The sequence below is a fragment of the Polaribacter ponticola genome (genome assembly GCF_026191475.2).
In the GTDB taxonomy this organism is placed as follows: domain Bacteria; phylum Bacteroidota; class Bacteroidia; order Flavobacteriales; family Flavobacteriaceae; genus Polaribacter; species Polaribacter ponticola.
Genome location: NZ_JAOSLC020000003.1, coordinates 1 through 115343 on the forward strand (window position 1 = coordinate 1; position 115343 = coordinate 115343).

Annotated in this window: 111 protein-coding genes and 2 pseudogenes (1 of these 113 running past the window's edge); 15 read left to right on the forward strand and 98 right to left on the reverse strand. The window is 28.5% G+C overall.

The genetic code is table 11. The features are described 5' to 3' along the window. Nucleotides 1–10 precede the first annotated feature (10 nt). The 13 genes from N5A56_RS04705 to N5A56_RS04765 all read right to left on the reverse strand — a co-directional run bounded on the left by N5A56_RS04705 (nt 11) and on the right by N5A56_RS04765 (nt 10648). Nucleotides 11–1102, reverse strand: coding sequence for a serine hydrolase domain-containing protein (locus N5A56_RS04705; RefSeq protein ID WP_265724450.1), 1092 nt, complete (start codon nt 1100–1102; stop codon nt 11–13). 275 nt (nt 1103–1377) lie between these two features. Then, entirely contained in the window at nt 1378–1965 is a 588-nt protein-coding gene (locus tag N5A56_RS04710; RefSeq protein ID WP_265724451.1) for a hypothetical protein, read from the reverse strand. Further along, complete coding sequence (locus N5A56_RS04715; RefSeq protein WP_265724452.1) at nt 1962–2465, reverse strand: RNA polymerase sigma factor; 504 nt, start codon at nt 2463–2465, stop codon at nt 1962–1964. Before N5A56_RS04715 ends, N5A56_RS04710 begins: the two co-directional genes overlap by 4 nt. A gap of 412 nt (nt 2466–2877) precedes the next feature. Continuing rightward, a complete protein-coding gene (locus N5A56_RS04720) occupies nt 2878–3396 on the reverse strand; it encodes a Riean_0653 family protein (protein ID WP_265724453.1) in 519 nt (172 codons plus the stop codon). A 218-nt stretch (nt 3397–3614) separates the two neighbouring features. Next, nucleotides 3615–4379 carry an acetolactate decarboxylase gene (locus tag N5A56_RS04725; RefSeq protein WP_274270233.1) on the reverse strand — a complete coding sequence of 255 codons (765 nt, stop codon included), beginning with the start codon at nt 4377–4379 and terminating at the stop codon, nt 3615–3617. Nucleotides 4380–4390: 11 nt separating this feature from the next. After that, nucleotides 4391–4699: a hypothetical protein gene (locus N5A56_RS04730; RefSeq protein WP_265724455.1), complete on the reverse strand. Its 309-nt coding sequence runs from the start codon at nt 4697–4699 to the stop codon at nt 4391–4393. 593 nt (nt 4700–5292) lie between these two features. Next, the gene (locus N5A56_RS04735; RefSeq protein ID WP_265724456.1) at nt 5293–5793 is read right to left on the reverse strand and encodes a hypothetical protein; all 501 of its coding nucleotides are present in this window, start codon (nt 5791–5793) and stop codon (nt 5293–5295) included. A gap of 225 nt (nt 5794–6018) precedes the next feature. Next, a complete protein-coding gene (locus N5A56_RS04740) occupies nt 6019–6813 on the reverse strand; it encodes a cation efflux transmembrane domain-containing protein (RefSeq protein WP_265724457.1) in 795 nt (264 codons plus the stop codon). 315 nt (nt 6814–7128) lie between these two features. Further along, complete coding sequence (locus N5A56_RS04745) at nt 7129–7377, reverse strand: hypothetical protein (RefSeq protein ID WP_265724458.1); 249 nt, start codon at nt 7375–7377, stop codon at nt 7129–7131. A gap of 208 nt (nt 7378–7585) precedes the next feature. Continuing rightward, nucleotides 7586–7936, reverse strand: a complete 351-nt coding sequence (locus tag N5A56_RS04750; RefSeq protein WP_265724459.1) for a hypothetical protein — start codon at nt 7934–7936, stop codon at nt 7586–7588. Further along, a complete protein-coding gene (locus N5A56_RS04755; RefSeq protein WP_265724460.1) occupies nt 7933–8361 on the reverse strand; it encodes a hypothetical protein in 429 nt (142 codons plus the stop codon). Before N5A56_RS04755 ends, N5A56_RS04750 begins: the two co-directional genes overlap by 4 nt. Before the next feature lie 163 nt (nt 8362–8524). After that, the gene (locus N5A56_RS04760; RefSeq protein WP_265724461.1) at nt 8525–10015 is read right to left on the reverse strand and encodes a serine hydrolase domain-containing protein; all 1491 of its coding nucleotides are present in this window, start codon (nt 10013–10015) and stop codon (nt 8525–8527) included. Between the two features lie 93 nt (nt 10016–10108). Next, entirely contained in the window at nt 10109–10648 is a 540-nt protein-coding gene (locus N5A56_RS04765; RefSeq protein ID WP_265724462.1) for a helix-turn-helix domain-containing protein, read from the reverse strand. Between the two features lie 374 nt (nt 10649–11022). On the opposite strand from N5A56_RS04765, the gene N5A56_RS04770 reads away from it, so the two are divergent. Next, nucleotides 11023–11994, forward strand: coding sequence for a transposase (locus N5A56_RS04770; protein WP_265724304.1), 972 nt, complete (start codon nt 11023–11025; stop codon nt 11992–11994). A 161-nt stretch (nt 11995–12155) separates the two neighbouring features. On the opposite strand, the gene N5A56_RS04775 is transcribed toward N5A56_RS04770, so the two are convergent. From N5A56_RS04775 to N5A56_RS04785, 3 genes are all read right to left on the reverse strand, one after another. After that, a complete protein-coding gene (locus tag N5A56_RS04775) occupies nt 12156–13595 on the reverse strand; it encodes an AlwI family type II restriction endonuclease (protein ID WP_274270234.1) in 1440 nt (479 codons plus the stop codon). A 244-nt stretch (nt 13596–13839) separates the two neighbouring features. Continuing rightward, nucleotides 13840–14580 carry a DNA-methyltransferase gene (locus N5A56_RS04780; protein WP_337994820.1) on the reverse strand — a complete coding sequence of 247 codons (741 nt, stop codon included), beginning with the start codon at nt 14578–14580 and terminating at the stop codon, nt 13840–13842. A 50-nt stretch (nt 14581–14630) separates the two neighbouring features. Continuing rightward, nucleotides 14631–14804, reverse strand: coding sequence for a hypothetical protein (locus tag N5A56_RS04785; protein ID WP_274270235.1), 174 nt, complete (start codon nt 14802–14804; stop codon nt 14631–14633). 398 nt (nt 14805–15202) lie between these two features. On the opposite strand from N5A56_RS04785, the gene N5A56_RS04790 reads away from it, so the two are divergent. After that, the gene (locus N5A56_RS04790) at nt 15203–16174 is read left to right on the forward strand and encodes an IS110 family RNA-guided transposase (protein WP_265724446.1); all 972 of its coding nucleotides are present in this window, start codon (nt 15203–15205) and stop codon (nt 16172–16174) included. A 240-nt stretch (nt 16175–16414) separates the two neighbouring features. Here the strand turns inward: N5A56_RS04790 and N5A56_RS04795 are convergent, their stop codons facing one another. After that, nucleotides 16415–17170 carry an HNH endonuclease gene (locus N5A56_RS04795; protein ID WP_265724466.1) on the reverse strand — a complete coding sequence of 252 codons (756 nt, stop codon included), beginning with the start codon at nt 17168–17170 and terminating at the stop codon, nt 16415–16417. A 505-nt stretch (nt 17171–17675) separates the two neighbouring features. On the opposite strand from N5A56_RS04795, the gene N5A56_RS04800 reads away from it, so the two are divergent. Further along, nucleotides 17676–18668: an IS110 family RNA-guided transposase gene (locus N5A56_RS04800; protein ID WP_265724292.1), complete on the forward strand. Its 993-nt coding sequence runs from the start codon at nt 17676–17678 to the stop codon at nt 18666–18668. A 345-nt stretch (nt 18669–19013) separates the two neighbouring features. Here N5A56_RS04800 and N5A56_RS04805 read toward each other — a convergent pair whose 3' ends face one another. The 16 genes and pseudogenes from N5A56_RS04805 to N5A56_RS04880 form a co-directional block, all read right to left on the reverse strand. Then, complete coding sequence (locus tag N5A56_RS04805) at nt 19014–19460, reverse strand: hypothetical protein (protein ID WP_274270236.1); 447 nt, start codon at nt 19458–19460, stop codon at nt 19014–19016. Between the two features lie 417 nt (nt 19461–19877). After that, entirely contained in the window at nt 19878–20705 is an 828-nt protein-coding gene (locus tag N5A56_RS04810) for a hypothetical protein (protein WP_265724469.1), read from the reverse strand. Beyond that, nucleotides 20698–22119, reverse strand: a complete 1422-nt coding sequence (locus N5A56_RS04815; protein WP_265724470.1) for a restriction endonuclease subunit S domain-containing protein — start codon at nt 22117–22119, stop codon at nt 20698–20700. Before N5A56_RS04815 ends, N5A56_RS04810 begins: the two co-directional genes overlap by 8 nt. A 32-nt stretch (nt 22120–22151) precedes the next feature. Beyond that, the gene (locus tag N5A56_RS04820; RefSeq protein WP_265724471.1) at nt 22152–24224 is read right to left on the reverse strand and encodes a type I restriction-modification system subunit M; all 2073 of its coding nucleotides are present in this window, start codon (nt 24222–24224) and stop codon (nt 22152–22154) included. Then, on the reverse strand, nt 24225–24428 hold the full coding sequence (locus N5A56_RS04825) for a helix-turn-helix domain-containing protein (RefSeq protein ID WP_265724472.1): 204 nt from the start codon (nt 24426–24428) through the stop codon (nt 24225–24227). 354 nt (nt 24429–24782) lie between these two features. Further along, on the reverse strand, nt 24783–25418 hold the full coding sequence (locus N5A56_RS04830; protein WP_274270237.1) for an ATP-binding cassette domain-containing protein: 636 nt from the start codon (nt 25416–25418) through the stop codon (nt 24783–24785). An 829-nt stretch (nt 25419–26247) separates the two neighbouring features. Next, entirely contained in the window at nt 26248–26634 is a 387-nt protein-coding gene (locus N5A56_RS04835; protein ID WP_265724474.1) for a hypothetical protein, read from the reverse strand. Nucleotides 26635–27292: 658 nt separating this feature from the next. Further along, nucleotides 27293–28267 carry a TolC family protein gene (locus N5A56_RS17810; protein ID WP_337994764.1) on the reverse strand — a complete coding sequence of 325 codons (975 nt, stop codon included), beginning with the start codon at nt 28265–28267 and terminating at the stop codon, nt 27293–27295. After that, nucleotides 28228–31979, reverse strand: a pseudogene (locus tag N5A56_RS04845) (efflux RND transporter permease subunit). The gene N5A56_RS17810 and the pseudogene N5A56_RS04845 overlap by 40 nt, the downstream one beginning before the upstream one ends. A 23-nt stretch (nt 31980–32002) precedes the next feature. Continuing rightward, nucleotides 32003–33085 (reverse strand): efflux RND transporter periplasmic adaptor subunit, encoded by a 1083-nt coding sequence (locus tag N5A56_RS04850; RefSeq protein WP_260585374.1) that lies wholly within the window; start codon nt 33083–33085, stop codon nt 32003–32005. 129 nt (nt 33086–33214) lie between these two features. Then, nucleotides 33215–33676, reverse strand: a complete 462-nt coding sequence (locus N5A56_RS04855; protein WP_260585375.1) for a hypothetical protein — start codon at nt 33674–33676, stop codon at nt 33215–33217. 563 nt (nt 33677–34239) lie between these two features. Beyond that, nucleotides 34240–34503 carry a restriction endonuclease subunit S domain-containing protein gene (locus N5A56_RS04860; protein WP_274270238.1) on the reverse strand — a complete coding sequence of 88 codons (264 nt, stop codon included), beginning with the start codon at nt 34501–34503 and terminating at the stop codon, nt 34240–34242. Beyond that, nucleotides 34497–35198, reverse strand: a complete 702-nt coding sequence (locus N5A56_RS04865; RefSeq protein WP_274270239.1) for a restriction endonuclease subunit S domain-containing protein — start codon at nt 35196–35198, stop codon at nt 34497–34499. The genes N5A56_RS04860 and N5A56_RS04865 overlap by 7 nt, the downstream gene beginning before the upstream one ends. 478 nt (nt 35199–35676) lie before the next feature. Then, complete coding sequence (locus tag N5A56_RS04870) at nt 35677–37557, reverse strand: N-6 DNA methylase (protein ID WP_265724476.1); 1881 nt, start codon at nt 37555–37557, stop codon at nt 35677–35679. Further along, nucleotides 37544–37750 (reverse strand): hypothetical protein, encoded by a 207-nt coding sequence (locus tag N5A56_RS04875; RefSeq protein WP_265724477.1) that lies wholly within the window; start codon nt 37748–37750, stop codon nt 37544–37546. The genes N5A56_RS04870 and N5A56_RS04875 overlap by 14 nt, the downstream gene beginning before the upstream one ends. 500 nt (nt 37751–38250) lie before the next feature. Beyond that, nucleotides 38251–38499, reverse strand: a complete 249-nt coding sequence (locus N5A56_RS04880) for a hypothetical protein (RefSeq protein ID WP_265724458.1) — start codon at nt 38497–38499, stop codon at nt 38251–38253. A gap of 276 nt (nt 38500–38775) precedes the next feature. Between N5A56_RS04880 and N5A56_RS04885 the strand changes: the two genes are divergently transcribed. Continuing rightward, nucleotides 38776–39768: an IS110 family RNA-guided transposase gene (locus N5A56_RS04885; RefSeq protein WP_265724292.1), complete on the forward strand. Its 993-nt coding sequence runs from the start codon at nt 38776–38778 to the stop codon at nt 39766–39768. Nucleotides 39769–39933: 165 nt separating this feature from the next. On the opposite strand, the gene N5A56_RS04890 is transcribed toward N5A56_RS04885, so the two are convergent. The 56 genes from N5A56_RS04890 to N5A56_RS05165 all read right to left on the reverse strand — a co-directional run bounded on the left by N5A56_RS04890 (nt 39934) and on the right by N5A56_RS05165 (nt 96568). Next, nucleotides 39934–40980, reverse strand: coding sequence for a type I restriction enzyme HsdR N-terminal domain-containing protein (locus N5A56_RS04890; protein WP_187481455.1), 1047 nt, complete (start codon nt 40978–40980; stop codon nt 39934–39936). Between the two features lie 189 nt (nt 40981–41169). Continuing rightward, nucleotides 41170–41370, reverse strand: a complete 201-nt coding sequence (locus N5A56_RS04895) for a TlpA family protein disulfide reductase (protein WP_274270240.1) — start codon at nt 41368–41370, stop codon at nt 41170–41172. Then, nucleotides 41357–42538 carry a TlpA family protein disulfide reductase gene (locus N5A56_RS04900; protein WP_274270241.1) on the reverse strand — a complete coding sequence of 394 codons (1182 nt, stop codon included), beginning with the start codon at nt 42536–42538 and terminating at the stop codon, nt 41357–41359. The genes N5A56_RS04895 and N5A56_RS04900 overlap by 14 nt, the downstream gene beginning before the upstream one ends. Before the next feature lie 844 nt (nt 42539–43382). Beyond that, nucleotides 43383–43880, reverse strand: coding sequence for a hypothetical protein (locus N5A56_RS04905; RefSeq protein WP_265724479.1), 498 nt, complete (start codon nt 43878–43880; stop codon nt 43383–43385). Nucleotides 43881–44101: 221 nt separating this feature from the next. After that, nucleotides 44102–44455 carry a CPBP family intramembrane glutamic endopeptidase gene (locus N5A56_RS04910; protein WP_265724480.1) on the reverse strand — a complete coding sequence of 118 codons (354 nt, stop codon included), beginning with the start codon at nt 44453–44455 and terminating at the stop codon, nt 44102–44104. A gap of 684 nt (nt 44456–45139) precedes the next feature. Then, on the reverse strand, nt 45140–46234 hold the full coding sequence (locus N5A56_RS04915) for a hypothetical protein (protein WP_274270242.1): 1095 nt from the start codon (nt 46232–46234) through the stop codon (nt 45140–45142). Nucleotides 46235–46365: 131 nt separating this feature from the next. Beyond that, nucleotides 46366–47778 carry a DEAD/DEAH box helicase gene (locus tag N5A56_RS04920; RefSeq protein ID WP_274270243.1) on the reverse strand — a complete coding sequence of 471 codons (1413 nt, stop codon included), beginning with the start codon at nt 47776–47778 and terminating at the stop codon, nt 46366–46368. 366 nt (nt 47779–48144) lie between these two features. Further along, a complete protein-coding gene (locus tag N5A56_RS04925; RefSeq protein ID WP_265724482.1) occupies nt 48145–49380 on the reverse strand; it encodes a site-specific DNA-methyltransferase in 1236 nt (411 codons plus the stop codon). A 1-nt stretch (nt 49381) separates the two neighbouring features. Continuing rightward, on the reverse strand, nt 49382–49582 hold the full coding sequence (locus N5A56_RS04930) for a helix-turn-helix domain-containing protein (protein WP_265724483.1): 201 nt from the start codon (nt 49580–49582) through the stop codon (nt 49382–49384). Between the two features lie 338 nt (nt 49583–49920). Beyond that, nucleotides 49921–51024: a serine hydrolase domain-containing protein gene (locus tag N5A56_RS04935; protein WP_265724484.1), complete on the reverse strand. Its 1104-nt coding sequence runs from the start codon at nt 51022–51024 to the stop codon at nt 49921–49923. A 106-nt stretch (nt 51025–51130) separates the two neighbouring features. Further along, entirely contained in the window at nt 51131–51748 is a 618-nt protein-coding gene (locus N5A56_RS04940; RefSeq protein WP_265724485.1) for a helix-turn-helix domain-containing protein, read from the reverse strand. Nucleotides 51749–52653: 905 nt separating this feature from the next. Then, on the reverse strand, nt 52654–54024 hold the full coding sequence (locus N5A56_RS04945; RefSeq protein WP_265724478.1) for a TlpA family protein disulfide reductase: 1371 nt from the start codon (nt 54022–54024) through the stop codon (nt 52654–52656). Between the two features lie 158 nt (nt 54025–54182). After that, entirely contained in the window at nt 54183–54902 is a 720-nt protein-coding gene (locus N5A56_RS04950) for a hypothetical protein (RefSeq protein WP_265724486.1), read from the reverse strand. Further along, nucleotides 54884–55576, reverse strand: a complete 693-nt coding sequence (locus tag N5A56_RS04955; RefSeq protein WP_265724487.1) for a hypothetical protein — start codon at nt 55574–55576, stop codon at nt 54884–54886. The genes N5A56_RS04950 and N5A56_RS04955 overlap by 19 nt, the downstream gene beginning before the upstream one ends. Before the next feature lie 339 nt (nt 55577–55915). Beyond that, entirely contained in the window at nt 55916–56428 is a 513-nt protein-coding gene (locus N5A56_RS04960) for a DUF4760 domain-containing protein (RefSeq protein ID WP_274270244.1), read from the reverse strand. 351 nt (nt 56429–56779) lie between these two features. After that, a complete protein-coding gene (locus N5A56_RS04965) occupies nt 56780–57061 on the reverse strand; it encodes a type II toxin-antitoxin system RelE/ParE family toxin (RefSeq protein WP_265724489.1) in 282 nt (93 codons plus the stop codon). A gap of 8 nt (nt 57062–57069) precedes the next feature. Then, the gene (locus N5A56_RS04970) at nt 57070–57288 is read right to left on the reverse strand and encodes a tRNA pseudouridine synthase A (protein ID WP_265724490.1); all 219 of its coding nucleotides are present in this window, start codon (nt 57286–57288) and stop codon (nt 57070–57072) included. A 231-nt stretch (nt 57289–57519) separates the two neighbouring features. Beyond that, nucleotides 57520–58341 carry a hypothetical protein gene (locus N5A56_RS04975; RefSeq protein ID WP_265724491.1) on the reverse strand — a complete coding sequence of 274 codons (822 nt, stop codon included), beginning with the start codon at nt 58339–58341 and terminating at the stop codon, nt 57520–57522. Between the two features lie 174 nt (nt 58342–58515). Beyond that, nucleotides 58516–59301 carry a hypothetical protein gene (locus N5A56_RS04980; protein WP_274270245.1) on the reverse strand — a complete coding sequence of 262 codons (786 nt, stop codon included), beginning with the start codon at nt 59299–59301 and terminating at the stop codon, nt 58516–58518. 147 nt (nt 59302–59448) lie between these two features. Next, a complete protein-coding gene (gene rimK, locus N5A56_RS04985; RefSeq protein WP_265724493.1) occupies nt 59449–60825 on the reverse strand; it encodes a 30S ribosomal protein S6--L-glutamate ligase in 1377 nt (458 codons plus the stop codon). A gap of 174 nt (nt 60826–60999) precedes the next feature. Next, on the reverse strand, nt 61000–61677 hold the full coding sequence (locus N5A56_RS04990; protein WP_265724494.1) for a hypothetical protein: 678 nt from the start codon (nt 61675–61677) through the stop codon (nt 61000–61002). A gap of 247 nt (nt 61678–61924) precedes the next feature. Then, nucleotides 61925–62593, reverse strand: a complete 669-nt coding sequence (locus N5A56_RS04995; RefSeq protein ID WP_265724495.1) for a DUF5041 domain-containing protein — start codon at nt 62591–62593, stop codon at nt 61925–61927. 165 nt (nt 62594–62758) lie between these two features. Beyond that, nucleotides 62759–63376 carry a helix-turn-helix domain-containing protein gene (locus N5A56_RS05000; RefSeq protein WP_265724485.1) on the reverse strand — a complete coding sequence of 206 codons (618 nt, stop codon included), beginning with the start codon at nt 63374–63376 and terminating at the stop codon, nt 62759–62761. Between the two features lie 225 nt (nt 63377–63601). Then, complete coding sequence (locus tag N5A56_RS05005; protein ID WP_265724496.1) at nt 63602–64498, reverse strand: nucleotidyltransferase family protein; 897 nt, start codon at nt 64496–64498, stop codon at nt 63602–63604. After that, complete coding sequence (locus tag N5A56_RS05010; RefSeq protein ID WP_265724497.1) at nt 64495–66663, reverse strand: NACHT domain-containing protein; 2169 nt, start codon at nt 66661–66663, stop codon at nt 64495–64497. The genes N5A56_RS05005 and N5A56_RS05010 overlap by 4 nt, the downstream gene beginning before the upstream one ends. A gap of 158 nt (nt 66664–66821) precedes the next feature. Further along, the gene (locus N5A56_RS05015) at nt 66822–67916 is read right to left on the reverse strand and encodes a tetratricopeptide repeat protein (protein WP_265724498.1); all 1095 of its coding nucleotides are present in this window, start codon (nt 67914–67916) and stop codon (nt 66822–66824) included. After that, nucleotides 67906–68406, reverse strand: a complete 501-nt coding sequence (locus tag N5A56_RS05020) for a hypothetical protein (RefSeq protein WP_274270246.1) — start codon at nt 68404–68406, stop codon at nt 67906–67908. Before N5A56_RS05020 ends, N5A56_RS05015 begins: the two co-directional genes overlap by 11 nt. Nucleotides 68407–68422: 16 nt before the next feature. Next, complete coding sequence (locus N5A56_RS05025; protein ID WP_265724500.1) at nt 68423–68920, reverse strand: hypothetical protein; 498 nt, start codon at nt 68918–68920, stop codon at nt 68423–68425. Between the two features lie 165 nt (nt 68921–69085). After that, entirely contained in the window at nt 69086–69880 is a 795-nt protein-coding gene (locus tag N5A56_RS05030) for a hypothetical protein (RefSeq protein ID WP_265724501.1), read from the reverse strand. A gap of 281 nt (nt 69881–70161) precedes the next feature. Next, entirely contained in the window at nt 70162–70590 is a 429-nt protein-coding gene (locus N5A56_RS05035; protein WP_265724502.1) for a hypothetical protein, read from the reverse strand. A gap of 180 nt (nt 70591–70770) precedes the next feature. Then, the gene (locus N5A56_RS05040) at nt 70771–71055 is read right to left on the reverse strand and encodes a hypothetical protein (protein WP_265724503.1); all 285 of its coding nucleotides are present in this window, start codon (nt 71053–71055) and stop codon (nt 70771–70773) included. Nucleotides 71056–71057: 2 nt separating this feature from the next. Then, complete coding sequence (locus tag N5A56_RS05045; RefSeq protein WP_265724504.1) at nt 71058–71633, reverse strand: hypothetical protein; 576 nt, start codon at nt 71631–71633, stop codon at nt 71058–71060. Nucleotides 71634–71845: 212 nt separating this feature from the next. Further along, a complete protein-coding gene (locus N5A56_RS05050) occupies nt 71846–72043 on the reverse strand; it encodes a hypothetical protein (protein WP_274270247.1) in 198 nt (65 codons plus the stop codon). Nucleotides 72044–72171: 128 nt separating this feature from the next. Next, the gene (locus N5A56_RS05055) at nt 72172–72507 is read right to left on the reverse strand and encodes a hypothetical protein (RefSeq protein ID WP_265724505.1); all 336 of its coding nucleotides are present in this window, start codon (nt 72505–72507) and stop codon (nt 72172–72174) included. 197 nt (nt 72508–72704) lie between these two features. Further along, nucleotides 72705–73562 carry a CPBP family intramembrane glutamic endopeptidase gene (locus N5A56_RS05060; RefSeq protein ID WP_265724506.1) on the reverse strand — a complete coding sequence of 286 codons (858 nt, stop codon included), beginning with the start codon at nt 73560–73562 and terminating at the stop codon, nt 72705–72707. Nucleotides 73563–73899: 337 nt separating this feature from the next. Continuing rightward, nucleotides 73900–74337 carry a hypothetical protein gene (locus N5A56_RS05065; RefSeq protein WP_265724507.1) on the reverse strand — a complete coding sequence of 146 codons (438 nt, stop codon included), beginning with the start codon at nt 74335–74337 and terminating at the stop codon, nt 73900–73902. A 17-nt stretch (nt 74338–74354) separates the two neighbouring features. Then, a complete protein-coding gene (locus N5A56_RS05070; RefSeq protein WP_265724508.1) occupies nt 74355–74618 on the reverse strand; it encodes a carboxypeptidase-like regulatory domain-containing protein in 264 nt (87 codons plus the stop codon). 885 nt (nt 74619–75503) lie between these two features. Further along, entirely contained in the window at nt 75504–76694 is a 1191-nt protein-coding gene (locus N5A56_RS05075; protein WP_337994765.1) for a restriction endonuclease subunit S, read from the reverse strand. Continuing rightward, on the reverse strand, nt 76630–79215 hold the full coding sequence (locus tag N5A56_RS05080) for an HsdM family class I SAM-dependent methyltransferase (RefSeq protein ID WP_274270248.1): 2586 nt from the start codon (nt 79213–79215) through the stop codon (nt 76630–76632). The genes N5A56_RS05075 and N5A56_RS05080 overlap by 65 nt, the downstream gene beginning before the upstream one ends. A gap of 5 nt (nt 79216–79220) precedes the next feature. After that, nucleotides 79221–79544 carry a helix-turn-helix domain-containing protein gene (locus N5A56_RS05085; protein ID WP_085766299.1) on the reverse strand — a complete coding sequence of 108 codons (324 nt, stop codon included), beginning with the start codon at nt 79542–79544 and terminating at the stop codon, nt 79221–79223. Nucleotides 79545–79896: 352 nt separating this feature from the next. Then, the gene (locus N5A56_RS05090) at nt 79897–81363 is read right to left on the reverse strand and encodes a hypothetical protein (RefSeq protein WP_265724512.1); all 1467 of its coding nucleotides are present in this window, start codon (nt 81361–81363) and stop codon (nt 79897–79899) included. A 187-nt stretch (nt 81364–81550) separates the two neighbouring features. Beyond that, nucleotides 81551–82099, reverse strand: coding sequence for a hypothetical protein (locus tag N5A56_RS05095; protein WP_265724513.1), 549 nt, complete (start codon nt 82097–82099; stop codon nt 81551–81553). Nucleotides 82100–82222: 123 nt separating this feature from the next. Continuing rightward, nucleotides 82223–83347, reverse strand: a complete 1125-nt coding sequence (locus N5A56_RS05100; RefSeq protein ID WP_265724514.1) for a tyrosine-type recombinase/integrase — start codon at nt 83345–83347, stop codon at nt 82223–82225. 126 nt (nt 83348–83473) lie between these two features. Then, entirely contained in the window at nt 83474–84256 is a 783-nt protein-coding gene (locus N5A56_RS05105) for an anti-sigma factor (protein WP_274270249.1), read from the reverse strand. A 3-nt stretch (nt 84257–84259) separates the two neighbouring features. Beyond that, on the reverse strand, nt 84260–84790 hold the full coding sequence (locus N5A56_RS05110) for an RNA polymerase sigma factor (RefSeq protein WP_265724516.1): 531 nt from the start codon (nt 84788–84790) through the stop codon (nt 84260–84262). 43 nt (nt 84791–84833) lie between these two features. Further along, the gene (locus N5A56_RS05115; protein ID WP_265724517.1) at nt 84834–86216 is read right to left on the reverse strand and encodes a caspase family protein; all 1383 of its coding nucleotides are present in this window, start codon (nt 86214–86216) and stop codon (nt 84834–84836) included. A gap of 41 nt (nt 86217–86257) precedes the next feature. Further along, complete coding sequence (locus tag N5A56_RS05120; protein ID WP_274270250.1) at nt 86258–87289, reverse strand: hypothetical protein; 1032 nt, start codon at nt 87287–87289, stop codon at nt 86258–86260. 508 nt (nt 87290–87797) lie between these two features. Further along, a complete protein-coding gene (locus tag N5A56_RS05125; protein WP_274270251.1) occupies nt 87798–88229 on the reverse strand; it encodes a hypothetical protein in 432 nt (143 codons plus the stop codon). A 9-nt stretch (nt 88230–88238) separates the two neighbouring features. Next, on the reverse strand, nt 88239–89702 hold the full coding sequence (locus tag N5A56_RS05130; RefSeq protein ID WP_274270252.1) for a C1 family peptidase: 1464 nt from the start codon (nt 89700–89702) through the stop codon (nt 88239–88241). Between the two features lie 99 nt (nt 89703–89801). Further along, nucleotides 89802–89978, reverse strand: a complete 177-nt coding sequence (locus N5A56_RS05135) for a hypothetical protein (RefSeq protein ID WP_265724520.1) — start codon at nt 89976–89978, stop codon at nt 89802–89804. Between the two features lie 293 nt (nt 89979–90271). Continuing rightward, entirely contained in the window at nt 90272–91351 is a 1080-nt protein-coding gene (locus tag N5A56_RS05140) for an exonuclease domain-containing protein (protein WP_265724521.1), read from the reverse strand. A 24-nt stretch (nt 91352–91375) separates the two neighbouring features. Continuing rightward, nucleotides 91376–92023: a YggS family pyridoxal phosphate-dependent enzyme gene (locus N5A56_RS05145; protein ID WP_420793197.1), complete on the reverse strand. Its 648-nt coding sequence runs from the start codon at nt 92021–92023 to the stop codon at nt 91376–91378. 21 nt (nt 92024–92044) lie between these two features. Beyond that, nucleotides 92045–93283 carry a DUF1015 domain-containing protein gene (locus N5A56_RS05150; RefSeq protein ID WP_265724523.1) on the reverse strand — a complete coding sequence of 413 codons (1239 nt, stop codon included), beginning with the start codon at nt 93281–93283 and terminating at the stop codon, nt 92045–92047. A 40-nt stretch (nt 93284–93323) separates the two neighbouring features. Continuing rightward, on the reverse strand, nt 93324–94274 hold the full coding sequence (locus N5A56_RS05155) for a D-2-hydroxyacid dehydrogenase (RefSeq protein ID WP_265724524.1): 951 nt from the start codon (nt 94272–94274) through the stop codon (nt 93324–93326). A 90-nt stretch (nt 94275–94364) separates the two neighbouring features. Next, complete coding sequence (gene serC, locus N5A56_RS05160; protein ID WP_265724525.1) at nt 94365–95432, reverse strand: 3-phosphoserine/phosphohydroxythreonine transaminase; 1068 nt, start codon at nt 95430–95432, stop codon at nt 94365–94367. A gap of 74 nt (nt 95433–95506) precedes the next feature. Continuing rightward, on the reverse strand, nt 95507–96568 hold the full coding sequence (locus N5A56_RS05165; RefSeq protein ID WP_265724526.1) for an acyl-CoA reductase: 1062 nt from the start codon (nt 96566–96568) through the stop codon (nt 95507–95509). Between the two features lie 70 nt (nt 96569–96638). Here N5A56_RS05165 and N5A56_RS05170 point away from each other — a divergent pair, with 70 nt between their 5' ends. The 3 genes from N5A56_RS05170 (at nt 96639) to N5A56_RS05180 (ending at nt 99578) form a co-directional block, all read left to right on the forward strand. Next, entirely contained in the window at nt 96639–96989 is a 351-nt protein-coding gene (locus N5A56_RS05170) for a 4Fe-4S dicluster domain-containing protein (RefSeq protein WP_265724527.1), read from the forward strand. Between the two features lie 163 nt (nt 96990–97152). Continuing rightward, nucleotides 97153–98244: a redox-regulated ATPase YchF gene (ychF, locus tag N5A56_RS05175; protein WP_265724528.1), complete on the forward strand. Its 1092-nt coding sequence runs from the start codon at nt 97153–97155 to the stop codon at nt 98242–98244. A gap of 146 nt (nt 98245–98390) precedes the next feature. Then, nucleotides 98391–99578, forward strand: coding sequence for a hypothetical protein (locus tag N5A56_RS05180; RefSeq protein WP_265724529.1), 1188 nt, complete (start codon nt 98391–98393; stop codon nt 99576–99578). Between the two features lie 40 nt (nt 99579–99618). On the opposite strand, the gene N5A56_RS05185 is transcribed toward N5A56_RS05180, so the two are convergent. After that, complete coding sequence (locus tag N5A56_RS05185) at nt 99619–100803, reverse strand: aspartate aminotransferase family protein (protein ID WP_265724530.1); 1185 nt, start codon at nt 100801–100803, stop codon at nt 99619–99621. Between the two features lie 2 nt (nt 100804–100805). Next, complete coding sequence (locus tag N5A56_RS05190; protein ID WP_274270565.1) at nt 100806–102410, reverse strand: OstA-like protein; 1605 nt, start codon at nt 102408–102410, stop codon at nt 100806–100808. 169 nt (nt 102411–102579) lie between these two features. Between N5A56_RS05190 and N5A56_RS05195 the strand changes: the two genes are divergently transcribed. Continuing rightward, nucleotides 102580–104016: a pyridoxal phosphate-dependent decarboxylase family protein gene (locus N5A56_RS05195; RefSeq protein ID WP_265724531.1), complete on the forward strand. Its 1437-nt coding sequence runs from the start codon at nt 102580–102582 to the stop codon at nt 104014–104016. On the opposite strand, the gene N5A56_RS05200 is transcribed toward N5A56_RS05195, so the two are convergent. The 3 genes from N5A56_RS05200 to N5A56_RS05210 all read right to left on the reverse strand — a co-directional run bounded on the left by N5A56_RS05200 (nt 103985) and on the right by N5A56_RS05210 (nt 105648). Then, entirely contained in the window at nt 103985–104347 is a 363-nt protein-coding gene (locus N5A56_RS05200; protein WP_265724532.1) for a hypothetical protein, read from the reverse strand. The genes N5A56_RS05195 and N5A56_RS05200 overlap by 32 nt on opposite strands. A 598-nt stretch (nt 104348–104945) precedes the next feature. Beyond that, entirely contained in the window at nt 104946–105203 is a 258-nt protein-coding gene (locus N5A56_RS05205; protein ID WP_265724533.1) for a hypothetical protein, read from the reverse strand. Between the two features lie 175 nt (nt 105204–105378). Then, entirely contained in the window at nt 105379–105648 is a 270-nt protein-coding gene (locus N5A56_RS05210; protein WP_265724534.1) for an RrF2 family transcriptional regulator, read from the reverse strand. Between the two features lie 145 nt (nt 105649–105793). Between N5A56_RS05210 and nirK the strand changes: the two genes are divergently transcribed. The 7 genes from nirK to N5A56_RS05245 all read left to right on the forward strand — a co-directional run bounded on the left by nirK (nt 105794) and on the right by N5A56_RS05245 (nt 110978). Then, nucleotides 105794–107248 (forward strand): copper-containing nitrite reductase, encoded by a 1455-nt coding sequence (gene nirK, locus N5A56_RS05215; protein WP_265724535.1) that lies wholly within the window; start codon nt 105794–105796, stop codon nt 107246–107248. 22 nt (nt 107249–107270) lie between these two features. Next, nucleotides 107271–107495 carry a hypothetical protein gene (locus N5A56_RS05220; RefSeq protein ID WP_265724536.1) on the forward strand — a complete coding sequence of 75 codons (225 nt, stop codon included), beginning with the start codon at nt 107271–107273 and terminating at the stop codon, nt 107493–107495. Nucleotides 107496–107567: 72 nt separating this feature from the next. Continuing rightward, nucleotides 107568–108269 carry a formylglycine-generating enzyme family protein gene (locus N5A56_RS05225; RefSeq protein ID WP_265724537.1) on the forward strand — a complete coding sequence of 234 codons (702 nt, stop codon included), beginning with the start codon at nt 107568–107570 and terminating at the stop codon, nt 108267–108269. Between the two features lies 1 nt (nt 108270). After that, a complete protein-coding gene (locus tag N5A56_RS05230; protein ID WP_265724538.1) occupies nt 108271–108984 on the forward strand; it encodes an SCO family protein in 714 nt (237 codons plus the stop codon). A gap of 2 nt (nt 108985–108986) precedes the next feature. After that, entirely contained in the window at nt 108987–109709 is a 723-nt protein-coding gene (gene ric / locus N5A56_RS05235) for an iron-sulfur cluster repair di-iron protein (protein ID WP_265724539.1), read from the forward strand. Nucleotides 109710–109725: 16 nt separating this feature from the next. After that, nucleotides 109726–110532, forward strand: coding sequence for an alginate export family protein (locus N5A56_RS05240; protein ID WP_265724540.1), 807 nt, complete (start codon nt 109726–109728; stop codon nt 110530–110532). Next, complete coding sequence (locus tag N5A56_RS05245; RefSeq protein WP_265724541.1) at nt 110523–110978, forward strand: hypothetical protein; 456 nt, start codon at nt 110523–110525, stop codon at nt 110976–110978. The genes N5A56_RS05240 and N5A56_RS05245 overlap by 10 nt, the downstream gene beginning before the upstream one ends. Before the next feature lie 80 nt (nt 110979–111058). On the opposite strand, the gene N5A56_RS05250 is transcribed toward N5A56_RS05245, so the two are convergent. The 4 genes and pseudogenes from N5A56_RS05250 to N5A56_RS05265 form a co-directional block, all read right to left on the reverse strand. Continuing rightward, a complete protein-coding gene (locus N5A56_RS05250; protein WP_265724542.1) occupies nt 111059–112330 on the reverse strand; it encodes an adenylosuccinate synthase in 1272 nt (423 codons plus the stop codon). Nucleotides 112331–112368: 38 nt separating this feature from the next. Next, nucleotides 112369–112818, reverse strand: a complete 450-nt coding sequence (locus N5A56_RS05255) for a Fur family transcriptional regulator (RefSeq protein WP_265724543.1) — start codon at nt 112816–112818, stop codon at nt 112369–112371. 72 nt (nt 112819–112890) lie between these two features. Next, nucleotides 112891–115114 (reverse strand): annotated as a pseudogene (locus N5A56_RS05260) (RelA/SpoT family protein). Nucleotides 115115–115203: 89 nt separating this feature from the next. Continuing rightward, nucleotides 115204–115343, reverse strand: the 3' end of a protein-coding gene (locus tag N5A56_RS05265) for a M48 family metallopeptidase (protein ID WP_265724545.1). The gene runs 1096 nt beyond the window's last position; only the last 140 of its 1236 coding nucleotides appear in the window; the start codon falls outside the window, past its right edge — the gene reads right to left on this strand; its stop codon occupies nt 115204–115206.

Sequence of the window (115343 nt, forward strand, 5' to 3'; positions counted from 1 at the left end):
GCGGTAGTTATTATTCCACAAGGTTACTATTCAGAACTATTTCTCTTATTTCTCTTTCAAAGTGGAAAAAGATATTGCTATCTTCATTATATACATTTTCTAATACAATTACATCTAAATCCTTTTCAGGTACAAAAAATTTGAATGAACCAAATCCGATTCCTTTTCCACCGTGCCCAATATTGGTTAAGGGTTCATTACTTATACAAACTCCGTAGCCATATCCTACTTTTTCTTTACCAAACACGTTAAAAAAATCTGTAGTATGATTAAAACTAGTCATTAGTTTATAGGTTTGGGGATTTATTAATTTGCCATTATGAAGGTTTTTATCCCAAATATTCAAGTCATATGCATTTGAAATAATTCCACCTGCAGGAATAAAATCTTTCCATCCTTCTTCGGAATTCACGATTGTATTAATATCAACAAGAATAAATTCATTATTTGTTCCTCTATACCCATTAATTAGTCCATTATTTGCTTTACCCAATTCATAGCAATAGCTATTATGCATTTCTAATTTTTTAAACAAATTATTAGCTAAGTCAATATATTCTTTACCAGTTACTTTTTCGATTATTCTGCCTAACAATCCATACCCAACATTGCTATAATAGAATTCTGTTCCTGCGTCAAAAAGTAAAGGTTCGTCAATACTTGTAATTCCAGAAGTGTTATTAAGTAACTGATGAATTGTTACCGTGTCCGCCCAAGTTTGCTTGATTTCAGGTAAATACTTACTAATAGGGCTTTTTAAGTTTAATTTTCCGTTATCAACTTCTTTTAGAGTTAAAACAGCTGTAATTTGTTTGCTGTTCGATTGAATTCGGAAGTTGTCTTTTAGAGTAATTGGTATTTTGTTCTCAAAATTTGAATAACCATACGCTTTTGAATATTTTATATCTCCATTTTGAGTAATGAGTATAACACCATTAAAATATCTTGGACTAGTTGTTTGTATCAAACTATCAATCTTCGCAGAATAGTCATCTATTTGTTTATTTGTTTTATTTATTCTGTTCTTATCTTTATTGGTGTTATTACAACTTATAATTATCAAGGCAAGGAATAGAATTAAAAACTTATAAATTTGTTTCATAATATCGTGTTTGTGTATGATTTCGTTGCGTGTTTAAGCACTAAAGTTAGCAAATAAATCACAGATAGAAAGTCCGCGAGGACTTTCGTAAGTAGGCTATAACTAGCAATGAATTATAGCGGTGTTGCCATTAGTACTTTTTATTCCGATTTTGTCTTCTTTTTTGTTTGATTGTTTCTCTTCTTGTTTTTGAAGTTGAAAAGCTCAAAATTTTTGACAATTGCTCTAATATGTTTCTTGAAACTTTTGAGGGTCTATATTTAAATACCATAAGCCTATTGTTCTAATGAAATTATTAATTCATTAACTCTATCAATTCTCGGGTTAATTTCTTTTTTAACTCTTATCTTATTTAAGAAATATCCATAAATACCTATTCCTATTGTAGCTACATTAATAAGAACAATTAGATATATTGGAATCTTTTCCCAAATGCTGATAGTAGATAATAACATTATTGGGTAAACAGGTAAAATTCCCCAATACGAATATGTTTTAAGGAATTTTTTCTGCACTTGAAGATATTCCTTGTTTTTTTTGAGATAATTTAGATAGTTTTCTTCGAAATCATTAGGTTGAAACTTTTTAACAGCTCGGTATTTAATTATTAAATAAATAGCACAAATAATCATTAAGGCTAATGCTATTTTTGTTAGGATGAATGGAATCTTGAAAAATAAAAGAATAGATAATAAAACTCCAAATACAGCTAAAAGTGTCTCTGAAAGTTCTAAATAGTTCCACCATCTGTGTAAACGTTTTAAACTTGATTGCAATTCTATCATTAATTTAGATTTCTCAAATTTTATACGCTCTTGATTACTGGACGATTGCCAGATTTTAATTAATTCATCTTCAATCATAATGTTTCATTTATACAGTTAAATAATTTTGATTTTATCCGCTTGATTTTTACTGCTATATGATTTTCAGATAATCCAAGTATATCTGAAATTTCTCGGTATGCTAATCCTTCCAAGTATAGAGCTACTATTGCTTTGTTCCCTTCATTCAATTTTTTGATACACTTTCTTAAAGCTATTAGTTTTTCATTGTCTTCTTCATTATCTTTTCCAGAACTCATATTAGCAATAGTCATACTATCTAATCTTATAAATCGATTTTGGTTCTTTGTATGTTTAGATTTAAAGCGAAGACAAACATTTAATGCTATTCTAAATATCCAAGTGTCAATAGATGAATTTCCTTTAAATGAACTCATTGACTTCCAAATGTGAACTAAAACTTCCTGAAATAGGTCTTTAGAATCTTCATTATTATCGGAATAAATCGAGCAAATTCTATATAATTTATCCTGATTTTCTTTTAAGGCAGAAAGAAATGTGGTTTTCTGTTTTTCCATTTTTAATACTTCCCTTTACTACTTTAGTTCCAAAAGTTTCCTAAATATGACACTTTCGTAGTTTTTTTAGTAGAAAAAGATGATAAAACTGTTATTTACTGTCGTTCGGTCAGTATTAATGGCAACTTATTTTATCGATAGTACCGAATTTTTGTTTAATTACCGCCAACGTGGTTGTGTATTGAATGTTGCGGTTTTGTGAACGAGGAATTTCCAGCGGAAATTCAGAAGTTTGCAAAGAAGCAACAAGTTTTAGTTTAGCTAAATATTGCAATATTTAATACACGGTGTTGCAAGTAGTAGTTTTTTTTAGTTTATAATTCCATTTTATTTTTCAGGTTTTGCTGAGATTCCCACGTTTTATTTTCAGAATATGAGTAAATTATCAGGTTTTATAATTTCCTTAAATAAGCTAATCATTAAATTTACCATTAGTGATGCGAATAGTATCACTATCATCATTTTCATTATATAAAGTAAATTCAAATGTTCCTTCTAGATTTGTGTCAGAAGCCTCTGTAAGTAATAATTTACCTGAATTCATTTTTGATAAATATTTTTTATCATTATAAATTAATACAGAACTTGTTTCAGGATTATTAAAAGGATAGTTTATTACACCATTACTATTTTCCAGAGAAAATTCATTTTCATCAATAAAGTTTTTAATATAAATTACCATTTTACTTTTTTCATTTTTAACTTGTATTACTAAATCTAAATCGCTATTAAACTTCATAAAACTTAAACCATCATTACCTGGGCTTGTACTAATTAAATTAGTATTTCCTTTTGGAACAAATAATTCCCCATTTATATAACAAGAAAATGTATCTTCTACAAACTCTAACTTATCATTTTTCTCACAAGAACTAATTGTTAATATTGTTAAAATACCGTAAAAAAGTAATATTATTTTTCTTTTTTTCATACTAGGAAATTTTTTCATAAAGGGAAACTTATAATATTTATACACGAAATTTTCGAGTTTGAGTGGTTTTCACTATTACTTGCAACGGTTTGTATATGATTTGTTGCGTGGTAAAGCAATAAACATTACAAGTACAAGCCGACTAGAAAATCCGCAAGGATTTTCGTAAGCAAGCTATAACTAGCAATAAATTATATACGTTGTTGGCGGTAGTTTTTTTATTTTTTCGGTAGATATAATTTCATTTCTCCGATTTCTAATTCGTCTAAATGTCCCATTTTACTTTCGTCTTTTGTTATCAAGTGCATATGCAAAAATGAGTCGTGATGTGTAAAAACTCCTTTATGTTCAGTCGAGAAAAATCCAATTATTTCAGCGTCTTCGTTTATGATATTGTAATTTGTCTGTCCTTGATGTGCTTCATCTGGCGATGACACTTTCGTTCCTTCGGGCAAATTCTGAATATGGATAATCGCACTTGAAACCTGTCCGATTAATTTAAAGGTGAAAGGTCTTTTGAATTCAGTCGTTTTGTCGTCAATGAATTTTTCTAAATCTTGAATTGTCTTAACGTCAGAAGGCAATTCTATTTCGTTCCATTCAGTTACGTTTCCATAAACAAAGAAAGGTGCAGAAGTATTATATGTTTTTTCAACGGTCATTGTCGAGTCCGAAGTCACTTTCGAAACGTAGCTTTTTCCGTTATTAATCAGCAATTCGCCTGTTAAATAGCTCACTGGTCCAAGTCCATAAAGTCCATTTTTGTCCGAAATAGTTTCAAGGTTAATGCTACTTCCTAATTCGCCTTTCCACATCACGTTTTTCATTGCACCAACAATTTTTACATCATTTTTGTTTTGTTTAGTTTTTGTATTACAACTTGACAATAATAGAATTAGAATTGAATTTATTAAAATTACGTGTTTCGTTTTATTAAGATTTTGGATTAAAAAAATGGGAGTTTGGTTTAACCAAACTCCCAAAAAAAATGATATTATGATTTGTTTTTGTCTTTACCAACTAAACAACCCACTTTTTTATCTACTGTACAGTTTTTTCTTTCTTCTTCTGTACAAGTTGTTTTGTTTAATGAACAAGTATTTTTATCCATTTTACAATTTTTCATTTCTTCTGCCGAACAAGTTTTTTTGTCCATTTTACAGTTTTTCTTGTTTTCTGTAGAACAAGTTTTCTTGTCCATTGTGCAGGTTTTCGTTTGCTCGCAACATTGTTTTTTTTCTTGAGCATTAACGCTTAAATTTACAAATAGTAAAAGCGTTACAATTGAAATTATATTTTTCATTGTATTATTTTTTAATGATTATTTATTTTTTAAAGTCTAAATTTCAGCAGATAATTCTCGGAGGTTGCCAAATTTTAGAAACGTAATCATTAAGGATAATTTCTTTAAAGTAAAACTTTTGTTTTTCTGAAATTTCTATGAGATCAACGTCTGAAAAATCAAAGTTATGTGTTGGGAAAACAAAAATTGTTGAAAGATTAATGTTTAATATGCAATTTTGTTTGTTATAAGGATTATTGTCTTCTTTATTTTTTTGTTTATTGCAGTGTTGCATACATTTATTTTCACAAGAATCCATTATTTCCATTTTCACGAATTTTGCAACTGGAAGCAAATTCAAGAAAATAAAGTAAGTTAATAATATGATTTTTGTAAATTTCATTTCGCAAATATAACTATTTTTTCTATTTTAATATAATCGTCTTTTTTAGCACGATTTTTATAATTACCGCCAACGTTGTTGTATATGGTTTGTTGCGTGTTTCAAGCAACTAATTTAGTAAATAATTACCGACAAAGAAAGTCCGCGAGGACTTTCGTAAGTAAGCGAGAAGCCAGCAATAAATTATATACGGTGTTGGCAACTGGCTTTTTTACTTCCTTCTTTTCCTTAAATTAATTATTTCATTTTTTAAATCTAATTGCGCTCTGAATTTTAAATCAGAATCTTGTTTTTCCTGTTTATATTCCTTTTCATATGTTTTTAAAAATACAGATGTTGCAGTTATATTACTTTCAGGATATTCAAAACTACGAGTTAGTCCACAAGTATTTATTTCAATTTTATTTTCGTACGAATTTGCATAAATCAACCACTTTCCTTTTCCGTCAATTATTGGTCCACATTGATTGTCATAAATTCCACTATATATTTTTCCAATTTCATCTCCGTTAAAAGATTCCACAACTCTTATTTCAAAAGTGTTTTTTTCAGAGTCAATTTTCAAGACTTCTCCTATAAAAATACATTCAGAATTTTCAAATTCGTAATCTTGAACAGCTTTCAAACTTTTCGGAATAGAACAATTACAAGCAATTGCTTTTGTAGAAATTAAAGTTATAATCAGAAGTAATATGTTCAATTTATATTTCATTTTTTGCTTGTTGCCAACGGTTTTGTATATGGCTCGTAGCTTGCAAATTAGAAAATTATTTTCGTATCAAGCACAAGCCAGATTTTTAAATTTTACTACTTATTTTACTTTTTGGGAAGTTGTCAAATTTAAAAATTTGGCGACTTCCCAAATATGCCTTAACTTCGATTAAGCAACTAACTAGCTATGAGCTATATACGTTGTTGTAAGTAGTGCTTTTTTCATTCACTTACTTAATTTCAATATCCTAAACGCTCCTTGAATTACCAATACAAAAACTATTGTTTCAATAATCAAATCAGGTTTACTTGAACTCAACCAATTTACTAAAATTCCTGCGATTATTACTCCTAAATTTATAATCACGTCATTTGAGGTAAAAATCATACTTGCTTTCATATGTGCCTCGTCTTTGCTCTTTGATTTTTGCAAAATGTAAAGACAAATTCCATTTGCAATAAGTGCTAAAATCGAAACGATAATCATTGTTGAAAAATCAGGCAGTTTTTCGTCTCCAAAAAATCTCCTTAAAACTTCCAAAAATCCAATAATCGCAAGTGTGATTTGAAAATATCCAGCAAGTTTTGCAATCCGCTTTTTCTTAATCAAGGTTCCGCCAACCGCCAACAAGCTAATTCCGTAAACAAAACTATCGGCAAGCATATCCAAACTATCGGCAACAAGTCCCATAGATTTTGATATAATTCCTGTCGTCATTTCGATAATGAAAAACGCGAAGTTTATTGCAAGAACAGACCAGAGTATTTTTTTCTGATTTTCGTTTTCTTTAAATTCCGTTTGGTCGGTTTGTTCAGTCGATATTTTCTTTCCGCCTAAATTCAGTTCGATAACTGACTTTTCGATTTGGTCAATTTCTCCGCTGTGAAAAACTGTCAATTTTCGGTTCGGAATATCAAAGTTCAAATTCGCAATACTCGAAATTCCGTCCAATTTCATTCGGATTAGATTTTCCTCTGAAGGACAATCCATTTTGGTAATTTCAAATATTGTTTTATTCACTTGGTTTATTGGTTTTCGTGCATTACTTACAACGTGTTTATATATGGTTTGTTGCGTGAATATTGCACTAAATTAATAAATAAAAACTAACAAAGAAAATCCGCGAGGATTTTCGCAAGTAAACGATTTGCTAGCAATAAATTATATATGTTGTTGGCAAACGTTTTTATTCCTTAACTAAAGAAAAACTCAACTTGTTATATTGTTCTTGATTTTCATTTGCATTAATTTGATATGTATAATTTCCTCCGTCACTGATAATGTCAGCAAATCCTGTTGTGTAAGGTATGAGTGTATAAGTTTTTCCTTCAATCTCTATTCAATGTGCGGGAATAATTGTGCTTTGTTAAAGCTTTTGTATTCAGTTATTTCTCCAGAATTTAATTTTTGAATATTTATATTCCCATTTTCAGTTGAAGCTCCAATTTTTGCATTTTCAAAGTTAAATTGGCTAACATTAGATACTCTAATATTTAATTCAGGTAAAGTTGTGTCTTCATTATCACAACTCGTAAATAAACATAATGTCAGGATTAGTAATAAATTCAAGATTTTAATTTTCATAATTTTAATTTTTAATTCGTTATTATATTCTATAGATGTAGTTTTCCTAAAAAGGTTGCGTCAAATGTTTGCCAACGTTGTTGTATAAGGAAAGTTGCGTGGTTTAAGCACTAAAGTTAGCAAATAAATCACAGATAGAAAGTCCGCGAGGACTTTCGTAAATTGGCTTTTACCAGCAATTTTTTTATACGGTGTTGGCAATAGTTTTTTAATCATCTCCTATTATTTCGTCTAATAAATTATCTACTCCAAATACTTTGCTTTTCACTATTTGTAAAAGTTCATTAAAAGTTTCAGTAGCTTCTTGAGTTTTGAAATCCATTGTATTGTAAGTAACCATATTTATATGTTCCCATTCAACAATATTTGCTAATTCATCAAGTTTTCCATTAAAATTTGGATATAAAATTAAAGAAATGTCTTTATCTTCTTCCTCAATAATTGACCATTTGACTTTGTTATTATAAAGAAAAAAATATTCATCTTCTGATAGAACTACATTCGTAATTAAATCAGTGTTTTCAATCATTTTGTTTATAGCTTTTATTATTTTACTCATTTCTGGTTTTTATTTACAAGTTTATTGAATGAATTCATATCTAAATTTCTAATACTTTCACGTAATTCGTGAACTAAACTCCTTTTTCTCGGTTCAGTTAATTTTATTGGATTTTCAATGTATTTGGAAATAGTATTCATAGTGTTTTCCAAATTCGATTTTAGTAATTTATTTCCTTTAATTTGACCTTCAATTTCGTGAAGAATATTTATAACTTCTTCATTTTGTGCTTTTGCATTAGCGTTATAACTATTTAATCTTTCAAGTTTAGATTTTAATTCTGATAAAGTTAATTGGGTTGAATAATTCAATAGTAAATTTATGGCATTCGATATTTTATCTCTTTGGAAAAGAAACAAATATATTGCAATTCCAGATGCAAAAATTGTGAAAATGTTTGATGTTATCGAAATGATTTTTTCCATTTATAAAGTTTTGTTCTCAAATTATTGGCAACGTGATTGTATATGAAAAGTAGCAGATTTATTTGTGATACTTTTCGGATTAAAACAAAGATAGCAGAAAAGAACCAAACTTTAAGTTTAGCTCTTAACTGCTATTTTTTATATACGGTGTTGGCAGTAGTTTTTATCTTTTCATTTCTACTTCCATTATTCCTTGTCCGTTTTCTCCTAAATATTTTAACAAGACTTCTTGAAAAGCACCAGTTCCATTGTCGCTATTAGTGAATATTATAAGACCTTGTTTTGTCTTTGGTATAATAAAAGCGATTGTATGCACTCCTATATCATCTCCTCCGTGAACCATTGCAAAATCCTTATTTGAATTAATATTTTCGTCAATCCACCAACCTAAACCAAAATGCTTAAAATCGTTTATTCTAACCTGTTCAGATGCAATTTCTTTAAATAAATTTTTGGATAGACCAGCTCCATTTAGAACATAATTTACAAAAGTTGTATAGTCTTCAATAGTTGTTAATAAATCGTCTGCTCCATTTGCAGTATTGTTTTTTAAATTAGGATATAATTCTCCTCCTTTTTCTGTATGCCATTTTGCAAATCTAGATTCATATTGTTCATTCCAAACAAAATTAGTATGAAACATTTTTAGAGGTTTAAAGATTAATTCGTCTGCCAATTGCTGAATACTTTTATTAAATTTATTTTCTAACACCTTTCTTAAGTATTCAAATCCTTCTCCCGAATATTGATATTTCGTTCCTGGCTCAAATTCGAAACTTAACTTACCATTTTCATTATTTCCTCTCCAATTAGAAAATCCTGTTTGATGGCTTAAAATAATTCTTGCTGTTAGTTTTTTTGCTCTTGGGTCATTAATTATGTCTGGATCGATATAATATTTATATAAAGCTTCATCTAAACTTAATTTACCTGAATCAATTAGTTTTAAGGCTACTAAAGCAGTAATTGGTTTAGTTAATGAAGCAACATTCCAAATCGTGTTTTTGGGTGCTGTTTTTCCTTTTTCTAATTCGCCAAAAACACTAATTTGTTTAATCTTTCCATCTTCAATATACCCAATTCCTAATGCAGGAATGCTCTTTTGCTCTAGCCATCTTTCTGTTTCTTCCTTGTCGCTAAATAATAATTTGTTGTCAATTGGTTTGTCAACATCTTTGTGATTATAACTTAAACCTTTGCTTAATTTCCAGTTTCCATTTTCAAGAATCCATAAGTGAGTATATTTTGCTACACTTGTTAGGTATTCTTCTTTGTTTTTTTCGATAGCATAAAAACTATGTGTTCCAGTTTGAATTGCCCCATATAAAACACCATTATTATTTAAAGGAAAAATGTCTAATGATTCTTCATCTATAACTCTTTTTGGTTTATAATCTAACTTACAAAGTCCATTTTCTATACTTTGAATAAATTCAGACTTTGATTTTGTAATTCCTCCTTGGTCGTGATAAAACTCGAAGTTATCACTTACTAGTTTTTTGAATTGTATGATGTCACAATTATTAAAACCAATATTAAAAAGAAGGCTATCTTTTTCTTTTATTGTTTTGTATAGTTCAGATGATTTTTCAACTTGAGCGTTTGCTAATATTGTAAAAAGTAATAGATGAATTAGTATGAAATGTTTTTTCATTATTTGAATTTTATATTTGATGTAAAATTCATTTTTTTCTTTTAAGAAAGTGAAAAAATAACCCGACAAATTCACGACAATAAATTGTCGTGCTTATAAAATACTGAAATTCAATCGTATATGTAGTTTGTTGTTTTTCTCTATTTCTGCTGTGTTTCTAATAATAATATATAGGTTAATTATTATTAAAGTTAGCATAACAAGCGGAATTATTTCTTTGCTAAAAGAAAACCACTTTGATAAAAACGCGACTAATAGTGTTACAATGAGGAATGATAATGTCCATAATATTTGAATAGAAACGATTTGTTTTGTAACAGTATTGATTTCCTTTTTCCAACGCATAAAAATTAGTGGCATAATTATACTACCAAAAGGAACTATCAGCAATATTATAGAAGATAAATTGATGTATTTAATAAGTTGTTTGTTAATTTTTTCGGCCTCTTTATTTTCTTTTAATAAATCTTCTTTACTTATTCCCAAAGCTTTACATAAACTTTCTAATGTATACCCTTTAGGTTTTACACCAGACTCAATTCTTTGTATAGTTCTTACAGAAATACCTGATTTTGTAGCCAGCTCTTCTTGGGTTAAGTTTAGTTTTTCTCTATGTTCTAAAAGTGTTGACATTTCTCAAATTTTGTTTAAAAGCAATAAGGGTGTTCAAATTACTGCCAACGGTTTGTATATGATTTGTTGCGTGGTAAAGCAATAAACATTACAAGTACAAGCCGACTAGAAAATCCGCAAGGATTTTCGTAAGCAAGCTATAACTAGCAATAAATTATATACGTCTTAAGTTTGTCTTTTAATAAATTTGATACTTAATCAGAAAGAATAAAAGAGAGAATTAAGGTTACTATATACGGTTGAGTTTAGACTCAGACAACACTGATAATCCTCTCTCTTTTCTACTAAAATTACGTTCAGTTCTGTGAGACTTTAGATCTCGATTTTAAGTTGTTGTGATTCCAGTAGGTTATTCTTTCATAAAACATTTTCTTATGAATAAATATAGTGAAATTTTTGGAATTGACATTAGTAAAAATGTCTTCGATTGTTATGGTAGTATACAAGGTCATTTACAATTCAAGAATGATGAATTAGGCTTTAAAAAGTTTCGCAAATTACTACCCAAAAATAGTTTAGTAGTTATGGAGGCTACAGGTTATTATCATTACAGGTTTGCTCAGTTTTTGTACAAGCAAGGTATTTGTGTTTCAGTTGTAAATCCTTTGTCTATCAAGCGATTTGTACAGATGAAATTAGCAAAGATAAAAACGGATAAGGCTGATGCAAAAGCGATTTGTAATTATGGATTAACCCAAGAAGTACCTTTTTATACTGCACTTACAGATGTTCAAAGTGAATGTTTGCAGTTGTTTCGCTTGATGGATAATCAATTAAAAATAAGAACGGCTACAAAAAACAAAATTCACGGCGAAAAAGTTTTAGGAATCCCATCACCTTATGTGTATCGTTCACTAAAACGAACGCTTAAATATTTAGATAAAGAGTTAAAAGGAATAGAGCATAAATTGTTGTCTTTAGTAAAGAAAGAACATCAAAAACAGTTGACGCTATTGCAAAGTATTCCTGGTATTGGTTTGAAGACAGCGTTGTTTTTAATAGTAGTTACAGATGGTTTTAAGAAGTTTGAGACGTCATCACAATTGTGTAGTTATGCAGGAATAACACCCACAATTAGAGAAAGTGGAAGCAGTGTAAGAGGTAGAGCCAGAATAAGCAAAGTTGGTAATAGAAAATTACGGAATTTACTTTTCTTATGTTCTTTTAGCGCCTATAAACATAATAAGGGTTGTGCAGCAATATTTGAACGAATAACCAACAAAGGAAAGAGTAAAAAACTAGCATTAATCGCAGTTTCCAATAAACTATTAAAACAATGTTTTTCGATAGTTAAATCAGGAATTCCTTATGATGAAGCTCACGTTTCAGTCTTAAAAGTGAAATAAAAAAATAAAAGTTATAATGATAATTTTAGCTTGTTGAATTGGAAATAAATCGACCAAAGGAGATTTATTCTACTTCAACAATGCTAGAAGACTATTGCCTAAATTTAATGAAGAATTTGTTTGGTTTTTAACTCAGTTCTTTGTTGGGCACAGTACTTATTTTAGGATGCCCATTTCAGAATACTTTTCCCAATATTTTCACTCCATATATTTTCATCTTCCATTTCTTGATTATTCAACCATTGTTTTTCTAGCCAATTTTTAAGTTTTTCAGGGTTATTAAACTTATTTTCAATTCCAGATTTTATAAATTCAATGAACTGGTCAATACTTAAAGGAATAATTTTGGTTTTTCCGCCATATAATTTAGTATTAAATCTATTGAGGTTGAAATAATGTGCTAAAGTTCCTTCGCTAATTTTTGGAGCGACAAATAAGCAATACATCTCCTTGTTTAGAAGTTCTTTTGCTTTTCCAAAATGTCTTGGAACAGATTCACTTTCCATCTTATATTGAGTATGACCACCAGACATTGTAACTTCTGTTATAATACCAAAATCTGTATATTCAGATTCAATATCAGGTTTTTGTCCTGGAGCATAATTTAGAGGCATTCCATCAATGTCCATAATAAAGTTACCATCAACTCTTTTTGCAAAATTTAGCATAACTAAAGCTCTCCAAACATTCCATTCTAGAAATAGAGGAGCATCAGGCACTTCTTTTTTCTTGATTTGCTCAAATACATTTAGGATGTCAGGAAGTTCCTTATAATCTTTTAATTCGCGTTTCTTCTCTTCAATATTTTTGGACTTTACAGTAATTCTCAAGTTGTCTAAAATATCTTTAAGTTTTTCGATTGAAGAAGTTTTGTCAAATTCAGAAAGTCCTAAATTTTCTATTTGTTTAATCAACAGTTCTTTATTATCAGATAATAATTTAATTGAAAAAGGGTTGAATAAATAGCCTTTGAAATCAAGAATAGTTTTAAAATCTTTAGGTTTTCTGTCTATTTCTTTAAGTAGATAATCTACTTCATCAACTTTTTGTGGTGAAATAATTAATCTAAAAGTTCTTTTTTGAAAAGTAACTAATTCGGTTGCTCTAATATATCGGACAAATGCATCTGCATAGTCTTTCATATTCGCACGTTTAGTTTTTATGAAATTTTTTAATGTGGTGTCTGAACTCTCTCTCGTTTTTAATTTTTTATGTTGAACTTCTTGATGGAAAATTTTAAGAATTTCATTTTCAAAACATTCAGCAACATACATTTTTCTGCTGCCTTTATAGGATTTTGAGTTTTTTTGGAACTCTTTAATTTTTAAAACAACTTTCTCAAAATCATTATAGTTTGTAAGTTGCGAAAAGAATAAAGCTATTTCAGTTTTTGAAATACTTCCAAGTTCTTTAACTAGTCTTAATAATTCCAGATAAGGTTTTACACTAAAATCTACTGTTTTAGATTTTGTATGATAAGGAGAAGGAAGTTGAAACTTTAAAAGTTGTCTAGTGAATGTCTCATCTAATCTTTTTTCTGCTAGTAGAAGTTTACCTGCTTCAGTAAGTTTTACAGTTGGTTTTAAATCAACAAAACCCAATGCTTTAGGTGCTCTTGTAATTCTATCTCTTGCAGCTAAAGCTGGATTTGCAGGAAAAGTATCTCCTTCATAGTATTCCGAGTCAAATAAAGTTTGAAAAAATCAATCTGCACTTGGCTGTTTCCAGACCATTTTTGTCCTTCAAAATTTTCTGATAAAATTTTTATTTCTGGAATTATTTTTTCAATTGTTCTTGGAGATGTGAATGCAAATAATGCTTTCGTTTTACTTAAATTAGCCATAATTATTCCCAGAAAATTTTATCATCAACTGCCATTGATTTTGTTTGAATGTTATCCTTACCTGTTTCTAAATATTCAGATATTCTTGAACTAGAAATCTCAATTGATTTATCTGAAATATCACAACCAATATAATTACAGTTGTTTTTGATAGCTGCGATTGCAGATGAAGCACTTCCTAAAAAAGGGTCGCAAACTGTGAAGCTATCTTCAGAACTTGCGTGCAACATAGCTTGAAAAACTTCTACTGGTTTTTGAGTTGGATATTTTGAACTATGTATTCTTTTAAATCTCCAAACATCTGGAAATTTTCTATTTCTTATTTTTCTAGTATTACCATTTGTTGCAAAAATTATATACTCGTGCCTACGTCTGAAATAATGTCCCATTCCAATATTCACTTTGTCCCAAGTTATTAGGTTTTTTACATCAAAGTGACTACGAACAACACTTCCTAAACTCAAAAGAGAGTAGGAGTCAAACATAATATAAATATGTCCAGTTGATTTTTTTAAAACCCTTTTACATTCAGATAGAAATTCGTCATAATTTTCTTCACTATCCTTAAATTCTCCGAACCATTTTCCATTATCTTTTCCTTTATCGGCATATTTACCAACTATTCTTCCTTTTCCAAGTTTGAGCTTGTCATTCATTCCTGAATATGCTGGGTCAGTTGCAATAACATCTACACTATTTGAAGGTAATTTTTTTAAGAACGAAATAGCATCATCTTGATAAATTGATACTTTGTTTTTATCTGAATTATACTTAAAAGTAGCTTCGGCTTTTTTTAATTTTTTTCAATTCTATCTTCTGTATTCTCAATGAATGATAAAATGGTTTGAAAATTCTTTTTTGAAATCTCTTCTTCATTGACCAAAGGAATATTTTGCTCAATAATATATTCTTTTAGTCGGCTTTCTGTAATTCCGTATTCGGCTACTATTTCAGATGTTTTATACATTCATTTTTGTTTTTTCACAAATTTACAAAATTTTGATTGATGTTCGATGTTTGTTTGTATTGTGCCCAACGGTTTTGTGTATGATTAGTGGCGTGATTAAGCAACTAATTTAGCAAATAAAAACCGAATAGAAAATCCGCGAGGATTTTCGTAAGTAGGCGAGAACCAGCCATTAATTATACACGTCTTAAGTTTGTAAAACATTAAATTAGATTTATAAACAGAAAGCACAAAAGAGAGGAATAAGGTTATTATACACGCAGAAGCCAAGACTTCGTCAACATTGAAAATCCCCTCTCTTTTCTACACAGATTTCGTACAGTTCTATGAGGCTATTTAGACCTCGATTTTAAGTCGTTGAAACTCGCGTAGATTGTCCTTTCACAAAACACTTTCTTATGATTAAAGACACAAAATATTTTGGGATTGACGTCAGTCATTTAGTTTTTGATGTTACAGATTCAGGAGGTAATTATTACCAATTTAAAAACAGTATTACAGGTTTTAAAAAGCTTGTAAAACTCTTAGGTTCTGATAGTCATTGTGTAATGGAAGCCACGGGCTATTATCATTATCAATTGGCTTATTATTTACAAGAATCTGGTTTTCAATTATCAGTAGAAAATCCATTATCTGTAAAAAGATTTATTCAGATGAAATTGTCAAAGATTAAGACAGATAAGAGTGATTCGAGATTAATTTGTGAGTATGCAAAACAAGTAGAATTAAAATTATGGAAAGGTAATTCAAAGCATCAATTAGAATGTTTACAAATGACTAGACTCCTTTCTACCTATACAAAACAGAGCACAATGCTAAAAAACAAGATTCATGGCGAATTGGTTTTAGGTACACCAAGTAAAGCAGTTGTAAGTTCTTTAAAACAAAGTTTAAAATATCTTGAAAAACAGATGAAAAGTTTAGAGGATAAATTATTAATTTTAGTAAAACAAGAGCATCAAGAAGTTTTAATTAGCTTAAAAAGTATACCAGGAATAGGAGATAAGACAGCTCTAATGTTAGTTGTTTTAACAGATGGATTTGAGAGATTTACAAGTGCAAAAGAGTTGTGTAGTTATGCAGGCTTAACTCCCATTATTAGGCAAAGTGGAAGTAGCGTAAAAGGACGTCCGAGAATTAGTAAAATAGGCAACCAAAAGCTGCGAAATTTATTATTTATGTGCAGTTTTAATGCTTGTAAATATAACAAAGCTTGTAAGGCACTTTATGATCGAATTGTTGCCAAAGGGAAGAGTAAAAAACTAGCATTAATAGCAGTATGTAATAAGTTACTAAAACAGGCTTTTGCAATTGCAAAATCAGGATTAATATATGATAACAACTATAAAAGTACTTTAGTGCAAAATTAATGAGTTTTTACTTGTTTTTTACCACAGTACTTTGTTGCCAGTAGTTATTTTTCAGACGTAATTTTTAAAATTCGTTAATAATTCTTTCTGTTTGTCTCTCATACTGCCAACTTTATGGCTTAAAGTTCCACCACTTTTTTTGCCGTATCTAAAAAAAATGTAAGTTCATTAATGAGTTCCTCCCATTTTTCTATAACTATTTGTTTATGTTCGAAGTTAGTTTTCATAAATTCTTTTCTTTCAACTATTTTTAGTGTTATTTTTTAAAAATCTTTCATAAAGTCTTTTAACTTGCACTTGGTTCATATCTTTTCCTTGTCTTGTTTTCAAACCTTTTTCATTCATTTGCTTTGTTATTTCATAAAAGGTTTTTCCTTTTTTCTTTAATTTCATAATGAATCTAATGTTTTCAACATTTGTTCTATCAATAAGAGAATTGTGCTTTCGTTTTTTAACTCCTTTTTTTATAGTTTCTTTAGTTATTTTTTTTGGACTTCCAAACTTGTTTTTATTTGCAATTAAGTTTTTAGAAATTATTATATTAATATTCTCATCTATTAAAGTAAAGTCTTTAGCATCTATAAAATATAGAATAATTGTATCGTTAATTTCATTTCTAAAAAGTGATTCCAAAAAATCATCTTCTATTTCTTTAATTCTGTTAAATATTCCTGTAATCTTAATATTAGAAAAAATTTCTTTAAAGTGATTTTTATAATTTTTTCTGAACTCAAACTTATCTTTACATTTATACTTTTTCTGAATTAACCACCCAGAAAATAGTTCCCAAATTCGACCTTTGTCAAGACCTCTTTTTACATTTTCTTTATGGTTATCTGTTCTTCTATTACTTTTAATGCCGTGAACTTTCATATGGCAACTTGAACATAAAGGGATAGTTTTTGTTCCACCATAAACTCGAGGAATTATATGGTGGTCTTCAGTTGCTTCTTCACCACATTCAAAACATTTTGATGTATTTATAGTAATTTTCATTATTTAATGAGAGAATACAACCATAAATGTAAAATCATTAGAGATGAATCCAATTAAATAACCTAAAATATTTTCATCTTCAACTATTTTTAATTCAATCAATTTTCCGTGTTTTGAATTCATACACGTTTCAATTTTCCTATAATTTACAAAGTTTTCTTCTGTTAAATTTTCTGTTCTAAATAATGATTTTTCCCCTTTTCAATTAAATCGTTAAAAGAATTATCATTTATAGAGTTTGTATTCTCAATTAACTTATGAAAGTGTTGTTTTATCATTTCGGTTTTTTTGTAATTACTGGCAACGTGTTTCTTTAGTTTGTAATAAATATCTTTATGTAATAACAGAGGAGAACTATAACGTGTTTTAGAATTGTAGTTCCCTTACACGTACGAGTCCTCTGTTGTTATAAAGTTGCAAAGAACCATTTGGAATACCAGGTTTAAAAAATCCCGATAAAGGAAGTAGTTTTTGCAACATATTTATTCACTCTAATTGTAAAAATATGAAAAATTACAGAGAAGTAGTAGGAATTGATGTATCAAAAAAGACGATTGATGCTTATTGTTATCATGCCCAAGTTCATAAAGAGTTTAAGAACGATTTAGTTGGTTACAAAAGCCTCTTAAAATGGGTTTTACAAGCAACAAAAGAAAGTGCTGTTTTTTATTGTTTTGAGAATACAGGTTATTATTCCTTAAAACTTGCGCTTTATTTGCATAGTAAGAAAGTAGTTTATGTTGAGGAAAGTCCGTTAAAAATTAAGCGTTCTTCAGGGATTGTAAAAGAGAAAACAGATAAACTAGATGCTCAAGTAATAGCAAGATATGGTTGGCTTTACAGAGAAGAGTTAACTCCAAGTACTGTTAAAAGTAGCTCTCATTTAGAGTTAGGTAGATTGTTAGCTTTAAGAGATCAGTTAGTTAGAAATAACGCGGGTTTAAAAGGTACTTTAAAAGAGATGAAAGAGCTTTTAACAAGCTCTACAACAGATTTAGGTTGTATCAGTTTAAAGCGAAGTATTGACTATTTATCTAAGCAAGTAAAGGCAATAGAAATTAGAATTGAAGAAATAATTTTTGATGATATTTCTATGAGTAAAAACTACGAATTATTAAAAAGTATGAAAGGGATTGGTCTTGTGGTTGCTTGTCAATTAATTTATCATACAGGTAACTTTACACGTTTTAAAAGTTGGCGTGCTTTCTCCAGTTATTGTGGAACTGCACCTTTTGAGCATCGCTCTGGTACAAGTATTCATAGACGAAAACAATGTCATTATTTAGGAGATAGAAAGATGAAAAGTTTACTAAGTATGGCAAGTGTTTCTGCAATACAACATGATAGCGAACTAAAATTGTATTATCAAAAAAAGTTAGCAGAAGGAAAAGATAAAATGTTAGCAATAAATAATGTTAGAAACAAACTAATAGCGAGAGCTTTTGCAGTAGTTAAAAGAGGAACACCGTATGTTGTTCTTCAAAATTATGCTGCTTAAAATAAAAACTAAATTTTATTAGGATTTGATCTTGGACGTGATTGTATAAGATTTGTTGCGTGTTTTAAGCATTAAAGTTAGCAAATAAATCACAGATAGAAAGTCCGCGAGGACTTTCGTAAATTGGCTAAAACCAGCAATTAATTTTATACGGTGTTCTACACAGTTTTTATGTTTTCAATATAATTTCCTTATGTTTTTTATTATCGTAGGATTTTATAAGCTTTTCTGTTAATTCGTTATTTATTTTAAAATATTCTCTGTCAATATCTACTGATAAGGATTTTATAGTTTCTTTAGTATCTATATTTTGGGGTAAAAAAGATTGTAAATATTCATCTATAATTAAAGTATTGTTATACCAAATAAAGTAATGTATTGATGTTTTTTTTCAAAAGTTGAATCTTTATCTCCTGAAGCATATCGAATTAATTCATTCTGCTTTTTTTCTAAAATATAAACTTTTAAATTTTCGAGATTTATTTTTTTATGATTTTTAATTATATTTTGGAAAGTAAAAAATTCATTGTTTTTTACTTTATATATTAATAATTGTTCTTCGTATTTTGAAATGAGTTTACTGGGGTTCAAGAATAGTTCAAGTAAGAATTTAATTAAATCAGTTTCTCTGTGTTTTCTTTTTTCTGAAATAGTATAATTATGATCTGTAAAACAGTTAAACCAGTTCAATTGTTTTGTTTCGCTATATGTATAAGAACTCAAATTTGAGTAACTTATTTTGCAACTTGAAGTCATACCATAAATATCCCAAGGCTCTTTTTCGTAATTCACGAATTCACAAGTTATGTTGCCATTAGTGAATATATTATCTTTCCTTTCAATTCCTAATAATATTAGATTTTTTAACTTTTTAAATTCTATGATCATTGATTTATGTTTCGTTCTTTAATTGTGTAGAACGGTCTTGTGTATGAAACGTAGCGTGTAAATAGACACTAACTTTTCGGATTTAGCACGAGCCGAATTTTTTATTTTTATGTTTAATTTTCTTTTATAAATATAACCAAATAAAAAATTTGGCGTACTTTGTAAATATACAAAAATCTCTCGGAAAGCCTATAATAGCTATGTTTTATACACGTTGTTAGCAACTGGCTTTATACCGCAAACTTGCTAGCGTTGGCGTTTAAGCTCTTTTAAATTTGTGAGGTACGAGCAAACTTTAAATGTGCTTGAACTTGCGTTGGCTTATCTTATCTTAGCTAAAATCATTTTAAGAACCAAATAAGCTTCTTTGTATACATTCTGTGCACCTTTATTCGGTACAAGTTCTCCGTGAAATAAAACGTTTCTTAATTGATATAAAATTTCTAGAAGAGCTTTTACAACATAAATCGAATAACAACTATTTGTTGGTTCTCTTCGTAAAACATAAGAATCACATTGGTAATAATTAATTGGTGATTCATTTTTATTTGTTTCGAGCAAAGTTTCAATTCGTATTGGTTTAAGTTCTTGGAACATTATTCTGACTTGTTCCTTTTTTGTATGGCTTAAACTCTGATAAGCAGGAAATGATTGTAAGTGAGTAATGTCATATTCAGTATGCGTATAAACAAATGTAGTCGAGTTATCTGATTTTTTCTTTAAAATGATTTTCATTTCAGATACTTGACCAAGATATTGACCGTCTGTTCGTTTTAAATAATATTTATCTCTACCAAACTCTCTATTATCTATTAAATCAATATTATTTTTTTCCTTGAGTGCATCTTCAAACCATATTCTTCCATCTCGTCCATCAATTTGATTTTGTTGTAATTGATAATATAAAGCCGATAAGTTACTTCTAAATTCTTGACCCAATTGCGAATCAGATTCCATTAAAGAGTTTATACCTCTTCTAACTGTGTTGTTTTGTGATTTTATTGCAGATATTTTCTGCCTATCAGACGTTAGTGATGAGAAAGTGTCATTATACCAAGCATTAAAGGGAATCCAAGCTTTTATGAAATGACCAATATAATCAATATCAGATTGCTCAATCCACATTCTTATATTTTCTGTACTAGCCATTTTTAATAGATTGGTTTTTAATATATTCTATTGCTACATCTTCGTTTTCTTCAATTGCTATTTCAACTGCTATTTTAGCAACTTCTAATAAATGTTTACTTTGTTGTTTAAGTTTAGATGAAAGTTGAATTTTCAATGTTACATCTTCTTGTACTTTCTTTGAGATTTTTGGAATAGGTAGCTTAAGAACATCAATATCTTTTATTACTGGATAAGAAGTACCTACATTAAACTTTAATAATAATTCTTTATACTCTTTTGTTCTCAAAAGGACCTTTAAAACCTCATTTGAGAAGATTGAAGTTTCTTTTTCCCTTAATACAGTAAAAGCACCACTTACAATTAAATCTTCTTTCTCAAAATTTATCAATGTAACTGCTCCTCTATATGGCCTAACTTTTGAAATTAAAATATCACCTTTTTTTACCAATGTCTTTGCATTTGCAGGTAGCTCTTTTGTTAAAACATAATTTGAGTTACAAGAGCCATCACTTACATTTACATCTCCAATTTCAATATAATTAAATCCAATTTTTTCTTTTTTTGATTTCAAATAAATGTGTTCAAATTCATTTGCGATAATTGTAAAACCATTAGTGTTATTTAATATTTTGTTTTCAATATCTTCATATTTTAATTGATAATATTCTGCATCTAATCTTCCACTTATTGCAAAACTGTCTTTTAAGTTTTTGATATTTATTGGTTCTGTATTAGGTGTAAAGCATTGTAAGCCAATATCTTTTAATAATATGTTTTCAGCTTGTTTATATGCTTCTTTGGATTGTTGTTTTTGAGAATAAGCTAACTCTAATAAACGTTCAATTTCGAGTTGAAATACATTATTTATTTTTGGAACTTCTAATTCTTCTAAAATCGTTAAATTAACGTGACCTTGTAAACCTCCACTTGCAAAACGAATCATTTGATTAATACCAAATTTTGAATTTAGAAAAGACACTAAAAAGTATGGATTTATTAATAGCTCATTTGCTTCTACAATGATTATATCAGATGAATTAATAACTTCATCATCAAGATATATTGAAGCTTTACCAAAAGAACCACTCCTTGCAATTAATATATCTTTTTTATGAATTTTTGACTTTTTTAATTCATTGTGAAAATGAGGCGTAATTTTAATTGTATCGCTGTCAGTAATGAAAAAAGCATCAATATTTTTAGTTTGTAAAATAGTAATACCTTCATCTCTATAATGTTTTACCATTGCACCAACAAATCCAACATTAATTTTGTTTGTGACTTTTACTAATTTATTGAAACCATTTTTAGCAATAGCTTTATCATCCTTTAAATATATTTTTTTGAAAAATTCAGAATCAAATCTACTGGACAAAGTATGTTTTAACACTTCTGAATACCTAATTTCGCTAATTTCAAGCCCTTCTAACAATTCTTTGTATAGAGTTTTGTTAAAAGGGCTATTTACTTTCCCACAAAAGACAAGTTTTCTTTTTTAGCAAATTCTAAAAAAGCTTCAGCTATACCGTCTTTTGTAATATTATCGTGATTAAATAAATCGTGTTTTACAATTAAATGGCCGTGTGTATCCAATAAATATTCATCCAAACTTTCAGTTGTTGTATCGTAGTGGTCTATTGGCTCTGCAACATTTTGATTGTTTGCGTCTTTATTTACTGTTTTTGAATTTGGGAAATCTTTTTTCTTAACAAAAATCTTTTCTCCGCTATTGTCTTTACTTGGTTCTTGTTGTGTTGCAAAAAAGATTGGGTAATCTTCTTTTTTAGGACATAATTTATCATCCCACTTTTGTATAAAAAGCACAGATGTTTTCGTTCCTGTGTGTGGCTTAAAAACGTTTCCGTGTAATCCAACAACTCCTAAAATTCTACATTTTTCTGCAATATAATCACGTATATTTTTGTCAGAACTATTGTTAAATCTTCCTTGTGGTAAAACAACAGCCATTCGTCCACCAGGTTTTAGAAAATCTAAATTACGTTCAATAAACAAAATATCTCTACCAACTTTTGTTTGGTATTTTCCGTTTGGTTTTTTGCCGAGTTCGTATTTTGCTAAAATTCTACTTTCTTTAATATCTCCAGCAAATGGTGGATTTGCCATTAAAACATCAAATTCAAAATCTCTATTACTGTTTTTTGTTGTTCTTAATTTTCTTAATTTTTTCCAACCTTCATAATATGTGTCTTGCCAATCTTCATCTTCTGTTTTTTCATCCCAACGTTCATAATCTAAAGTGTTTAGATGTAAAACGTTAGTTTGACCATCTCCTGCAATTAAATTTAATGTTCTTGCTACACGAACTGCTTTTTCGTCAAAATCAATAGCGAAAACTTTGTTTTGTACATAATCTGTACATTCCGTTGGTTTTTCTTCTGCTGTAAATAAATGACTTTTAGGTATTCCTTTTTCTTTAAGAATTTGTTCCCAAACGTGAAAAATAGAGTGCACAGGAAAACCACAACTTCCAGAAGCCGTATCAATTACGGATTCTTCTTTTTGTGGATTCATCATTTTTACACACATATCAATTACATATCTTGGTGTAAAATATTGTCCTTTTTCTCCTTTACTACTTTTACCAATTAAGTATTCAAATGCTTCATCTACAACATCAAGGTTTGAGTTAAATAGTTTTACATCTTGTAAAGAAGAAACACAAACCGATAGGTGAGAAGGTGTTAGCATTAATTTACTATCTTCTGTAAAAACACCTTCCCATTTATTTCTTGCATTATCAAAAACCTCTTGTATTTTTTCTTTTAATTCGGTTTCGGTATCTCCATAATTTCTAAAACGTAAATGGCGAGTTTTATTTCTGCCACTTTCCATTTCATCATATAGTTTTGTGAAAATAAGTTTAAAGAGCTCTTCAAAAACATCAACACCTGCATTTGCCAAAACTTCATCTTCCATTTCCAAAATCAAATCTTTTAATGATTTTTTTTCGGTTACTAATTTGTCTTTTTTTACTAAATCATCAATTGTCCAACGTTCGGTTAAAATGTCAGATAATTTTTCTGTAGCACTTGGAATTGCAGATAAATCCTCAAAATAATTTGGGTCTTTTCTGTGATAAAATGAAATTGAATCTCCATTACTCCAAACTCCAATTGGTGCTCCTGTTGCGTTACAATAAGATTTTAGTTGTTCTTTTCCGTCTTTTAGTTTCGGTTTTTTAAGTTCAACCATTATGTAGATTGAACGTGTATCTTGTTTGTCGAAAATAACAATGTCAGCACGTTTTTTTTCACGTCCAAAACTTACAGCATATTCAATTTCCATTCTGTCAAATGAATAACCATATTGTTCATTTAAAACCATTAAATAAAGTTGTCTTACTGCTTCTTCTGGTTTTAGTTGAATATCTTTTCTTCTAACTAAACAGTTGATATAAGGCACTTCTTTTCCACGAACTTCTTTTAAAAAGATATTATTTTCTAAAGTTTCAATTTGGTCAGTTGTAAATTGAGTTAGTTTGTAGTTACTGTCTCTTAATATTTCGGTTAGTTTCATCTATTTGATATTGTCTTTGTGTTCTACTAATAATTCTTTTGCTTCTACATTTAAGATTTTAGCAATCTTGTACAAGTCTTCCAAACTAGGTTGCCTTTTATTTTGAGCATATGAGTGAACCATATTGTAACTCTTTCCTAATTGTTCAGCCAACCAGATTTGTTTTATTCCTTTTTGTTCTAAAACCTCTTTTATTCGGTTCATTTTGAATTTTTTTAATTCAGTTCACTAAAGTAGAGAACATTTTTAAAATACTCACTAAATGAGTATAAAAATTATCATTCCATATGAGTGAGAGGTGGGAAAAGGCAAGCTCTTTTTATTTTTTGAGGCACGAAAAAAATAAAATGTGCTTGACTGTGCGGTTGGCTTTTCAGAGCTTGTTGCTAACGTTGTTGTGTATGATTAGTTGCGTGTTTTAAGCAGTGAATTTAGTAAATAAAGCACGAACGGCGAAATTCCGAAGGAATTTCCTAAGTGAGCTAAAACCAGCAATTAATTATACACGGTGTTGTAAACTGTGCGTTTTTTAGTTTTCAAATAGTAACTTGATTTAAATTACTTATTATCGGACGAAATTTTTTTATTCTCTAATATAAACTCAGAACTATTGGTGAAATCAAAAGATTTAATTTCAGAAATGTGAGTTGTAATTAAAAAAAACTTATTTTCTTCTAAAGAAAGTGCTTTAATCTTATTTACTAGTTTAGGAATGAAATTCTTGTCAATTCCAGAAAAAGGTTCGTCCCAAATGAATAAATTCGGATTATGTAACATAGTTGCTAAAAGTTTGACTCTTTTTACAAAACCTGTCGATAGTTCAGAGATTTGTAAATTCTGATACTTATCTAATTCGAAAAAGGTAATTAAATTTTCCTGATATGACTTCTGTAACTTTGTGTCATTTCTATATATATAATTTAATAAACTGATATATTCCTTTACAGTAAATTGTGTCGGATATGTAGGGTAATCTATTAAAAAACCAATATTCCTTTTATAAGAATTGTCCTTAAAATCTATTTCTTTGTCATTTATATAAATTGAACCTGAGTTATATTTAAGAGCTCCTGCTAAAATATTTAAAAGAGTCGATTTCCCTGTGCCATTATCTCCAAATAGAAATGATATATTTTTATTAAATTGAATACTAATATCATTTAAAATGATATTTGAGCCATATTTTTTTGTCAAATTCTTAATTGTTATCATCTAAGTTTAAAGTTCGGTTGAAAATATTAATTAAAGTAACGAAAATAATTAGTACTAGTATAGACCCAATAACTGGAAAACCTAAACCTATACTAACTAAGCCAAATAAAAAATAAAACAAAATTATATTAATTACTTTTCTGAAAAACGAATGTTTTATGTAATGAGTTGGAATTATAAATTTCAATAAAAATGAAATGAGAATTAATGAATTTAAAATAAAAAAATTTTCACTAATAGCTTGAACAGTAGTCATTTCAATAGTCTTTAAAAAAAGATATTGATAAAAAAATAAATTATTTATAAAGAAATTTATTAAAATTAATTTCTTGACTTTTGCTCCTGAAATAAAAAAAATATATTCTAGGAATTCAGTGTATTTATAATTTAATAAAGTTTGTTGTATTAAAAAAATAGAAATAGAAATTTTTATTATTTCGGGGAAAGAGAAAAAATAGTTTGTATTAATAAAAAAACTAAAAATGATAATATCTATAAAAGATAAGCTTATCAAATTTGTTTTTAAAATAATTGCAAAATTGATTAATTTAAACTTTATCATATTTTACATTTATTAAGTATAACGAAATTATTAAAAGGATAATTAATGATATAGAAATCTTAAACAATAAATATATAGTTTGATAATTGTTTAGGTCTATCAAATTAACGTTTTCATTATACGTTATTAGTACAAATAATAAAAGAGTAAATAGTTTTAGGTAGTTTTTATGAGATTTATTCACTTTATTTTTAAGTATGTCTTTTAAAAGCCTAACAAGTAAACAAGAATTTATATAAGCTGTAATTATTAAAAAAAACCTGTAATTGATGTTTTTTCAAAAATCATTAAATCATATGTTAAACAAAAAGGGATATAAGCAATGATAAAAAAGATTAAGAATACTATTTTAAAGTTAAATAATTCAATAAGAACGTCAATAAAAATGACTTTTGAAATTTTAAATGGATACAGTAATTTGAAATATTGATAATTTGGGTCATAAAACTTATACATAAAAATATCACTCAAAATTGGTGCAATAAAATAGAATAATGCAATAATATTAAAATTTATAATTTTTATTTCGCCAATCACTAATGCGTCTTCAGACGTAATCCCAAGAAACATTGTTGTAAACATTCCTACTACTAAAATCAATCCGATATATTCAGGCGCAAATTGATACTTAGCCATTTTGAACCTAGTTAGAGAAAGAAAATTATATTGCAATATTTTAAACATTTATTTGTTGTTCAGGTTTTAAATTAAATCTATTTCGGATTTTGAGTAGAGTGATTTTAGCATTGTTTACAACGTCTCCGTATATGAAATGTAGCGTGTAAAAAGATAATATTGTTTCGGATTATACACGAGCCGAATTTTTATTTTTTCTATTTATCTTTTATTCTCTAAATATACAAAAATAAAAATTTGGCGGACTCAATAAAGAAGCAAAAATCTCTCGGAAAGCCTATAATAGCTATGTTTTATATACATTGTTGTGCATAGTGCTTTTCACGTTTAGCTTGGTTTTCCGATGTTTGTTATTTAGTTCAAATGTGAGCGCTGGCAAGACATACTCTTTTGCAATTTTTGGCGTAGCGTTGGCTGTAGCTAATTGCAAATGTGTATGGCTTTAACGGTTGGCATTTCCACCAATTCCTTTATTCAATATTTCTTTAACCAGTCCGAAAATCATATTTTTCACATCTTCTTTAAATTTTTTCTAGTAATTTTTTACTCATAGTATAAATGTAATACCAAATTCTAAAGATATATTCAATTAACAGACTTTCAATAAAAAAGGCGCATTTTTTATAAGTTGCGCCTTTTGAAGTTAACTTAAAAGTCTCTAATTCCAGCCACCACCAAGCGCTTGGTACAATTTTACATTAGCAAGTAACTGGTCGCGTTTGGTTTCTATAATTTCAATTTTAGAATCCAAAGTTTCTCTTTGTGTTAGTAATACTTCGGTGTATTCAGCCCTTGCAGATTTAAAAAGTAATAAAGACAAGTCAATAGATTCTGTTAATGCCTTGACTTGTTCTTCTTTAAGTTGAAAACTTTTATTCAATTTATCTGTATTTGATAATTGGTTGGCGACTTCCATATACGCATTTAATATGGCACGCTCGTACTCAAAAACAGCTTGCAATTGCTGATTATTTGCGGTATTATATGCTGCTTTAATAGCATTTCTGTTAATTAATGGCGACACCACATCGCCAACCAATGAATACACTAAAGATTCTGGTGTGCTGGTTAAAAATTTAGGATTAAAGGCCTCTAGACCTATACCTGCTCTAATACCAAAAGACGGATAAAAATTAGATCTTGCAATTTTAACGTTCAGCTTTGAAGCTGCGAGTTCTAATTCGGCTTGCCTAATATCTGTTCGATTTGCCAATAGTTGTGAAGGCACACCAATATTAAGAGAGTTTATAGGTGTTTCCATAAAAGCATTAGAATTACGTACAATAGATTGCGGATACCTTCCAACGAGAAAATTAATAAGGTTCTCAGTTTCTACAATTTTTTGTTCTATCAGAAACTTATTGCTTTGATTTTTATACACATCTGCATCAAAACGTCTCACAGCTAATTGTGTAGCACGCGCAGCTTCCTTTTGCAGTTTTACCATTTTAAGTGCATTTTGTTGCAACTCTAAATTTTGCTCAATGATTTCCAATTGATTATCGAGTGCCATTAATTCGTAATAGGCACTTGCAATTTCTGAAACCAGTTGCGTGACCATAAAATTCTTGCCTTCAACAGAAGCTAAATATTCTAAAACAGCAGCTTTTTTCCGTTGCGTAGCTTTTTCCAAACGTCCAATTCCCAAGAAGCAGATAATCCTGCTTGAAAATTTGCTAAGGGTTCTGGAAATTCTTCATCCTCACGTATATTCAGATTATGTTCAACAGCTCCATTTCTTGTAAATTCGCCTACTTTTTCAACTTCTGCACCTGCAACGATATTAACGGAAGGTAAATATTCTCCTGTTTTCGCTTGAATTTCATTCTGCGCCATATTTACGCGCTGCAATAAAATATTAAGCTCTTGGTTGTTTGCCAAAGCCGAATCTATCAATGTTACCAAATTAGGGTCTGAAAAGAAATCTTTCCATTTTACAGTTGCCATAGTTGTAGAGTCTGTTGTTTGATTATCAAACTGCTCTGGTATTGCTTTATTTTCCTCTCGCACTATTTTAGTTGGTACACAAGCATACAATGAAAAGAATGCAAAAATGCCAACAACTAATTGTTTTTTCATCGTTATGATGTTAATTATCCTATTCATTTTTATTCTTTTTTTCAATTTATTAATCAGTTTTTTCAATTTGCTAATACTCTCGGTATTGGCTTTGGATTGTTTTTCTGCTTCGCTATTTCTAATAAAATTTTCGGAAAGTGGCTCAAAAGATTCATCTTGAATAAGACTTTTGCCTTCTGCCATTTTTGCGAAAATGTAATATAAACCAGGAATAATAAGCACTCCGAAAAGCGTTCCAATTAGCATGCCTCCTAAAGATGAACCTCCAATGGTTCTGTTTCCAATTGCACCTGCTCCAGAGGCAACTACCAACGGAATTAATCCTGCAATAAAAGCAAACGACGTCATTAAAATAGGTCTAAAACGTGCTTTTGAACCTTCAATGGCTGCTTCTAAAACTGTTGCACCTTCTCGCTGTTTTTGAACTGCAAATTCTACAATCAAAACTGCATTTTTTCCTAAAAGTCCAATAAGCATTATTAATCCTATTTGTGCATACACATCATTAGATAATCCCATAATTTTTAAAACGAAAAACGAACCAAAAACCCCTACTGGTAGTGATAAAATCACTACGAAGGGCAATAAGAAACTTTCGTATTGTGCTGCAAGAACGAAGTACACAAATATGAGTACCACGATAAAGACATATAAGGATTCATTACCTCTACTGGCTTCATCAAAAGACAAACCTTCCCAAGCTACATCATATCCATTTGGTAATTCCTTTGCTGCAACTTCCTTAATCGCATTTATGGCATCACTACTGGTAAATCCTTTTGCTGGCAAACCTCTAATGGATGCTGAGTTGTAAAGGTTATACCGTGTAATTTCGTTAGGCCCTAATTTCTTTTCCACCGTCATAAAAGCAGAATAGGGTACCATTTCGCCACTTTCATTCTTCACAAATAATTTTTCTAGATCTGAAGGTAAACGACGATATTCTGGCGCAGCTTGGGTGTAAACCTTAAAGAAACGACCAAAACGAATAAATCCTTGTTCATAGGTACTACCAATTAAAATGTTTAGGTTTTGCATTGCTTTATCGATGGAAACGCCTTTTTGCATCGCAATTTTATTGTTGATTTTCAACTCATATTGCGGATAATTTGCAGAAAAGAACGTGAATAACCCTGTCAATTCTTCACGTTTAGACAAGGCTTCCATAAACTTATTATTGATGCCTTCAAACTGATGATAATCGGTAGAGTTGGTTTTATCCAATAAGCGCATCGCAAATCCTCCCGAAGAACCAAAACCTGGAACTGCTGGTGGTTCAAAATACTCGATGATTGCACCTAAATCTTTAGTTTCCTCTTCCAATTCTTCCATAATTTCGTGAACGGAATGGTGTCTGTCTCCCCAAGGTTTTAGATTAATCAAACAGGTACCAGCGTTAGAACCACGACCTTCGGTCATAATTTCGTAACCTGCTAATGAAGTTACTGATGCCACACCTTCGGTTTCTTCACATATTTTCTGAAGTTTTTTTGCCACTTCATTAGTGCGCTCTAAAGTTGATCCGGGTGGTGTTTGTATAATGGCGTAAATCATTCCTTGGTCTTCGTTAGGAATAAAACCAGCAGGAAGCGCTTCGTTGGTTACATAAATTCCGAAGCAAAAAGCAGCCAAAATCCCAAAGGTAACAATACGTCTTGCCACAATTTTATTCAGAATTTTTACATACTTTCCAGTTAATCTTTCAAAACCTTTATTAAACCAATTAATAAATTTATCTATGAGTGACTTTTTCTTTTTTCCGTGGGTATTCTTCAATAACATCGCACATAAAACTGGTGTTAATGTCAATGCGACAATAGCAGAAATCACAATTGCACCAGCCATTGTTATTGAAAATTGGCGATAAAAAACACCTACTGGACCTGTCATAAATGAAATGGGTATAAACACAGAAACCATTACAAAAGTGATTGCTATAATGGCTCCACCTATTTCTCCTAATACTTCTGATGTCGCTTTATATGGTGTAAGATTTTTTCTTCCATCTTTAAATGGACGGCCTCTACCACAACAATGGCGTCATCGACCACAATACCAATGGCGAGAACCAATGCAAATAGGGTAATTAAGTTAATAGATAAACCAAAAAATTGCATTACGAAAAATGCACCAATTAACGACACAGGTACCGCTATAATTGGAATTAAAGTAGAACGCCAATCTCCTAAAAATAAAAATACGACTATCGCAACCAGAATGAAAGCTTCAAATAGCGTATGCAATACCTGCTCAATAGATGCATCTAGAAATTTAGATACATCATAACTTATTTGAAAGTTTACATCTGGTGGTAAATCGACTTTAAGCTCTGCTATTTTTGCTTTTACTGTCTCAATAACATCGCTACCATTACTACCTAGCGTTTGTTTTAGCACGATGGAAGCTGAAGGGTTTCCGTCTAAATTAGAATAAATATCAAAAAACTCACTTCCTAATTTTACATCGGCAATATCTTTGAGCTGTATCATTTCGCCTTCTTCATTGGCGCGAATGATAATCTCCTTGTATTGGTCTGGCTCGTTATATCGGTCCTGGTAGGTTAATACATATTCTAAAGATTGCGAGGTCATACCAGAACTTTGTCCCAAACGTCCTGGTCGTGCAAGAATACTTTGCTCTTCCATAGCTTCTAATACTTCTTCTGCGGAAATATTATACGCACGCATACGGTCTGGTTTTAACCACACACGCATCGCATATTTTCTACTTCCTAAAATTTGTGCACTCGCAATTCCATTGATACGCTGAATTTCTGGAATAACTTTAGTGTAGGCATAATTATAAAGAAATTTCTCGTCGTTATTTTTATCTGTGCTAGACAAATTTACATACATTAACATACTTGGTTGTACAGGTGTGATAATAACACCTTCACGTTGTACCAATTCTGGCAACAAAGGCATTACTTGGTCCACACGCGTTTTTACTCTAACAACAGCTTCATTTGGGTCTGTGCCAGGTTCAAAAATAATACGAATTGTTGCTTCTCCAGCACTTGTAGCATCAGATGCGATGTAGCGCATATCTTGCACTCCATTAATAGCAGTTTCTAAAGGAATTAATGTAGAATTAACCAATACTTCTGCACTCGAACCTGGATAGGCAATAAAAATATTTACCGTAGTTGGTGCAATTTGCGGGAACTGTGAAATAGGCAATTGCTTAATGGCAAGACCACCTATAAACACAATCATAACCGAAATGACAATTGCCAAAACGGGTCTTTTTATAAATTGTTTAAACATGTTTTCTTTGGATTAGGATTGGATTACTCAGCGTACAAGTCTAACGATTCCAAAACCTTTTTTGGTTCTTCAAACTTGGTATGGATTTCTTCATTGTTCTTAACCATCCTAATGCCTTCTAAAAGAATGGTATCGGTTTCTGAAAGTCCTTTGCTAATTACATAGATATTTGGCAACTCTGCGCCAATGGTAATCTCACGTTGTCTTACTTTATTTTCCTTATCTACTATAAAAACGTAGGTTTTATCCAAAACTTCAAATGTTGCTTTCTGCGGAATCAAAATCACATCCTTAAAGGGTACTGTCATTAATATACTTCCTGTTTGGCCATGTCTTAGAACTCCATCAGGATTTGGAAAGGTTGCACGAAAGGCAATATTTCCAGTTTCATTATTAAATTCGCCTTCAATTGTCTCAACGATACCTTTTTGATTAAACTCACGGTTATTTGCCAATAGCAAACGCACTTCTTCTTTATCATCTTTATGATCGTTCATCATATAATCTAAATACTGCGCTTCAGGAACATTAAAATATACCCACATTTTACTGTTGTCTGAAAGTTTGGTTAATAATTCGCCTTCATCCAAAAGACTACCTTCTCTCACTTCAAGATGGTCCATAATACCATCAAAAGGTGCTTTGATTTGTGTGAAGCCTAAATGGGTTTGTGCTAATGAGACTTCGGCTTTCGATTTGTCATAGTTGGCACTTGCCATTGCTAATTCATTTTGAGAAACCACGTTGCCATCTGCCAATAATTTGGTGTTCTTCAATTCAATTTCTGCGACATTAGACTCTGCTTGTGCTTTCTGCAATTCCGCTTGATAAATGTTAGGCATAATTTGGAACATAGCCTGTCCCTTTTTAACGTTTTGTCCTTCATCTACTGAAATGCTCTTTAAATAGCCTTTTTCCAAAGCTCGTACTTCAATATGCCTAATAGCATGAATTTGACTCACATAATCTTTAGTGATTGTGGTGTCTTTTTTAATGGGATTGGTAACAAGAAATGCTGTGTGTTCCTTTTTTTCTTCTTTTTTTGATTCGCAACTTGTTTGGACTATGAGCATAAACAAGCCCATAAGAATGACTAATTTTTTCATAAGTATGAATTATTGGGTATATTAAATGTGTTGAGTAAGTCTCTATTTAAGACGAACTGAAAAAATAAAAATTAATTTAAAATAGAATGTGTAAACCCAATTTTAAGGTTGTCTACACTGAAAGAAGTATCAGATAATAAATACCTGAAATTTGACATGAAGTCGTGTGGAAGTGGAATCGAAATGCGAAACATAGCGAATAACATCTTTTTGTAGTTCTTTAGACATCGCACTTAATGGCTCTGAACTAAACATAGCAACGATGTATCCATAAAATGAAGTTAACTGATGTTTAGAAGGTTCTTCATTTGTTTCGACCTCTTCATATTTAAGCAACTCTATAAAAAGAGTGTTATCCTCTTTTTCTTTTGAAGTTTTAATAAAGACGTTTTCTGAAGATACCTGAACGTCATTTTCATCATTTTGAATCTGCTCATAAAAATTATCGACACCAGAAACTGGCAACGTATTGCCATAAATATTGCTTGCTCCTGTTAGAAACAAAAACAATAGTATTGGTATGTAATTTTTGAGATTCAAAAAAATGCTTATTTGGGGTGCAATATTATATAATTTTTTTGATATAGTCAAAATAATGTTTCTTATTTCTTTTATGAAGTTCAAGATTTATGATAAACTTAATTTTAGTCATTAAAAATCCTTTAACATTAAAATTTTAATAGACGTATTTTAATTTTCATTCTGTTTTCATTCTTTCTTTTATCGATAATGTCGCGCGTTGGCTAAAACAGCTCTTTTGGTTTTTTTAGCGTTGGCTTCTGTGTTGGCAAAAAAACCAAATGTGCTGTTTGTACGGCTGGCTTTTTTAGTTCAAATGTTGAATTTTAGGCACGATTTCCGCATTATGCACAACGTTGTTGTATATGGTTTGTTGCGTGTTTCAAGCACCTAATTTAGTAAATAATTACCAACCAAGAAAGTCCGCGAGGACTTTCGTAAGTAGGCGAGAAGCCAGCAATAAATTATATACGGTGTTGTAAGTAGTGCTTTTTTCATTCAGCTAATTTTTCCGATGTTTATTATTTAGTTCGGATTGAGCGTTGGCAAGACATACTCTTTTGCAATTTTTGGTGTAGCGTTGGCTGATGCGAATTGCAAATGTGTATGGCTTTTAGCGTTGGCTTTTCATTCCTTTATTTTTCAATATATTTTAATGCTTTTTCTTCATTTTGCTCAATCGCAATTTCTACTGCTTTTTTAGCGACTTCCAATAAATGCTCACTTTGTTTTTTTAAATCAAAACTTTCCTCAATCATTTTCGCTATTTTCCTCTGAATTACATTCGTTATTTTTGGGATAAATATTTTTTGAATATCATTTGAAGAAATGTTAGTTTGAACACCACCAGTTCCAATTCTGTTTAGCTGATATTCTCCAACCAGAGAGTTGATTACCATTGGTAAAACTTCGGGATTAAAGTTTTTGGTGTAATTCGCATTATTCTTTGATTAATGACTGCTTTTATCCCTTTTGGTATTTTGCAAGAATTTCCAATTGTTCCAGACATTGAAATTAATAAATCATTTTCATTAGCAATATCTTTTACACTTAATTCTAAATCATTTCTCGGTATTTCTATGGCATTATCTAATTGTAAATAGCCTTTTTTAATGTTATTGATTCTTATTAATGGAACACCATTACTCTTTATATACGAGTTACTTTTATATGGAAAACCAGTTGAATAATTTTCGATAAAATAATCAAATGTTTCATATCCATTTTTATAGGATTTAATTGCTTTTTCTATGATTTCATATTTAGGTTGAAAGTATTCAGAGTCAATTCTACCTGTTGCTCCAAAACTTTCTGAAAAAGATTTAATATTTATGGCTTCTTTTGTTGGTTTAAAATTTTCTAAACCTAATTCCTTTAATAATAGATTTTCTGCTTGTTTATAGGTCTGTTTAGATTGTATCCGTTTTTCGTAGGATAAAGAACAAAGTGCATCTATTTTTGATTGAAAAAGACTTGATAATTCGGGTACAACTAATTCCTTTATTTTATAGATAAATAAATTTAACTGAACATTACCAGTAGATTCTCTTAATGTTTGAAACCGACCATATTTTGATAATAAAAAAGTTGACAAATAGTAAGGTGTAATTTTTTCGTTTATTCTTACTATTCCGACGTGTCTATCGGAATTTGCAGGAAGAATATTTTTTCTTACTACTGCGCAATTACCTATTGTGCCAACTGTAGAAATAATTACATCATTTTCTTTTAGTTCTGTTCTTGGATTTTTTTGTTTTGCTTTGAAGAAATGTGATGATTTGAGGATAAATCAAAGAAATTTTCTTTAGGCGACTTTGCTGAAATTAAATTAATACAGCTTGTATTGTCAAAATCAATGGATTCGTGAATACCATCAGTAACAAAAGAGACATCTCCAACTTTTAAAAATCCCTTGCTCTTTATTATATTGTCATACTTAACGTATTCTTTTTTGTAAAATTCAGCATCAAGTCTTAATTTACTATATTCTTCTTTTAAACCCGAAAAATTAATCTCAACAATTTCAAGCCCTTCTAATAACTCTTTATAACGAGTTTCATTAAAAGGGCTTTTTACTTTCCCACAAATGATAGTTTTTCTTTTTTAGCAAACTCTAAAAAAGCTTCTGCAATACCATCTTCTGTAATATTGTCGTGATTAAATAAATCGTGTTTTACAATTAAATGTCCGTGAGAATCTAATAAATATTCATCTAAATTTTCTGGTGTTTCATTATAATGGTCTATTGGTTCTGCAACCTTGTCATTATTAGCATCTTTATTTACCGTTTTAGCATTTGGAAAATCTTTTTTCTTAACAAATATTTTTTCGCCACTATTATCTTTGCTTGGTTCTTGTTGTGTTGCAAAAAAGATTGGGTAATCTTCTTTTTTAGGACATAATTTATCATCCCATTTTTGTATAAAAAGCACAGATGTTTTCGTTCCTGTGTGTGGCTTAAAAACGTTTCCGTGTAATCCAACAACGCCTAAAATTCTACATTTTTCTGCAATATAATCACGTATATTTTTGTCAGAACTATTGTTAAATCTACCTTGTGGTAAAACAACAGCCATTCGTCCACCAGGTTTTAGAAAATCTAAATTACGTTCAATAAACAAAATATCTCTACCAACTTTTGTTTGGTATTTTCCGTTTGGTTTTTTACCGAGTTCGTATTTTGATAAAATTCTACTTTCTTTAATATCTCCAGCAAATGGTGGATTTGCCATTAAAACATCGAATTCAAAATCTCTATTACTGTTTTTTGTTGTTCTTAACTTTCTTAATTTTTTCCAACCTTCGTAATATGTGTCTTGCCAATCTTCATCTTCTGTTTTTTCATCCCAACGTTCATAATCCAATGTGTTTAGATGTAAAACGTTAGTTTGACCATCTCCTGCAATTAAATTTAATGTTCTTGCTACACGAACTGCTTTTTCGTCAAAATCAATAGCAAAAACTTTATTTTGCACATAATCTGTACATTCTGTTGGTTTTTCTTCTGCTGTAAATAAATGGCTTTTAGGTATTCCTTTTTCTTTAAGAATTTGTTCCCAAACGTGAAAAATAGAGTGAACAGGAAAACCACAACTTCCAGAAGCCGTATCAATTACGGATTCTTCTTTTTGTGGATTCATCATTTTTACACACATATCAATTACATATCTTGGTGTAAAATATTGTCCTTTTTCTCCTTTACTACTTTTACCAATTAAGTATTCAAATGCTTCATCTACAACATCAAGATTTGAATTAAATAACTTTACATCTTGCAAAGATGAAACACAAACAGATAAGTGAGAAGGTGTTAGCATTATTTTACTGTCTTCTGTAAAAACGCCTTCCCATTTATTTCTTGAGTTATCGAAAACCTCTTGTATTTTGTCTTTTAATTCGGTTTCGGTATCTCCATAATTTCTAAAACGTAAATGGCGTGTTTTATTTCTGCCACTTTCCATTTCGTCATAGAGTTTTGTGAAAATTAGTTTAAAAAGTTCCTCAAAAACATCTACACCAGCATTTGCTAAAACTTCATCTTCCATTTCCAAAATTAAATCTTTCAATGATTTTTTTTCGGTAACTAATTTGTCTTTTTTTACTAAATCGTCAATTGTCCAACGTTCAGTTAAAATATCGGATAGTTTTTCTGTTGCACTTGGAATTGCAGATAAATCCTCAAAATAATTTGGGTCCTTTCTGTGGTAAAATGAAATTGAATCTCCATTACTCCAAACTCCAATTGGAGCTCCAGTTGCGTTGCAATAAGATTTTAATTGTTCTTTTCCGTCTTTTAGTTTCGGTTTTTTTAGTTCAACCATAATGTAGATTGAACGAATATCTTGTTTGTCAAAAATTACAATGTCAGCTCGTTTTTTCTCACGTCCAAAACTTACAGCATATTCAATTTCCATTCTGTCAAATGAATAGCCATATTGTTCATTCAAAACCATTAAGTAGAGTTGTCTTACTGCTTCTTCTGGTTTTAATTGAATATCTTTTTCTTCTAACCAAACAGTTAATAAAAGGCACTTCTTTTCCTCTAACTTCTTTTAGAAAGATGGTTTTTTCTAAATTTTCAACTTGTTCAGTTGTAAATTGTGTTAGTTTGTAATTACTGTCTCTTAATATTTCGGTTAGTTTCATTCGTGTTTTTTGTAATATATATTCAATTCGCTAATTTAATTTAATTTTAGCGTTTCAGATTGTTTTCTTTTGATTTTTAGTTGATAGATTGAGCGTTGGGAAAAGGCAAGCTCTTTTTATTTTTTGAGGCACGAAAAAAATGAAATGTGCTTGACTATGCGGTTGGCTTTTTTAGTTCAAATGTTGGATTTTAGCTCCATTTTCGCATTACTTACAACGTGTTTATATATGGTTTGTTGCGTGAATATTGCACTAAATTAATAAATAAAAACTAACAAAGAAAATCCGCGAGGATTTTCGCAAGTAAACGATTTGCTAGCAATAAATTATATATGTTGTTGGCAAACGTTTTTATTCCTTAACTAAAGAAAAACTCAACTTGTTATATTGTTCTTGATTTTCATTTGCATTAATTTGATATGTATAATTTCCTCCGTCACTGATAATGTCAGCAAATCCTGTTGTGTAAGGTATGAGTGTATAAGTTTTTCCTTCAATCTCTATTCAATGTGCGGGAATAATTGTGCTTTGTTAAAGCTTTTGTATTCAGTTATTTCTCCAGAATTTAATTTTTGAATATTTATATTCCCATTTTCAGTTGAAGCTCCAATTTTTGCATTTTCAAAGTTAAATTGGCTAACATTAGATACTCTAATATTTAATTCAGGTAAAGTTGTGTCTTCATTATCACAACTCGTAAATAAACATAATGTCAGGATTAGTAATAAATTCAAGATTTTAATTTTCATAATTTTAATTTTTAATTCGTTATTATATTCTATAGATGTAGTTTTCCTAAAAAGGTTGCGTCAAATGTTTGCCAACGTGTTTCTTTAGTTTGTAATAAATATCTTTATGTAATAACAGAGGAGAACTATAACGTGTTTTAGAATTGTAGTTCCCTTACACGTACGAGTCCTCTGTTGTTATAAAGTTGCAAAGAACCATTTGGAATACCAGGTTTAAAAAATCCCGATAAAGGAAGTAGTTTTTGCAACATATTTATTCACTCTAATTGTAAAAATATGAAAAATTACAGAGAAGTAGTAGGAATTGATGTATCAAAAAAGACGATTGATGCTTATTGTTATCATGCCCAAGTTCATAAAGAGTTTAAGAACGATTTAGTTGGTTACAAAAGCCTCTTAAAATGGGTTTTACAAGCAACAAAAGAAAGTGCTGTTTTTTATTGTTTTGAGAATACAGGTTATTATTCCTTAAAACTTGCGCTTTATTTGCATAGTAAGAAAGTAGTTTATGTTGAGGAAAGTCCGTTAAAAATTAAGCGTTCTTCAGGGATTGTAAAAGAGAAAACAGATAAACTAGATGCTCAAGTAATAGCAAGATATGGTTGGCTTTACAGAGAAGAGTTAACTCCAAGTACTGTTAAAAGTAGCTCTCATTTAGAGTTAGGTAGATTGTTAGCTTTAAGAGATCAGTTAGTTAGAAATAACGCGGGTTTAAAAGGTACTTTAAAAGAGATGAAAGAGCTTTTAACAAGCTCTACAACAGATTTAGGTTGTATCAGTTTAAAGCGAAGTATTGACTATTTATCTAAGCAAGTAAAGGCAATAGAAATTAGAATTGAAGAAATAATTTTTGATGATATTTCTATGAGTAAAAACTACGAATTATTAAAAAGTATGAAAGGGATTGGTCTTGTGGTTGCTTGTCAATTAATTTATCATACAGGTAACTTTACACGTTTTAAAAGTTGGCGTGCTTTCTCCAGTTATTGTGGAACTGCACCTTTTGAGCATCGCTCTGGTACAAGTATTCATAGACGAAAACAATGTCATTATTTAGGAGATAGAAAGATGAAAAGTTTACTAAGTATGGCAAGTGTTTCTGCAATACAACATGATAGCGAACTAAAATTGTATTATCAAAAAAAGTTAGCAGAAGGAAAAGATAAAATGTTAGCAATAAATAATGTTAGAAACAAACTAATAGCGAGAGCTTTTGCAGTAGTTAAAAGAGGAACACCGTATGTTGTTCTTCAAAATTATGCTGCTTAAAATAAAAACTAAATTTTATTAGGATTTGATCTTGGAATACGTGTAAAGAAAGTTGCGTGGTTTAAGCAGTGAATTTAGTAAATAAAACACAAACGAAGAAAATCCGAGAGGATTTTCGTAAGTAAGCTTTTACCAGCAATTTTTTTTACACGGTGTTGTAGTGCGTTATTTTTTCATTTTCTTTAACCATTCTTCGTAATATGGTCTATCATTATTTGCTGGAACTTCATACCATTGTGAACAGACAAAATAAATTTCTCCGTTTATTTGATAAGGATTTTTCCAATATCTTATTCTCTCGTAATATGGCGAATTTTCTTTTGCCAAAAATGGGAATTGAATATCAAAGGTCAATTTTGAATAATCGCCTCTTTGTAATCTTTCAATTTCATTTCTGTCTATTAAGTTGTTATTAACTAAATCATTGAATGTTTTTCGGACATATTTTCCAATTGGTAGTTTTCCAGTCGGTTCATTAAAATTCTCAAAAGTTCTATATTTTTTCGTTCTCGGTTTTTCGTAATTTTCTATCGGAACTATTTTGTTCTTACTCTCAATTTTTACTTCTAATACTTTAAAAACATTATCTATTATTTTTTCATCGAATTCATCTTGAAGTTCAGTTTTTAAATAATCAATTATTTTTCCGCTATAATTTTCAGATAGTATTTTGGTTTTTAATTTTTTAAAATCCTCTATTTCTTTTAATTGTTGAATTTTTTCTTGAGCGTGATTTTCAATATTTTCTTTGTTATAATTCTCTTTACTAAATAATTGTACAAATTTTAAACCTTTTTCACTATCTCTATTAAATTCAATTTCATCGATTAAAACGATGCTATTTTTATTGAAAAATTTACCATCTAAAAACAATTGAATTTTATTACCAATTAGAATACCTAATTCAACTCTTGTAATTCCCATATAAGATGATAGCTGTCCTTTGAAAGTAGAATTGTCAATTTCGAGAGAAGGTTTTTTAACTTCTACAATGAAAAGATTTCCTTTCTCTTTTGATCTTAAAATTAAATCTGGACTTATTCTATTTGAAGCTCCTAATTGAATACTTTCTCGTACGGCAATTTCATTATTAAATTCGCTCCATCCTAATTTTTCAAATGCTTGAACTACTTTTAATTCAAATAACTGTTCGCTCGTGTTTGTTGGCAAGTTTTCAGATAATATGTAACATAGTTCATTCCATTTTTCCATATTGATTTTCTCTTTTTTAAGTACGATTTTTCATTTTTCCCTAATGCACTACAACGTTGTTGTATATGGTTTGTTGCGTGTTTAAGCACCTAATTTAGTAAATAATTACCAACCAAGAAAGTCCGCGAGGACTTTCGTAAATTAGCAATAAGCCAGCAATAAATTATATACGGTGTTACCATAAGTACTTTACAACAAGTTTTGTAATTGTTCCTTTAGTTTCGGATTTGAAGGTCTTTTAGCATTTGATTCAATAATTCTTCCGTTTTTGTCAATTAAAATGAAACGAGGAATACCTGTAACCTGATAATCTTTAAAAAAAGAAATATTTTCATTCGGTGCAAAAAGTTGAATTCCACCTAATTTTTTTCTGTTATCATTTCTTTCCACCTTTTTTATTGTCTTTATAACTTATACTTACAAATTGAATATCTGTTTCTTCAAAGTGCTTTTCTAATTTTTTTAACGCTGGAATTTCAGCTATACACGGACCACACCAAGTAGCCCATAAGTCAATATAAATATATTTACCTTTCAAATCAGAAAGTGATATTAAATTATCTTCAACATCAAAAAGCTTGAAAGTAGGGGATGTTTTTCCTTTCGCTATTTTACTTAAACTTAAATAGACTTGTCTAACTTCTTCTTTTCGTTTTTCATCTTTTGTTAAGTCATTGTATTTTTTGAAAGCAACTTCTACATCTTTTGAACGTTTTAAGTCATTCTTCCCAACATTATAGGCTAAAACTTCTCTTAAAACTGGTGTTTTTATATTTTCTTCTATTGATTCTAAGGTTTTTAGTATTGGATCTGATAAATTTTCTATCTCTAATTTTGAAAATGTAACTTTCCTTAAATAACCTTCTAAAAAACGTATATAATAAGGACTTATTGATAATTTTTCATCGGTTAAATTTATGTCTTTATATGGATTTGGAAAGTTGTCTGATACTTTGAAATTCGTATTTTTTGTCACAAAACCGTGCATCATCTCGAAGCCTGCTAATCTATCTAACTTTTCATACTCTAAAGCTTTTTCTTCTAGATAAATAAAATCCGAATCTAGATTATTTTGCTCTTTTAAAAATTTAAATCTTAAATTAAACAGCGAATCTGTTTGTTGTAAAAATCTATTTTCATCAAATTTTGCATAATGACCATAATAGTAATTTTGCATCCCAGAACTTTCTTTCAAAGCGTTATGTTCTATTAGATAATTGTTTTCATTTGCGCCTAATCCTTTATATTCAACATATTTAGTCGGATTTTTTGTGTCTATTGATAATTTTAAATTAAATGAAGGTTTTAAATAAATAGGAATAGGTTTTTTATCAAAAAAGAAATAATACCCTTCTGAAATGTTTAATGTATCTATAAATGTATTGTCTGATTTTAAATTGAATGTATGAATAACTTCACTACGAGAACTAACAATAGATAACTTGTCTGAATTCGGGTTTTCTATTTTCCCCGATATTATAATGTAATTTACTTTTTCTTTTTTTGTACAAGAAATTGATGTTAATAATAAGAATGATATTAGTAAAATGTTTTTCATTATCGTATTTTTTTTGTATTTATGGTAACGTGTTTGTGTATGATTTGTGGCGTTTTCAAGCACCTAATTTAGTAAATAAAAACCGAATAGAAAATCCGCGAGGATTTTCGTAAGTAGGCGAGTACTAGCCATTAATTATACACGGTGTTGCCACCAGTAATTTTTATTTCGTATTTTCTTATTCATTTTTTCTCATTCATTCCATTTTATAACTTTCCTGATTTTTCTATTTACGAGTTTATATTCCACAAAAGCGAGAACATAAAATGTCAAATTTAATATTAGAATTAAAAGAAAATTACTTTCCAATTTCCCTGATTTAATAGAATAGTATAAATTCAAAATCAATGCAATTGTAAGAAAAACAAATAAAATCATAGATATTAATTTCAATCTTAACTTATATTCTTTAAAATTCTCCTTTTTAAAAGTCACAATTATTTTTGGAAGTAATTTCTCAAAAGGTGATGAAATTCGTAATAAGTCAATTCGTTTTTCATTTTCAAAACCCAAAAAAACTTATTGGGTTCATTTATATAGGTTGAAACATATTTAAAATCCAAAGAAGTGTGTCTCTTTAACGATAATAATCTAATATTTCGTTCTATTCTTTCAGAATTTGATTCCGTAATATTTTTTCTTTTAAAGTACAATTTTGAAGTTCAGTTTTTATTGGTGGCAACGTTTTAGTATAAGATGTGTAGTGTAAATTTAGTGATTAATTAATAAATAATAACAGACATAAGAATGAGCGAGAATAATATAAATAAAACGAAAAAAAACTATACATTTTATACTTTGTTAGCACAAGTATTTAATATATCTAATTTAGGAATTAACGGGTCTAATTATTGGTGTGTAATGTGTCTTTTAATGACAATACTTTATATAATTCAATTTTTAATTTCAATTTATTTATGGAGTCTTTTAAAATAATCTTTTCATTAATTAAATTGTTGTTTTTTCCTTTATAATCGAATGTAAAATAAGAAAAAGTTAAAGTTCCTAATAAGGATATTATAGTAATAGGTAAATGTATTTTTTGATATAAAGTTAATGGAATTTTAGTTAGAGATTTTTCAAATTTTATAAAACCTTTCTTAAATTCTTTTAAATTTTCTCCTTTAGTTGTTAACTTATACCAAGACGAACCTTTTGTAGCTATTATTTTAGAAAATAAATTATTTTTAACTCCAAAAGACCTTATACTGTATGAAATATCCTTATATGTTTCTTTTAATTCTGGTAATTTGTATAAAATATTATCGACATCAAACATTTCTGTATTTTCAATATTTTTTATAACAATGTCTAAATATTTTACTTTGTCCTTATATTCCATTTTAGTAGTAAGAGTTGTATATTTGTGCTAACGTTGTTGTATAAGATTAGTTGCGTAATTTAAGCACTAAAGTTAGCAAATAAATCACAGATAGAAAGTCCGCGAGGACTTTCGTAAATTGACTAAAACCAGCAATTAATTTTATACGGTGTTGGCTTTTAGTGCTTTTTTCAATTCAAAAATTCAATTTACAATATAATGAAATTTTCTCATTTTTTTGTTTAAATATAATGTTTAATGTTAATTATTAAATGAATAAAATTAATTAAAGTATGAATTATTATTAATTTCCAAATACTCATTCCATTGTCTTTCAGGTAGCCAAGTATTAATGAAAAAATAATCACTAAAATTAAACTTGTAATAGCAAAGACAGTATCCATAATAGTTAAGAAGCCTAAATGAGGAAAAATCATTAATATACTTGCAAATAAATTCCCTTGACTTATTGGTTTTCTTATTTTTTCAGAATTTTGGTTAACATAGCTTTGAATAAAACCTCTATAAGCAAATTCCTCAAAAAATGAATTTAAGATGTAATTTAAAATAACGATTCCAATTACTTTAGTTTTCATATATTCAGTTTTGCTTGAATAAACTGAAATAAAGTAATTATTTATAATATAAAGAGTTGCCAAAAAAAGAAACAACCAAATTTCATTTTTCCGTATTTGTGTTATTTTAAATAATTTCCCCCTATTTTTAATAAACTTTATAGTGTAAATATAAAAAGCAAATCCAAGTGCTAATTTTAATATTGTAGTTGTAATTTCCTTATTAAAATGGATTTTTATTCCTTCATAAAATATAACACCTAAAAGATAGGTGGAAGCAAATAGAATTAAAGGAAATAAATATTTTTTCATAAAAATCACAATCTGTAAAATTGCTTAATCCCAATTTTTATTCTCAACTTAAAATAACTCCATATTCAACATGCGAGTGATTTTTCCCGCATTAAAGCCAACGGTCTTGTGTATGAAACGTAGCGTATAAATAGTCGCTAACTTTTCGGATTTAGCACGAGCCGAATTTTTTATTTTTATGTTTAATTTTCTTTTATAAATATAACCAAATTAAAAATTTGGCGTACTTTGTAAATATACAAAAACCTCTCGGAAAGCCTATAATAGCTATGTTTTATACACGTTGTTAGCCACTGGCTTTATTCCGCAAACTTGCTAGCGTTGGCGTGAAAGCTCTTTTAAATTTGTGAGGCACGAGCAAACTTTAAATGTGCTTGCACTAGCGTTGGCTTTTTACATTCCGCTTATTAATTCTTTCGCTTTGTCCAGAGTAAATGCTCCTTTAACTTCTTTCTTGTCAAAAACCATAAAATAGGAAAAGTCGTTTCCAGCTTGTCTTTCCCATTCGTTTCCGAGTCTGCACTTTCCTTCGCTGTCAGAACCGTCTAAATGGTCTCCTTTCGTTTCTATTAGTATTGTTTTTCCAGATTTAGTTTGCAAAATAAAGTCAGGATAATGATTGGCTTTAAAACCGTTGATAAAAAATCCTTTTCCTCTTTCTAAATTTCTATGCCAAAAAGCAATATTTGAAGAAGTTCCGATTTCCATTATAACTCTTTCCTCAAAATTATTCATTGTTCCTTCTTTTTCATACAATGAATTTCCGATTGAAGAACCAACATTTCCAGGAACAATTTCCTTTCCTAATTTCCAGTTTCCTTTCGCTTTTATTCCTTTGGTTTTTAAAATATCAAAAAATCGAGTTTCCGCATAACTGTCTGAAAGTTGTCTGATTTTAGATTTTATTTTATCTGTATAACTCCATTTTCTAACTAAAATATCTCGCATTTGCTCTGCGTTCATTCCTTTTAAAATTCTGCCAACGTAAACTTTTATTTCTTGGTCAGGAATTGGATACATATTTCCAATAATTTGCATTATTTGATGCGTAATATCGCTTATTTGAGCATCTTTTGGTTTCGCCAAAATATATTCTGCAATTGGGTCTTTTACTTGACTTTCCTCAATTTTTACCCAATCTGGTGTATAATTGTCTTTTACTGTTTCTGTTAAATCTACTTTGTATAAATCGGACGATATTTTGTCAAAATCTATTTTAATATCTTCATCAGAAAGTTTAAAATCCTTTAATAAAGATTCTCTGTTTAATAATTCTTCGTCTGTTCCAAAGATGTCGCTTGCTGTTACTTTTAGAAAAAATTGAGGAAAATCTATTTTATCAATAATTTCCTTATTTGTTTCTTTTACACGATAACGTTTTACTTTATCTCCCATTTCTTGAAAAATATTTTCGTCAACAGGTTGTTTTTCCTGTTCCTTTATTTGTTGTTCTAATTCATTATTTTCTTCTTTAGAAATTGATTCCATTTCTTGATTGAAAGGATTATTTTCAATTTCTTCTTCACTTGCATTTGGGTCAAATGATATTCGCTTTTTATCAATCGTTTCTTCTTCGGTTTCTTTTTGTTGTTCTGGAAATAGAAAAGAATCAACAGGATTTACAACTTCTGTTTGTTTTTTTCTTCTGTCATTTTATCAGAAACTCTATGTTCATTTCCACTAAATCCAGATGCTTTTAAACCTTCAACAATGCTTTGTAATGTGTCATTAAATTTTGCCGAAGCTGTTAATACATAGGAAAGATTTAACTGAAAAGCTTTATGTTTTTGAACGTAAGGTTGACGAAGTACACGACCTAAAATTTGCTCAACATCTACTGCACTCGATTTGTCAGCCAAAGACGCTAAAATGTATGCAAAAGGACAATCCCAACCTTCTTTTAAAGCATTTATTGTAATTATGTAACGAACTTCACAATCTTTACTTTGTAAATCTGGAATGCTTTTAAGTTCATCAATATTCGCTGTTTTGATTTTTATTTGATTTTCGGGAATACCTAAACTCAATAATTGTTCTTTTAATTTCTCAAAAGTTGTATTGTCGTTTTTTGTTTTTGGCTGTGCTTGAAACAAAACGATTGGTCGAATGTATTTTCCGCCATCTTTTTCTTGCTTTATTGCCAAATTTTCCAGTTTGCGTTGTAAATGCAAAGCATTGTTTATGACCTCTGTTTTATCGTGATTGTTGTAAACGATGACAGGAAGTTTAACCATATGTTCCTTTTTTAGTTCTATTGCAGGAACAAGACTTACAATGTTGCTATTGTCCTTTGGTGTTGCTGTTAAATCCAAAATGAAAGATGGATTTAAGTTTTTAAGCATATCTACGCTCAAATCACTTTCTGCATTATGACTTTCGTCAACAACTAAAACAGGATGCAAACTTCTAATTACATTTATTAAAGCTGTGTCGTCAACATCTGCTAATAAATGTTTTCTATTTGTGTATTGTGGAACAAATGAAGCTAATTCGCCATTTTCTTGGTAGACTTTTCTATCTTCTTTTTTTCTTGCTCTTAAACTTGCAAAACTCAAAACGAAAATGCTCAATTGTTCCTTTACAATGGTTGGATTGAAATTTGAACCTTGTAGCAAATCTTCTTTTTGATAAATCTCAACCTTGTGGTTAAAAAGAGCATTTAATTTTTGGCGATAAGGATGCTCTGGATTTGATAAAGCATTTACAGTTTGTTGTAATAGATTACTCCAAGGAACTAACCAAATAACAGCTTTTGTTTTACTTGTATCGTAAGCAGAAAAAATGGAATGCAAAGCATTTACTGCAATAAAGGTTTTTCCTCCAGCTGTTGGTACTTTTATGCAAACGTGAGCTGATTTTGGAATGTTGTTTTTGTAAGGTTGCATTCCTGTATTATCCAAAGGGTTATATGGTCCAATTTTGTCTTCCCAATATTGATTGAATGCAGTCGCTACATTTTTATGTTTTTGAACATATTCTAAATATTTTTCAAGATTTTCTATTACTTTTTGTTGGTAGCTTTTTAATTCCATAATTTAAAATCTTGTAATGTCTCTTGGTATTTTTTTAAAAATAATATTATTTTTTGCCATAAAGTCTTTAGGTAGCAAACAATTATCTGCATAAATCACATACTGTTCGCCTTTAGTTTTTATGAGTTCTAAAGCATCATAATCTAAAGTGGTTAACTTGTTCTTTTCATAAATGAAATAATAAACTGAATCATCTTTTTTACCTAAAAAGTAATTAATTTTTTTGGTGCTTTAAAAGGTGTTCTTGTTTCTGAAAACCAAATGTATTCTCGTATTTTCTCTATACCAACCTGTTCATTTAAGTTATGTTTATCATCAAAAAGTGGTAAGCCTAATTCATAAAAATTAAAATCTCCTCCAGTTCCTTCAACTGCTTTTTTTCTTTGCCATAACCTTTGGAAACTCTTTTACTCGTTCAGCAGTAATATCATTGGCATAATCTTCCATTTCTACTAAAATGAATTTTCTGTTACCATCATCTTGTTTATTTAGGTTTAAAACTGCGTGAGCAGTTGTACCAGAACCAGCAAAAGAATCAAGAATTATATCATTTTTATCGCAAGAAATTAATAGACATTTTTCTATAACTTCAATTGGTTTGGGGAAATCAAAAACTTTTTTGTCAAAAATGCTTTTTACATCTGTTGAAGCTTTCTTATTACCCTCAATATCTGTCCATAAATTTCCTGCTTGTTTTGTTCGACCATCTAAATAAAACTTTAAATATGGTAGTAATTTTCCTTTCTTATCTTTTTTCCATTCTATGAGACCTTCTTTTACAAATTTTTCATAACCTTCTCGTGAGCATCTCCATCTACTATCATAGCCGGAAGGACCTATTGGAAAAACTTCTTCCTTATTTGGATTTAAAATACCAAAATACATATTTGGTCTATCTTCTTTTTTATCTTCTCCTCCTGTTTTTCTTAAAGTTCTAGTCAAATAATTTCCTTTTTCATCTTCCTGATTGTATATTTTTTTGTCTTTTTCTGAAAAAGGAAGTCCTTTTATTTCTGAAAACTTTGTTTTGGAATAAATTAAAATATAATCTAATTCATTCGCGACACGAGAATTACCTTGACCAGTAGGTGTACCTGTAGCTCTTGATATGCAACCTCTAAAATTGTTTTTACCAAAAATTTCATCTAAAACTAATCTTAGGTGGTGAATTTCATTTTCATCTATTGAAATAAAAATTAGTCCTTTATTATCTAAAAGTTTATGAAGTAATTGCAATCTTGGATACATCATACACAACCATTTGTCGTGTCTTGTTAAATCGTCTCCGTCTTTTCCAACAACTTCGCCTAACCATTTTTTAATTTTAGGATGATTAACATTATCGTTATAAACCCAACTTTCATTTCCTGTGTTGTAAGGTGGGTCTATATAGATACATTTTATTTTTCCTTCGTATTCTGGTAATAGACTTTTTAGAGCTTCTAAATTATCGCCTTGAATTATTTTATTTCCGCTTTCTGTTGGTTCGGTTTGTTCTCCTTTTTTAGCAGTAAAACCGTATTTGTGTTCCAAAACTCTGTAAGGTACATCTTGATGATGGCTTATAACTTTGTCTTTTCCTATCCAATTGAGTGTTGGCATATTATTGTTGGTCTTTATTAGATATTATTAATTCTTTCACGTCCACATCTAAAATATTAGCAATGTCCATTAAGGTTTCCAATCTTGGTTGTTGTCTATTTTGAGCATAAGCATTTACCATATTGTAGCTTTTGCCTAGTTTTTCAGCCAACCAAGTTTGTTTAATTCCTTTCTGTTCCAACATTTCCTTAATTCGGTTCATTTAAGATATTTTTCCAATCCACTAATTTACATTTATATCTCAAAAAACTGTGTATTAAATCAAAATATTTTCGGGTGGTGGTGGGAAAAGGCAAGCTCTTTTTATTTTGTGAGGCACGAGCAAAATAAAATGTGCTTGACTGTGTGGTGGCTTTTCAGAGCTTGTGGCTAACGTCTCGGCTATGGTTAGTACGGGAATTAAAAGTAGTGAACTTTCGATTAAGCACTTAGCCAAAACTTTTTTATTTTGTTTTATCTTTTTCATTTCAAAGCCAAATCAAAAGATTTGGCGGACTTGGTTAAAGGCTCTAAACTTTGGGTTAAGCACCAAAACCCGTATTAATTATAGCCATTGTTGGGCGTTCGTTTTCTTATTAATTCCATTATTTCAGTATGCACTATAAATGTCTTTTTGAAATCGTTCAAGTTATTTGCAGTATTTTCCAATATAACGAGATTTAGATTTGTCTGAGGATAATAGTAGCATGCGGAAACAAACCCTGGAGCATAACCTAGTGCTCCAATCTGAATGTTTTGTTCGCCATCTTTAAATAATAAGCCATATCCATATTCTACAGTTTCAAAAATAGGGTGAATTCGAGTGGCATATTTAGTTTTCATTAACTCCAATGTTTCTTTTTTGACCAGTTTCTCAGAGAATAGTAATTGATTCCATCTTTTTAAGTCCTCAAGATTTGAGATAAATGAACCTGCCGCCACAAAGTTGTACAAGCTATTTTTGGTAAATTCTAAAATCCCATTTTCATTTTCTTCATAGCCTTTAACAAGGTTCTTATATACTTTATTTTTGGGGTGAAAAGTGTTTTTTAATCCATATTTATCAAATAACTCTGTAGATAAACCTCTAAAAGTCTTTCTTGTAACTTTTTGAAGAATTTGTGCGAGTAATTCATATCCCAATTGCGAGTAGTGAAATTGCGAACCTTCTTTAAATTCCAGAGGTTTATCTAAATCCACAATTCCGTGCGTATGAGTAAGAAGCTGGTGAATTGTTACGAGTTTAGCCCAAGGTTGACTGATTTCGGTCAGATACTTACCAATCGTGTCATTTAATCCAATTTTACCTTTCTCGTATTCTCTTAAAATCAAAACAGCAGTAATCTGTTTACTTATTGAGCCAATGACGAACTGGTCGTTTATATCAATCTTTGTTTTATTTTCTAAATCCGAAAATCCAAACGATTTTGAATAAATGTCAATTGAATCGGTTGAAAGAGAAATAACACCGTTAAATTTATTTTCGCTAATTATTGAGTCGATTTTTGAAGTCAATTTCGCGTAGTTTTCCATTTTTCCTTGTCCATTTGTTTGGCAAGAAGTTAAAAGGATAAAAGTCAAAATTATTAAACTGATTTTCATTAATTGTATTGTTTTTTCAAATGACGCCCAACGTTGTTGTATATGGTTTGTTGCGTGTTTCAAGCAACTAATTTAGTAAATAATTACGGACAAAGAAAGTCCGCGAGGACTTTCGCAAGTAGGTAAAAAGCCAGCAATAAATTATATACGGTGTTATATGGCGTTTTTTTTATTTCAAAAATGGAATTGCTAAAATATATTCGTTCCTCAATCCTCTTCGACTTTTTCTAACATTCAAAATTATAAACACTATATTAATTAAATATAATAAAAATAGCATAATCGTTGGTATTGAGAAATGATATATTAACGCATAAATAGAATTCTTTATGTTAAAACTAAATGGAAAAGATAAAAATTTTTCTCCGAACCACATATTTATAGGAATTAGTAAAACATATAATGTCAAAACCCAAGTAATTTGAAAATTCACTATCTTTTTTCCACAATCATCTACATACTTTATTTTTCCCTTTTTCAAAATCCACATTATAAATGGAATTATTATTCCTAATATTGGATGAATAATAAAGAAAAGGGAACTCCAATTCAGTTGTTGTATGTATCCTTTGTCTTCGATAACTTCCCATTCTAAAAGTTCATCTGGTGTTATATTTAGGGCTTGGGTTATTTTAATCAGAGTATCTCCTCTCGAAATTGTTCCAGTTTTTTCGATACGTTGGATTGTTCTTAAACTAAGTTTTGATTCTTCAGCCAATTGTTCTTGAGAAAATCCTTTTTGATTTCTTAGGTTTTTGATTTTAATTGCTAAGTTTTGATTATTCATTTTAGATGTTTTAAATATTACTTAGCAAAGATATTTTGAAACTTTATTAATTCTTGTGTCATTATTATGTCAATCTTATGACATTTCTGCCAATGTTTGGTTTTAATGCCATATAACGTGTTTGTGTATGATTTGTGGCGTTTTCAAGCACCTAATTTAGTAAATAAAAACCGAATAGAAAATCCGCGAGGATTTTCGTAAGTAGGCGAGTACTAGCCATTAATTATACACGGTGTTGCCACCAGTAATTTTTATTTCGTATTTTCTTATTCATTTTTTCTCATTCATTCCATTTTATAACTTTCCTGATTTTTCTATTTACGAGTTTATATTCCACAAAAGCGAGAACATAAAATGTCAAATTTAATATTAGAATTAAAAGAAAATTACTTTCCAATTTCCCTGATTTAATAGAATAGTATAAATTCAAAATCAATGCAATTGTAAGAAAAACAAATAAAATCATAGATATTAATTTCAATCTTAACTTATATTCTTTAAAATTCTCCTTTTTAAAAGTCACAATTATTTTTGGAAGTAATTTCTCAAAAGGTGATGAAATTCGTAATAAGTCAATTCGTTTTTCATTTTCAAAACCCAAAAAAACTTATTGGGTTCATTTATATAGGTTGAAACATATTTAAAATCCAAAGAAGTGTGTCTCTTTAACGATAATAATCTAATATTTCGTTCTATTCTTTCAGAATTTGATTCCGTAATATTTTTTCTTTTAAAGTACAATTTTGAAGTTCAGTTTTTATTGGTGGCAACGTTGTTGTATATGGTTTGTTGCGTGTTTAAGCACCTAATTTAGTAAATAATTACCAACCAAGAAAGTCCGCGAGGACTTTCGTAAATTAGCAATAAGCCAGCAATAAATTATATACGGTGTTACCATAAGTACTTTACAACAAGTTTTGTAATTGTTCCTTTAGTTTCGGATTTGAAGGTCTTTTAGCATTTGATTCAATAATTCTTCCGTTTTTGTCAATTAAAATGAAACGAGGAATACCTGTAACCTGATAATCTTTAAAAAAAGAAATATTTTCATTCGGTGCAAAAAGTTGAATTCCACCTAATTTTTTTTCTGTTATCATTTCTTTCCACCTTTTTTTATTGTCTTTATAACTTATACTTACAAATTGAATATCTGTTTCTTCAAAGTGCTTTTCTAATTTTTTTAACGCTGGAATTTCAGCTATACACGGACCACACCAAGTAGCCCATAAGTCAATATAAATATATTTACCTTTCAAATCAGAAAGTGATATTAAATTATCTTCAACATCAAAAAGCTTGAAAGTAGGGGATGTTTTTCCTTTCGCTATTTTACTTAAACTTAAATAGACTTGTCTAACTTCTTCTTTTCGTTTTTCATCTTTTGTTAAGTCATTGTATTTTTTGAAAGCAACTTCTACATCTTTTGAACGTTTTAAGTCATTCTTCCCAACATTATAGGCTAAAACTTCTCTTAAAACTGGTGTTTTTATATTTTCTTCTATTGATTCTAAGGTTTTTAGTATTGGATCTGATAAATTTTCTATCTCTAATTTTGAAAATGTAACTTTCCTTAAATAACCTTCTAAAAAACGTATATAATAAGGACTTATTGATAATTTTTCATCGGTTAAATTTATGTCTTTATATGGATTTGGAAAGTTGTCTGATACTTTGAAATTCGTATTTTTTGTCACAAAACCGTGCATCATCTCGAAGCCTGCTAATCTATCTAACTTTTCATACTCTAAAGCTTTTTCTTCTAGATAAATAAAATCCGAATCTAGATTATTTTGCTCTTTTAAAAATTTAAATCTTAAATTAAACAGCGAATCTGTTTGTTGTAAAAATCTATTTTCATCAAATTTTGCATAATGACCATAATAGTAATTTTGCATCCCAGAACTTTCTTTCAAAGCGTTATGTTCTATTAGATAATTGTTTTCATTTGCGCCTAATCCTTTATATTCAACATATTTAGTCGGATTTTTTGTGTCTATTGATAATTTTAAATTAAATGAAGGTTTTAAATAAATAGGAATAGGTTTTTTATCAAAAAAGAAATAATACCCTTCTGAAATGTTTAATGTATCTATAAATGTATTGTCTGATTTTAAATTGAATGTATGAATAACTTCACTACGAGAACTAACAATAGATAACTTGTCTGAATTCGGGTTTTCTATTTTCCCCGATATTATAATGTAATTTACTTTTTCTTTTTTTGTACAAGAAATTGATGTTAATAATAAGAATGATATTAGTAAAATGTTTTTCATTATCGTATTTTTTTGTATTTATGGTAACGTTGTTGTATAAGAAAAGTTGCGTTATTTAAGCAATGAAGTTAGCAAATAAAACACGAACCAAGAAAATCCGCGAGGATTTTCGTAAGTTGGCTTTTACCAGCAATTTTTTTATACGGTGTTACCCACAGTTATTTGTTTTTTTCATTCCGATTATAATTTTCCGCAACTAAATTCAATTGCCAATTCAGACGTTTTTTGTCAAATCGGCTTTTGTAAGTTAATGTACTTGTAAATAATATTGGTAAGTTTTTCAGATGTTGCTTTTGGTTTTTAATTATACTTTCATTATGTATTCCTTTTATTATGTCAATTCCATAAGATTTATTGTATTCAAACTCATAGCCTAACCAAATGTTTTCCCAATTTTCACTTTTCTTAATCTTATTTATTCCAAAAAAATTCGATGCTCCACTGTTACAAACAACAATAATTTCTGGGTTTATTTCACAAATTATTTTGTGAGTTAATTTTAATTGAGAAACAATAAATTCAACATCGTTTTCATAAAAGTCATAAATTTTTTTCTGATTTGTTTCTCTAAATTGAAAAAGGTCAATATACGACCAGTCATTTTCATACTTTGTATTTGTAACTAATTCTGCAAATTTTCTGTAATGTTTAGGGTAATCTAAAACGGCTTTTTCAATGTCGTACAAATAAGATTCATTTGTAGCATTTGAAAGATATGATGGGTTTATTCCAACAAAAAGTGCTTTTGCCTTTTTTAGTTTTGCACTTACAAATCCTCTTTCTATAATATTTTGATTTTCTATATTATTAGATTGATATTCAAAAATTTCAGTCAATTCAGATATTATACTTTTGTTATCTATTTCTCCTTTAACCATAAAATCAATATTATAATGAAGAAACAAATAATTCCTAATATTATTAGACCAAATTTGTCTAATCCTTTTTTTCTATTTAATTTTTTGAATTTTGTATTATATTCTTTTCTTATATTTTCTTCATTTGTTTGCTTGTAAAGTTTTACTAAACCTTGTTTGAATTTATTTAAACATTTTGTTAATGCTTGGTTGTTTTGCTTAACAATTCTTTTGTTTTTATCATCATTAGAATATTTCCATTTGTAATTTTTAATTCCAAAATATAATTCATCAAGTTTATTCGTAATATCTTCTACGTCATTTCCGAAAGAAATATTTTGTAAATGTCTTAATTCGTTTGCAAATAAGGTTTCATTTACAGTTTCATTTTTCTCCGTTTTACTTTTTGATAATCTTCCTGCAACAAATGCTCCAGCAACTGCTGTTGCAGTTTTTATTGTTTTTTTTGATTTTGATTTTTTCCTCGAATTTGTATTTATTGTAATCTTTTTCGGGTCAAACTCAACGTTAGGATAATGAAATGAAATTACTCTCGAGATTTCAGCTAATTTATTTGAACCTTGAAATTTTTGATATTCATTGAGGTTTTCAAATTCCAGAGTTTTATTTATAGATACATTTCCATTTTTGTAGCCATAACCACTCAATTGAACTATGTATATTGTTTCAGCCATAAAGTTGGTTTTAATTGTGGGTAACGTGTTTGTATAAGCTTTGTTGCGTGTTTTAAGCAGTGAATTTAGTAAATAAAACACGAACGGCGAAATTCCGAAGAAATTTCCCAAGTGAGCCAAAACCAGTAATAAAGTTTATACGGTGTTGGCAACCGTTTTTTATTTCAGATTGCTATTCATTTTTTTGGCATAAAAAAACCTCCGAAATTGGGAGGTTATATTAATATTTTCAGTTAAATTCTTTTTACCAACTTAAATCTTGCTTTGTCATAATTTGATTGTTTTAACGATGTAAATGTAATTATTTTATATTACTATAACGAATATTATGCCATTTTATTATTTATTCCAATTAATAGCCATTTTTTCAAAGTTACACCAAATAGAAGAACTTTCTTGTTGACTGTAATCTATATATGGTTTCATTAATACAAAAGTACTAATAAAAACTGTTTTGAAACTTTCTTTAATTATTTTTTCATCTATATGATTATTTTTAACAAGAATGGATAGGTGTTCAAAGTAATTTATAACCATAACTATTCTTTGTCTATCTTCATTATTCTCTTTAATATAATCTAAAAAATTTTGAACTTTTTTATCTGGAAAAAACTTGTCTTTGTCCTTGTCTATTTTGTAAAGAAACTGAAGTGCATCAGTCATTTGTGGTTCGTTAAATTTAGAAACAACGTCGTAAGCATATTGATTCCTTGTTAAGAATAAATTTTCTTGATGAAATTTATATTGAGATTCTAAACTTAAAGCGTGATAAATTAATGCCATTATAGCAACACTTCCTGCTCCATAAGCCATAATATCTGTAAATGTAAATTCAATATTATACTTATTCATTGTGTAGAATAATATAAGACCAACAATAACTATTAGTGAAAGAAAAATAACTATGTATTTTACTTGAAAATTTACTTTTAACTTATTCATTAGTTTTTAATTTTTTTGTAAATTAGTGTTTATATTTTAGTTATTAAATAACAAAATTAATAAATAAAACTTATTTGATACTTTTATTCATTCATTTTTCAGATTTGAGTGAGTAATGGTTGCCAACGTGTTTGTATATGTTTTGTTGCGTGGTTTAAGTACCTAATTTAGTAAATAAAAACCGAATAGAAAATCCGCGAGGATTTTCGTAAGTAGGCGAGAAGCCAGCAATAAATTATATACGGTGTTGTAAAATGCAGTTTAGTCTGTTGGGGTTTCTTGAAATCTAGTAAATCCGAAAACTTCTATTTGATTTCCATTTATTCTAAAAACGACTGTATATCCTTTATATATTAAATCTCTAACTAATTCATTATCAAAGTATATTGATTTCCTAAATAAATATGGGTTTTCAGGAATTTCTTTTATTCTATTAATAAGTTCAGTCTTTAATTTACTAGCAGATTTAGGACTGTTTTTAGATAGATATTTCAATTGTTTCTCAAGTCTTGAAACAAAAGTCTCTTTATATATTATTGTCATAAAACTAGTTAAACTATTCCATTTAACCTATTTTCAAACTCCTTCTGAGAAATAAAGGTTGCTTTTCCTCTCTCAATTTCACTTAATTCCTTCTGTAAATAATTTTTTGTAGCTATAAAATCAGAACTTTCACTTACAATTTCAATTTCTTCTTTATTGAATTTACTCAATAACCAGATGAATTTGTCATAGACTTTTTCGTTGATTTTTAACTGTATAGTGTACATAATATTTTATTTTATACAAAAATACAAAAAGAGTTTTAAACTTGTCTTTTTTCTAGTACGAGTTTTTTTGCTGTTTTTTACAACGTGTTTATATATGGTTTGTTGCGTGTTTCAAGCCACTAATTTAGTAAATAATTACCGACAAAGAAAGTCCGCGAGGACTTTCGTAAGTAAGCAAAAAGCCAGCAATAAATTATATATGGTGTTGTGCACTGTAATTTTTTTCATTCCTTATTTTTTCCAAAAGTATTCTTTCTGATAGGTGAAAATTAAACCAGCTTGTATTCTACTTGTTTCTGTTGTTTGTTCAAACCTTACATCAAAATCAAGTCTATCCAACAATCTCATTTTTGTTCCAATTACACCTCCATAACCAAAGTCATTAAAATAATTTACTGAAGGACCAATATATGGTGTTAACCAATATGGTGTTTTATTATCAAAAATATGATGAATGTAGTTCAAATGAAATCCCCATTCTTTGTCAGTAAATTGATAATAATTATTGTCATATTCTCTATTTATTACACTTGTCCCATATTCCAATGCAGAATGATTGAATGTTTTTCTAAACCCAAAAGACCAACCAAAACTATTTTTACTTTTATTATCAAGTGAATAAATTGGATAAACATATAAATCATTTGAGAGAACTGCTGCGCTTAATGCAACAACAGCAATTGCGACATAAGCCATTGCTTCGTCATTATTAGAATTCCCTCCACTTCCATAGCTTGGGTTATCGTCCTTACAATTATTTTTTACATTACTCCAGCATCTGCAACAAGGTTTTCTTCCTAAACTTTGAGTTGCATTATATTCGTCTGTGTATTTTATGTCCCCTTTACAATTATTTAATCCTGGGCAATTACTTCTACTATGATATGCATAAGAATATTCTCCAGTACAAACATAAACTGTTTGAGCGATTTTTAAATCTTCTGTATGTTCCTTTTCAAAAATCGAGTGTTCGTGCTTTTCATTTAATGTTAAATCTTGAGAAAATGTGTTAAATGATAATAGTATTAATGTTAAAATAAATAAATTTTTCATATTTTTTCTTTTTCTATTTTGTTTTCGGTTAGTTCGGTTTTTTATAGTGCACAACGTTGTTGTATATGGTTTGTTGCGTTTTTGAAGCACTAAATTTAGTAAATAAAAACGGAATAGAAAATCCCTAAGGATTTTCGTAGGTAGGTGAGTACTAGCAATAAATTATATACGCTGTTAGCACTTGTTTTTTCTTTCGTAAAATGTTTTTATGTCTCCTTTTTGATTTAAATGTATTCCGTAAAATATTCCATTATAGTTAAAAGACTTGTTGTCATAATTTTTATCATAATTATTGTAATGATAAATAATTTCGTCTTTTAAGAATAAAATGACTTTCTTAATTAAAAGTAATAATTCATTCCAATCATTTATGTTACTAAATTTAACCATTTCTCCTTTTCTATGAATTTCATATTTTTCAATATGACCAAGTAAAATATGAATGAAATATTTAGGTTTTAGTTTAATACATATTTGCTCAGACAAAGAATAAACTTCTGTTTGAAATGTTTCTATACAATTCAAAAGTTCTTGATTATTTTTGAAGTTATATTTATATCTTAAATTTCGATCTTCTCGAATGTTTTTAGATAGTGATTTTGCAAGTTCTAAAAGTCCAGGGTTGTCAATTTTTTGAATAGTTTTCACTACATTCAAGGAGATGCTTTTTAATTCATTTTTAATATCACTAATATTATTTATAGGCTGATTTTGCTTATTTATGGAATCTAAAATATCAATATTTAAATCTTTATATTTATTATGATTAAGCTTTAAAAAAAGCTTCTCTACATTTTCTAAAGGACTTTTTCTTTTTTCAAGTATTGAAAGTTGTACATACTTACAAATGTATTGTGGGTCGTTTTTTTCTATATAGATAGTACATTCTTTTAGAAATTTCATAGGGTCAGTTTCCAATAAATATCTCAGATTCTCTTCCTTTTCAACTTGATTGTTCATTTTTCTATAAGTGCTAACGGTTTGTATATGAAAAGTAGCAAGTTAATATATACTTACTTTCAGTTTAGAAACAATCATAGCAGAAAAGAACTAAACTTGAAGTCTAGCCTTAAACTGCTATTTTTTATATACTTTGTTAGCAACTGTTTATTTAATAAATTTCAAATCTTTCTCGATTGCTTCAATCATTGTTCCTGCAATATTTCTTTCAGATATACCTTCAATACCTTCAAGTCCTGGAGATGAATTAACTTCTAATAATAAAGGACCTTTTTCGCCTCTTATAATATCTACACCTGCAACTTTTAACCCCATTGTTTTAGTAGCTAGTAAAGCTACTTTTTTCTCTTCTTTAGTAATTTTCACAAGAGATGCAATACCTCCCATATGAATGTTTGCTCTAAATTCACCGGGTGCAGCTGTCCTTTTCATACTAGCTATTATTTTACCATTTACAACAAAACATCTAATGTCTTCTCCGTTAGCTTCTTTTATGAATTCTTGAACTAAAATATTCGCTTTTAAACTTTTGAAAGCATTTATAAGACTTTCAGCAGCTTTCTTTGTTTCAGCTAAAACAACACCTTTACCTTGAGTTCCTTCTAATAACTTAACTATTAAAGGTGCACCACCTACCATATTTATTAACTCTTCTGTATCAAGAGGAGAGTTTGCAAAACCAGAAATAGGAATTGGTAATCCACTATTTATTAATAATTGTAAAGCAAATAATTTATCTCGAGATTTAGTAATTGAAGATGCAGAGTTTAAACAATAAACTCCCATAGCTTCAAAATGACGAGTTAATGCACAACCATAAAAGGTAGCACTTGGTCTAATTCTTGGAATTATTGCATCAAAATCAGACAATATCCTTCCTCCTCTGTAGTGCATTTCAGGGTTTTTTCCATCAAGTTTTATATAACAATCTTTAATGTTTAAAAACTCAACTTCGTGACCTTTTTCTTCTCCAGCTTCAATAATTCTTCTATTACTGTAAAGGTTTGGGTTACTCGCTAATAGCCCTATTTTTAGCCCTGTTTTTTTGACAACTTTAGAATGGTAGTGTTGCTTTAATAAATCGTCAGTAGGTTGTCCAAGTAAACAGTAAGATTCAGGGTCAACTAACATTTTTCCTGTCATTGCTTGTCTACCAAGTAGCATTCTATAACCCATATTATCTCTGTTAGTAAGAGTAAGTTCAACATCCCAAGTTTCCTCAGCTATTGATAAGGTAGTTTTAATAACAAATCTTAACTCGCTATTACCACTAGAACTTTTTACTTTTCGTTTGTCGTGTACTTTAGCTTCACAACTAATAGTGGTTTTACCATCGTTTTGTAATGGGTGTACATCAAATTTTATCCAAGGAATTCCATTTTTCTTAAAAGGAGTTATATTTGTAGCGTGTAATGCAGAAGTTTTTGCTCCTGAGTCTACTCTACATTTAACAGCAGGTATGTTAATTTCAGGAAAACTACACCATTCATCACGTCCTACTATTATTTTATTTTCAGAATTCATTAATTTATATTATTAGTTATTTTTAATTGTTGCTAACGTTGATGTATAAGCTTTGTTGCGATGGTTTAGCAGTAAAGTTACTAAATAATTACCGACCAAGAAAGTCCGCGAGGACTTTCGTAAGTAGGTAAAAAGTTAGCAATAAAGTTTATACGGTGTTGTGTGTAGTGCTTTTTATTTTCTTATTTCTGGTTCTTCTTTTAATAGAAAAAAGCCTTTCACTTTATTTCCAACATAATATGTCAAACCTTTGTTAGCTGAAAATCCTATTACAACTCCAATTCCAAATGGAATAGCTTTTTCAACAGCTTTTCGAGTAAATGTTATTCCTACTTTTTTAAATATTTCTTTCACAGCGATTAAAGTAGAACCTTTCAAATTTTGTCTAACTATATTTATAAAAGCCTTCGTTCCTAATTGTTTTCCTCCTTCTTTAGAAGCTTCGCTAACTGCTCCAAGACCTGCAATCATTAAACACAATCTTTTTTGTTCTTCAATTTCAATATCGTGTCCACAAATTGTTGCTATTGCCATAGTCATTTCAATCTGATATTTCATTGACATTGCTGCATCAGCTGTAGCTCCTCCAAATGTAGCTATAACAGTTCCTAAACCAGGAATTATTCCTGTTAATGCTGTTCCTGCACCAACAAAAGCAGTATAGTAAGAATAATTAGAAATTATCTTGTCGATAATCATAATATTAATTTCATCTTCTGTTTTTTTATTCTGGTGCTTTTCTAAATATTTACTTTTTAAACTTAAAGTTTCCTTTTTTATAACAGAAGGTTCTGCTAAAATTAATTCAATTGCTTTCAGTAAAGTTGGTTTGTCATTTTGATTTTCTTCCATTTTTCAATAATTTTTATTTTGGTTAGTTCTTAAGGTTTTGTGATTATAAAAAAGACCTTACAATATTTTTTTCTAAATTTTAATTCAGCGTTCGGTTTTTGCATTACACACAACGATTATGTATAAGATTAGTGGCGTGTTTAAGCACCTAATTTAGCAAATACAAACCGAATAGAAAATCCGCGAGGATTTTCGTAAGTAGGTGAGGACTAGCCATTAATTTTATACGGTGTTGTAAAACGTTTTTTTATTCAGATATTACATATGAAATTTTAACATAGTTAGGGGAATATTTTAAAAGTTCATTTGTTCCTTCTTCATTTTCTTTCAAATATCGAACACCACAAAATCTTCTCACTCCATATTTTTCATCCAACCACGATGAAGCATATATCAACAGCGGAATTTTTTTATTCAGTTCCCATTTTGTATCAATATATTTTCTCCAATTAAGTGAGTTTTCTTTTTCAGTATTTTTCATTTCGATACTGTACCCTGTCATTGTAAATCCATAAGTTTTAATTGATAATTGGCTTTTATTTTCTGAGGGAATATCTTTAGTTATTATTGTTATTTGGTTTATATAGTCATAAAATGGTTGTTCAGATTTAAAATAAGTATAGGTATTATTAGTGTTTACTATTGTGTCGGAAGAAATCATTTGTCCATTTAAATATTCATCCATAACTATATAGAGTTTATATCTTTTGTCAAATTTTCCGAGTTTGAACTTATTAATCCGTATTCCTTGAAATTCTAACATTTCAACTAAATCAATTAATTCTATATCGTCAATTTCTGATATTTGATGTTCTTTTTGAATTTGAGGTCGGTCATCTTGCTTGAATTTTTCTTGAGAAAAACTATTAATGGAAACTAAAAATAATAAGGTCAAGACAAATTTTAATAATTTCATATTTATTTTGTATTTAAATGTTTTACAACGTTGTTGTATATGGTTTGTTGCGTGTTTCAAGCAACTAATTTAGTAAATAATTACGGACAAAGAAAGTCCGCGAGGACTTTCGCAAGTAGGTAAAAAGCCAGCAATAAATTATATACGGTGTTATATGGCGTTTTTTTATTTCAAAAATGGAATTGCTAAAATATATTCGTTCCTCAATCCTCTTCGACTTTTTCTAACATTCAAAATTATAAACACTATATTAATTAAATATAATAAAAATAGCATAATCGTTGGTATTGAGAAATGATATATTAACGCATAAATAGAATTCTTTATGTTAAAACTAAATGGAAAAGATAAAAATTTTTCTCCGAACCACATATTTATAGGAATTAGTAAAACATATAATGTCAAAACCCAAGTAATTTGAAAATTCACTATCTTTTTTCCACAATCATCTACATACTTTATTTTTCCCTTTTTCAAAATCCACATTATAAATGGAATTATTATTCCTAATATTGGATGAATAATAAAGAAAAGGGAACTCCAATTCAGTTGTTGTATGTATCCTTTGTCTTCGATAACTTCCCATTCTAAAAGTTCATCTGGTGTTATATTTAGGGCTTGGGTTATTTTAATCAGAGTATCTCCTCTCGAAATTGTTCCAGTTTTTTCGATACGTTGGATTGTTCTTAAACTAAGTTTTGATTCTTCAGCCAATTGTTCTTGAGAAAATCCTTTTTGATTTCTTAGGTTTTTGATTTTAATTGCTAAGTTTTGATTATTCATTTTAGATGTTTTAAATATTACTTAGCAAAGATATTTTGAAACTTTATTAATTCTTGTGTCATTATTATGTCAATCTTATGACATTTCTGCCAATGTTTGGTTTTAATGCCATATAACGGTTAGTATAAGAATAGTAGCGGATTTTTACCCACTAACTTTTCGGTTAAACACTGACCTTTTTTACATTTACTTACTTTCACTTTAGCTATTAAACCGCTATTATTTTTATACAATGTTGTGTGTAGTTTTTATTAATTCAGGTGTTTCTGATAAAAGCTTTTCATTCTTTATTTCTATTACATTTATCAGATACAGTAGATTATTAAAATTAACAGGTAGTGATAAATCTAATTCGGATATTTTCAATAAAAATGAAGTTCTATCCATTTTTAAAATATGCTTACCAATTGAACTGTCATTATTAAGAATTTCAATCAATTCAGTTTTCAAGTTTGACAATTGGAATTGAAGCCTAAATTTATTTCTCAATAAAGCTTCCCAATTCTTACTTTTAAAATGACGATACGATAATTCATTGAAAAGATTTTTTAAAGCAATATCATTAGTCTCTAAACTTGCATATATTCCATTTAGAAGTCTTTCACTTTCTTTATGTTCTTTCCAGTCATTCTTACATTTATATCTTAAACTGTGGTCTATTTCGTGCCATCCTTCTGACAGCATAGTACGCAATTGAAGTTCGAATGTATTATCAATTAAATTGAAATTTGATTTTTCTGTAGCTAAATTAACTTCTTTTAAAATTTGAATATGGTTTTCATCAAATTGACAGATAATATTAGTTCTTTTAGGTTTAAATACTGTTAATTCCAGCTCGTCAATTTCCTCGTCTATAAATTTAAATTTATTATTTAAAATCTCTTTAACAACATCGATGTCATCTTTAAAGTAGGTAACAATTCTAACACCAATTACGTCTTGAATTTTTTTCCCATTTTCTTTATAAGGACTACCTTCATCAATTTTTCTTTGAATTTTTTCAGTTATAGATTTTTCATTCTTTGTTCTGACAAATATTCTATATAATAAGCCAACTTTATTTAATTCGTTAACAATGTTTTGATGAATTTGTTTCTCGATAATTTGAAAACCTGCTATCATTTTTTGTCATTATGTTTTAAATGATGAATAGCTTCTCTTGTAATGAAACCAACGTCATCTTTGAAATGTAAATAATCCTTACTTTTTAATGAATCAATGACTTTATTTATCTCTTTGTCGTGATATTCATTAAGCGACTTCTTTATATAAGAAAATTTTCGAGCCCTTGGTTTTATACCATCAACTTGAAAAAAATGCTTTAGAACCATTTCTTCTGTGAGTATAGCTTTTTCTTTCTTCTCATTATTTGTTGGGCTATCAAATAGATTTAGAATGTTTTGGACAAAATCATTATTTGAATTACAAGCGAATAATGCAAAATCACTATACGGTTTGCTAGTTTGATTATTTATTATTGAACAATCATAAAATGAGCAATTCTGAAATGATGTATCAAAAAACAAATTAATATCGAATACACAATTATGAAATATAACGGAAGAGAAGGCAGATGATTCAAATCTACAATCTTCATTAAAATTTAAATTGAATAACTCTCTGTCTAGAACAAATAGGTTTTTATAAACCCGTTTTGGTTGTTTAGAAAAAGTATAATCCAAATCAAAATAAAAACCAATATCATAATTGAAATTTTCATCATTGAAAATCGACCACAAATTTTCCTTTTTATTTTTGCTTTGAATTTTGAATGATTCAATAGATTTTGTAGCAAAATCTTGTGGAATTATATTTTCGAAATTTTCATAATGTTCTTGATATTTTTCTAAAATCAGGTTTTCTCCAATTAGGTGACCAAAAATAAAGTCATTTATGATTCCGACATCTCCATTTGGTTTTCTGTCAAGGAATACGTGGTTTGAAAGGGTTTCAATTAAATCTTCTATAGATGGTTTTTCTTCAGCGATATAAAGTTTTAGGCTGTTTTGTAATAGCTTTTGGTTGTATTCTTTGATAAAATCTTTAATCGTTTCTTTAGATTCAGCTGTTATGTTATACTCTGTCATAAACCTAACCAACTTTCTAAAAATTCTTAACTGGTCATCGTTATTTAATTTTAGATTTTGTCTTTGTTGTTCTCTTTTTAATAAATAGTCAAGATATTTATCAATTAAAGCACCATCATTGCTTTCGTGTACATAACCTTTAAGAACATCTAAAGAAATATTTCTTAAATATGATAAAAGTACTGGGTTCGCTATTTGAGCAACTGGAAAGCTTGCATTATCAATAACTTCAATCCTGTCATTGTCTAACCAGTTTTCAATTTTTGGCTCTTTTATTTCAAATCTTGCAAGTGAAAATTCGTTGTTTGAATCGTAAATTGAATTTAGAAATTCATCGCTATTAAATATTGCAGTTTTTCTTGATGTAATGATGATTTTTGCGTCTCCCTTTAGAAGTTCTATAATAGTGGTTAACATACTTTCAACCTCTTCTTTATTACTCTCTTTGGAAATTAACTCATCAAATCCATCAATAATGAGTGGAATCCTTCCTTTAGTTATTTGTTCGATAACTATATTTTGTTTTATCCCATTTGGAAACTGTTCATCAATTTCATTTAATAAAATATGTTTGAAAACTCTAGCTTCTCTGTTCCTTGAAAGTTCAGTAAAAAAAGGAAGTTGCTTACATTCGCTAGGTGAAAAAGTGTTAAGTATTTCGTTAGCAGTACAAGTTTTTCCAAATCCAGCAGGTGCTTCAATGATTATGAAAATGGCTCCATTAACTTTACTTAATAAACCGTTTATTTTATCAATTAGATTAATTTCAAAATTAGAATCGTAGGATTTATTCTCTACAATATTTTTCGATTCATCTTGAAGTAATAAGTCAAAAGAACTATTAATATACTTGTATGTACTTCCTTCTGGTAAATTTTGGAGTTGTCTGTTTACAAAATGTTTGTATCTATTTTTTAATTCATTTCCAAGTGGTGTCTTTATAAAAAAACCTTCAAATAAATACTCTTCTATTTCATCAATATCATCTAGTACTCTCACATCAGTTGCGAAACCTAATTCAGAGTATTCATTTTTAATTTTTGAAATGTCATAATCTTTATCAAATAGTATGAATTCAGCAGCGTGATACATACCATATCTTAAAGTATACACTCTAACCTTAAGGTTTGACTGATTTGCTAATTGATAATTGTAAGACAGAAAAAGCTTGTCTATATATTCTATTTTATCTGTTGTCATTCATTTTTTTAAATTACACACAACGTTGTTGTATATGGTTTGTTGCGTGTTTCAAGCAACTAATTTAGTAAATAATTACGGACAAAGAAAGTTCGCGAGGACTTTCGCAAGTAGGCAAGAAGCCAGCAATAAATTATATACGGTGTTAGCACACGTTTTTATTCACAGTGTTCTTTATAAATCGATTTTATTTTGTCATTTCCTTCTTTAATCGCTTTTTTCAAATCAGCACAACCATTTTGATTAATATTTAATTTTGCAATTCCACGATTTCCTAACGCCATATTCGTAAATTCTGTTTGGTAATTGTCATATTTGATTACAGAAGTGAAATCTTTAATTGCATTTTCGTAATTTTCTAACAAGAGATTTGCAAAACCTCTATTATTAAAAGCTTTATAATAGTGTGGTCGAAATTCTATTGCTTTTGTATAATCGGAAATTGCTCCTGTAAGATTGTCCATTTTTCTTTTATTATATCCACGATTATAATATGCTTCTGAAATTTGGTAACTGTCTTCTTGTGGGTATAAATCTATTGCTAAAGTATAATAGTCAACTGCTTTTTTTCGATTTCCATTGTCTGAATATTTTAATCCTTCATTATAATATTTGGTGGCTTGGTCGTGATTTTTTAAATAATCAGACATTTTGGTTTGCATTCCATTGTCCTTAATTGAATTTATGATGTCTAAAAATTCTTCTTGGTCATACTTAAATTCGTCAGCGTATGTATAACAAAGTATTTGTAATGTTGCACTTTTCCCTATGTAAAAAGCAATCATTCCAATAAGTTTTCCTTTTATATTTAGGTCTAAATTGTATGTGAAGATTAGTAATTGTTTTTTCTCGTTAAAATATGTCTTACCAATTTCGAGATTCATTTTTACTTTCTCTGTTTCTAAATTTTCTAAAACTTGATTTACTCCAAATTTATCTGTGTAGTATTTTTTTAACTTTTCAATTTCTTCCTTTTTTGTAGTTGTGGAATAATAGTTTTTGAATAAAATATAAGGATAGTCCATATCAGCATTACCAGACTTTTGAAAACACGCATCATACTGAATATTACTTTTATATTCCATTAAATCTTTTATCATTACTGTTTTTTCATATAAAACCTCTTTTGGTAATCTTCGCCAAGTCTTATCAAACTCCATTGTAAAGCCTAATGGATTATTATAAGTGGTCTGACCAAATGCAGTAAATATTGAGTTAAGCCCAAAAAGAAAGAATAAAATTTTAATCTTCATTGTTTATAAATATAGTTTTAATGTAAATACCTTTTGTGTCAAAAATGCGAAAATCTCCACGATGATTGACTACTAAAAATAATATCAATTCATTTTTTAAATTGTAAATACCGAAAGTTCTTTTATCTACTACTTTTAGATAGAGAGACTTTTGACCAAATTCATTTTCTACATAAATACGGTCTTCAAATGTATTTTTATTATTCTCGGATTTATATGATGTTGTTTTTGGCGTGTAATAGGATGAATAAAGCGTGTTTATTTTATTGTCTGGTTCAATCCAACCTGCTGTTCCAGTATATGGATTCGTGTTTCCTTTTGTAGAAAAATTATCTCTGTTTGTTGAGTTTGGTGCAGTTCTATAGTATGGTGCTACATAAGTGCCATTACTTTTAGTGTATCCTTTAACTTTGACGTGTTTTGAGCTGACCTGTGCAATAGACGAAAGACAAACAAAAAATGTCAGTAAAAAAAGAAAGATATATTTCAAAGATATATTCATCTATTTATTTAAATAGAATTCTATTGGTTAAATCTCTAATTTCATTTTTCCTATTTAAATTATTGGTAGTTAAATTAACAATAAAGCTTTTTTGTTTGTAAAGAAATACAATTGATGTATTTATAAACTTATGTACTGAATATGTTAGTTCGGACACTATACTTAAAGCTTTTTGTCCATTTTTAAGTTTGATTAATGTTGTTTTTTCTCCATTTGATTCTGAATTTTCTTTTGTTGTTAGAAAAAATTGGTCTTTGTATATTTTCAATGTTTTTTCATTCATTCCTTTCATATCTTCAAACAAATTTTGGACGGTTACAGAATACTGCATAATTTTTTCATTACTATCTTGTGAAACACAAGCATAATTATTTTGGTTTCCAAGATTTCTTGTATATTCCAATTCGCAAATTGAGTTAATTGTTATTCCTTCAATTTTGGTATTGATTTGAGCTTTTATTGACCAAGATGTCAAAATTAAAACTATAATTATTTTGTTCATACGGATTTTTTTAAATGTGTGCTAACGTTGTTGTATAAGGTTTGTTGCGTGAATTTTGCACTAATTTAATAAATAATTACTGACAAAGAAAATCCGCGAGGATTTTCGCAAGTAGGTAAGAAGCAAGCAATAAATTTTATACGGTGTTGTAAATAGTTTTTTTCCTTAAATGTTTAAATAACTTTCAGCACGTTCACCTTCTAATTCAGCTAATCTTAAGTGTGCATTTTTCAAAGTTTTAATTCTTTTACTTTCATTCGGAAATGTAAAAATTCCTTTAAGTAATAAATAGATTCTTGTTATTGGAAAAGTAAAAGTTATTAAATCTGCAATATTCGCAACTACCATATTTAAAATAGATTTTTCTCCACCTCTTGCATATTTACCCAACCAAACTAAGTGAAGACCTACGTAATTTAAAAAGCTTGGTTTTTCAATATTTTCAGCTTCTTTTCTATGTTCAGATTGTCTCTCTTTACAACCATTAGCTGATACTTCAAGAGTTTTTTTGAAAAGTTCATTTGTTTTTTCAACTATTTTACTTAATTGATTAATTTCTTTTTCATTAGTTTTCTCGTCAATTTCTAAAACATCACAAATATCTTCCACTTTGTCATTGAATCTATTCATCATTTCAAAAAGGCTCGAAGCTTCTGTAGTGTCTAAATAACCATCTGAAATATATTCCTTTGCTTCATTTTTAATTACAGTGTAAGCTCCTGAAATTTTTGTAATTAAAGTATTTGGTCTAAAGCCTGTTTGAAAATCAATAGCTTTTTCAAATTCAGTTTTTGTATTCCTAATTCTTGAACTTGAACTTGAAGATGAACGCTTACTATTTGAACTGTTTTGGCTAACTCTTCTGTAAGGTGTGGAATGACTATCCTTGAAAACTTGGTTACTCACCACTTTTCCCATATCTCTTCCAACTTGATTTATTGCACTTTTTAAAAAACTCATATTTTTCTCTTTTTATCTTAATTTTTGTTAAATTATTTACAACGTGTTATGTATAACATTAGTTGCTAATTAAGTAAATAATAAAATAATTAATTAGTTCAACATCTACACAATAAGCTATGTCTATTTTAGATAAGCTATTAGTAGCAATTAATTTTATACGGTGTTGGCAACAGTATTTTTAATTTCTAATATTGTTTTGTCAGCCTTAACACATTAATCTTTAAAATATTGTGTTATGTCAAAATTCCTCATTTCTTTAAATCGTTCTTTAGATAAAATTAATACTTACACGACGTGGACTGTAGTATTCCTGACCATTCTATTAGTTTTAGAATTAATAGACTTCCTGAAATTATTAAACCTAATATAGATATTATTTGAGTTCTCTTAAACTTTCCTAATGTTTTTTCAGCTAATTCAAAATCAATGATTTCTTTTTCAGTTTTATATAATTCCTTTTTACCTTTAAATGTTATTTTACATAGGTATGGGTTTTTTGTAAAAAAATTTTTAAAAGGTTCTCCGTTATTATCAAATTTTGGTTTGTCTGAAACTAATTCATATTCTATTAAATTTAATTCTTTAAGTTCTACTATTTTCTCATTTAACAAAACTGAATCCTTTTCAATTCCGACAATTTTCACAAATTCATTATTGTCGTTTTCAAATAAATATTTTAGTATTTTATACTCTAAAGTTTTTTTCATTTTTAAGTAATTTTAATAATTTATGTTAAACAACGTTCAAATTCAAGGATTTTATTCAGAACTTTCAATTATTGAAAAGCAGATTAATGATCTTAAAGAAAAATACCCTTTCAAGTTTTCTATATTTTTAAAAAAAGATGAAAAAGATAATTTTTTCTTTACTTCACAAATTGAAGTCGATTAAATAATTAGATGCTTATAATGTATTTCTTTTCTACTTACTTTATACCAAGTACCTCCAAGGAAATGAATTGACACAATATCAAAATCTATGTTATTCGGAAAACTCTCAAAATACTTTCCATTATATTTTAATATTTCGTGAATGTCGTATTCTATATTATTTTCTTTCAAATATTTTAATGGAATTATTTCAAATGCGTCAATTATATCTTTATACATTTTAACTTTACCTTCAAATTCTTTCAATTTTTCTAAAGTTTCTATTGCCTCTTTTAGTTTCATATTTATTTAACTTTCAATTGTTTTATACTCCATTTTGTTCCATAAATTAAATATCTTAAAATGAAAAATATAGAAAATACAGTCAAACATATTCCTAAAATTTCTTCATTATCAATACTTTTATTAAAGAATGAATTTCTTGTATCATATAATTTTTTTTGAAATAAAACTGTTTCAGATAAGTGGTTTTCAGATTCATTATCTTTCAATATTCTACTATAAAAATCTTCTTTAGTTATTTTCATAATTCCATTTTCTTTTATGAAGTCGTAAACGTGATTTGATTTTTCATTATTTTTAATTTTAGATAGGAATATTACATCTTTTTCTAATTTGTATTTAAAATTATAATCATCGTATAATTCATTTTTTAAATAATAATATATTTTCAGTCTATAAGGTGAGTTTTCATATTTCTTTAATTTCAGAACTTTTCGGTGTAACTCATTTTCTTTATTTTGATTTATATTAATAAATAAAGACCATATTGAAAGTATTAATATAGACAAGATTACACTTCCGAGTAAAAACAAAAATTCTTTAGCAATTACTTTTTTTATTTTTTCGTTAATTTTCATTTTCAATTTCTTATTTTTCCATATTCCTTTTCATTCACTATCTATTCTTTTTATTATCTCTTTATATTGTTGCCAACGTGTTTGTATATGATTTGTTGTGTGGTTTAAGCAACCAATTTAGTAAATAATTACCGTCCAAGAAAGTCCGCGAGGACTTTCGCAAGTAGGCAAGAAGCCAGCAATAAATTATATACGGTGTTGGCAAACGTAATTTATCTATAAAACATATTTATAAATATCAATCTTTTCGTAAAATAGTCATTTATGTCAATGTTATTTGTCAATATATATTCAGACATTCTAAAAGGATGAATTGGGTCAGCTGTCATTTTAATATTTTCTAAATAAAAATCTAAAAATTTTGATTTATTAGATATTTCTTCCAAGGCTTTTATATATGATCCTATCATATTAACTTGAACATCTTCTTTCGCTTTTTCAAAAAGATCAAGTGTTGTTGTTTTTTTATTTATAGTATATGATTCAGATTTTGAGTGAATTAATTCATTATTCGATTTTAAACATTTATATTTTGTTTTTACAATTTCTCTTTTTTTCCAGACGAAAGACTTTTTTCTTCAATCCAAACAGAATCAGATACGCAATAAATATTCAGCTTTAATTTACTTTCAGGGAATATTCTATTTTCCATAAGAGAATAGTTATACTTTAAAATATCTTTTAAAAATTCTTTGTAAGCATTTTCAGTTTTTAGATTTGGATATTTATTTTTCAATGTTTTTGTTTCAAAATCTGCAATCAGAGAATTCAGAGTTTCAACATTTTCTTTTCCTATTGCTTTTTCAAATTCAATTTGTTGAGAGTAAATGGAAAGGGAAATAATTGTAAATAAGAGAAATATTGTTTTTTTCATTTTTCGTAGCTTTTATGTTAACTAATTATTAGTAGTTCAAAGTAGTACTTTGTTACATTCTTGATTTTTATTTTATGTTTGCCAACGTTGTTGTATAAGCTTTGGTGCGTTGGTTTAGCAGTAAAGTTACTAAATAATTACTAACCAAGAAAGTCCGAGAGGACTTTCGCAAGTAGGAAAGAAGCCAGCAATAAAGTTTATACGGTGTTGTGGTTAGTTATTTTTCTACTGTAATAAATTCCAATTCCTATTATAGTTATTATTTCTGCAATAATAGATAAATATGAACCTTCAAATCCGAATGCTCCACCGTTAATTAAATTTCCTTCTTTTATTTTAAATTCAATAATTGAGTAAGTGTCTTTACCACTTACATTAAAACCAAAAAGTGTTTGAAATAAATTCCAACTTAAATGCATTGCAATTGGAAACCATAAATTTTTTGTATGTATGTAAGATAAGCCGAGAACTATTCCAGCTAAAAATAAGTTAAATAAAGAGAATAAGTCAACATTCGGGTTGAAACTGTGCATTACAGAAAAAAGAATTGATGAAGTAATTAAAGCAGTATATTTATTAAATGAACTCATTAAATTTCTTAAAACATAACCACGTAAAAGTGTTTCCTCAACAATTGCAACAATCGTAAAAAGCATTATCGATATTATCAATTCCTTAAAGTCAAAATTTACATTTAAGAAAAATATTTCCTTCAAGTAAATTAATAATAAGTATCCAATTAACATTATTATAAGACCAAGTATAATTCCAAAAATAAATTCATTAAATCTATTTTTAGTTTGAAATCCAAGTGAAATAAATTCCTTTTTTTCTACAAATTTCATAAAAAGCAAAATCACTAAAAAAGTCCCAAATAAATCAAAAAATCCAACTATTAAAAGTTGTTTTGAAGTCTCTTCGTAATCTAAATTTGTGAAGTCAACTCCAGCAATTAAACTTCCAACATATTGAAATATTCCAACTATTATAAAATAAGATATTATGAACAAGAATATTCTTCCTATTGTATTCATTTTTATTCCAATATTGTTCATATTTCTGATTTTCGTTTTTAATTAACCACAACGTGTTTGTGTATGATTAGTTGCGTGGTTCAGCACGAAAGTTAGCAAATAAAAACCGAATAGAAAATCCGCGAGGATTTTCGTAAGTAGGCTATAACCAAGCAATTAATTATACACGGTGTTGCCCACAGTATTTTTTAATTCGTAAGGGTTAATTCAATTGCTGTTAACATATATTTTCCTTCATACTCTTTAGTTGTTCCCATAGTTTTTGAGGTTTTCTTCCATTTTCCTTGATTAAAAATCCAACTATTTTCAGGTGTTTCAGCAGGAATAGTTCCAATTGCAGGCTCATAAGATATTCCTTCTATTTTTTTCTTGAACCTTGCATAGTGTATTTATATTCGTATTTATTTTCTTCTATTATCAGCCATTCAATTGCAATAAAAAAACCTTTTTCAGGAAATTCAATATTTAATTTTGAAATATCAATTTCAGTTATTTTCTTTCCTTTTTTTGCAATTCCAACTATGTTTTTGTCATAAATATAATTTTTTGGTTCTCCATTTTCATTTAGTGCATAAAGGCGAATATTAAACTTTGAATTTTTAACATCACTTTTTGTTAAAAGTCTTATATTTTTCAAAAATGGCGTTTTATTATATTTTTCTTTATAGTCAAAAAATCGAGCAATTATCCAAGGCTTTATTCCATTTTGATAATAATGATTGATTTTAGATTTTTTAAATTTCCCGACTATTAATTTTTGAGTTAATTTTTTAGAATTTATAATTATTTCATCCAATTCAGTCGTTATTGGTCTTAATTCAAGAATATTTTTAATTGAATCTGACGAGATTTTTTTGTCTCAAATCCTATTGCTGAAAATAGAATATTTTTTGTGCTATCTATTTCTAATTCAAATTCTCCTTTTTCATTTGATGTTGTTCCAATGTTTTCGTTTTCTATCCAAATATTCACATAAGGTATTTTTTCTTTCGTTTTACTATCAATTATTACTGATTTTAATTGGCTAAAACAAAGGTTAGATACTAATAAAATTATGATGGCAAGCAGTTTTTTCATATTGTGGGCAACGTTGTTTTGTATGGTTTGTTGCGGTTTTAAGCAATAAAGTTAATAAATAAAACACTAACCAAGAAAATCCGCGAGGATTTTCGTAAGTAAGCAATTTGCAAGCAATAAATTATACAAGGTGTTGGCACCAGTATTTTTTCATTCGTATTGTTTCATTCTTTCCAATTTATTACTTTTTGAATTTTTTTATTCACAAGTTTATATTCCACAAAAGCAAGTAAATAGAAAGTCAGATTAAGAAAAAGTATTAGTATAAAATCGCTTTCTAATTTTCCAGATTTTATCGAATAAAATATATTCAGAATCATTACAGTTGTTAAAAGAATAATTAAAATCATTGAAATTAGCTTAAATCTCAATTTATAGTTTTTGAAATTATTCTTCTCAAAAGTCACAATCATTTTCGGAAGTAATTTCTCAAAAGGTGATGAAATTCTCAACAAGTCAATTCGGTTTTTATTTTCATAACCTAAAAAGAATTTATTCGGTTCATTTATATAAGTTGAAACATATTTGAAATCTAAAGATGTATGTCTCTTTAATGACAATAATCTAATGTTTCGTTCTATTTTTTCAGAACTCAATTCAGGTATATTTATTTTTTTAAAGTACAATTTTCGGTTTCAGTTTTTTATTGGTGCCAACGGTCTAGTATAAGAATAGTAGCGGATTTTACACACTAACTTTTCGGTTTAGAACTGACCTTTATTTTATGTTTATACTTTCGTTTTATCACTTAAACCGCTATTATTTTTATACATTGTTGTACACTGGCTTTTTTTCATTCAGTTTGTCAATCAGCGTTGGCGTGAAAGCTCTTTTAAATTTGTGAGGCACGAACAAACTTTAAATGTGCTTGAACTTGCGTTGGCTTTATTCCAAATATTTTTTCAATATGGCTTCTTTCTGTTTTGGAATTTCAGCTATTTGTTTTTCAAATTCCGTAATTTCATTCTCTAAATTTTCTATTTCAACATCCACTTTTTCCTGTTCTGCCATTGTGGGAAGTGGGATTTTAATTCCTTCGATTCTATCTATTGAAGCTCTTTTTGTTCTTGAAAACCCAATTTGCTTTCCTTCTTTGTCTAAACAATATGCAATATATCTAGCTTTTGCTATTGGTTGTTTAATTCTCAAATAACCACAATGATCGGTTGGATAAAATGGTATGTTTGCAGGAATTACATTTACCATCCAATCACCGTCTATTCCCCAAACTACCGAAGAAGTTGAAAAATCGGTTAAAAGTTCTTTATTTATAAACCCAAAAGGTTCAAAAACATTGGCACTGTACACAGGATATTTCCCTTGATTGCTTATTTCACTTTTTAAAACTCTTTTTCCAATTTTAGTTTCAAAAATATCTGTGTCGCTTAATCGTACAGATTTAGTTGCTTTATTAAACAAGGTTTCTAAAGAAGTATTAATGTGTTCTTTATGCGTTAGTATTATATTTTGTAAATCTTGCTCTTGCTTTTCTAAAACCTCAATTTCATCAACTATCTTTTGTTGAATATCTAACGTTGGAAGAGGTATTTTAAAATTTAATAAATCTGTTTTAGATAAATTAAATTGAACACTCCCAAAACCTAAGTTTCTAAGTTGAGTTCTACTAATTTCAGATTTTAAAATACTATTTAGATAACTAGGGATAATTTTATCAAGTTTAAAGTTTATAAACTTTCCAACCCTTTGGTTCAAAAGAAAAGTAGTTCTACTTGTATTTTTAAAAATGGTGGGAATTGCAAGTAGATTTAAATCACTATTCATATCAGTCATTGCAATAACAATATCTCCGTCTTTTAAAACAAAATCTTTATACTTTTCTGAAAAGTTATCAGGTAGAAAAGTTTTTTTATAATCTAAATCTAATACTCCTTTCAGTCTAATATTTGCTTGTCTAAAATTCAAAACGTTTGAACTTTCAACATAATCAGCACTTTTGAAAGCAAAACCATTTTGAAGATTAACAAATTCTTTGAGTGGGAATACATTCCACTTAGTCTGAATTTTTACTTTTTTTAACTGAAAGCGATATGTTTTGCTCAAAATCTGCTCGGTCAAATGTTAGCATATCAATTAAATTTTGATAGCTTACGTTTTTTTGAAGCGTTTCAGGAATGTCTAAATCGAACTTGTTTTCAGTAAACGCTCTGTATATATAAGTGCTAGCTTTATTTTCGTTAGTGAAACTTTTCATATCATAAAGCTGTGTGCATTCGTCAATGGTTTTGCTACGTTTTATAGGGTGCATTCCTTCATTCCCTCTACGATTACTAAAATCGTAACCTAAAAACTGTTTTTCTTTTGCCTTTTGACCTGTTTTTACTAAAACAACTTTTTGATTATATGTTAGAATAAAATAAAGTAATTTGTCTTTTTCTATTTCTAGTATTTTACTCCATTTTTCATCTTCCTTTTTAGCTTTTATCTTTTTGTCGTATTCATTAAATATTTCGTGTTGCTTTATAGCTTCGTTCGGTTTTTTCTGCAATAAGGTTTTATAATCTTGAAAAGAAATGTTTTCCCAAACGTGAGATATATATTTCTCTATTGGTTTTTCAATACCGTTTATAGTAATGTCTTTAAGATTTGTAAAGAATGTAGCTAGAGATTTTTCTACTTGTTCGGCAATAGTATCTTCTCTACGTTTTAAAAATAAAGTAACCGTATTTGTTCCTGTAGCCATAAAAGTGCCAGAGCCTAGTTCTGTAATTGCTATTATGTCAAAAGCTTTTAAAATAATCTCTCTTGCTTGTGAATATAAACCCGAATTACTTAAAATAGAACTTGGTAATATTATGGCTGCAATACCGTCTGTTTTTAGTAATTGTTTAGTACGTTCAATAAACAAACATTCTATTTCAGAACTTCTATCGCTTAGACTGTCAAACAATTTAAAATCCTCATTAGCGGAAGCATTTTTCAAATCACCTTTAAAAGAACTTACAGAATATGGCGGATTAGAAACAATAAACGAAAATTGAGGTTTTTCAGCATTTTTCTTTAATAGTCCTCTGTAACTTTTGGAATGTTTGAAACTATCTAATCCATCTCCGTGAATAACTTGTGCTAAACCATCTCCATAAAAATAACAGCCAACTTTTGCGACTTTTACTAAACGATAATCTTTTTCTATACCATAAACATATTTACTTGCCCAATCGTATTTCTTTTTTCTCCAAACTTCCACAAAATCTTCAGCTTCTTGTGTTTCTAATTTAGAGGTATCAATATCATTCTCAATAGTACGTTGGTACTCTTCCATTACTTCGGTTAAGAAGTGACCACTACCAACACTATAGTCAATCACAGCAGGAAGTTCTGGAATTGATTGGTTTAATTGTTTCTTTATGTATTGTGAAATAGGTAATGAGCGAACTATGAAACGTGTAATTGGTGGTGGTGTGAAAAACTGACCAGCTTCTTGTTTCAACCCAGTTGTTAAAAGACGTTCAAAGAAATCGCTTAAATGTTGTTGTTTTCTAGGATAACGAATTCTAAATTTTTGAAGTAATTGAACTACTTCTTTTAATACTTTTTGATTGTCCTCAAAAGTTTCTTCATCAAATACATCCTTTATATCGTAAACCTTATTGAATAGTAAAATATGTTTCTTTTTTTCTTCTAATTCTTTTTGAGTTTTATAGCTAAACATATCATCTGAAATTCCTCTAACTTCTTTTTTTAAGAAGTCATACATTCCAGATTTGTATAGGTTTATAAGTCTGATTTGAAAATCAACTGCATTGTCTTTGTGTTCTTTCCATTGAAAATCAAGTTCCTTATCATCTCTCTTTTTTTCATCAAATATTTTAGCGAGAAAAAGATTAAAAATCTTATTAAATGCGTTGGGTTTGTCTGAGACAGAATGCTTTCTAAGTATAGATAAAAATTCGTGAAATATTTTTTTACTATCTTCTTCGTTCAGTGTTTTTAAATCATCTTTGGTTAGTTTCTTGCTTTCAAACAAATAAGGTTTTACCCAATCGTCAAATATTCCGTTGGTATTGGTTACTTTATTCCATCTATCATAAACATCTTCTACATTTCCAGCTTGTCTGTAATGCTCCTCAATTTTTATTATTTCATTTTTAAACTGGATTTTGTTTTTGTCTAATTTAGAAGCATATAACATCAAAATATCAGCAGACTTGTCTTGTTGAAAATAGGTCATTAACTGACCGCCATTTGTTTCGGTTTTTTTAAACTCTTTTTCAAATTCTTTTCCCCAAGTCTTACATTCTATCATTAAATAAGCAGAGCCATCTTTACGAGTAACTAGAATATCGAGCCAACCACCACTTGCTCCGTGTCCGACTGTGTATTTTTTTTCTAAAACTATATGTTCTGGTTTGTACCCTTTTTCTAGTAATCTGTCTATACACTCTAAAACAACCCAATTTTCAGCTTGTGAGAAATTTTGAGTAGTTGTTCTTCCTCCAATTATTTTGCTTCCGAAATCAAATTGTTGTTTTTCAAAATCAATTTCAATTGAATATCCATTATAGTTTTTATGAAAAATTCCAGAAGTGTTTTCTTTAGGTATAAATCCTAATACTTGTATGAGTTTCTTTGTATCCATCTCGATTAGAATTTTAATTTTCCTTGTTTTGCGTTTATTGCTTTGATATATGTTGATTGGTCTTCTGCAACTTTAAAAATTTTATCAGAACATTTATATTCAAAAGCTTCTTTTGCAAATTTGTCTGCAAAATACAAGTCTTTAACTTGGTTGTAATCTAGTTCAAATAATTGGGCAAGTAATTTCAATTTGCCAACTGGAAATTTTTTATGGTCATTCTCAATTTTACTAACAGCAGGTGTATTAATTTTGACTTTCGCTCCGAATTCAGTCTGACTCCAGCCTTTTTCTTCTCGGTGAGTTTTTATGTAGTTTCCGAAACTTGCCATTAGTTTATTATACTTTTTATTGTTTTACCCAATTTTGGCAAAGTTATATATTTCTCAGTCCATAAACAATTTTTTTGACATATAAAAATCATCTTCATAAAACTTATTTTCAGCGTTGGGAAAAGGCAAGCTCTTTTTATTTTTTGAGGCACGAAAAAAATGAAATGTGCTTGACTGTGCGGCTGGATTCAGCTTGTGTACAACGGGTTTGTATAAGATTAGTTGCGTGTTTTAAGCACTAAAGTTAGCAAATAAATCACAGATAGAAAGTCCGCGAGGACTTTCGTAAGTAGGCTAGAACCAGCAATTAATTTTATACGGTGTTGTATGCCGTTTTTTTTCATTCCGATTATTAAACTTTAGAAGCTGATGCTTTTCTTGTTGCGTCTATTACTACTATGTTTTCGTGATTCTCTTTTTTAATTTCTTTTAAAACTTTATTGACCTTTCGGATATCTGATGATGTATAACATAAAACTACTGAAATATCACTAGCAGATTTTGATGCAGATTTATAGACGTCTGTTTGGTTTTCTAAGTTTCTCTTTAACGAAGTTGATTTAGCTAACTTAAATTCAACAATAGTTGAATCTCCACTTCCAAAAGAAACTTTATAATCTGCTGGACCACGACCATTATTTACTTCCGCATTAACATCATATGGTGAAGCATACCAAGTCAATCTAAATATTCTTTGTATAGTGTCTTCCTTCGCAATAGGTCTATGACCATCGTAGAAAATACGATAACCATCATTATTTTCGATTACGTCTTTTAGATACAAAGCTCTTTTAAGAGATTCATCATAACTATTTGACTGTAATTTGTAAAAATCACTATTCTTATTTAGTAACTCGCATAGTGGTGTTAGAGCATCAACTAATTTTTCTTTTAGTTCATTAATTTGCGACATAGAAGCAGAAGTAACTTCATACTTTTTGTCTTCTTTTAGTTTTATATAAAAGTCTACTAAATCAGGGAATTTCCTGATTGTTTTTAAGAATGCATATTCTTTATCTTTCTTTTTTGGTTTTCTTGGTAAATGAGACCTAAAAAAATCATTAATAGCTGAACGTAAAGATGAATTTTCTAAAGACCTTGTTACATTGTTAAAGCTTGAATAAAAATCAGAATTGTTGATTACAGCATCATCTACTGTTAAAATATCTAAAGGTGTTAGAATAATGAAATCTCCACCGTTTTCTCTAAAAAAGTATGGCAGTTTAAAAGTTCTAGGTTGCCATATTTTTGTTTTTTTATCGAATCGACACCTTATTGAAAAGTCTTTAGTTTGATTTTCTTTTAAATGCTTTTTTGCGAAATTTTCGGTAAACTCAAGTAGATATTCTTGTATTAAGTTTGTCGTAAAATCACTAATAAAATCTTTTCCAACTCCAGAATTTAAAAGAGTCAATTTTTCTATATGAGTTTCGGCAGTTATTTCTTCTTCTCCAAAAGTGCTATAAAAACCATTAAAAGCTGTAATAGCTCCATTTGCAAATTTCTTTCCTAATCCTTTTCCTCCATTTCCATATTTTGCCAATCCTAACCAATTTTGTTTGATTTCGGGAAATTTGAATAGATTTAAATTGACATCTATTCCGTTATTTTCTGTCGCAAATTCTTTTAAAATTAGTAAATGTTCAACTACTTTTTTATGAAGTTCTTTATATTCTGGTTTTTCAGATGCAAATAATAAAAATGGGTCAATAAACATTGGTAAGTCAGAACTCAAACAAATATTTAATGCTCCAAATTTTTCTAAAGTTGAATTGTCAATTTCAAAATAGTCGGAAAAAAGTAATTTAAAATTAGACATATTTCATTTTTTTGATGGATTGTTCTTGGTTTGGTCAAATGGCATACAACGTTGTTGTATAAGCTTTGTTGCGTGTTTCAAGCAACTAATTTAGTAAATAATTACTAACCAAGAAAGTCCGCGAGGACTTTCGTAAGTGGGCAAGAAGCCAGCAATAAAGTTTATACGGTGTTGTACACAGTAATTTTTATTTCATTATAAATGTCAATCCAATTCCTATAGCAATGAGTGGAAAAAGAAAAATTATTTGACTTGTAATTATCCAAAATAGAAATTTAGTCCACTGTAGAAAATTCATTTCTGTCGTATTTTCTTTTTTAGTAATTCTAATTAGTTCAGAATATTCCATTTTCATAAAGTTGGATTTACTAATTTTTAAATCGATTATTCCTATTTCATTTATTCCTTTCTTAAAACCTTTAAAAACTGATTTTGGATAAATCCATAAACTGTAACCCATTGCCCATAAACTCAAAAAACCTAATTGAAAATGTTTCCATATTCCAGTTGAAATTTCCCAACCAGCAATAAACCCTTCTCCTTTCCAAGAAGTGTCACAATTATTTAAAATATGTTGAATGTCGTGAATATGTAATGCTTCTCTTCTGAATTCCGGATTAGGTAAATTTAATTTAAGTCCAAACACTTTAAATTCAAAAGTATCGTCGTCAATTCCACCATCTTTTGGAATTCCGTTTTTTGCATAAAATTCAGTTAATAATTTATCTAATGTCATTTTCGTGGTTTATTGTGTACAACTTATTTATATACGGAGCTTTTATCCGTTTTTTAGTCTAATTGAGAATGATATGCAGAAGTTTAGTTACTTTATATCTTTCTTTGTTATAAAAATAATAGATTAAAATAGATCATCAAATGGATTTTTAATTTTTTTTAAACTAGTATCTGTTACATGGGTATAAATCATTGTAGTTTTTGGGCTACTATGACCTAATAATTCTTGAATATATCTAATATCGGTGCCTTTTTCTAATAAATGTGTTGCAAAACTATGTCTTAAAGAATGAAGAGTTATCTTCTTCTTTATTCCGGCCTTAAAAAGTGCATTTTTTAATACTTTTTGCGCACTTGTATTGCTATATTTCCCTCCTTTTTGACCTTCAAATAAATATTTTTCTGGTTTATATGCAATATAATATTCTCTTAAAATTTTCACAAATGCTGGAGACAAAAGTGTATATCTATCTTTTTTTCCTTTAGCTTGCTTTATATGAATTAGCATTCTTTCACTATCTATATCAGTAATCTCTAAATTTATTGCTTCTCCAATTCTTAATCCTCCAGAATATAATAAACTTAAAAGCACCTTATGTTTAAGGTTAGTAATAGTGTTAAAAATTGCTTTTATTTCATTTCCACTAAGTACAATTGGTAATCTTTTTTCTTTTCTAGGTCTTTCGAGATGAACTTCTTCATAAGAGAAACCTTTATACTCAAAAAACTTTTTTATACCACTTATAAATTGATTTTGATATGAAATAGATTTATTAGGAATATAAATATAATCATAACTAAAAGCTTCCACTATTTTTGTAGAATAAATATCAGCTTTTTTTAAAAGTGCATACTTAATATATGTAGTGGTAACGTCTACATAAGTGTTAATAGTGTTTTTACTCAATCGTTTTTGATATAACCATTTTTTATATTTATTCAAATCATTTTTTATTGATTCAGGAATTTTATCAATTAAATGAGATTTTTGTTTTTCTGTTATTTTACTTTTATTAATAAATTGTTGGAGTGTTGCATAATCAATATGCCAATTAGGATTTTTTAAATGTGTAAAAACTATCCTTAAGTTTTCTAAGGATAATTCTACATAATAAGATCTTAAAGTTTGACTCCAATTGATAATATCGAGACTTTTAAGACGTTTTTTTATTTCAAGATCAAAAATAAATTCAATTGTTAAAACATTTTTATTTCTAAGCTTAGCAGTACTTAAAGTTATTTTTTTCATAGCATATAAACGTAAATCTAAGACTTTTTTTATTTTTTGCTATTAAATAAATTCAGTAAATTATTTTTTTGTGAAAAATGATTAATTCCAGCTTATTAATATTTTATATAAGGATAAATAAAAAAATTAAGAAGAAATAGCACCTAAAGTATAAAGTTGTTCTAAAGTAGGAGAGGAGCTACCACCTGCAGGTTCAAGAGTAATACCAAATGCTTCTGACTCATTTGCATTATTTATAGTGAAAATCTTGTTTGCATCAGCAGTAAAAGAATCTAAAGTACCTAAACTAGTAGGAGTTAATGGGCTTAGTTTTAAAGACCAAACTTGGTATACTTTTCCTTTTGGAGGTTCTGGTAAACCTTTAGCATCTAGGTAAATAGAATTTTCTTTTTTGTCCCAATAAACTTTAGCATAAGATGTAGGTGATACTTTTTGACCTGCCAAAGGGATGGAAATAATGTCTTTATCTCTAAAAACTTCAATTAGCTTTTCTGCTGCTGCTAAATTAGTAGATGCACTATCTATTTGCGCTTCTAGTAATTGCTTTTCAGAAGCAACTTGTTCTTTTAATTGATTGTTTTTGGAAAGTGTAAAAATTAAAATACTACCAATTAATAAAGAAGTTGCCCAACCAGAATATTGTAACCAATTAGTTTTTGGTTTCGAAATTGGTATCACTTTTGGGGCATCAACTTTTAATTGATTTTTTATATTGTTAAATGAATATGAAGCATCTTTTTTAGTTGCAGCAGTAAATTGCAGAATCGCTTTTTCTATCGATTCTACTTCTGCTAATAATTCAGAATTTTCCATAATTGTATTGTATACTTCTTCATTTTCCTTTTCAGAAAGTGAGCCAGCAACATACAGTTCTAAAATTCCAGATGCTATGTAATCTTTAATATTCATTTTTTATACGTCTAACATTGTTCTTAATTCGCCAATGCAAGATCTATTTCTTGTTTTTATGGTGCCTAAAGGCATTTTTAATTCTTCTGATGCTTCTTTTTGTGTAAATCCTTTAAAATATAATAATTCTATAACAGCTTTACATTTATCTCCTAACTTAGTCACAAACTTTTTTAAGCCAATTGCATTTGTAGAGTTATCTAAACTAGAACTGCTTTCTAATATATCTACGAAAAAATCTGAATTAAGGTTTTGTTTAGACTGTTTAAATTTTTTAGAACGTGTATAATCTATAGCAGCATTTCTTGCTATATTTAGTAACCACGTAAAAAATCGTCCTTTTTTTGCTGAGTAAGAATCTGCTTTATTCCATGCTTTTATAAAAACATCTTGGGTTATTTCTTGAGTAACATCATCATTTTTAACAATGTTATTTACAACACCAGAAATACTATTACAATAAAGATTGTATAGTTTTTCATACGCTTTCACGTCTTTTTGTTGAAACTGTAAAATTAAAAGCTCTTGATTCATAAATTGTATCAAGAGCTAAAATAGATAATTAAAATTAATTGAGTTAGTTTCTTCTAATTAAAATAAAATCGCCACCTTCATTTCCAGTTCCACTAATTGGTGCATAAATAGGTCTTTGTGTTTTATCTCCTCTAGGGTTGTCTATAATAGGGTCTTCAATCATATTAAATAATTGTCCGGCAGAAAGATATTCTCTAGAATTGTCTTTGAGTTTTTTTATTAAATACTCCATAAACACACTTTTATTAGGTACGGTTTCTAGTGCACCGCTTGTTATGGCTTTTCTACTTGTTAATGCATATTTTGCTTTAACAGCATTAGAGGCATTAGATAAACTTCTTGTTCTTGTTAAAATACTACCACTAAAACACGCATCTGATATTAATAAGGTGTGTTTAGAAGGTATTGCCTTTATATAAGTAACTATACTTGTGTTTAAAATAATGTTTTCTTCAAAATCTCTGTTCGAATTTGATGGCATCCAATATCCTTTTTCGGTTTTTTTATCATAATTACCATGTCCGGCATAGAAAATTACTAAATTATCATTCTTATTTATTTTTCTACTTAATTTTATAAACTCTCTATTAATTTGATTTTCAGTTGGGTTTTTTAAAACAGTTACATTTTCTTTATTAAAAGTATAATTACTTATTAAAACATTTGCTAAGTTTTGTGCATCTTTAGTAGGTTCTCCATTTAAATCGGGTATAGTTTTATCATCATACTCACTAACACCAATAATTAACGCGTAATATTTACCAAACCCAATATCTAGCTTTTCATGAACAATTGGAGTAGGGTTGGAGTTGGATGAAGCTCGTTTTATAATAAATGTTTTTGATGAAGATGCTTGTTTTAAATCGGTAGCTTTTACAATTAACTCGTTTTTTCCGTATTTTAAAGGCACATTTGCAGAAAAAGTACCATCTTCTGCAACATTTGCTTCAGTTCCGTTTACTGTTATTTCATAAATTCCATCAACATCTGTAGCAACACCTTTTACTAAAATTCTTTTTGATTTTACTATTTTAAAACCTCTTTCTACTTCTACCGATGGTTCAATTATTTTAACTATTGGAGGATTATTATAACTTGTGGTTTGATATTTTATATCTAAATAATCTACAGCAATTTCTCTTTCAAAATAAACTGTATAACCAAATTTATTACCAAAAAAAGGTTGAAAAGGAGTTTCATTTATATATATATCATTGATGTAAAACCGTAATAGTTGACCAGATTTTACAATTTTTAATTTATTAATTTCATTGGAACCTGTTTTAATTGCAGAAGAATAAGTATAAGGAATAATGTCATTATTTACGTTATTTAAAAACTTTCTAAATTTATAATTACCATTACTAGAAATTAGAAATGAAAATTCATTAGAAGAGTTTTTTCTACCAAAAGTAATACCGAACATACCATCTTGTGAAGCATTTTTTTGATTAATAGCCGTTTCAATTATAAAATCTTTATAAGAATTAATATCAATTGTTCTACTGATAAAACTACCTCCACTTTTTTTCTTTTTAAATTTAATTTACCATTGTTTATTGCTACAGAATAATCGCTTGCATTATCTAAATTCCAATTATTAGTATTCGAATTAAAACTATCATAAAGAGGAACAGTAAGAGTTTTATCCTTCTTTGTAGGTTTTATAATATTGGTTTTATCTTGATTAATTTTTAAATAATCTATGGCAATTTTTTGTTTGTAATAAATTCCATATCCTATTTCAGAACCAAAAAAAGCTTCGAAATCTATTTTTGTTAAGTATGTACTATTTATAAACAATTTATAATATTCACCTTCTTTTTTAACTTTTAATATATTCGATTTTCCGCTACCAATATTAATTGCAGAAGATTTAACCCATTTTATAATCTCTTCATTTTTATTATTGATAACTCTTTTAACCTTGTAATATCCGGTAGCTGTTAAAAGAATTTGTAAATAATTTTCGTCTTTTTTACCCCAAAGTAATCCATAAGGAGAATTTGTGTCTCCAGAAACATGTTTAAACTTTGTTTCAATCTCAAAATCTTTAGAGCTATCAAAGTTCTTGTTTATATAAGCTAAATAGCCAGTTTCATCTTTTTTATGGTCTAAATAATAGTTTCCATCAGAAAAATAAAAATTAACAGATTCGTTATTTAACTCGTTCCAGTTATTACTATTATTATTAAATTCGTCTAAAAATACAATGTCTTTTTCTAATGAAATTTTTGATTTTACTTTTTTATTTATATAATTAACACTTAAATAACCAACAGAAATTTTTTGCCTATTATAAACTATAAAGCCTAATCTATCTCCATACATTTTTGCAGCATAATTTGTATATACTAATTTGTTGTTTATATAATATTCGAAAGTATTATTAATATGCTTAACTTCTAAGTAGTTGTAAGAATTTCCTTTTTTAATATGTTCAGAAACAGTCCATTCTTTTATTGTTTTGCTTTTCCCATTTTCAAAGTTTTTAATCATATATGAACCACCAGAAGTAATAAAAAATTCATTTTGGTTGTTGTTGTCTTGCCTTCCAAATATTAAACCAAAACCATTGTTATTTATACCGCTTACTTTTTTTATTTGTGCTTTAATGTTAAAATCTCTTTCAGAATTTATCTTTTTTAAAATTGTAGAACTCCATCCACCATTTTCTCTTTTATGATCAAAAATATAATTTCCATCTTTTACACCTAATTCAATTTCATCGTTTTTTGTAATTGGCCAACTATTCTTATTATCGTTAAAGCCTTCGAAAAGTAAAGATTTTGTTACCTTTTTTTAGAGTTTGTAATAGATTTTGATAGATATTTAGTTTTAATATAATCTATAGATATTTTTTGATTTTTATAAATAATAATAGAAATTTTATTTCCTACAAAGCCCTTGTAAGTTATGGTATGAAGACTCTTATTATTAATTATAAAACTAATTGAGTTACCAGTTTTTTTAATTTTAAGTTCGTTTACTCCATAATTACCAGTCTTTACGTTGTCAGATTTTGTCCATTTTTTTCATTTTTATAAGTACCGTTTACAGATTCAGCAATTCTAAAGTAACCGTTAGTTGTAAATCCAAATTCTTTATAGTTTTTAATATCTTTATAATCATATAAAAATGAAATTCCAGAATTATCTGTTCCTGATATTTTTTGAATAGAAGTAGTAATTTCAAAATCTCTTGTAGTATCTAAATTATAAGCAGATGTAGAAATTTGCCAGTTATTTACTTTCTCTTTGTGTTCAAAATAATAACGTCCATTATAAGTTTTTAAAGCTCTTTTTTTATTTTCTCCTTGAGGCCATGAATTTTTAGTGTCAAAATTTTCTTCATAAGCATAATTAGAATATTGGGTTTGACAAATGGCCGAAAACTGAGTGCATAAAAAAAGAAATAATATGTTTTTTAAGATTCTCATTTCTGTTTTTTATTGATGGTTCATTTCTATGAAAACGGGAACAACTTTTGAAGACAAATTTTTCGAAGATGCATTAAATGCAATTTTATCCTTACTAAAAGTAATATCAGACCCTTTAAACATTTTATAAGATAAAGCTTTCTTTATTCTAGATACAAAATCTCCAGAACTATATTTAGCTTTACTAACTATATTATTTATGTTTAATTTTTCTTTGCTATATAACACACAAAGTATATCTCTACCAGGTTTATTGTCAAACTCTATAAAATAGTCTTCATTTGGTAATGCTATTTCGCTATTGGTGTAATTAAAGAAATCGCTATAACTACCAAAAGGATATAATTTATTAACAGATTTGTCTGAAGATCCGTAACCAATTAAGTATACATAGCCCCGCTGCTTACTTTTTAAATAAATTCTAAACTGAGTGCCAGAAGTATATGCTTTATTTACTTTATAAGTAGTTTTTGTAGCTTTTACAATATTAAAATTTCTTGTGGCTCCTTCTGCTAAACTTATTGGCATATTAGAGCCAGAGCTTAATTTTAATGTCATTTCTCCTCCTAATTTATTTCCTGTAACATAATTGGTGTTTGGAGAAGGATTTGGGTTATTTAATTGATCTACTATTACATAATTTTCTTTTGCTTGTTCTTTGTAGTCTTCATATTTTATCCAAAAGAAACCTTTATTTCCCCACCAAGAACCCCAAGAGTTCATAATTTCAAAAGCACCTCCATATTTATTATCATCATACCCAACAACAACTAATGCATGCCCTTTTGCTCCATAATTTTTTTTATACACATATGTATTTGGATGAAACGAAATGTTATTATAACCAAGTAAACCAAAAAGAACAGGGTGATTTTTAGATAATGCTTTTTTAACATTATTTACTAAGTTTGCGTTATATCCTTTATCATTTAACTTTTCAAAATGACTTATTTTATGTTTAGAAGCTTTGGTAAAAAGGTAATTTGTTGGTTTTGTTGTACAATTATTTACATTATATGGGAAATCTGTATTTTTAACTACTCCATATTTTTTTAAAACTAAAGCTGCATTTGTTAAACTAGATCCTCTTTCGCATTTAGTATCTAAAGTATTGTCGGTTTTTCTAGGGCTTTTAATCGAATTGTAAATAAAAGCAGGAGAAAAAGTATTTGCATTTATTTTAGTAATATTATTTTTCCACCCATTTTTTACTGCATTAGATATTGTTCTTGCTCCATGTGCACTTGCCCAACCTACACAAGAAGATTGATTTCCTTGACTTTTTGGAGTAGGGCAATAGGCTTTTAAACTATATGAGCTTGGTAGTGTGTTAAAACTTCTACTAACTAGTGGTACAATGGTTGGAATACTATTATATTCTTCATCGCTAGAGGCTTCTAATCCTGTAGGAAATTGGGAATACGCTATTGTTGATGTAAAAACAATAAAACATAAAATTAGCAGTTTTTTCATTTTGAGTTTTTTAATGTTACAAAACAAAATTCTAAATTTTACCTCAAAAAAAAATACGTCATTTGACGTATTTTTAAGCTTTTAAAATTGTAATTGGTTTTAATCTAGGTATTTAATTCTTAAATAATCGATTGCAATTTCTTGATCATTAAAAATTGAAAAGCCAATTTCATTACCGTAAAAAGGTAAAAAATCCATTTTATAAACAAAAGAACCATTAATATAAAACTTAAAAAAGCCATCTTGTTTTTTAACTTTTATAATGTTAGATTTCATGCTACCTTTTTTTATTAAATGAGATTCTGTCCATTTTTTTACGAGTTGTTCTTTACTATTAATTGTTTTCGCAATTTTATAACTACCACTAGCAGATAGATAAAAGCGAAAGCTATTGTTATCGCTTTGGCCAAATATTAAGCCATACCCATAATTTAAAACTCCAGAAATTTTAAGAATTTTATATAATATTCGTTTTTTGGAAAATAAATATTATTTCTTTGTATTTTGTTAGAAACAAGTATTTTAGATGTTTTTTAAAATAGTTTAAAAAGAGGAAAGAGGTTTTATAATTACAACCTAATTATTTTTTGAACATTATTTTTAACTAAATAATTTTTAATTATGTTTTTAGAAGCATCTTTATTCTCGATAGGAGTTAAAACAGTTTTTAGAACATTTATATTGTTCTCTTGCAATGCTAAATTAGTGTAACCGTAACCGAAAACTACATTGTTTTCAATTAATATAACAGCATTTTCTTCAATTTCTCTTCCTTTATTAACTATAATAAAATTATCATTATTAAAATTATCTTCTAATATTTTAAATTTCTTTTTAAAGTTATATTTAGGAGCTAAATGTTCTAATTCTAAATAATATTTTAATCTTGTAAAAAGCTCATTACCTGTTTTATCAAAAGAAACTGAATCTGCTCTATCTTGAACTTTTACAGCTCTTTTAGTTATTTTTAAAAATAATCTATTAATCTCAGATTTAATATTATTTCCTTTCCCTATATAAATAACTTTTCCATCAGCATTATGAATATAGAAAACACCTAAAGTAGCAGGTATATTATCAATTAAAGATTTCAATTTTTCTTTTTTTAATCTTTTATCAAAATATTTTACAGCATTTTGAACGATCGTTTTTTCAATATCTTTTTCTAATAATAATTTAAATAATTGTACAGTTGCTAATGCATCGCCATTTGCTCTATGTCTATCTGTAATTGGAATTCCTAAAGATTTAGTAAGTTTACCTAAACTATATGAAGGTTGATCTAATATGAGTTGTTTACTTAACTCTACTGTACAAAGTGTATTTCTGCAATAATCGAAACCTAAACGATCAAATTCTGTTCTTAAAATTCGATAATCGAAACTAGAATTATGAGCTACTATAATACAGTCTTTAGTAATTTCTACTATTCGTTTGGCTACTTCATAAAACTTAGGAGCATTTCTAAGCATTTTATTGTTAATGCCCGTAAGTCTTACAACAAATTCTTGAATAGGTTTTTCTGGATTTACTAAAGAAATAAATTGGTCTACAACTTCATGTCCATTAAATTTATAAATGGCAATTTCGGTAATTCCTTCTTCGTTAAACTTTCCTCCTGTAGTTTCTATGTCTAAAATAGCGTACAATTCCCTTTTTCTTTTTTGATAAAATTACTGATTATAATTACGGTGACCAAATATAGAGCTACCAACTCTAATCATAGTGCTCCCATTTTCAATAGCTAATTTATAATCTCCACTCATTCCCATTGATAAAGTTTGCAGTTTATGCAAATCAAAAAAAGTTTTAAGTGATAAAAATTCATCTTTTAATTGCTCCTCATTATCTGTAAAAGTAGCCATTCCCATTAATCCAATAATATTAATGTTTTGTAATTCAGCTGTTTCTTTTGATGTTAAAATGTTTTCAATCTCATTAAAAGTAAAACCAAACTTAGTTTCTTCTTTAGCAATTTTTGCTTGCAATAAACAATTTATAACTCTATTGTGTTTTTTAGCTTGCTTATTAATTTCTTTTAACGTTTTAAACTTATCTACTCCATGAATTAAATTAACAAAATGAGCCATATACTTAACTTTATTGCTTTGTAAATGCCCAATCATATGCCATTCGATGTCTTTTGGTAAAGCATCATATTTATCAACCATTTCTTGAATTTTATTTTCCCCAAAAATACGCTGACCAGCACTATAAGCTTCTTTAATATCTGAAATAGGTTTCGTTTTAGAAACAGCAACCAAAGTTACATGCTCTGGTAAAGTAGATTTAATATGTTGTAAGTTTTTAGAAATCATAATGTTTGTGAGTACTAGATTTAATTAGAATTCATAAATTGTTAAAGCACTTCTTAATTTTGGTTCTATATAAGTTGTTTTTGGAGGCATCATTAAGCCTGCATCAACAATACCTTTTAGTTCTTTAATGGTAGTTGGTAGCATACCAAAAGAAACTTTATAATCACCAGTATCAACCTTCGTTTTTAACTCTAAACTATCCGTTTTATTCTGTGAATACAATATTTTAGAAGCATTTCTAATATCTTCTATTCCTAAAATAGGTTTTAATACAGTTTGATATAGGATTTCTGCATCTAATTTACTTAAAGAATCTGTAAATTTATATATAGATTTTCGTAAATACAATGCATAAAAATCACCATTTAAATACATACAAAAATGATGTTTTTCTTTAGGTTTATAAAGCTCTTGGCCTCTTTTTTCTATTCTAAAAAATGTATCTAATTCAATAAGAAATTCATCTGCAGTAAAACCGTTTAAATCTTTTATAAATCTATTAAACTCATAAATACTTAATTGACTCTCTGGTAATAAATAGCTCATAAAAAAATTATAGTCTTCATTTCCCGTATGATTTTCGTTTTCTTTTGCTAAGTTTTGAGCTAACAAACAAGATGAAGTAGATCTATGATGGCCGTCTGCAATATATAATGTGTCTATTTTCTTAAAAGCCTCTATAATTTGTTCAATATCTTCTTTTTGATCTACAACCCAAAGTAAATGTAAATCTTTGTCTGTAGTAGAAAATTCGTATTCTGGTCTTTGCTTTTTATATTTTTCTATAATGGTTTTAATTACATCATTATCTGGATACGTTAGTAAAACAGGTTCTGCATTAAAACCAGTATTTTTAAGATAATTTTCAAATAATAGTTCTCTTTCCTTAAGTGTTCCTTCATGCTTTTTTATTACGTTTTTATGATAGTCTTCTACAGAAGTAGCAGTTATAATTCCGCAAAAAGAATTTGTTGCTGTAGTTTTCTTATAAATATAAAAAGCAGGAGATTTATCTTGTTTAAAAATTTTATCTTCTTTAAATTCTAAATAACGATTATGAACCAATTTAAACCTTAAATCGCCACTAACATCTTGCTTATGGTATTTATAGCCAGGATTAATAACATGTAAAAATGTAAATGGATTAAATGCTAATTTAGAATGTAGCATTTCTGGAGTATAAATTTCGTAAGATTTAGAAGAAACCAAAGCAGCTTTGTCTCTACTAGGTCTTACAGCTTTAAAAGGTTTTACAATGGCCATATATAAATTTGAATAATTCTTAGTTTTTCACTAAAAATTGTTATCCTAATAAGTTAATTATTTGTGTTGCTAGTTCCGTACCAATTCTATCTTTCGATTCTTGTGTTTCTCCACCAATATGAGGAGTTAAAGAAATTTCTGGATTCATTAAAAGTTGAACAGCAGGTGCAGGTTCTGTTTCATAAACATCTAACCCAGCATATTGTATTTTACCACTTTCTATACCTTTTACTAAATCTACTTCGTGTAAAACACCACCTTTAGAAGCATTAACAATTCCTACACCATCTTTCATTTTTTCTATTTCTGTTGATGATATAAGGTAATCATCTTGTTCAGAAACGTTTAAAGAAATAAAGTCAGCTTCTTTTAATAATTCGTCTTGAGAAACTGTATCTATATGAATTGTTACTTTTTGACCATTAAAAAACTCTAAAACAATAGGAGCAGACTCAATAATAGAATCTGTTGCAACAACTTTCATCCCTAATCCTAAACCTATTTTAGCTACTTGTTGGCCTACTTTTCCAAAACCAATAATACCTAATGTTTTACCTCGTAACTCTACACCTTGAGCGTAGGCTTTATTTAAATCTTTAAAACGCGTATCGCCCTCTAAAGGCATTTCTCTGTTAGAAGAATGTAAAAAACGAACCATACCAAATAAGTGTGCAAAAACTAATTCTGCAACAGAACTAGAAGAAGCATTAGGTGCGTTAATTACGTGTAAGCCATTATCTTCAGCATAGTCAACATCTATATTTTCTAAATCTTTACCTCCAGATGCAATAAGTTTTAAACTTGGGCAAGCTTCAATTAATTCTTGTCTTACTTGTGTAGAGTTCATAACTAAAATTGCATCAATATTATTTTCATTGATGTAATTTTCTAACTGACTTTGAGCAACTTTTACATTTATTACTTCAAAGTCTCCTTTTTCTAAAGCATCTATTCCGCTTTGAGAAAGTCCGTCATTTGCTAATATTTTCATTATTCTATTTTAAGTCATTGCGAGAATTGAAATGACGAGGCAATCTTATTGTTAAGATTCCTTCATTTCATTCGGAATGACGATTTGTATTTATTTTTGAATTCTTTCTAATTCTTGCATTACATCAACCAATACTTGTACGCTATGTAAAGGCAATGCATTGTACATACTTGCTCTATATCCGCCAACACTTCTATGCCCATTTAAACCATTTATGCCAGCTTCTTGCCACAAATTATCAAAAGTTTCTTTCAATGTATCGTCTATCAAATTAAAAGTAACATTCATATTACTTCTATCTTCTTTTGCTGCAAATCCTTTAAAAAGTGGATTTCTATCAATTTCTGAATATAATAAAGCTGCTTTCTTGTTATTTACTTTTTCGATAAACGGAATTCCGCCTAAATTTTTTAACCATTCCAAAGTTAACATAGAAGTATAAACTGCAAAAACAGAAGGTGTATTAAACATGCTATCTTTATCTAAATGAACTTGGTAATTTAACATAGACGGAATCTGTCTTTCTACCTTACCTAATATATCTTCTTTAATAATAACCAATGTTGTTCCTGCTGGCCCCATGTTTTTTTGAGCTCCGGCATAAATTAAATCGAATTTTGAAAAGTCTAATTGACGCGAAAAAATATCTGAACTCATATCACAAACGTTAACTCCTTTAAATTCAGGAAAGTCTTTTATTTGTGTTCCGTAAATAGTATTATTACTTGTTGTGTGAAAGTAATCTACATCCTTTGAAATTGAAAATTCTTTAGGAATGTAAGAGAAGTTTTTGTCTTTAGACGTTGCAACTTCTACAACTTCTCCAAACATTTTTGCTTCTTTAATTGCTTTGTCAGACCAAGTTCCTGTATTTAAATATGCAGCTTTTTTATTTAATAAGTTATAAGTAACCATTAAAAACTGCATACTCGCGCCACCTTGTAAAAACAAAGCTTTATATCCTTTATTCTCTAATTCTAAAAGTTCTAAAGCTAAAGAACGTGCTTTTTCAATAACATTTACAAAAGATTCACTTCTGTGAGATATTTCTATCAATGATAAATTATCATCATTAAAATTTAAAATGGCTTCAGATGCTTTTTTAAGTACTTCTTGTGGTAAAATACAAGGGCCTGCACTAAAATTATGTTTTTTCATTTTTTTGTTTTCTTTTGAACTTCAAAGTTTCAGGTTTTTACCATCAACTAAAAACTATCAACCAATAACCATATTTATATATTTGATAAAAATTCTAACGTATTTACGCCATCTGCGTAATCTGTTAACTGCGGATTTTGTGTTTGTCCAAATGCAACTTCAGTTTCTAAAAAATCTTTAGCTACTATACATTGAATTTTTTCTTTATCTTGATGTAATTTTATTTTTAAATCGGCTTCATTATCGTAATACTCATAAAAAATCGTTGCAATAGGCGAGGAGTAGCTTTCGTCTTCCTTTATCATAAGAAATCCATTTTCTAATAAATCGAACTCACTCATTAAGTACACAGCCTTATTATAGTCGTAATTATTAGCGTACTTAGCATTATTTATAAAATCTTTTTTGCTATACATTCCATTAAAAAAAGCATCAAAATTAAACCCTTTTGGTACATATAACTTAGAAACACTTCTACAGCCTAAACCAAAATACTGAAAAACATCATCAGATAATTTTGCAAAGTCTTCATCTGTTTCTTTACCAGTAATTACAGCAACAGAATTTCTACTTTTTCTAATAATATTAGGTTTATTTTTAAAGTAATATTCAAAATAACGAGCAGTATTAGAGCTTCCTGTAGCAATGACTGCGTCGAAATTATCTAATTTTTCTTCTGTAAAAAGAATTTTACCTTTAAAACCTTCTTCTACATACTCTAAATATTTAGTTAAAAATGGTAATAAATGTTTATCATTAGAAGATTGCTTTACTAATACAGAATGGCCAGAGATTAACACAGATAAAAAATCATGAAAACCTACTAAAGGTATGTTTCCTGCCATAATTATGGCTACATTTTTAGGTGATTCGTTTTTTAAAGTAATGCTTTCTGTAAAGTTTGTTAAGTTCTTTTTGTTTAGGGATTTACTCCAATTATTTAATGTAAATAATATATTGTCTTTTGTAAACCAAGAATTGTTTTCTTGAGCTACTTTAATTTGATGAACGAAACCGTCAAAAAAGATTTCATTATGCTCAATATTATCTTTTTTTGTTACATTATCTACAGAAAACTGACTTAAAAAGTCCCCTAATTTTGCGAATGCAGTAATTCTATTTTGAATACTAATCATTTATTTTGGTTGTCTATGATTTTGGCTTTATTTTTGCAACTACAAAGGTACAAAAACAGAAGAGAAAATTATGGCAATTATTATAACAGATGAATGTATAAATTGTGGGGCATGCGAACCAGAATGTCCTAACACTGCAATTTATGAAGGAGCAGATGATTGGAAGTATGCTGATGGTACAGATTTAAATGGTGATGTAGTTTTACCAGGAGGAAAAGCTGTAAATGCAGATGAAGATCAAGAACCTGTTTCCGATGAGATATATTACATCGTACCAGATAAATGTACAGAATGTAAAGGTTTTCATGATGAGCCACAATGTGCTGCAGTTTGCCCTGTAGATTGTTGTGTGCCAGATGAAGATGTTGTAGAAACTGATGAGTTTTTATTAGAAAAACAAAGTTTTATGCATAACGAATAGTTTAAAGACTTTTTTTGAAACAAGAAACATGATTTTTTTGAATCATGTGCATAAAAAATTCCGAAGTAAATTCGGAATTTTTTATGTTTAAAACATCTATATTTGCAACGCAAAAATCAAGTTTTGGTTTTTGTATCTATTTTATCAAAACATCTAAAGAATAATGAAAGCTGGAATTGTAGGATTACCAAACGTAGGAAAATCAACTTTATTTAATTGTTTATCTAATGCAAAAGCACAAAGTGCAAACTTTCCTTTTTGTACCATTGAACCTAATTTAGGTGTTGTAAACGTACCAGATACACGTTTAGAAAAATTAGAAGAATTGGTAAACCCAGAAAGAGTTTTACCAGCTACAGTAGAAATAGTAGATATAGCTGGTTTGGTTAAAGGAGCAAGTAAAGGAGAAGGTTTAGGAAATCAGTTTTTAGCAAATATTAGAGAAACAGATGCCCTTTTACATGTTGTACGTTGTTTTGATAACGATAATATTATTCATGTTGATAGTTCTGTAGATCCTGTTAGAGATAAAGAAACTATTGACATTGAATTACAATTAAAAGATTTAGAAGCAGTAGAAAAACGTTTAGAGCGTGTAAAAAGAACTGCAAAAACGGGTAATAAAGAAGCGCAAGCAGAATTAATAGTTTTGTTAAAAATAGAAGAAACTTTATTAAAAGGAATTTCTGTAAGAGCAATATCGTTTTCTGAAAAAGAAATGGAATTTGTGCAACCTTTACAGTTTATAACTTTAAAACCTGTATTATACGTTTGTAATGTAGATGAAGGTTCTGCAGTTTCTGGAAATGCTTATGTAGAAAAAGTTAGAGAAGCTGTAAAAGACGAAAATGCTGAAGTAATTATTTTAGCTGTTGGTACAGAAGCAGATATTACAGAATTAGATGATTATGAAGAAAGACAAATGTTTTTAGCAGATATTGGCTTAGAAGAAGCAGGTGTGTCTAGATTAGTGCGTTCTGCGTATAAATTATTAAACTTACAAACTTATTTTACAGCAGGTGTAAAAGAAGTAAGAGCTTGGACTATTCCTATTGGTTCTACAGCGCCGCAAGCTGCAGGTGTTATTCATACAGATTTTGAAAAAGGTTTTATTAGAGCAGAAACGATAGCATATGAAGATTATGTAACTTTTGGTTCTGAGGCTAAGGTAAAAGAAGCTGGTAAAATGAGAGTAGAAGGTAAAGAATACGTTGTTAAAGATGGCGATGTAATGCACTTTCGTTTTAACGTGTAATTTTTTAGACGATATATAAGTAAATCCCAATGAGAAATCATTGGGATTTTTTTGATTTAAAACTTATCGGTTTAATTATTAATAAAATTTTTTAAAATGATATTTTTGGCACACCTATTGAAATAACCAAACAAAACCTAACTATTATGAAAAAACAACTACTTGTTATTTTATCGTTTTTATTCTTTATTTCTTGTAGCAGTATAAAAAATACCCAAGAAGCTATAAGTAATGGTAATTATGATAGCGCAATGAATATTGCCATAGAAAATTTAAAAAAGAACAAAACAAAAAAAGGAAATCAGCCTTATATCTTAATGTTAGAAGACGCTTTTGCTAAAGCAGTGTCTAAAGACGAAGCAAAAATAGCTTTTCTTAAAAAAGAAAATAATCCAGAGAGTTTAGAAACAATTTTTGGTTTATATACAAGCTTAAAAAACAGACAAGAATGGTTGAAGCCATTGTTGCCATTGCCAATTTTAAAAGAAAATAGAAATGCTATTTTTAAGTTAAATAATTATGATGATGAAATTATAGCTTCTAAAAATGAATTGTCAAATCATCTATATAACAATGCAAAACAGCTTATTGAAGCAGATAACAAATTAGATTATAGAAATGCATACGCCGATTTAGACTACATAGAAAAAATAAATCCTAATTATAAAGAAGTTCGTAATTTAATGGATGTTGCTCATAGTAGAGGTATTGATTTTGTATTTGTTTCTATGAAAAATCAAACTGAAAAAGTGATTCCGAAACGATTAGAAGAAGATTTATTAAATTTTGACACCTATGGATTAAATGATTTATGGACCGTTTATCATGGTGTTAAAGACTCAAAAATAAGTTATGATTTTGGTTTAGAATTAAACTTAAGAGATATTCAAGTATCACCAGAACAAATAAGGGAAAGAGAAATTATTAAAGAAAAGCAGGTTAAAGATGGTTTTAAGTATCTTTTAGATGATAAAGGAAATCAAGTTTTAGATAAAGATGGTGAGAAAATTAAGGTTGATAAGTTTGTAAAAGTTAGATGTCAGTTATATGAATTTACACAACTTAAAACAGCAAAAGTAATTGGACAAGTTAAATATGTAGATTTTAATACCAAACAAACAATTGAAACGTATCCTATTGAAAGTGAATTTGCTTTTCAGCATGTTTATGCAAGTTTTAAAGGTGATAAAAGAGCTTTAGAGCAGTCATATTTAGACTTAACAAGGTTGCGTGTGGCTTCTTTTCCTTCAAACGAACAAATGATTTACGATGCTGGTCAGGATTTAAAACAACATTTAAAACATATTATTAATAGAAATAAGTTTAGAAATTAATATTTAATAGTTTTTTAAAAGATTATTGTGTCTTGAAAAACTAATTATTAATACTTTCATTAATAACATCAAGAATAATAGTACAGCCTTTTATAAGTTCGTCATCTGAGATTGTTAACGGTGGTGTAATTCGCATTGCTTTACCTTCAAATAATAAGAAAAAGAGAATTAAACCACGATCTAAGCAAGTAAGAATAATTTTTGCAGCTAATTCTGGCGATTCAACAATTGCAGCTAACATTAATCCTTTTCCTCTAATTTCTTTTATGGCAGAATGTTGTAAATGTTTTCTAATAATTTGTTCTTTTCTTAAACTCTCTGAGAGTAAATTTTTTTCTAATATTTCTTTAACAGTTGCGTTTGCAGCAGCAGCAATTATAGGATGACCTGCAAATGTAGAAATATGACCTAATTTAGGATTGTCTTTTAGCAAACCCATATGCTCGTTAGAAGCAATAAAAGCGCCAATTGGCATTCCGCCACCTAAACCTTTACCTGTAATAATAATATCTGGTATAACATTATAGTTTTCAAATCCCCAGAAAGTACCAGTTCTACCAATTCCTGTTTGTATTTCATCAAGAATTAATAAAGCACCAACTTCTTCACAACGTTTTTTTATTTTTGATAAATAATCATTTTTTGGTTCTATAAAACCAGCTCCACCTTGTATGGTTTCTAAAATTACAGCAGCGGTTTTGTTTGTTATTTTTGATAAATCATCAACATTATTAAACTCAATAAAACGAATACCAGGAATTAAAGGCCTAAAAGCAGCATTTTGTCTTTCTACACCAGAAACACTCATTGCGCCTTGTGTATTACCATGATATGAGTTTTTTGCAGCAATAATTTCTGCTCTTCCTGTAACTCTTTTTGCAAGTTTTAAAGCGCCTTCTGTAGCTTCTGTACCAGAATTTGTAATATAAACGGATGATAAGTTTTCTGGTAAAGTAGAAGCTAATATTTTACAAAGTTCTACTTGTGGTTGTTGTATAAACTCGCCATAAACCATTACATGCGCAAATTTATCAACCTGATTTTTAATAGCTTCAGATACTCTGGGATGATTATGTCCTAAACTATTAGCAGAAACTCCTGCAACAAAGTCTAAATACTCTTTTCCATTAACATCATAAATATAACTTCCATTAGCATGAGAAATTTCTATGGCAAGTGGGTGAGAAGAGGTTTGTGCTTGGTATTTAAAAAAATCTGATTTCAAAATTATTGTTTATTTAAAGCTTTTACTTTATTGTTTTTAAAAGCTGATTTATCATCGAGCACAGCATTTTTATTTTTTCTATTGTTCTTTTTTACAGGAGTTTCCTGTTTTTTGTTATTTCCTTTAATAAAAATGTCTTCCATTTTTTTTGGTTGCTCTTTTTCTCGCCAAATAAAACCTTTTAATTTTTTTATATCTTCTGGTAGTTTAGAAGGTGGATATGTTTTACCATCAGAAGCTTTTAAGTATTTTATGGTTTGAATAATCCCTTTGTCTAAAGTGAATTCTATATTACTAGAAATTTCTTTTGTAATTGTTTCTATAATATTAGTTTGCTCATTTCTATTGTAATAAATAGATTCAGCATTACCTTTTACTAAAAGAGTTCTTAGTTTGTTTTGCTCAAACTTACCAAACATATTTCGTCCTTTTATTTGGTTATAATCGTTTTCAGATAAAGAATCTTTAGATACTATAAAAGAGTTGTTAAATACTTTTAAAGAGTCTAATTTTTCGGTTTCAACATTAGATTTTAAATAGATTGTATCTCCAGTAATTTGATTTTGATCAGACCAAATAACAGGATTTCTATACATTCTAGTTAATCCGGTTTGTTGATCTGTGTGAATAGAATCGCACTTTCCTTGTAAATCTGATTTAAATATTTTTACATTATGATAGTTTCTAATAATGCGTTTTTTGGGCTTACCTGTTACTAATAAAGTATCACCATGTATAAACATAGAGTCTTTTTCTATTATAGAAATTGCCACTGCTTTTTTAATAATAAAAAGTGAGTCTTTTAATTCAAAAATTTCTGCATAATTTCCTCTAGTAATAAAATTTTGAACTGTATCTATAATTTGAATATTGTTTGTTGCAGAAGCAAATCCTTTTCTTTTATCATAATATAAACTATCGCCTTCAACAGTTCTTTCTTTTAAATATAGTTTTGCATTTTTTACAAAATGAGAAATATCTGTTTTTGTATTGTAAAAACCTCTTTCGCAATAAATTTTATTTTCGTTTTCGGTATTTGTTATTGTAGATGGACCATATAAATAAGTGTAACCCGTATTTGTATAATAATCTAAATGATTAGATTCTAAATTATGTTCTGGGTTTACTACGGTTACTTTAGTTGTAGCAGTAAACTTTTTATTTTCTAAATAATAATTACCATTTTTACTTTTTAGTGTATTTGTTGCGTCTTTTATGGTAGCGTAACTTCTATAATATAATTTCTGATTTAATCTATCAAACTGTAAAGTGTCTGTAGTTAAGGTCATTGTAGGGTCATTTAAAACCACGTCTCCCCAAGAAAGTGCTTGTTTAGAGTTTACGTCATAATCTGCATAATCACTAGTTTGGGTAATGGTATCTCCTTGTTTTATTAAAACATTACCAATTGCTTTAAAAAAGTTTTGTTTTTTATAGTATAACGCTTGTTGGCAAGTTAAATTTATGCCTTCATGATTCATTTTAACATTACCAATAAGAATTGTGGCTCCTGGATATTTGTCTTCATCAGCTTCTTGCTGTTCGGCATAATATTCAATTTTTCTTTTTCTTGCGAAAATGAAATTGTAGTAAAAGTTATCAGAAATAAAAAAATACTTTAGTCAATATTACTTGTTTTTAGCAAAAATAATGAAAAGAATATTGCTGATTACTAAAGAAAAGTGAAAGTTAGTTTTATTATTAAAATTATTGGTTTTAATATGATAAATATCAGTAATAAGACAATAACATCTTGTAATTTTGCAGAAAAAAATAATGAAGCCTTTTTTTGATTTATCTGTAGAAGAAATGAAATCGTATGGTTACAAAATTGTTGATTTAATTGTAGCACATTATGATGAAGTTGATAATAAAAAGCCAGTTTCTAGCGCTACAAGAGTAGAAATGGACGATATTTTCTTGCAAGAAGCTCCAGAGGAAGGAATGGAAGCAGACAAAGTATTAGATTTTGTAATGGAAAATGTTATGCCAAATAGTAATATTTCTAGTCATCCAAAAGCATTTTCTTTTGTGCCAGGACCTAGTAATTTTATTAGTACAATGGCAGATTCTTTAGCAACCGGATTTAATATTTTTTCTGGCGGATGGATTGTTTCTCCTGCAGCAGCAGAATTGGAAATTGTTACTTTAAACTGGTTGTTAAAAATGTTTAATTTTCCGGTAACAAAAGGAGGAGGGATTTTTACAAGCGGAGGTTCTATGGCTAATTTAACAGGTTTAGCTACTGCAAGAAGAGTAAAATGTGGCGATGATTTTTCTGATGCAGTTATTTATTTATCAGATCAGGCGCACTCATCAAATATTAAAGCAATTCGTGTTTTAGGTTTTAAAAAGGAACAAGTAAAAATAATACCAACAGACATAGAGTTTAAGTTTAGTATTAATAAACTTAAAAATGAAATTGCAAAAGATAAATTAGAAGGAAAAAAACCTTTCTGTATTATAGCTTCTGCAGGTACAACAAATACAGGTACTGTTGATCCTTTAGATACATTAGCAGATATTTGCGAAAAAGAAAACCTTTGGTTTCATATTGATGGCGCTTATGGTGGTGCTGCAATTTTATCGAAAAAAGGAAGTAAAATATTACAAGGTATAGAACGAGCAGATTCTTTAACGGTAGATCCTCATAAATGGTTTTTTCAGCCTTATGAAATTGGTTGTTTATTAGTAAAGGATGCTTCTTGGTTAAGTAATACTTTTAGTGAAAAACCTGAGTATTTAAGAGATATTGAAGGTAACGAATCTGAAATTAATTTTTACGACTACGGAATTCAATTAACAAGAAGGTTTAGAGCTTTAAAATTTTATATGTCTATAAAAACGTATGGTTTAGAAACTTTTAAAGAAGCTATTTCTTATAATATTGATTTAGCTGATAAAACAGAAGATATTTTAAGAAAAAGTAAAAACTGGGAAATTGTTTCACCAGCAACATTGGCAATTATAAATTTTAGATACAATCCTTTAGGTTTAAATTTAATAGAAAAGGAGTTAGATACTTTAAACCAAGAAATTTCTGCTAGAGTAGTTGCTTCTAAAGAAGCACTTTTAGTAACAACGGTTTTACAAAATCAGATTGTAATTAGAATGTGCTTAATAAATCCTAAAACAACATTAAAGCATATTAAAGATACATTAGAACAATGTAATACGTTTGCTATGGAAGTGTTGGCTGAGTGGAAAAAATAGGTTTTAAGTTCTGAATAAAAATTCCTAAAACGGCAATTGGTATTAAACTACTAACTAGCATTAAAATTAGATAATAATTGTTGATGATGGATAACTGTTGCCAATTGCAAAAACCTTTGTAAAAAATAAGTATTTCTGACAAACTAAAACCTAAAAGATACACTCTAACCCAAATCTTAGAGAGTTTTAATAAACCAAATTCTTTCAAAAAAACAAACAAAGTTAAGCTTACAATTCCTATAAAATTTAAGTGTAAATAACCAATTACAAAATCTATAATTTGAGATGTTAATTCAGCAAAATAAGGAATAGATGTTAGTAATTGTAGCACAATTTTAAAGACAAAAAGAGCATAAATAAATGTTAATAATCGAATTGTAAAGGGAGTTAATTTTTTATGTAAATCTTTAATAATTGTATTTATTATTTGCCAAAACTTAAATAAAGCAATTAATTGTATTATGGCGCCTATAAACCCAATGATATAAATTTCTAAAGGCGGTTTTATCCAAAGAAAGGATAAGCATACCGTAAGTACGCAGCTTACAATCATCAATTTATAAAAAGAAGAAACAAAAGCTTTTTCTGCATAAATTTTATGCTTTTCTAAAAAGAAAAAAACAGTCCTAAAAGGCAAAAAATAAACCAGCCATTATATTGAAAATGTAAGTAGAAATAAATTGCATTTTTATACCAATGAGAAGTGCTACCTAAGGTATTCATGATTATTCCTATTGCCCAAGGACCAATACTAGAAATAATTAAAAATAGGAGAGAAGCATTTATAAATTTATATGAATATCTATCTTTTTTACAATTGTTGTGCTTTTTAAAAAAGGAATAAAACCAATATGTACAAATTAAAAATAAGGTAGAAAAAATAATTGAATAAAGAGCATAACCAGTTATAGGAAAACTTAAAAGCATTCCTAAAATTGTAATTTGAGTGCACCAAAACAGTAAGTTGTATTTTTTTTGACATCATTTTTAATAAATAAATGAAAAATTAAAGATGTTAATGCCACATAAACCCAGCCTAATAAAGCAATGTGAGAATGGGTATGCACTAAAAACTTATAAGTTGCGCTTACATTTGTAACTGGAAATAAGCGAAGTATAATGCCTAAAGAAGCAGCTATTAAAAAGTATAATAAGGCTATAAATGCTTGTGTTTTTGACTTTATCATTCTAAAAAATTATAATAATTGTTTTAAATTGTTATTATTTGCATATTCATCTGCCATTTCTAGAATTGTTTTGGTTTGTAGTTTTTTTATTAACTCGTTTTTAAAAGGATAATATAAATGATGAACAACACAAGGTTTTTCTTCACTACATTCCTGTTTACCTAGATAACACTTGTTAAATTTTTTCTATATCATCTACACAATCTATAATATTAAAAAGTGTTTTATTTTCACTTTCTTTTGATAAATAAAAACCTCCATGTGGGCCTTTTACTGAAGATATTATATTGCTTTTTGTTAATTCTTGCAAGGTTTTAGCTAAAAAAGGAGCAGGTATATTTAATTCAGTCGCTAATTTTTTAGAACCAACTTTATTGTTTTTGCAAGCTGAATTAGCAATAAGTAATACAGCTCTAATGGCATATTTACTTGCTTTGGATAACATAATTTATTTTTTGTAAAATAAAAAGATAAAAATATCTTTTTATATGATATAAATCATAAAATAAATTTAAAAACATCTATAAATTTGTTCATATAAAAGACAAAAATATCTTTTATATAAAAACTATTAACTTAAAACTAAAAGAATGAAACTTTTAAAAACAGTGTGTTTATTATTTATTGCAAGCTTACTGCTAACAAGTTGTAAAAGCGAAGAGAAAAAAGAATTAGCAATTGTAGATAATGCAAATATCTATATAAAAGGGACTATGGATGCAGAATTAACTTCACCACCTTTTGTGCCAGCTCCAGTTGGAAATAGACCAGCAAAAAAACTGTTAGTAAATATGGAAATTCTTGAAAAAGAAGGTACTATGACAGATGGGGTACAATATGTATATTGGACTTTTGGAGGTTCTGTTCCAGGAAGTTTTATTAGAACTAGAGTAGGAGATTTAGTAGAGTTTACATTATCGAATCATCCGGACAACAAATTACCACATAATATAGATTTACATGCAGTTACAGGTCCTGGAGGTGGAGCAGAATCTTCTTTTGTGGCACCTGGTCATAAAAAAACGTTTTCTTTTAAAACTTTAAACCCAGGTTTATATGTATATCACTGCGCTACAGCTCCAGTTGGAATGCATATTGCAAACGGAATGTATGGTTTAATTTTAGTTGAACCAGAAGGAGGTTTGCCAAAGGTAGACAAAGAATATTACATAATGCAAGGAGATTTTTATACAAAAGGAGCAACAGGAGAAAGAGGTCTACAACCTTTTGATATGACTAAAGCTGTAAAAGAAGATGCAGATTATGTAGTTTTTAATGGTAAAGTTGGTGCTTTAACTGGCGATAATGCTATAACTGCAAATGTAGGAGAAACTGTACGTTTATACGTTGGTAACGGTGGGCCAAATTTAACTTCTTCTTTTCATGTTATTGGTGAAATTTTCGACAATGTACATGTAGAAGGTGGAGATTTAATAAATAAAAATGTACAAACTACTTCTATTCCTGCGGGTGGCGCAGCAATTGTAGATTTTAAAGTAGATGTTCCTGGAACTTTTATTTTAGTAGATCATGCAATTTTTAGAGCCTTTAATAAAGGTGCTTTAGGAATGTTAAAAGTTACAGGAGAAGAAAATAAGAAATTATATTCTGGTATAAAACAAGAAGGAATTTATCATCCAGAAGGAAGTACAATTCAAACCATGCCAGAAGAGAAGAAGAAAAAAGTGGTTGCTAAAGTTGTAGAAAAAACGTTGGCACAAAAACTAAAAGATGGTAAACAAGTATATATGAAAACGTGTTTCGCTTGTCATCAAGCAGAAGGACAAGGAATACCAAATGCGTTTCCTCCTTTAGCGAAATCAGATTATCTAAATGCTGATGTGAAAAGAGCAATTGATATTGTTTTAAATGGTAAAACTGGTGAAATTAAAGTGAATGGTAAGAAATATAATAGCGTAATGACAAGACAGTCTTTAACAGATGAAGAAGTTGCAGATGTTATGACTTATGTTTATAATTCTTGGGGAAATAATAAAACCAACGTTAGTATAAAAACCGTAAAAGCAGTAAAAAGTAGTCATTAATAACTTTTAAAAACTAAAAATCATGTCATTTTTAACAAGTTTAGAAAATAGAATAAAACAAAACTTTAATATTTGGGATTTAGCAATGATAAAGTGGGTTGGTATTTTATTCGGCTTATTAGTAGGGGCGTATTATGCTGATTTTATAAAAAATAACACTACCATTCTTGTAGCTATTTTGTTATTAATAGGTTTCTGGCTTGCTTTTAAAATGTTAAAAAAAATCAAAATAATTAATTCAAATTAAATGAAAACTATTTTAAGACTGGTAATATGTATAATTTTAGCGAATTCCCCCAATATAAATTGCCAGTCTAAGATGGTTAAAATTAAAGGAGGAGAATATATTCCTTTATATGGTAGAGACTCTATGAAGGTTTCTATTAATAATTTCCTAATGGATGTATATCCTGTTACCAATAAAGAATATTTAGATTTTGTGAAAAAATATCCAAAATGGCAAAGAAAAAATGCCATTAAATTATTTGTTGATGAAAGCTATTTACGAGATTGGAAAGCGGATACGATTTTAAATACAAATCAAAAATTAAATTCGCCAATAACAAATATTTCATGGTTTGCTGCAAAAAATTATTGTGAATGTCTTGGGAAAAGGTTGCCAACTGTTGATGAATGGGAGTATGTAGCAATGGCAAATAAAACAATGCCAGATGCTAGAACATTAAAAACCTATAATGAGTTCATTTTAAGCTGGTACGAAAAACCAAAAACATTTAATAAAACAATTGGCTCAACATTTAAGAATTATTGGAAAGTATATGATTTACATGGTTTAGTATGGGAATGGACTTCTGATTTTAATTCTGTTTTAATTACTGGAGAATCTAGAAAAGATGTAGATAAAGATAGTAATTTATTCTGTGGTAGTGCAGCAGTAAATGCAACAGATTTAATGAATTATGCCGCATTTATGCGTTATGCAATAAGAGGAAGTTTAAAGGCAAGATATACCATGAAAAATCTTGGTTTTAGATGTGTAAAAGATGATAAAATAAATTAAAATGAAGAAAATAGGTTATATATTATTTATTGTAACAGCTGTGTTGTTAGTTTCTTGTGATAAAAAAAACACAAAAGAAATTGCTGAAGTTGGTTATCGATGTCCAATGAAATGTGAAGCTGAAAAAGTGTATAATAAAAAAGGTTCTTGTCCTGTTTGTAAAATGGATTTAAGATCAATATCAAAAATATCAAAAAAAATGTTAAGTGATAAAACCTCTGATGAATCAATTTTTAATTTAACATCAAATTGGAATACAGAGGAGGGAAAAACGATCACCTTAAAAGAATTAAAAGGGAAAACGTTGGTGATGGTGATGATTTACACTACCTGTAAAGCAGCTTGCCCTAGATTAACTGGTGATATGAGAAATATTGAAGGTAAAATACCTTCTGAATATAAAGATGATGTTCAGTTTATTTTTGTAAGTATTGACCCAGAAAATGATACCCCAAAAAGATTAAAAGAGTTTGCTTTAGAAAATTATATTGATGGGGAACAATGGACTTTTTTACAAGGAACAGAGAACAGTGTTAGAGAGTTTGCCAATGTTTTAGCTGTAAAATATAAGCAAATTACTCCATTAGATTTTTCACATTCAAATATAATTAGTGTCTTTAATCCAGAAGGTGAATTAGTGCATCAACAAGAAGGCTTAGGAGTGGATAATAAGGAAACAGTTATAAGTATTATTGAAACAGTAAAAAAATATTAATCATGAATATTACAGAAAATAACACCGTAGCAGAAATTGTAACAAGCAATATAAAAACCGCAGATATATTTAAAAAAAATGGAATAGACTTTTGTTGTGGAGGAGGAATAACTTTAAAAAAAGCTTGTGAGAAGAATAATATCTTATATGCTTATTTAGAAAAAGAGTTACTAAATAGTACCAATTCAGTTTCTAAAGCTCATAATTATGATAGCTGGAAATTAGATTTTTTAGTAGATCACATAGAAAATATACATCATAGCTATGTTGCAGAAAGTACACCCTTAATTTTACAATATGCAGAAAGAGTAGCTAAGGTTCATGGTCATCATTATGCAGAAGTCATTAAAATTAACACTTTATTTAAAGCTGTAGCTCAAGAATTAGCCGCACACATGAAAAAAGAAGAATTAATTTTATTTCCTTTTATCAAGCAATTAGTAAAAGCGGATAGAGAAGATTTAAAAGTAAAAATACCACATTTTGGTACTGTTATTAATCCAATAACAATGATGGAAGAAGAGCATGAAAATGCAGGTGATATTTTAAAAGAAATAAAAAAACTTTCTAATAATTATACACCTCCAGAAGGAGCTTGTAATACGTTTAAGGCTTTGTATGCTAAATTAGATGAATTTGAGCAAGATTTACATCAACATATTCATTTAGAAAATAATATTTTATTTCCAAAAGCGATTCTTTTAGAGCGAAACAATAAACAATAATTTTAAGTTTAGAATTATGAAAAAAGTATTCTATTTTACAGTAATAGCACTATTTTTTACAGTTTTAATTTCTGCTCAAACATTTAAATTGACGTCAGAGATTAGACCTCGTTTTGAAAACAGACATGGTTATAAAACATTGATGAAATCTGGAGAAGAAGGAGCTAATTTTATATCGCAAAGAACTCGTTTAAATTTTAATTTTAAACAAGAAAAACTAACACTTGGTGTTTCTTTACAAAATATTAGAGTTTGGGGAGATGTAAGCACATTAGCTTCTATTGATTTCGCAAATTCATTTCATCAAGCTTGGGCACAATATCAATTTAATGATAATATTTCTGTAAAATTTGGTCGTCAAGAAATTATTTATGATGATAGTAGAATTTTTGGAAATGTGGGTTGGGCGCAACAAGCAAGAAGTTTTGATGCGGTTGTTGCAAAAATAAAAACATCAAAAAACGGAAAATTAGACATTGGTTATTCTTTAAATAACGATTCTGAACAACTAACTAATTCTTTGTATACAAATGTTGCAGGTTATAAAACATTTCAATATGCCTGGTATCACACTAATATTAATAATTTAGGATTGAGTTTTTTAGCTTTAAATAATGGTGTTGAGTTTTTAAACTCAAATACAAAAGAAATACTAAATTACTCCCAAACTTTAGGTTCTAGAGTAACTTACAAAAGAGGAAATTTATTTTTTGATGGTTCAATTTATTTTCAAACTGGAAAATTTTTTGGCAATTCTGTGAGTGCAAATTATTTTGGAGGAAACGTAAAATACAAAGCTTCAAAAAAGTTTTTTTGGGGTTAGGAGCAGAGTATTTATCAGGAAAAGATATGGATGATACAAGTGCTAAAGTAAAATCATTTAATCCAGTATTTGGAACCAATCATAAATTTAATGGTTATATGGATTATTTTTATGTTGGTAACCACGTAAATTCAGTTGGCTTACTTGATATAAATGCAACTTTGGGATATTCTAAAGATAAATTTTCTACAAAAGTAGTTCCTCATTTTTTTTCATCAACAGCAGATATTTACAATAAAGGTTCTAAACTAAGTAAAAATTTAGGAACAGAAATAGATGTAGTTTTAGGGTATAAAATTGCTGAAAATGTGATGTTAAATGGAGGTTTTTCTAAAATGTTAGGTACAGAATCTTTAGGAGTTTTAAAGAATGGAGATAATGATGTAAATAATTCTTGGACTTGGTTAATGATAACTTTTAAACCAACATTATTTACTACAAAATAGTTTTCAATTAGTTTTTTTAATAGAAAAAGCATCTTTTAAAATTTTAAAAGATGCTTTTAAGTTTATTAATAAAAAGATTATTATCTATTAATTGTTTGTTTTCTATCTGGTCCAACAGAAACAATACTTACAGGAACACCTGTTTCTTTTTCAATAAAAGCAACATAGTCCAATAAATTTTGTGGTAATTGATCTGCTGATGTCATTTTTGTTAAATCATCTTCCCAACCTTTAAATTCGGTATAGTTTACAGAAACATTTTCTGGTTCTATATTATAAGGTAAATGAGTAATTTTTGTTCCTTTATAATTATATGAAGTACACACTTTTAAGGTATCAAAACCAGAAAGGACATCACCTTTCATCATCATTAATTGTGTAACACCATTTACATCTACAGCATATTTTAAAGCAACTAAATCTAGCCAACCACATCTTCTTGGTCTTCCAGTTGTAGCTCCAAATTCATGACCAATTCTTGCCATATCTTCACCATCTTTGTCAAATAACTCAGTAGGGAAAGGTCCAGAACCAACTCTAGTAGTGTATGCTTTAAAAATACCAAAAACATCTCCAATTCTGTTTGGAGCTACACCTAAACCAGTACAAGCACCTGCTGCAGTAGTGTTAGATGAAGTTACAAAAGGATATGTTCCAAAATCGATATCTAATAAAGAACCTTGTGCACCTTCTGCTAAAATTGTTTTTTTATCTTTAATAGCTTGATTTAGAAACTCTTCACTATCAATAAACTGTAACGTTTTTAATTTATCGATTCCTCTACAAAATTCAGCTTCTAATTCTTTTAAATTATACTCAACCTGAACATCAAAAAACTCTAACATTTTTATGTGTTTTGCTGTTAAAGCATCGTATTTTTCTTTCCAGTTATCTAGTTCTAAATCTCCAACTCTCATTCCGTTTCTACCGGTTTTGTCCATATAAGTTGGGCCAATTCCTTTTAAAGTAGAACCAATTTTTGCTTTTCCTTTAGATGTTTCAGATGCAGCATCTAATAATCTATGTGTTGGTAAAATTAAATGAGCTTTTCTAGAAATTAATAATTTTGAAGTATAATCAATTTTATGTTTATCTAAGTTTTCTAGTTCTTTTTTAAAGATTACAGGATCTATAACAACACCATTTCCAACAACATTTAAAGCTGTTTTATGAAAAATTCCAGATGGAATAGTATGTAATACGTGTTTAAATCCGTCAAATATTAAAGTATGTCCTGCATTTGGACCACCCTGGAAACGAGCTATAATATCATAGTTAGATGTTAAAACATCTACTATTTTTCCTTTTCCTTCATCTCCCCATTGTAATCCTAGTAATAAATCTACAGCCATTAGTTGTGTTAATTAGTTGTTTTTGTGTATGTTGTTTGTTAAGATTTTTTCTTTTTTGTTCCGTAAAAATAAAGAGAATGATTATGAATGTCGATATCAAAAATATCTTCAATCGTTTTTTTGATAATTTGAATTCTTGGGTCACAAAACTCTTTTACTTCACCAGAATCTGTAAATATTACATGGTCATGGTTTTTATCAAAATAACTTTTTTCATAACGAGCCATAGATTGCCCGTCAAATTGGTGTTTTCTTACCAAATTGCAATCTAATAATAAATCTATGGTATTATATAGGGTAGCTCTACTAACTCTATAATTCTTATTTTTCATTTTAATATACAGAGATTCTATATCAAAATGCTCATCAGCATCGTAAATTTCTTGAAGTATAGCATAGCGTTCAGGTGTTTTTCTGTGCTTATGCTCTTGTAAATATGCGGTAAAAACTTTTTTAACTACTTCTTGATTTTCAAGAGAATTACTCATGGATTTAATTTTTACGAAAAGACAAATTTACAGTTATTTCTTAATAAAAATAAACTTTTCTAAAAATGATATTTACATTCTATTAACACGCTCTACATTTTTAACGCCTTCTACTTTTCTAATACTTTTTATTAACTTGTTTAATTGCGAACTATTTTTAACACTAAGAGATATTTTACCATCAAAAATACCTTCATTTCCAGATATATTTATTCCATGAATTAGAACTCCTATATTGTTAGAAATAATGCGTGTTACATTATTTATTATTCCTTTACTATCAACTCCACTTATGTGTAATATTACCTTAAAGTCTTGCTTTGTAGAGTCTATCCACTTAGCTTGCATAATTCTATATGCGTAATTCGATTGCATAGAAATTGCATTCGGACAGTTTTTTTTATGAATTTTTATTCCGTCTTTTATGGTTAAAAAAGCAAAAACTTTATCTCCAGCTATTGGGTTACAACATTTAGAGAGTTTATAATCTAAAATTTCTTCATCTTTTCCAAAAACTAAAGCATCGATTTTGTTAGTAACTTCTTCTTTATTTTCTATTTGAACTTTATTAGTTGTAGTTCTTCTTAATTTAGTTTTAAAGAAATTTATAAAAGTACTGTTTCTTTGAGATAGAAAAGCTTTTAATTGCGTGTTATCAATAGCGCCGTTTCCTACTCTAAAAAATAAGTCGAAACTTGTTCTTAATTTAAAATAGGTTACTAATTCATTTATTGTTTTTTCATTAAAAGCAATTTTTAAATGTCTCAGTTTTCTTGTTAAAATTGCTTTTCCTTCTTCTGCAATTAACTTTTCTTCTTCTTTTAAAGCTGCTCTAATTTTAGTTTTTGCCCTAGCAGTAATCACAAAATCTAACCATCTAACATTGGGTTTGTTATTAGAAGTGGTTATAACTTCAATTTGATCTCCACTTTTTAGCGTGTAACTTAAAGGAACTAATTTTCCGTTTACTTTAGCACCTCTACATTTTAAACCTACATCTGTATGTATAGAGAATGCAAAATCTAAAGCCGAAGCATCTTTTGGTAATGATTTTAAATCACCTTTTGGTGTAAATACATAAATTTCTTTGGAATATAAATTCAATTTAAAATCCTCAACAAAATCTACTGCATTTAAACTATTAGTTTCTAAAGTTTCTTTTAATTTATTTAACCAACTTTCTAAACCACTTTCATTTTCGTTTCCTTGTTTATATTTAAAATGAGCAGCATACCCTTTTTCTGCAATTTCGTTCATTCTTTCAGAACGAATTTGAACTTCTACCCATTGTGCTTCAGGACCAACAACCGTTATGTGTAATGCTTCATAACCCGTAGATTTAGGTTGAGAAATCCAATCTCTTAAACGAGAAGGGTTTGGTCTAAAGTTATCTGTAACTATAGAATAAATTTTCCAAGCATCATGCTTTTCATCACTAGAAATAGGTTTAAAAATTATTCGAATGGCATATTTATCAAAAACTTCATCAAAAGTTACATTTTGTTTACGCATTTTTCTCCTGATAGAGAAAATAGATTTAAACCTTCCTTTTATTTCATAAGAAAAATCTTCTTTATCTATACCTTCTTTTAGTGTATTTGTAAATTGATCTAAATACTTTTTTTGATCTTCTTTACTTTCTTTTATTTTTGTTACAATACTGTTGTAAACTTCTGGTTCTGTATATTTTAAGCCTAAATCTTCAAGTTCTGTTTTAATATTGTATAAACCGAGTCTCATGTGCTAAAGGTGCATATATATATAAGGTTTCTGATGCTATTTTTACTTGCTTATAAGCAGGCATAGCATCCATAGTTTGCATATTATGAAGTCTATCTGCAATTTTTATTAAAATAACTCTAACATCGTCATGTAAAGTTAGTAGCATTTTTCTAAAATTTTCTGCTTGTATAGAAGAATCTTGTTCTTTATTTAAACGAGAAATTTTAGTTAATCCGTTTACTATTCTTGCAATTGTTTCGCCAAACATTTGCTCCATATCATCTACAGTATAATCTGTATCTTCGACTACATCATGTAATAAGGCAGCAGCAATAGAGGTTGCTCCAAGACCAATTTCTTTAGCTACAATTTTTGCAACTGCAATTGGATGATATATATATGGTTCTCCAGTTTTTCTTCTTTGTTTAGAGTGTGCCTCTACAGCAACTTCAAAAGCTTTTCTTATTAATTCTTTATCTTCTTTAGATAATATTTCATAAGTACCTTTTAGCAAATCTTTGTAACGATTTGCTATCTCCTTATTTTCCTCTTCTATGGTTGCGTTGTATTCCATAAATTACACTTATGATTTTTGTTAGAAACTAAAGTGAATTTAGGAATAAGAATTTGAACAAGCAAAAAAATGATATTCTAAATTAATGTTTATACTCTTTCTAAATTAAGAATTCTCTGTAATAAAGTAGGATGTGAATAATGCATAAAAACATAAGTTTTATGAGGAGTTAAGTTGCTTAAACTGTTTTTAGATAGTTTTTTAAGCGATGTAATTAAAGGTTTAGCAG

Coding starts and splice junctions, on each gene's coding strand:
- N5A56_RS05090 (WP_265724512.1), bottom strand. CDS start 81,363: ATGTCTAATTTTAAATTACTTTTTTCCGACTATTTTGAAATTGACAAT.
- N5A56_RS04790 (WP_265724446.1), top strand. CDS start 15,203: ATGATTAAAGACACAAAATATTTTGGGATTGACGTCAGTCATTTAGTT.
- N5A56_RS05240 (WP_265724540.1), top strand. CDS start 109,726: ATGAAAAAAGTATTCTATTTTACAGTAATAGCACTATTTTTTACAGTT.
- N5A56_RS04820 (WP_265724471.1), bottom strand. CDS start 24,224: ATGAAACTAACCGAAATATTAAGAGACAGTAACTACAAACTAACTCAA.
- N5A56_RS05120 (WP_274270250.1), bottom strand. CDS start 87,289: ATGATTAAAAACTTTGAAAATGGGAAAAGCAAAACAATAAAAGAATGG.
- N5A56_RS04900 (WP_274270241.1), bottom strand. CDS start 42,538: ATGAAAAACATTTTACTAATATCATTCTTATTATTAACATCAATTTCT.
- N5A56_RS05000 (WP_265724485.1), bottom strand. CDS start 63,376: ATGAATAATCAAAACTTAGCAATTAAAATCAAAAACCTAAGAAATCAA.
- N5A56_RS05070 (WP_265724508.1), bottom strand. CDS start 74,618: ATGAAAAAACTGCTTGCCATCATAATTTTATTAGTATCTAACCTTTGT.
- N5A56_RS04785 (WP_274270235.1), bottom strand. CDS start 14,804: ATGTATAAAACATCTGAAATAGTAGCCGAATACGGAATTACAGAAAGC.
- N5A56_RS05045 (WP_265724504.1), bottom strand. CDS start 71,633: ATGAAAATTAACGAAAAAATAAAAAAAGTAATTGCTAAAGAATTTTTG.
- N5A56_RS04960 (WP_274270244.1), bottom strand. CDS start 56,428: ATGAATAAGTATAATATTGAATTTACATTTACAGATATTATGGCTTAT.
- N5A56_RS04810 (WP_265724469.1), bottom strand. CDS start 20,705: ATGGCTAGTACAGAAAATATAAGAATGTGGATTGAGCAATCTGATATT.
- N5A56_RS04875 (WP_265724477.1), bottom strand. CDS start 37,750: ATGAAACTAACCGAAATATTAAGAGACAGTAATTACAAACTAACACAA.
- N5A56_RS04745 (WP_265724458.1), bottom strand. CDS start 7,377: ATGAAAATTAAAATCTTGAATTTATTACTAATCCTGACATTATGTTTA.
- N5A56_RS05155 (WP_265724524.1), bottom strand. CDS start 94,274: ATGAAAATATTAGCAAATGACGGACTTTCTCAAAGCGGAATAGATGCT.
- N5A56_RS04910 (WP_265724480.1), bottom strand. CDS start 44,455: ATGAAAACTAAAGTAATTGGAATCGTTATTTTAAATTACATCTTAAAT.
- N5A56_RS04755 (WP_265724460.1), bottom strand. CDS start 8,361: ATGGAAAAAATCATTTCGATAACATCAAACATTTTCACAATTTTTGCA.
- N5A56_RS05205 (WP_265724533.1), bottom strand. CDS start 105,203: ATGATAAAGTCAAAAACACAAGCATTTATAGCCTTATTATACTTTTTA.
- N5A56_RS04905 (WP_265724479.1), bottom strand. CDS start 43,880: ATGGAATATAAGGACAAAGTAAAATATTTAGACATTGTTATAAAAAAT.
- N5A56_RS04835 (WP_265724474.1), bottom strand. CDS start 26,634: ATGGCTAAGTATCAATTTGCGCCTGAATATATCGGATTGATTTTAGTA.
- N5A56_RS04715 (WP_265724452.1), bottom strand. CDS start 2,465: ATGGAAAAACAGAAAACCACATTTCTTTCTGCCTTAAAAGAAAATCAG.
- N5A56_RS05210 (WP_265724534.1), bottom strand. CDS start 105,648: ATGTTATCCAAAGCAAGTAAATATGCCATTAGAGCTGTATTACTTATT.
- N5A56_RS04765 (WP_265724462.1), bottom strand. CDS start 10,648: ATGTCAACACTTTTAGAACATAGAGAAAAACTAAACTTAACCCAAGAA.
- N5A56_RS04975 (WP_265724491.1), bottom strand. CDS start 58,341: ATGAAAAATTTATTTATTTTAACATTAATACTATTATCATTTAACACA.
- N5A56_RS04750 (WP_265724459.1), bottom strand. CDS start 7,936: ATGAGTAAAATAATAAAAGCTATAAACAAAATGATTGAAAACACTGAT.
- ric (WP_265724539.1), top strand. CDS start 108,987: ATGAATATTACAGAAAATAACACCGTAGCAGAAATTGTAACAAGCAAT.
- N5A56_RS05170 (WP_265724527.1), top strand. CDS start 96,639: ATGGCAATTATTATAACAGATGAATGTATAAATTGTGGGGCATGCGAA.
- N5A56_RS05010 (WP_265724497.1), bottom strand. CDS start 66,663: ATGACAACAGATAAAATAGAATATATAGACAAGCTTTTTCTGTCTTAC.
- rimK (WP_265724493.1), bottom strand. CDS start 60,825: ATGAATTCTGAAAATAAAATAATAGTAGGACGTGATGAATGGTGTAGT.
- N5A56_RS04995 (WP_265724495.1), bottom strand. CDS start 62,593: ATGAAATTATTAAAATTTGTCTTGACCTTATTATTTTTAGTTTCCATT.
- N5A56_RS05040 (WP_265724503.1), bottom strand. CDS start 71,055: ATGAAACTAAAAGAGGCAATAGAAACTTTAGAAAAATTGAAAGAATTT.
- N5A56_RS05055 (WP_265724505.1), bottom strand. CDS start 72,507: ATGAAAAAAACAATATTTCTCTTATTTACAATTATTTCCCTTTCCATT.
- serC (WP_265724525.1), bottom strand. CDS start 95,432: ATGAAAAAACATAATTTTAGTGCAGGCCCTTGTATTTTACCACAAGAA.
- N5A56_RS04940 (WP_265724485.1), bottom strand. CDS start 51,748: ATGAATAATCAAAACTTAGCAATTAAAATCAAAAACCTAAGAAATCAA.
- N5A56_RS04970 (WP_265724490.1), bottom strand. CDS start 57,288: ATGTACACTATACAGTTAAAAATCAACGAAAAAGTCTATGACAAATTC.
- N5A56_RS04760 (WP_265724461.1), bottom strand. CDS start 10,015: ATGAAAAAACATTTCATACTAATTCATCTATTACTTTTTACAATATTA.
- N5A56_RS05255 (WP_265724543.1), bottom strand. CDS start 112,818: ATGAGTAATTCTCTTGAAAATCAAGAAGTAGTTAAAAAAGTTTTTACC.
- N5A56_RS05080 (WP_274270248.1), bottom strand. CDS start 79,215: ATGGATACAAAGAAACTCATACAAGTATTAGGATTTATACCTAAAGAA.
- N5A56_RS05115 (WP_265724517.1), bottom strand. CDS start 86,216: ATGTTCGGTATTACTTTTGGTAGAAAAAACTCTTCTAATGAATTTTCA.
- N5A56_RS05110 (WP_265724516.1), bottom strand. CDS start 84,790: ATGAATCAAGAGCTTTTAATTTTACAGTTTCAACAAAAAGACGTGAAA.
- N5A56_RS04795 (WP_265724466.1), bottom strand. CDS start 17,170: ATGAAAATTACTATAAATACATCAAAATGTTTTGAATGTGGTGAAGAA.
- N5A56_RS05225 (WP_265724537.1), top strand. CDS start 107,568: ATGGTTAAAATTAAAGGAGGAGAATATATTCCTTTATATGGTAGAGAC.
- ychF (WP_265724528.1), top strand. CDS start 97,153: ATGAAAGCTGGAATTGTAGGATTACCAAACGTAGGAAAATCAACTTTA.
- N5A56_RS04890 (WP_187481455.1), bottom strand. CDS start 40,980: ATGGAAAAATGGAATGAACTATGTTACATATTATCTGAAAACTTGCCA.
- N5A56_RS05150 (WP_265724523.1), bottom strand. CDS start 93,283: ATGGCCATTGTAAAACCTTTTAAAGCTGTAAGACCTAGTAGAGACAAA.
- N5A56_RS04925 (WP_265724482.1), bottom strand. CDS start 49,380: ATGCCAACACTCAATTGGATAGGAAAAGACAAAGTTATAAGCCATCAT.
- N5A56_RS04860 (WP_274270238.1), bottom strand. CDS start 34,503: ATGGTAATCAACTCTCTGGTTGGAGAATATCAGCTAAACAGAATTGGA.
- N5A56_RS05250 (WP_265724542.1), bottom strand. CDS start 112,330: ATGGCTGTAGATTTATTACTAGGATTACAATGGGGAGATGAAGGAAAA.
- N5A56_RS04850 (WP_260585374.1), bottom strand. CDS start 33,085: ATGAAAAAATTAGTCATTCTTATGGGCTTGTTTATGCTCATAGTCCAA.
- N5A56_RS05230 (WP_265724538.1), top strand. CDS start 108,271: ATGAAGAAAATAGGTTATATATTATTTATTGTAACAGCTGTGTTGTTA.
- N5A56_RS04930 (WP_265724483.1), bottom strand. CDS start 49,582: ATGAACCGAATTAAGGAAATGTTGGAACAGAAAGGAATTAAACAAACT.
- N5A56_RS04945 (WP_265724478.1), bottom strand. CDS start 54,024: ATGAAAAACATTTTACTAATATCATTCTTATTATTAACATCAATTTCT.
- N5A56_RS04965 (WP_265724489.1), bottom strand. CDS start 57,061: ATGACAATAATATATAAAGAGACTTTTGTTTCAAGACTTGAGAAACAA.
- N5A56_RS05015 (WP_265724498.1), bottom strand. CDS start 67,916: ATGAAGATTAAAATTTTATTCTTTCTTTTTGGGCTTAACTCAATATTT.
- N5A56_RS04955 (WP_265724487.1), bottom strand. CDS start 55,576: ATGGCTGAAACAATATACATAGTTCAATTGAGTGGTTATGGCTACAAA.
- N5A56_RS04880 (WP_265724458.1), bottom strand. CDS start 38,499: ATGAAAATTAAAATCTTGAATTTATTACTAATCCTGACATTATGTTTA.
- N5A56_RS04980 (WP_274270245.1), bottom strand. CDS start 59,301: ATGAACAATCAAGTTGAAAAGGAAGAGAATCTGAGATATTTATTGGAA.
- N5A56_RS04915 (WP_274270242.1), bottom strand. CDS start 46,234: ATGGAATCAATTTCTAAAGAAGAAAATAATGAATTAGAACAACAAATA.
- N5A56_RS05220 (WP_265724536.1), top strand. CDS start 107,271: ATGTCATTTTTAACAAGTTTAGAAAATAGAATAAAACAAAACTTTAAT.
- N5A56_RS04990 (WP_265724494.1), bottom strand. CDS start 61,677: ATGGAAGAAAATCAAAATGACAAACCAACTTTACTGAAAGCAATTGAA.
- N5A56_RS04825 (WP_265724472.1), bottom strand. CDS start 24,428: ATGAACCGAATAAAAGAGGTTTTAGAACAAAAAGGAATAAAACAAATC.
- N5A56_RS05030 (WP_265724501.1), bottom strand. CDS start 69,880: ATGAGTTTTTTAAAAAGTGCAATAAATCAAGTTGGAAGAGATATGGGA.
- N5A56_RS05085 (WP_085766299.1), bottom strand. CDS start 79,544: ATGGCAAGTTTCGGAAACTACATAAAAACTCACCGAGAAGAAAAAGGC.
- N5A56_RS05195 (WP_265724531.1), top strand. CDS start 102,580: ATGAAGCCTTTTTTTGATTTATCTGTAGAAGAAATGAAATCGTATGGT.
- N5A56_RS04735 (WP_265724456.1), bottom strand. CDS start 5,793: ATGAAATATAAATTGAACATATTACTTCTGATTATAACTTTAATTTCT.
- N5A56_RS05165 (WP_265724526.1), bottom strand. CDS start 96,568: ATGATTAGTATTCAAAATAGAATTACTGCATTCGCAAAATTAGGGGAC.
- N5A56_RS05125 (WP_274270251.1), bottom strand. CDS start 88,229: ATGAGAATCTTAAAAAACATATTATTTCTTTTTTTATGCACTCAGTTT.
- N5A56_RS04730 (WP_265724455.1), bottom strand. CDS start 4,699: ATGAAAAATATAATTTCAATTGTAACGCTTTTACTATTTGTAAATTTA.
- N5A56_RS05130 (WP_274270252.1), bottom strand. CDS start 89,702: ATGAAAAAACTGCTAATTTTATGTTTTATTGTTTTTACATCAACAATA.
- N5A56_RS05100 (WP_265724514.1), bottom strand. CDS start 83,347: ATGAAAAAAATAACTTTAAGTACTGCTAAGCTTAGAAATAAAAATGTT.
- N5A56_RS05095 (WP_265724513.1), bottom strand. CDS start 82,099: ATGACATTAGATAAATTATTAACTGAATTTTATGCAAAAAACGGAATT.
- N5A56_RS04870 (WP_265724476.1), bottom strand. CDS start 37,557: ATGGTTTTGAATGAACAATATGGCTATTCATTTGACAGAATGGAAATT.
- N5A56_RS04950 (WP_265724486.1), bottom strand. CDS start 54,902: ATGGTTAAAGGAGAAATAGATAACAAAAGTATAATATCTGAATTGACT.
- N5A56_RS04710 (WP_265724451.1), bottom strand. CDS start 1,965: ATGATTGAAGATGAATTAATTAAAATCTGGCAATCGTCCAGTAATCAA.
- N5A56_RS04720 (WP_265724453.1), bottom strand. CDS start 3,396: ATGAAAAAAAGAAAAATAATATTACTTTTTTACGGTATTTTAACAATA.
- N5A56_RS05050 (WP_274270247.1), bottom strand. CDS start 72,043: ATGATAGGATCATATATAAAAGCCTTGGAAGAAATATCTAATAAATCA.
- N5A56_RS04770 (WP_265724304.1), top strand. CDS start 11,023: ATGAATAAATATAGTGAAATTTTTGGAATTGACATTAGTAAAAATGTC.
- N5A56_RS05105 (WP_274270249.1), bottom strand. CDS start 84,256: ATGAATATTAAAGATTACATAGCATCTGGAATTTTAGAACTGTATGTT.
- N5A56_RS05180 (WP_265724529.1), top strand. CDS start 98,391: ATGAAAAAACAACTACTTGTTATTTTATCGTTTTTATTCTTTATTTCT.
- N5A56_RS04705 (WP_265724450.1), bottom strand. CDS start 1,102: ATGAAACAAATTTATAAGTTTTTAATTCTATTCCTTGCCTTGATAATT.
- N5A56_RS05025 (WP_265724500.1), bottom strand. CDS start 68,920: ATGAACAAAATAATTATAGTTTTAATTTTGACATCTTGGTCAATAAAA.
- N5A56_RS04920 (WP_274270243.1), bottom strand. CDS start 47,778: ATGGAATTAAAAAGCTACCAACAAAAAGTAATAGAAAATCTTGAAAAA.
- N5A56_RS05135 (WP_265724520.1), bottom strand. CDS start 89,978: ATGAAATCTAACATTATAAAAGTTAAAAAACAAGATGGCTTTTTTAAG.
- N5A56_RS04800 (WP_265724292.1), top strand. CDS start 17,676: ATGAAAAATTACAGAGAAGTAGTAGGAATTGATGTATCAAAAAAGACG.
- N5A56_RS04885 (WP_265724292.1), top strand. CDS start 38,776: ATGAAAAATTACAGAGAAGTAGTAGGAATTGATGTATCAAAAAAGACG.
- N5A56_RS05005 (WP_265724496.1), bottom strand. CDS start 64,498: ATGATAGCAGGTTTTCAAATTATCGAGAAACAAATTCATCAAAACATT.
- N5A56_RS05060 (WP_265724506.1), bottom strand. CDS start 73,562: ATGAACAATATTGGAATAAAAATGAATACAATAGGAAGAATATTCTTG.
- nirK (WP_265724535.1), top strand. CDS start 105,794: ATGAAACTTTTAAAAACAGTGTGTTTATTATTTATTGCAAGCTTACTG.
- N5A56_RS05035 (WP_265724502.1), bottom strand. CDS start 70,590: ATGAAAAAAACTTTAGAGTATAAAATACTAAAATATTTATTTGAAAAC.